The 109,726-nt window shown below is 68.8% G+C and carries 108 protein-coding genes and 2 tRNA genes (1 of these 110 cut by a window edge); 57 read left to right on the top strand and 53 right to left on the bottom strand.

Annotated features, from left to right (window positions below; all coding sequences use genetic code 11):
* A protein-coding gene (locus AC1DYP_RS01305) for a hybrid sensor histidine kinase/response regulator (RefSeq protein WP_477044793.1) crosses the window boundary here: on the bottom strand, positions 1–1,875 show its 5' portion. It extends 57 nt beyond the left edge of the window; only the first 1,875 of its 1,932 coding nucleotides appear in the window; the start codon lies at positions 1,873–1,875; its stop codon lies beyond the left edge, outside the window.
* A gap of 352 nt (positions 1,876–2,227) precedes the next feature.
* Here AC1DYP_RS01305 and AC1DYP_RS01300 point away from each other — a divergent pair, with 352 nt between their 5' ends.
* Complete coding sequence (locus tag AC1DYP_RS01300) at positions 2,228–2,992, top strand: OmpA family protein (protein WP_477044792.1); 765 nt, start codon at positions 2,228–2,230, stop codon at positions 2,990–2,992.
* Positions 2,993–3,064: 72 nt separating this feature from the next.
* Here the strand turns inward: AC1DYP_RS01300 and AC1DYP_RS01295 are convergent, their stop codons facing one another.
* Positions 3,065–3,679, bottom strand: a complete 615-nt coding sequence (locus AC1DYP_RS01295; RefSeq protein ID WP_477044791.1) for a TetR/AcrR family transcriptional regulator — start codon at positions 3,677–3,679, stop codon at positions 3,065–3,067.
* A gap of 98 nt (positions 3,680–3,777) precedes the next feature.
* Between AC1DYP_RS01295 and AC1DYP_RS01290 the strand changes: the two genes are divergently transcribed.
* A complete protein-coding gene (locus AC1DYP_RS01290; protein WP_477044790.1) occupies positions 3,778–4,794 on the top strand; it encodes a saccharopine dehydrogenase family protein in 1,017 nt (338 codons plus the stop codon).
* Here AC1DYP_RS01290 and AC1DYP_RS01285 read toward each other — a convergent pair.
* From AC1DYP_RS01285 to gph, 3 genes are all read right to left on the bottom strand, one after another.
* The gene (locus tag AC1DYP_RS01285; protein WP_477044789.1) at positions 4,781–5,431 is read right to left on the bottom strand and encodes a hypothetical protein; all 651 of its coding nucleotides are present in this window, start codon (positions 5,429–5,431) and stop codon (positions 4,781–4,783) included. The two genes, AC1DYP_RS01290 and AC1DYP_RS01285, sit on opposite strands and share 14 nt — an antisense overlap.
* 288 nt (positions 5,432–5,719) lie before the next feature.
* Positions 5,720–5,794: transfer RNA gene (locus AC1DYP_RS01280), tRNA-Val, on the bottom strand.
* Positions 5,795–5,839: 45 nt separating this feature from the next.
* The gene (gph, locus tag AC1DYP_RS01275; RefSeq protein WP_477044788.1) at positions 5,840–6,571 is read right to left on the bottom strand and encodes a phosphoglycolate phosphatase; all 732 of its coding nucleotides are present in this window, start codon (positions 6,569–6,571) and stop codon (positions 5,840–5,842) included.
* 69 nt (positions 6,572–6,640) lie between these two features.
* Between gph and glmU the strand changes: the two genes are divergently transcribed.
* The 7 genes from glmU to AC1DYP_RS01240 all read left to right on the top strand — a co-directional run bounded on the left by glmU (position 6,641) and on the right by AC1DYP_RS01240 (position 15,777).
* Entirely contained in the window at positions 6,641–8,029 is a 1,389-nt protein-coding gene (gene glmU / locus AC1DYP_RS01270) for a bifunctional UDP-N-acetylglucosamine diphosphorylase/glucosamine-1-phosphate N-acetyltransferase GlmU (protein WP_477044787.1), read from the top strand.
* The gene (gene rpiA, locus AC1DYP_RS01265) at positions 8,026–8,706 is read left to right on the top strand and encodes a ribose-5-phosphate isomerase RpiA (protein WP_477034745.1); all 681 of its coding nucleotides are present in this window, start codon (positions 8,026–8,028) and stop codon (positions 8,704–8,706) included. Before glmU ends, rpiA begins: the two co-directional genes overlap by 4 nt.
* A 68-nt stretch (positions 8,707–8,774) precedes the next feature.
* Positions 8,775–10,184, top strand: coding sequence for a glutathione-disulfide reductase (gor, locus tag AC1DYP_RS01260; RefSeq protein ID WP_477044786.1), 1,410 nt, complete (start codon positions 8,775–8,777; stop codon positions 10,182–10,184).
* Positions 10,181–11,461: an O-antigen ligase family protein gene (locus AC1DYP_RS01255; RefSeq protein WP_477044785.1), complete on the top strand. Its 1,281-nt coding sequence runs from the start codon at positions 10,181–10,183 to the stop codon at positions 11,459–11,461. Before gor ends, AC1DYP_RS01255 begins: the two co-directional genes overlap by 4 nt.
* A gap of 84 nt (positions 11,462–11,545) precedes the next feature.
* A complete protein-coding gene (locus tag AC1DYP_RS01250; protein ID WP_477044784.1) occupies positions 11,546–12,925 on the top strand; it encodes a class II 3-deoxy-7-phosphoheptulonate synthase in 1,380 nt (459 codons plus the stop codon).
* Between the two features lie 73 nt (positions 12,926–12,998).
* Positions 12,999–13,940: a retroviral-like aspartic protease family protein gene (locus tag AC1DYP_RS01245; RefSeq protein ID WP_477044783.1), complete on the top strand. Its 942-nt coding sequence runs from the start codon at positions 12,999–13,001 to the stop codon at positions 13,938–13,940.
* A gap of 46 nt (positions 13,941–13,986) precedes the next feature.
* Complete coding sequence (locus tag AC1DYP_RS01240; RefSeq protein ID WP_477044782.1) at positions 13,987–15,777, top strand: long-chain-acyl-CoA synthetase; 1,791 nt, start codon at positions 13,987–13,989, stop codon at positions 15,775–15,777.
* Positions 15,778–15,908: 131 nt separating this feature from the next.
* Here the strand turns inward: AC1DYP_RS01240 and AC1DYP_RS01235 are convergent, their stop codons facing one another.
* A complete protein-coding gene (locus AC1DYP_RS01235) occupies positions 15,909–16,811 on the bottom strand; it encodes a M23 family metallopeptidase (protein ID WP_477044781.1) in 903 nt (300 codons plus the stop codon).
* Positions 16,812–16,815: 4 nt separating this feature from the next.
* Positions 16,816–17,493: a hypothetical protein gene (locus AC1DYP_RS01230; protein ID WP_477044780.1), complete on the bottom strand. Its 678-nt coding sequence runs from the start codon at positions 17,491–17,493 to the stop codon at positions 16,816–16,818.
* A 212-nt stretch (positions 17,494–17,705) separates the two neighbouring features.
* Between AC1DYP_RS01230 and panD the strand changes: the two genes are divergently transcribed.
* A complete protein-coding gene (gene panD, locus AC1DYP_RS01225) occupies positions 17,706–18,062 on the top strand; it encodes an aspartate 1-decarboxylase (protein WP_056756452.1) in 357 nt (118 codons plus the stop codon).
* 53 nt (positions 18,063–18,115) lie between these two features.
* Positions 18,116–18,538 carry a hypothetical protein gene (locus AC1DYP_RS01220; protein ID WP_477044779.1) on the top strand — a complete coding sequence of 141 codons (423 nt, stop codon included), beginning with the start codon at positions 18,116–18,118 and terminating at the stop codon, positions 18,536–18,538.
* Positions 18,539–18,690: 152 nt separating this feature from the next.
* Here AC1DYP_RS01220 and AC1DYP_RS01215 read toward each other — a convergent pair whose 3' ends face one another.
* Positions 18,691–19,428 (bottom strand): SIMPL domain-containing protein, encoded by a 738-nt coding sequence (locus AC1DYP_RS01215; RefSeq protein WP_477044778.1) that lies wholly within the window; start codon positions 19,426–19,428, stop codon positions 18,691–18,693.
* Between the two features lie 200 nt (positions 19,429–19,628).
* Here AC1DYP_RS01215 and AC1DYP_RS01210 point away from each other — a divergent pair.
* Together AC1DYP_RS01210 and AC1DYP_RS01205 are read left to right on the top strand one after the other, a co-directional pair.
* A tRNA-Ile gene (locus tag AC1DYP_RS01210) sits at positions 19,629–19,704 on the top strand.
* Positions 19,705–19,815: 111 nt separating this feature from the next.
* Positions 19,816–20,466 carry a YidH family protein gene (locus tag AC1DYP_RS01205; protein ID WP_477044777.1) on the top strand — a complete coding sequence of 217 codons (651 nt, stop codon included), beginning with the start codon at positions 19,816–19,818 and terminating at the stop codon, positions 20,464–20,466.
* A gap of 22 nt (positions 20,467–20,488) precedes the next feature.
* Here the strand turns inward: AC1DYP_RS01205 and AC1DYP_RS01200 are convergent, their stop codons facing one another.
* Complete coding sequence (locus AC1DYP_RS01200; RefSeq protein ID WP_477044776.1) at positions 20,489–20,989, bottom strand: hypothetical protein; 501 nt, start codon at positions 20,987–20,989, stop codon at positions 20,489–20,491.
* A gap of 42 nt (positions 20,990–21,031) precedes the next feature.
* On the bottom strand, positions 21,032–21,904 hold the full coding sequence (locus AC1DYP_RS01195; RefSeq protein WP_477044775.1) for a 3-keto-disaccharide hydrolase: 873 nt from the start codon (positions 21,902–21,904) through the stop codon (positions 21,032–21,034).
* Between the two features lie 130 nt (positions 21,905–22,034).
* Here AC1DYP_RS01195 and AC1DYP_RS01190 point away from each other — a divergent pair, with 130 nt between their 5' ends.
* The 3 genes from AC1DYP_RS01190 (at position 22,035) to eutC (ending at position 25,248) form a co-directional block, all read left to right on the top strand.
* The gene (locus AC1DYP_RS01190) at positions 22,035–22,931 is read left to right on the top strand and encodes an alpha/beta fold hydrolase (protein ID WP_477044774.1); all 897 of its coding nucleotides are present in this window, start codon (positions 22,035–22,037) and stop codon (positions 22,929–22,931) included.
* Between the two features lie 131 nt (positions 22,932–23,062).
* On the top strand, positions 23,063–24,445 hold the full coding sequence (locus AC1DYP_RS01185; protein WP_477044773.1) for an ethanolamine ammonia-lyase subunit EutB: 1,383 nt from the start codon (positions 23,063–23,065) through the stop codon (positions 24,443–24,445).
* Complete coding sequence (eutC, locus tag AC1DYP_RS01180; protein ID WP_477044772.1) at positions 24,442–25,248, top strand: ethanolamine ammonia-lyase subunit EutC; 807 nt, start codon at positions 24,442–24,444, stop codon at positions 25,246–25,248. Before AC1DYP_RS01185 ends, eutC begins: the two co-directional genes overlap by 4 nt.
* On the opposite strand, the gene AC1DYP_RS01175 is transcribed toward eutC, so the two are convergent.
* Together AC1DYP_RS01175 and AC1DYP_RS01170 are read right to left on the bottom strand one after the other, a co-directional pair.
* On the bottom strand, positions 25,199–26,182 hold the full coding sequence (locus AC1DYP_RS01175; RefSeq protein WP_477044771.1) for an AEC family transporter: 984 nt from the start codon (positions 26,180–26,182) through the stop codon (positions 25,199–25,201). The genes eutC and AC1DYP_RS01175 overlap by 50 nt on opposite strands.
* Positions 26,183–26,301: 119 nt before the next feature.
* A complete protein-coding gene (locus AC1DYP_RS01170) occupies positions 26,302–26,880 on the bottom strand; it encodes a DUF2939 domain-containing protein (protein WP_477044770.1) in 579 nt (192 codons plus the stop codon).
* Positions 26,881–27,097: 217 nt separating this feature from the next.
* Here AC1DYP_RS01170 and AC1DYP_RS01165 point away from each other — a divergent pair, with 217 nt between their 5' ends.
* A complete protein-coding gene (locus AC1DYP_RS01165) occupies positions 27,098–28,057 on the top strand; it encodes a glucokinase (protein WP_477044769.1) in 960 nt (319 codons plus the stop codon).
* On the opposite strand, the gene AC1DYP_RS01160 is transcribed toward AC1DYP_RS01165, so the two are convergent.
* Together AC1DYP_RS01160 and AC1DYP_RS01155 are read right to left on the bottom strand one after the other, a co-directional pair.
* Positions 28,054–29,235: a hypothetical protein gene (locus tag AC1DYP_RS01160; RefSeq protein WP_477044768.1), complete on the bottom strand. Its 1,182-nt coding sequence runs from the start codon at positions 29,233–29,235 to the stop codon at positions 28,054–28,056. The genes AC1DYP_RS01165 and AC1DYP_RS01160 overlap by 4 nt on opposite strands.
* Before the next feature lie 189 nt (positions 29,236–29,424).
* A complete protein-coding gene (locus tag AC1DYP_RS01155) occupies positions 29,425–30,639 on the bottom strand; it encodes an NADP-dependent isocitrate dehydrogenase (RefSeq protein ID WP_477044767.1) in 1,215 nt (404 codons plus the stop codon).
* Positions 30,640–30,845: 206 nt separating this feature from the next.
* Between AC1DYP_RS01155 and AC1DYP_RS01150 the strand changes: the two genes are divergently transcribed.
* Positions 30,846–33,353 carry an ATP-binding protein gene (locus tag AC1DYP_RS01150; RefSeq protein ID WP_477044766.1) on the top strand — a complete coding sequence of 836 codons (2,508 nt, stop codon included), beginning with the start codon at positions 30,846–30,848 and terminating at the stop codon, positions 33,351–33,353.
* On the opposite strand, the gene pdxR is transcribed toward AC1DYP_RS01150, so the two are convergent.
* Positions 33,350–34,741 carry a MocR-like pyridoxine biosynthesis transcription factor PdxR gene (gene pdxR / locus AC1DYP_RS01145; RefSeq protein WP_477044765.1) on the bottom strand — a complete coding sequence of 464 codons (1,392 nt, stop codon included), beginning with the start codon at positions 34,739–34,741 and terminating at the stop codon, positions 33,350–33,352. The genes AC1DYP_RS01150 and pdxR overlap by 4 nt on opposite strands.
* A gap of 129 nt (positions 34,742–34,870) precedes the next feature.
* On the opposite strand from pdxR, the gene AC1DYP_RS01140 reads away from it, so the two are divergent.
* The 3 genes from AC1DYP_RS01140 to AC1DYP_RS01130 are packed head-to-tail and all read left to right on the top strand — an operon-like array spanning position 34,871 to position 37,001.
* Entirely contained in the window at positions 34,871–35,962 is a 1,092-nt protein-coding gene (locus tag AC1DYP_RS01140; protein WP_477044764.1) for a hypothetical protein, read from the top strand.
* A gap of 2 nt (positions 35,963–35,964) precedes the next feature.
* Positions 35,965–36,543, top strand: coding sequence for a DUF1579 domain-containing protein (locus AC1DYP_RS01135; RefSeq protein WP_477044763.1), 579 nt, complete (start codon positions 35,965–35,967; stop codon positions 36,541–36,543).
* Between the two features lie 2 nt (positions 36,544–36,545).
* A complete protein-coding gene (locus AC1DYP_RS01130) occupies positions 36,546–37,001 on the top strand; it encodes an N-acetyltransferase family protein (protein WP_477044762.1) in 456 nt (151 codons plus the stop codon).
* Here the strand turns inward: AC1DYP_RS01130 and AC1DYP_RS01125 are convergent.
* Positions 36,985–37,998, bottom strand: a complete 1,014-nt coding sequence (locus AC1DYP_RS01125) for a serine hydrolase (protein WP_477044761.1) — start codon at positions 37,996–37,998, stop codon at positions 36,985–36,987. The genes AC1DYP_RS01130 and AC1DYP_RS01125 overlap by 17 nt on opposite strands.
* Positions 37,999–38,099: 101 nt before the next feature.
* Here AC1DYP_RS01125 and AC1DYP_RS01120 point away from each other — a divergent pair, with 101 nt between their 5' ends.
* Both AC1DYP_RS01120 and AC1DYP_RS01115 read left to right on the top strand, forming a co-directional pair.
* Entirely contained in the window at positions 38,100–38,900 is an 801-nt protein-coding gene (locus tag AC1DYP_RS01120; protein ID WP_477044760.1) for an RNA methyltransferase, read from the top strand.
* 179 nt (positions 38,901–39,079) lie between these two features.
* Positions 39,080–40,393, top strand: a complete 1,314-nt coding sequence (locus AC1DYP_RS01115) for a DUF1254 domain-containing protein (RefSeq protein ID WP_477044759.1) — start codon at positions 39,080–39,082, stop codon at positions 40,391–40,393.
* Between the two features lies 1 nt (position 40,394).
* Here AC1DYP_RS01115 and AC1DYP_RS01110 read toward each other — a convergent pair whose 3' ends face one another.
* Positions 40,395–40,610, bottom strand: a complete 216-nt coding sequence (locus AC1DYP_RS01110) for a helix-turn-helix transcriptional regulator (protein WP_477034716.1) — start codon at positions 40,608–40,610, stop codon at positions 40,395–40,397.
* Positions 40,610–41,020, bottom strand: coding sequence for a hypothetical protein (locus tag AC1DYP_RS01105; RefSeq protein ID WP_477044758.1), 411 nt, complete (start codon positions 41,018–41,020; stop codon positions 40,610–40,612). The genes AC1DYP_RS01110 and AC1DYP_RS01105 overlap by 1 nt, the downstream gene beginning before the upstream one ends.
* A gap of 174 nt (positions 41,021–41,194) precedes the next feature.
* On the opposite strand from AC1DYP_RS01105, the gene AC1DYP_RS01100 reads away from it, so the two are divergent.
* The 7 genes from AC1DYP_RS01100 (at position 41,195) to AC1DYP_RS01070 (ending at position 46,742) form a co-directional block, all read left to right on the top strand.
* Positions 41,195–42,304: an S-(hydroxymethyl)glutathione dehydrogenase/class III alcohol dehydrogenase gene (locus AC1DYP_RS01100; protein ID WP_477044757.1), complete on the top strand. Its 1,110-nt coding sequence runs from the start codon at positions 41,195–41,197 to the stop codon at positions 42,302–42,304.
* Position 42,305: 1 nt separating this feature from the next.
* Positions 42,306–43,154 (top strand): S-formylglutathione hydrolase, encoded by an 849-nt coding sequence (gene fghA / locus AC1DYP_RS01095; protein WP_477044756.1) that lies wholly within the window; start codon positions 42,306–42,308, stop codon positions 43,152–43,154.
* A 360-nt stretch (positions 43,155–43,514) separates the two neighbouring features.
* On the top strand, positions 43,515–44,033 hold the full coding sequence (locus tag AC1DYP_RS01090; RefSeq protein ID WP_477044755.1) for a transglutaminase-like cysteine peptidase: 519 nt from the start codon (positions 43,515–43,517) through the stop codon (positions 44,031–44,033).
* 149 nt (positions 44,034–44,182) lie between these two features.
* Positions 44,183–44,800, top strand: coding sequence for a 30S ribosomal protein S4 (gene rpsD, locus AC1DYP_RS01085; protein ID WP_477034712.1), 618 nt, complete (start codon positions 44,183–44,185; stop codon positions 44,798–44,800).
* A 251-nt stretch (positions 44,801–45,051) separates the two neighbouring features.
* Positions 45,052–45,354 carry a TFIIB-type zinc ribbon-containing protein gene (locus tag AC1DYP_RS01080; RefSeq protein WP_477034711.1) on the top strand — a complete coding sequence of 101 codons (303 nt, stop codon included), beginning with the start codon at positions 45,052–45,054 and terminating at the stop codon, positions 45,352–45,354.
* Positions 45,355–45,377: 23 nt separating this feature from the next.
* Positions 45,378–46,310, top strand: a complete 933-nt coding sequence (gene htpX / locus AC1DYP_RS01075; RefSeq protein WP_477044754.1) for a zinc metalloprotease HtpX — start codon at positions 45,378–45,380, stop codon at positions 46,308–46,310.
* 99 nt (positions 46,311–46,409) lie between these two features.
* Positions 46,410–46,742, top strand: a complete 333-nt coding sequence (locus tag AC1DYP_RS01070) for a hypothetical protein (RefSeq protein WP_477044753.1) — start codon at positions 46,410–46,412, stop codon at positions 46,740–46,742.
* On the opposite strand, the gene AC1DYP_RS01065 is transcribed toward AC1DYP_RS01070, so the two are convergent.
* Positions 46,739–47,884, bottom strand: a complete 1,146-nt coding sequence (locus AC1DYP_RS01065; RefSeq protein ID WP_477044752.1) for a serine hydrolase domain-containing protein — start codon at positions 47,882–47,884, stop codon at positions 46,739–46,741. The two genes, AC1DYP_RS01070 and AC1DYP_RS01065, sit on opposite strands and share 4 nt — an antisense overlap.
* 88 nt (positions 47,885–47,972) lie before the next feature.
* Between AC1DYP_RS01065 and AC1DYP_RS01060 the strand changes: the two genes are divergently transcribed.
* Positions 47,973–48,347, top strand: a complete 375-nt coding sequence (locus tag AC1DYP_RS01060) for a hypothetical protein (protein ID WP_477044751.1) — start codon at positions 47,973–47,975, stop codon at positions 48,345–48,347.
* A gap of 4 nt (positions 48,348–48,351) precedes the next feature.
* On the opposite strand, the gene AC1DYP_RS01055 is transcribed toward AC1DYP_RS01060, so the two are convergent.
* The 4 genes from AC1DYP_RS01055 to AC1DYP_RS01040 form a co-directional block, all read right to left on the bottom strand.
* Positions 48,352–48,771 carry an acyl-CoA thioesterase gene (locus tag AC1DYP_RS01055; protein ID WP_477044750.1) on the bottom strand — a complete coding sequence of 140 codons (420 nt, stop codon included), beginning with the start codon at positions 48,769–48,771 and terminating at the stop codon, positions 48,352–48,354.
* Positions 48,768–49,109: a Grx4 family monothiol glutaredoxin gene (gene grxD / locus AC1DYP_RS01050; protein ID WP_477034705.1), complete on the bottom strand. Its 342-nt coding sequence runs from the start codon at positions 49,107–49,109 to the stop codon at positions 48,768–48,770. The genes AC1DYP_RS01055 and grxD overlap by 4 nt, the downstream gene beginning before the upstream one ends.
* Positions 49,110–49,177: 68 nt before the next feature.
* The gene (locus AC1DYP_RS01045) at positions 49,178–50,074 is read right to left on the bottom strand and encodes an aldo-keto reductase family protein (RefSeq protein ID WP_477044749.1); all 897 of its coding nucleotides are present in this window, start codon (positions 50,072–50,074) and stop codon (positions 49,178–49,180) included.
* Positions 50,075–50,079: 5 nt separating this feature from the next.
* Positions 50,080–50,316: a BolA/IbaG family iron-sulfur metabolism protein gene (locus AC1DYP_RS01040; RefSeq protein WP_477034703.1), complete on the bottom strand. Its 237-nt coding sequence runs from the start codon at positions 50,314–50,316 to the stop codon at positions 50,080–50,082.
* A gap of 186 nt (positions 50,317–50,502) precedes the next feature.
* Between AC1DYP_RS01040 and AC1DYP_RS01035 the strand changes: the two genes are divergently transcribed.
* Positions 50,503–51,114 carry a hypothetical protein gene (locus AC1DYP_RS01035; RefSeq protein ID WP_477044748.1) on the top strand — a complete coding sequence of 204 codons (612 nt, stop codon included), beginning with the start codon at positions 50,503–50,505 and terminating at the stop codon, positions 51,112–51,114.
* 79 nt (positions 51,115–51,193) lie between these two features.
* Positions 51,194–52,123 carry a M20/M25/M40 family metallo-hydrolase gene (locus AC1DYP_RS01030; protein ID WP_477044747.1) on the top strand — a complete coding sequence of 310 codons (930 nt, stop codon included), beginning with the start codon at positions 51,194–51,196 and terminating at the stop codon, positions 52,121–52,123.
* On the opposite strand, the gene AC1DYP_RS01025 is transcribed toward AC1DYP_RS01030, so the two are convergent.
* On the bottom strand, positions 52,120–52,317 hold the full coding sequence (locus AC1DYP_RS01025) for a hypothetical protein (protein ID WP_165188850.1): 198 nt from the start codon (positions 52,315–52,317) through the stop codon (positions 52,120–52,122). The genes AC1DYP_RS01030 and AC1DYP_RS01025 overlap by 4 nt on opposite strands.
* A 113-nt stretch (positions 52,318–52,430) precedes the next feature.
* A complete protein-coding gene (locus AC1DYP_RS01020; RefSeq protein ID WP_477044746.1) occupies positions 52,431–53,240 on the bottom strand; it encodes an SDR family NAD(P)-dependent oxidoreductase in 810 nt (269 codons plus the stop codon).
* Between the two features lie 159 nt (positions 53,241–53,399).
* Between AC1DYP_RS01020 and AC1DYP_RS01015 the strand changes: the two genes are divergently transcribed.
* Positions 53,400–53,861, top strand: a complete 462-nt coding sequence (locus tag AC1DYP_RS01015) for a winged helix-turn-helix transcriptional regulator (RefSeq protein ID WP_477044745.1) — start codon at positions 53,400–53,402, stop codon at positions 53,859–53,861.
* Positions 53,862–54,198: 337 nt separating this feature from the next.
* On the opposite strand, the gene AC1DYP_RS01010 is transcribed toward AC1DYP_RS01015, so the two are convergent.
* Positions 54,199–55,074 (bottom strand): oxidoreductase, encoded by an 876-nt coding sequence (locus tag AC1DYP_RS01010; RefSeq protein WP_477044744.1) that lies wholly within the window; start codon positions 55,072–55,074, stop codon positions 54,199–54,201.
* A 143-nt stretch (positions 55,075–55,217) separates the two neighbouring features.
* On the opposite strand from AC1DYP_RS01010, the gene AC1DYP_RS01005 reads away from it, so the two are divergent.
* On the top strand, positions 55,218–56,102 hold the full coding sequence (locus tag AC1DYP_RS01005) for an AraC family transcriptional regulator (protein ID WP_477044743.1): 885 nt from the start codon (positions 55,218–55,220) through the stop codon (positions 56,100–56,102).
* A gap of 9 nt (positions 56,103–56,111) precedes the next feature.
* Here AC1DYP_RS01005 and AC1DYP_RS01000 read toward each other — a convergent pair whose 3' ends face one another.
* The 3 genes from AC1DYP_RS01000 to purL form a co-directional block, all read right to left on the bottom strand.
* Complete coding sequence (locus AC1DYP_RS01000; RefSeq protein WP_477044742.1) at positions 56,112–56,822, bottom strand: DUF6624 domain-containing protein; 711 nt, start codon at positions 56,820–56,822, stop codon at positions 56,112–56,114.
* A 50-nt stretch (positions 56,823–56,872) separates the two neighbouring features.
* Complete coding sequence (locus tag AC1DYP_RS00995; protein ID WP_477044741.1) at positions 56,873–57,229, bottom strand: hypothetical protein; 357 nt, start codon at positions 57,227–57,229, stop codon at positions 56,873–56,875.
* 103 nt (positions 57,230–57,332) lie between these two features.
* Positions 57,333–59,543 (bottom strand): phosphoribosylformylglycinamidine synthase subunit PurL, encoded by a 2,211-nt coding sequence (purL, locus tag AC1DYP_RS00990; protein ID WP_477044740.1) that lies wholly within the window; start codon positions 59,541–59,543, stop codon positions 57,333–57,335.
* Between the two features lie 67 nt (positions 59,544–59,610).
* Between purL and AC1DYP_RS00985 the strand changes: the two genes are divergently transcribed.
* The 4 genes from AC1DYP_RS00985 to AC1DYP_RS00970 all read left to right on the top strand — a co-directional run bounded on the left by AC1DYP_RS00985 (position 59,611) and on the right by AC1DYP_RS00970 (position 61,111).
* Positions 59,611–59,877 carry a type II toxin-antitoxin system VapB family antitoxin gene (locus AC1DYP_RS00985; RefSeq protein ID WP_477044739.1) on the top strand — a complete coding sequence of 89 codons (267 nt, stop codon included), beginning with the start codon at positions 59,611–59,613 and terminating at the stop codon, positions 59,875–59,877.
* Positions 59,874–60,269, top strand: a complete 396-nt coding sequence (locus AC1DYP_RS00980) for a type II toxin-antitoxin system VapC family toxin (RefSeq protein WP_477044738.1) — start codon at positions 59,874–59,876, stop codon at positions 60,267–60,269. Before AC1DYP_RS00985 ends, AC1DYP_RS00980 begins: the two co-directional genes overlap by 4 nt.
* Positions 60,266–60,862, top strand: a complete 597-nt coding sequence (locus tag AC1DYP_RS00975) for a peptidylprolyl isomerase (RefSeq protein ID WP_477044737.1) — start codon at positions 60,266–60,268, stop codon at positions 60,860–60,862. Before AC1DYP_RS00980 ends, AC1DYP_RS00975 begins: the two co-directional genes overlap by 4 nt.
* An 84-nt stretch (positions 60,863–60,946) precedes the next feature.
* Positions 60,947–61,111, top strand: coding sequence for a hypothetical protein (locus tag AC1DYP_RS00970; RefSeq protein WP_477044736.1), 165 nt, complete (start codon positions 60,947–60,949; stop codon positions 61,109–61,111).
* A gap of 83 nt (positions 61,112–61,194) precedes the next feature.
* Here the strand turns inward: AC1DYP_RS00970 and AC1DYP_RS00965 are convergent, their stop codons facing one another.
* Positions 61,195–63,108 carry a CocE/NonD family hydrolase gene (locus AC1DYP_RS00965; RefSeq protein ID WP_477044735.1) on the bottom strand — a complete coding sequence of 638 codons (1,914 nt, stop codon included), beginning with the start codon at positions 63,106–63,108 and terminating at the stop codon, positions 61,195–61,197.
* Between the two features lie 137 nt (positions 63,109–63,245).
* On the opposite strand from AC1DYP_RS00965, the gene AC1DYP_RS00960 reads away from it, so the two are divergent.
* On the top strand, positions 63,246–63,965 hold the full coding sequence (locus tag AC1DYP_RS00960) for a hypothetical protein (protein ID WP_477044734.1): 720 nt from the start codon (positions 63,246–63,248) through the stop codon (positions 63,963–63,965).
* A gap of 143 nt (positions 63,966–64,108) precedes the next feature.
* Here the strand turns inward: AC1DYP_RS00960 and purQ are convergent, their stop codons facing one another.
* The 5 genes from purQ to purC all read right to left on the bottom strand — a co-directional run bounded on the left by purQ (position 64,109) and on the right by purC (position 68,073).
* On the bottom strand, positions 64,109–64,771 hold the full coding sequence (gene purQ / locus AC1DYP_RS00955; RefSeq protein ID WP_477044733.1) for a phosphoribosylformylglycinamidine synthase subunit PurQ: 663 nt from the start codon (positions 64,769–64,771) through the stop codon (positions 64,109–64,111).
* Between the two features lie 50 nt (positions 64,772–64,821).
* Positions 64,822–66,264, bottom strand: coding sequence for an aminotransferase class V-fold PLP-dependent enzyme (locus AC1DYP_RS00950; RefSeq protein ID WP_477044732.1), 1,443 nt, complete (start codon positions 66,262–66,264; stop codon positions 64,822–64,824).
* A gap of 98 nt (positions 66,265–66,362) precedes the next feature.
* Positions 66,363–66,848: a DUF3291 domain-containing protein gene (locus AC1DYP_RS00945; protein WP_477044731.1), complete on the bottom strand. Its 486-nt coding sequence runs from the start codon at positions 66,846–66,848 to the stop codon at positions 66,363–66,365.
* A gap of 121 nt (positions 66,849–66,969) precedes the next feature.
* On the bottom strand, positions 66,970–67,209 hold the full coding sequence (purS, locus tag AC1DYP_RS00940) for a phosphoribosylformylglycinamidine synthase subunit PurS (protein ID WP_056756332.1): 240 nt from the start codon (positions 67,207–67,209) through the stop codon (positions 66,970–66,972).
* Positions 67,210–67,314: 105 nt separating this feature from the next.
* Positions 67,315–68,073: a phosphoribosylaminoimidazolesuccinocarboxamide synthase gene (gene purC / locus AC1DYP_RS00935; protein WP_477044730.1), complete on the bottom strand. Its 759-nt coding sequence runs from the start codon at positions 68,071–68,073 to the stop codon at positions 67,315–67,317.
* A 279-nt stretch (positions 68,074–68,352) separates the two neighbouring features.
* On the opposite strand from purC, the gene AC1DYP_RS00930 reads away from it, so the two are divergent.
* On the top strand, positions 68,353–68,670 hold the full coding sequence (locus AC1DYP_RS00930; RefSeq protein ID WP_477034681.1) for a DUF1476 domain-containing protein: 318 nt from the start codon (positions 68,353–68,355) through the stop codon (positions 68,668–68,670).
* Positions 68,671–68,726: 56 nt separating this feature from the next.
* On the opposite strand, the gene AC1DYP_RS00925 is transcribed toward AC1DYP_RS00930, so the two are convergent.
* Positions 68,727–70,730: a M13 family metallopeptidase gene (locus AC1DYP_RS00925; protein ID WP_477044729.1), complete on the bottom strand. Its 2,004-nt coding sequence runs from the start codon at positions 70,728–70,730 to the stop codon at positions 68,727–68,729.
* Positions 70,731–70,954: 224 nt separating this feature from the next.
* Between AC1DYP_RS00925 and AC1DYP_RS00920 the strand changes: the two genes are divergently transcribed.
* The 3 genes from AC1DYP_RS00920 to AC1DYP_RS00910 are packed head-to-tail and all read left to right on the top strand — an operon-like array spanning position 70,955 to position 73,939.
* Positions 70,955–72,103, top strand: coding sequence for a Gfo/Idh/MocA family protein (locus AC1DYP_RS00920; protein WP_477044728.1), 1,149 nt, complete (start codon positions 70,955–70,957; stop codon positions 72,101–72,103).
* A 14-nt stretch (positions 72,104–72,117) separates the two neighbouring features.
* Complete coding sequence (locus AC1DYP_RS00915) at positions 72,118–73,482, top strand: Gfo/Idh/MocA family protein (protein ID WP_477044727.1); 1,365 nt, start codon at positions 72,118–72,120, stop codon at positions 73,480–73,482.
* Positions 73,483–73,492: 10 nt separating this feature from the next.
* Positions 73,493–73,939: a cupin domain-containing protein gene (locus AC1DYP_RS00910; RefSeq protein ID WP_477044726.1), complete on the top strand. Its 447-nt coding sequence runs from the start codon at positions 73,493–73,495 to the stop codon at positions 73,937–73,939.
* Here the strand turns inward: AC1DYP_RS00910 and AC1DYP_RS00905 are convergent.
* The 4 genes from AC1DYP_RS00905 to AC1DYP_RS00890 form a co-directional block, all read right to left on the bottom strand.
* Entirely contained in the window at positions 73,908–74,420 is a 513-nt protein-coding gene (locus tag AC1DYP_RS00905) for a DNA-deoxyinosine glycosylase (RefSeq protein ID WP_477044725.1), read from the bottom strand. The two genes, AC1DYP_RS00910 and AC1DYP_RS00905, sit on opposite strands and share 32 nt — an antisense overlap.
* Positions 74,421–74,432: 12 nt before the next feature.
* Positions 74,433–75,743, bottom strand: a complete 1,311-nt coding sequence (gene purB / locus AC1DYP_RS00900; RefSeq protein ID WP_477044724.1) for an adenylosuccinate lyase — start codon at positions 75,741–75,743, stop codon at positions 74,433–74,435.
* Positions 75,740–76,108: a hypothetical protein gene (locus AC1DYP_RS00895; protein WP_477044723.1), complete on the bottom strand. Its 369-nt coding sequence runs from the start codon at positions 76,106–76,108 to the stop codon at positions 75,740–75,742. Before AC1DYP_RS00895 ends, purB begins: the two co-directional genes overlap by 4 nt.
* A gap of 668 nt (positions 76,109–76,776) precedes the next feature.
* On the bottom strand, positions 76,777–78,282 hold the full coding sequence (locus AC1DYP_RS00890) for a spinster family MFS transporter (protein ID WP_477044722.1): 1,506 nt from the start codon (positions 78,280–78,282) through the stop codon (positions 76,777–76,779).
* 223 nt (positions 78,283–78,505) lie between these two features.
* Here AC1DYP_RS00890 and AC1DYP_RS00885 point away from each other — a divergent pair, with 223 nt between their 5' ends.
* Positions 78,506–78,691 (top strand): hypothetical protein, encoded by a 186-nt coding sequence (locus AC1DYP_RS00885; RefSeq protein ID WP_477044721.1) that lies wholly within the window; start codon positions 78,506–78,508, stop codon positions 78,689–78,691.
* On the opposite strand, the gene AC1DYP_RS00880 is transcribed toward AC1DYP_RS00885, so the two are convergent.
* Positions 78,688–80,022 (bottom strand): spinster family MFS transporter, encoded by a 1,335-nt coding sequence (locus tag AC1DYP_RS00880; RefSeq protein ID WP_477034672.1) that lies wholly within the window; start codon positions 80,020–80,022, stop codon positions 78,688–78,690. The two genes, AC1DYP_RS00885 and AC1DYP_RS00880, sit on opposite strands and share 4 nt — an antisense overlap.
* A gap of 96 nt (positions 80,023–80,118) precedes the next feature.
* Here AC1DYP_RS00880 and AC1DYP_RS00875 point away from each other — a divergent pair, with 96 nt between their 5' ends.
* Positions 80,119–80,745, top strand: coding sequence for a glutathione S-transferase family protein (locus AC1DYP_RS00875; RefSeq protein ID WP_477034671.1), 627 nt, complete (start codon positions 80,119–80,121; stop codon positions 80,743–80,745).
* Here the strand turns inward: AC1DYP_RS00875 and AC1DYP_RS00870 are convergent.
* Positions 80,742–81,146, bottom strand: a complete 405-nt coding sequence (locus AC1DYP_RS00870) for a PAS domain-containing protein (RefSeq protein ID WP_477044720.1) — start codon at positions 81,144–81,146, stop codon at positions 80,742–80,744. The genes AC1DYP_RS00875 and AC1DYP_RS00870 overlap by 4 nt on opposite strands.
* 235 nt (positions 81,147–81,381) lie before the next feature.
* Here AC1DYP_RS00870 and AC1DYP_RS00865 point away from each other — a divergent pair, with 235 nt between their 5' ends.
* Entirely contained in the window at positions 81,382–82,782 is a 1,401-nt protein-coding gene (locus tag AC1DYP_RS00865; RefSeq protein WP_477044719.1) for a methyl-accepting chemotaxis protein, read from the top strand.
* 3 nt (positions 82,783–82,785) lie between these two features.
* On the opposite strand, the gene AC1DYP_RS00860 is transcribed toward AC1DYP_RS00865, so the two are convergent.
* The 5 genes from AC1DYP_RS00860 to pelA all read right to left on the bottom strand — a co-directional run bounded on the left by AC1DYP_RS00860 (position 82,786) and on the right by pelA (position 88,396).
* Positions 82,786–83,442 (bottom strand): glutathione S-transferase family protein, encoded by a 657-nt coding sequence (locus tag AC1DYP_RS00860; RefSeq protein WP_477044718.1) that lies wholly within the window; start codon positions 83,440–83,442, stop codon positions 82,786–82,788.
* A 109-nt stretch (positions 83,443–83,551) separates the two neighbouring features.
* On the bottom strand, positions 83,552–84,025 hold the full coding sequence (locus tag AC1DYP_RS00855) for an SRPBCC family protein (RefSeq protein WP_477044717.1): 474 nt from the start codon (positions 84,023–84,025) through the stop codon (positions 83,552–83,554).
* A 25-nt stretch (positions 84,026–84,050) separates the two neighbouring features.
* A complete protein-coding gene (locus AC1DYP_RS00850; protein WP_477034666.1) occupies positions 84,051–84,392 on the bottom strand; it encodes an ArsR/SmtB family transcription factor in 342 nt (113 codons plus the stop codon).
* 167 nt (positions 84,393–84,559) lie between these two features.
* The gene (locus AC1DYP_RS00845) at positions 84,560–86,977 is read right to left on the bottom strand and encodes a TonB-dependent receptor (protein WP_477044716.1); all 2,418 of its coding nucleotides are present in this window, start codon (positions 86,975–86,977) and stop codon (positions 84,560–84,562) included.
* A 105-nt stretch (positions 86,978–87,082) separates the two neighbouring features.
* Positions 87,083–88,396, bottom strand: coding sequence for a pectate lyase (gene pelA / locus AC1DYP_RS00840; protein ID WP_477044715.1), 1,314 nt, complete (start codon positions 88,394–88,396; stop codon positions 87,083–87,085).
* 149 nt (positions 88,397–88,545) lie between these two features.
* On the opposite strand from pelA, the gene AC1DYP_RS00835 reads away from it, so the two are divergent.
* Positions 88,546–89,061: a hypothetical protein gene (locus AC1DYP_RS00835; RefSeq protein ID WP_477034663.1), complete on the top strand. Its 516-nt coding sequence runs from the start codon at positions 88,546–88,548 to the stop codon at positions 89,059–89,061.
* A gap of 341 nt (positions 89,062–89,402) precedes the next feature.
* Here the strand turns inward: AC1DYP_RS00835 and pleC are convergent, their stop codons facing one another.
* Both pleC and pepN read right to left on the bottom strand, forming a co-directional pair.
* The gene (pleC, locus tag AC1DYP_RS00830) at positions 89,403–91,937 is read right to left on the bottom strand and encodes a cell cycle histidine kinase PleC (RefSeq protein WP_477044714.1); all 2,535 of its coding nucleotides are present in this window, start codon (positions 91,935–91,937) and stop codon (positions 89,403–89,405) included.
* Between the two features lie 174 nt (positions 91,938–92,111).
* A complete protein-coding gene (gene pepN, locus AC1DYP_RS00825; protein ID WP_477044713.1) occupies positions 92,112–94,703 on the bottom strand; it encodes an aminopeptidase N in 2,592 nt (863 codons plus the stop codon).
* A 112-nt stretch (positions 94,704–94,815) separates the two neighbouring features.
* Between pepN and AC1DYP_RS00820 the strand changes: the two genes are divergently transcribed.
* Positions 94,816–95,313 (top strand): YkgJ family cysteine cluster protein, encoded by a 498-nt coding sequence (locus tag AC1DYP_RS00820; protein ID WP_477044712.1) that lies wholly within the window; start codon positions 94,816–94,818, stop codon positions 95,311–95,313.
* 68 nt (positions 95,314–95,381) lie between these two features.
* Positions 95,382–96,284: a lysostaphin resistance A-like protein gene (locus AC1DYP_RS00815; RefSeq protein ID WP_477034658.1), complete on the top strand. Its 903-nt coding sequence runs from the start codon at positions 95,382–95,384 to the stop codon at positions 96,282–96,284.
* Here AC1DYP_RS00815 and AC1DYP_RS00810 read toward each other — a convergent pair.
* Positions 96,281–96,850 carry a hypothetical protein gene (locus AC1DYP_RS00810; RefSeq protein WP_477034657.1) on the bottom strand — a complete coding sequence of 190 codons (570 nt, stop codon included), beginning with the start codon at positions 96,848–96,850 and terminating at the stop codon, positions 96,281–96,283. The genes AC1DYP_RS00815 and AC1DYP_RS00810 overlap by 4 nt on opposite strands.
* Before the next feature lie 147 nt (positions 96,851–96,997).
* Between AC1DYP_RS00810 and AC1DYP_RS00805 the strand changes: the two genes are divergently transcribed.
* The 3 genes from AC1DYP_RS00805 to AC1DYP_RS00795 all read left to right on the top strand — a co-directional run bounded on the left by AC1DYP_RS00805 (position 96,998) and on the right by AC1DYP_RS00795 (position 101,137).
* Entirely contained in the window at positions 96,998–98,113 is a 1,116-nt protein-coding gene (locus AC1DYP_RS00805) for an acyl-CoA dehydrogenase family protein (protein ID WP_477044711.1), read from the top strand.
* Positions 98,114–98,124: 11 nt separating this feature from the next.
* Complete coding sequence (locus AC1DYP_RS00800; protein ID WP_477044710.1) at positions 98,125–99,348, top strand: acyl-CoA dehydrogenase family protein; 1,224 nt, start codon at positions 98,125–98,127, stop codon at positions 99,346–99,348.
* A gap of 79 nt (positions 99,349–99,427) precedes the next feature.
* The gene (locus tag AC1DYP_RS00795) at positions 99,428–101,137 is read left to right on the top strand and encodes a phospholipase D-like domain-containing protein (protein ID WP_477044709.1); all 1,710 of its coding nucleotides are present in this window, start codon (positions 99,428–99,430) and stop codon (positions 101,135–101,137) included.
* Here AC1DYP_RS00795 and AC1DYP_RS00790 read toward each other — a convergent pair.
* Positions 101,134–102,936: a vWA domain-containing protein gene (locus AC1DYP_RS00790; RefSeq protein ID WP_477044708.1), complete on the bottom strand. Its 1,803-nt coding sequence runs from the start codon at positions 102,934–102,936 to the stop codon at positions 101,134–101,136. The two genes, AC1DYP_RS00795 and AC1DYP_RS00790, sit on opposite strands and share 4 nt — an antisense overlap.
* Positions 102,937–103,155: 219 nt before the next feature.
* Between AC1DYP_RS00790 and AC1DYP_RS00785 the strand changes: the two genes are divergently transcribed.
* Genes AC1DYP_RS00785 through AC1DYP_RS00770 form a run of 4 tightly spaced genes read left to right on the top strand, consistent with a single transcriptional unit; the run spans position 103,156 to position 106,797 of the window.
* Positions 103,156–104,667, top strand: a complete 1,512-nt coding sequence (locus AC1DYP_RS00785; RefSeq protein WP_477044707.1) for a tetratricopeptide repeat protein — start codon at positions 103,156–103,158, stop codon at positions 104,665–104,667.
* Entirely contained in the window at positions 104,664–106,106 is a 1,443-nt protein-coding gene (locus AC1DYP_RS00780) for a right-handed parallel beta-helix repeat-containing protein (RefSeq protein WP_477044706.1), read from the top strand. The genes AC1DYP_RS00785 and AC1DYP_RS00780 overlap by 4 nt, the downstream gene beginning before the upstream one ends.
* Complete coding sequence (locus AC1DYP_RS00775; protein WP_477034650.1) at positions 106,103–106,636, top strand: hypothetical protein; 534 nt, start codon at positions 106,103–106,105, stop codon at positions 106,634–106,636. The genes AC1DYP_RS00780 and AC1DYP_RS00775 overlap by 4 nt, the downstream gene beginning before the upstream one ends.
* A complete protein-coding gene (locus AC1DYP_RS00770) occupies positions 106,630–106,797 on the top strand; it encodes a hypothetical protein (RefSeq protein WP_477044705.1) in 168 nt (55 codons plus the stop codon). Before AC1DYP_RS00775 ends, AC1DYP_RS00770 begins: the two co-directional genes overlap by 7 nt.
* Before the next feature lie 23 nt (positions 106,798–106,820).
* Here AC1DYP_RS00770 and AC1DYP_RS00765 read toward each other — a convergent pair whose 3' ends face one another.
* Positions 106,821–108,314, bottom strand: coding sequence for an amidase (locus tag AC1DYP_RS00765; protein WP_477044809.1), 1,494 nt, complete (start codon positions 108,312–108,314; stop codon positions 106,821–106,823).
* A gap of 185 nt (positions 108,315–108,499) precedes the next feature.
* Positions 108,500–109,285, bottom strand: coding sequence for a thioesterase family protein (locus tag AC1DYP_RS00760; protein WP_477044704.1), 786 nt, complete (start codon positions 109,283–109,285; stop codon positions 108,500–108,502).
* Between the last annotated feature and the right edge of the window lie 441 nt (positions 109,286–109,726).

The raw sequence follows: 109,726 nt of genomic DNA, 5'->3' as shown, positions 1-109,726 counted from the left end.
CACGAGTGGGAAACCCCCGGCGCCTTGCTCGACGATGACGTGGCTATAGCCGCTGGTCAGCACGATCTGCAGCTGCGGCCACCGATGCCGGATCAGCTGGGCCAGCTCCAGCCCGCTGATGCCGGGCATGACCACGTCGGAGAACACCAGGTCGAACGCGTCCGGATTCTCGCCCAGTTGCTTGAGCGCGGCCTGTCCGTCGCCGACCCAGGTGACGGTCTGGCCCAGTTCCTTGAGCAGGCCGGCGGCGAACTTGCCGACGCCCTCGTTGTCCTCCACCAGCAGGACGCGACGCCGGGGCACCGTCGACAGGTCGATCAGCGCGGCGGCGGGGACGGAGGTGGTCAGGGCCTGGCCGTTGGCGCTGGGCAGATAGAGCGTGAAGGTCGTACCGACGTCCTCCTGGCTCGCGACGTCGATCTCGCCCCGCGACTGTTTGGCGAAGCCGTAGACCTGACTCAGTCCCAGCCCCGTGCCCTTGTCGACGGGCTTGGTGGTGAAGAACGGCTCGAAGATCTTCTTCAGCGTATCCGGCGTCATTCCCGTGCCGTTGTCGGCGATGTCGACGGCGATGAACGCCCCGCTCGCGGCGGCGTGGCCGCGAACCGCTGGAACGCGGTCGACATTCCGGGCGCGGATCTTGATCGTCCCGCCGCGGGGCATGGCGTCTCGGGCGTTGATGACCATGTTGAGGACCGCGGTGTCGAACTGGCTGGGATCGGCCTCGACGACGTGTTCGGCTTCGGGCAGGTCGGTCTCGATGGTCACCGACGAGCCGATCGTGCTGCCGATGATCCGATGCAGGCCCCGCAGGCGCGCGCAGACGTCGAAGATCTCGGGCTGCAGGGGCTGGCGTCGGGCGAAGGCCAGAAGCTGACCGGTCAGGGTGGCGGCGCGCTCGGCGGTCTCGGCGATCGCCTCGATGTAGCGGGTGCGCTTTTCCTCGGGCAGGCCGGGCCGGCGCAGGAAGTCGGCCGAGGCGCGGATGACGGTCAGCAGGTTGTTGAAGTCGTGGGCGACGCCGCCGGTCAGACGGCCGATCGCCTCCATCTTCTGGGCCTGGACCAGGGCTTCGCGCGAGCGCTCGAGCTCCTCCTCGGCCTGGCGTCTCTCGGTGATGTCGCGGGTCACCTTGGCGAAGCCCAGCAACCGGCCGGTGTCGTCGTGGATCGGATCGATCAGGACGTTGGCCCAGAACCGCTCGCCGTTCTTGCGTACGCGCTGGGCCTCGCCGGAGAACTTGCCCTCGCGCAGCGCCGTGGCCAGGGCCCTGGCCGGAGCGCCGGCTTCGCGGTCCTCGGGCGTGTAGAACAGCGAGAAATGCCGGCCGACGATCTCGCCGGCGGTGTAGCCCTTGATCGCCTCCGCGCCGGCGTTCCAGTTGGTGACCTTGCCGTCCGGGTCGAGCATGTAGATGGCGTAGTCCTTGACGCCCTCGACCAGGAGCCGGAAGCGCTGCTCGCTCTCGTACAGCGCCTGGTCGGTCGCGCGCCGTTCCGAGACGTCGCGGGTGATCTTGGCGTAGCCGACCACCTCGCCGCCATCGATCACGGGATCGATCACCACGTGGGTCCAGAAGCGCGTGCCGTCCTTGCGCACCCGCCAGCCCTCGGCCTCGAATCGGCCGGTTTCGGCGGCGGTGCGCAAGGCGCGCTCGGGCATGCCGATCTTGCGGTCTTCCTCGGTGTAGAAGGTCGAGAAATGCCGGCCGATGATCTCGTCGGCCGTGTAGCCCTTGAACAGCTGGGCGCCGGTGTTCCAGGTCGCGACGCGCCCCTCGGCGTCGAGCAGGTAGATGGCGTAGTCCTTGACCGCGTCGATCAGCAGCTGGAAGCGCGTGGCCTGGTCGAGGTCGATCAAGCGACGAGATGGCATTAAGTCCGACATGTCCTGGAAGTGCTGCGCTGAAGGTGGAACCCCGAGTTCTCCGGTGAGGTTCCGCGAGGCGACGGTGTCGCCGAAGGCGCAACATCGCGCGCCTGTGGAGCTGGCGCAACAAGAGCTGGCGATACGTCAAAATCGACCGGCAGGTCTGCTCCGCCTCGGGGGATGGCCTGCCCCGGGCTCAGGTGTCTAACGGATGTCGCGCGAGCTGTGCCGGGCGTACCACCACGGCGACCCTGCGTTGCGAGGGCGCCGCCGCATCGCGGGCCGGGCGCGCGGGCGATGGAGAACGCGCGACATGGATATCCGCAAAGCGATGGCAGCTATGCTCGGAGCGGTCCTGATGGCCGTCCCTGGACTCGGATTTGCCCAGGAGGCCCAAGTCTACAAGGGCATGATCGTTTCGCATGCCGACAACAGTCTCGTCGTCAGGATGGGCGCGGAAGAGCAGACCCTCGCCCTGACGCCGGACACCAAGATCACGGTCACCGCCGGCGCGGGGGTCCTGCAGCGCGAAAGCGGTTCGACCGAGGACCTGATCCGCGGCCTGGCCATCGAGTTCAGGGGGCTGCCGTCCGCCGATGGCCTGGTCGCCCAATCCATCACCTTCAAGAAGTCCGACCTGAAGACCGCCAGGCAGATCTCGGCCGGCCTGTCCCAGACCGAAGCCGGCGTCGCCTCAAACAAGCAGGCGATCGCCGAGCAGGAAGAGCGGCTGAACAATGTCGGCAACTTGGTGGCGGCCGGCCGGGCCAAGGTGTTCTTCGAGGTGGGCAGCGCCACGATCTCGGCCCAAGGCAAGCAGGACCTGCAGGACATCGCCGCCAAGGCCAAGGGCATCAAGAGCGGCTTCCGGCTGGCGGTGGTCGGTCGCGCCGACCCGACCGGCGACGCGGCCGCCAACAAGCGCCTGAGCGCCCGCCGCGCGGCGGCCGTGAAGTCCTACCTGATCGAGAGCTGCGCCATCGTGCCGCCCTACATCGTCCCGGCGACCGCCCTGGGTGAAGACTCCGTCGCCCAGGATCCCGATCCGCCCAAGACCGCGGCCGAAGCCCGTCGCGTCACCGTGACGATCCTGATCAGCAAGGCCAACGCGCCGGCGAACTGAGCCGACGATCGCGATCCCCGAGCCGTCACCGTTTCCAAGCCCACGGGTCTGGACGGTGGCGGCGAAGGCGTGTCAGCGCGCGGCCTCGACCAGGGCCTGGGCCGCGCGTTGCAGCAGCCCCTTCGCCTCGGCCGTCGACAGGATCGGCGTGCTGACGAAGGCCCCGTTGATCAGAACCGCCAGCTGTCCGGCCAGCTCTTCCGAGCGGGCGACGCCCATCCGCTGGGCGATGTCGAGCAGCCGACGCCTCAGCTCAAGCTTGTGCGCGGTGGCGACCAGCCTGGCCGGATGCTCGGCCTGGGGAAATTCCGCGGCGACGTTCAATTGCGGACAGCCGCGATATTTGGGCCGCCCGACCCGCTCGCCGATCCAGTCCATATGGGTCTGCAGCTCGCCCGCCGGGTCGTCGGGGTGTCGCCGCGTGACCTCGTCCCAGGTGCGCCAGAAGTCCTTGTCCTCGCGTTCGAGAAAGGCGGCGATCAGGTCGTCCTTGGTGCGGAAGTGACGATAGAGGCTGGTCTTGGCGACGCCGGCCTCCGCGACCACCAGATCGACCCCGACCGCGCGCACGCCCTCCCGATAGAACAGGCCCGAGGCCGTCTCGAGAATGCGCTCGCGGACCGCGTCGCCGGTCTTGGCGGCGGCCGGATTGTTGGTGGACGTCGAGCGTCCGGAATCTTGCTGCATCACGACACCTCCAGCCCCTCGTAGCACGGCGCCGGTTGACACGCTACAGACCTGTTTGTAGCTATGCGGAACAGACAGGTCTGTAGCGAGGTTGCGCCATGACGAATTTCGAGACTTCCAAGCATCGGGTGGCCGTGTTCGGGGCCTCGGGCCACACCGGGCGGTTCGTGGTCGACGAGCTTCTGCGGCGGGGCTTGGCGCCCGTGGCGGTCGGACGGCGGGCCGAGGCGCTCCAGGCCGCCTTCCCGGGAAGCGACGTCGCGATCCGGACGGCCAGCGTCGAAGACGCCGCCGCGCTCGACCAGGCGTTCGAGGGCGTGGCCGCGGTGATCAACTGCGCGGGGCCGTTCCTGGACACCGCCGAGGCGGTGGCGTCGGCGGCGCTGCGGGCGGGCGCCCACTACATCGACGTCTCGGCCGAGCAGCCCAGCGCCCAGGCGGTGTTCGACCGGTTCGACGGACCGGCCCGCGCGGCCGGTGTGGTCGCCCTGCCGGCCATGGGCTTCTACGGCGGGTTGGTCGACCTGCTGGTCACGGCGGCCATGGGCGATTGGGCCGAGGCTGACGACATCCAGATCGGCATCGGGCTCGACCACTGGTGGCCGACCGAGGGCACGCGGATCACCGGGGCCCGCAACACCGCGCCGCGCCAGGTGATCGTCGAGGGGCGGCTGGCGCCGCTGGCCAATCCGCCGCCGCGCACGACCTGGACCTTCCCGGAACCGGTCGGATCCCAGGCCATGATCGCGGTGCCGTTCTCCGAGGTGGTCGTCATCGCCCGGCACCTGAAGACCGCGCGACTGGACACCTATCTCAGCGAGACGGCGCTGAAGGACATCCGGGACACTGCGACCCCGCCGCCGACCGCCGTCGACGAGCGCGGGCTGTCGGCCCAGAAGTTCGTCGTCGAGGCGATCGTGACGCGCGGCGGCCAGACGCGGCGCGCGACGGCCGCCGGCCGCGACATCTACGGGTTCACCGCGCCGCTGGTCTGCGAAGCCGTCGAGCGCCTGCTCGCCGGCGATGTGGCGAGCGGCGCCCTGGCGCCGGGCGAGGCCTTCGACGCCGCCGACTTCCTGGCGGCGCTGCCCTTCGACGCCTTTACGGTTGCTTGACGGTCACAGGGCGCTTGAGGACCAGGGGCGCACGGAGGACGGGCTTCTCCGGGCCGGTGTAGGGCAGGGAGGAGTGGTGCAGGATGATGCGCACCACGCCCTTGTCGTCCTTCTTGAAGGTCCAGGTCTTGTCGACCGTGGTGACCTTGCCGTCCTTGTCGGTCATCGAGACGTTGCCCATCGTGTTGGCGACGGCGCCGTTGATCTGGATTCCGACGTTGCGGACCGCCACCGAGCGCCAGCCCTTGAGCGCGAAGCCGTCATCGTGAGGATACGCGGGGTCGTGGCCGACGAAATAGGACAGGGCCCCTTCCTTGGTCAGGCGGAAGGTCTGGGGTTCCTGGGTCAGGGTCGGTTTGAACAGCACCGGTCCCATGTTGTAGCCGTAGGCCTTGTCGATTACCTCGCTGGCCAGCGGCTTGGCCTTTTCGATGCCGCCGGTCTCATAGGCCTGCGAGATGGCCACCAGCGCGTCGCCCCAGGCCTTCTGCGCGGCGAGGACCTCCGGTTCGGTGATCTGGACGGCGGCGGGAGGCGCGGGCGCGGGCGCGGGCTTGGGCTTGCAGCCCGCCACGGCCGTGACGGCGGTCAGGGCGAAGAGCGAGGCGGTCAGGGACCGGCGGCTGGGAGGGATCATCTTGTCCTACCTCTGTTGCGGATCGACGGGCGAGCGCGAGGAGGGGATCGGGCGGAGATCGTCGCGATGAGGTTTGACAGTTCTGGCGTCATGCTCGGCCCCCCAAGCGTGGCCTAGAGAACGACGGAAATCGACGCTTAACAAGACTAAAAGATGAGTGGAGCTATTGCGCTACTCTTGAGTGCATTCGCCTCGTGGCTGGGCGCATCAGCGTCGAACGGCGACGAACGACGCCGACGGCGCGTGCGGTCCGCGGCTCGAAACAAGTTTCAGGATCATCGGGGAAAATGGTGGATGCTGCAGGGATTGAACCTGCGACCCCCTCGGTGTGAACGAGGTGCTCTCCCGCTGAGCTAAGCATCCGCCGTGTCGGTGAGGTTCAAGGACCTCGCCGCGAGAGGGACGGGCCTATAGCCCGGCGTTTCCGGGACCGCAAGAGGTCAAAAGCGTGATGCAGGCCGACGGGACGTCGGAGAAGGCATCTATCAACAGATCTCCGCCCAGGGTCTCCACCGGAGCCTCGGTGTAGCCGAACGTGACCAGCAGGGTCGGGACGCCGGCGGCCTTGGCGGCCAGGGCGTCGTTGATGCTGTCGCCGACCATCACGGCGCGGGCCGGATCGCCGCCGACCGCAGCGATCGCCGCCAGCACGTGACGCGGGTCGGGCTTGGCGGCGGGCGCGCTGTCGGCGCCGACCACGGCGTCGAAATACTGGGTCAGGTCCAGGGCGTCGAGCAAGGCGACCGACAGGTGAGTCAGCTTGTTGGTGCAGACCGCCAGTTTCGCGCCCGCCGCCCGGAGCGCGACCAGGGTCTCGACCACGCCGGGAAAGGGCGCGCTCTCGTGGGCGATGCGGCCGAGGTAGAGGGCGATGAAGCGTTCGACCAGGGCCGGGGCCTGGTCCGCGTCGAGCGGCGCCCCGGCGGCGGCGAAGCCGCGCTCCAGCAGGGCCTTGGCCCCGCGCCCGACCATCTTGCGCACGTCGTCGAACGGCAGGGGCGGCAGGCCTTCCTCGGCGAGGATGATGTTCAGCGAGGCCACCAGGTCCGGGGCGGTGTCGACCAGGGTGCCGTCGAGGTCGAAGGCGATCGTCGCGCCCTTCAGAAAGTCGGGGGACAAGATGTCGTTCTGGGCATGCATGGCTCTGGCCTTTCGGCTAAACGCGCGGCTAATGCAACTTTGGTCCGTGCTTCGGGAGTCGCTTCGCCCATGACCAACGCCGTTTCGTCGCCGGCTCGCCCGAGGGCGGCCGTCATCCTGGCCGCCGGCCAGGGCACGCGGATGAAGTCGCCAACGCCCAAGGTGCTGCACAGGATCGGCGGGCGGACCCTGCTGGACCACGCGATCGACACCGCCGAGGCCCTGAACTGCGAGCGCATCGTCGTGGTGGTCGGCGCCCACAGCCCGCAGGTCGGCGAGCATGCCCGCAAGCGCCTGGGCGAGGGCGCGACCGTGCTGCAGGATCCGCCGCAAGGCACCGGCCACGCCGTGCTGGCCGCCCGCGACGCCCTGGCCGACTTCGACGGCGACGTGGTGGTGACCTTCGCCGACTGCCCGCTGTTGAGCGCCCCGACGATCGAGCCGCTGTTCGACCTGCGGACCGGTTCTTCGCGCGGGGGGGGCGCTGACGTGGCGGTGCTGGGCTTCGAGGCTGCCAATCCCGGCGCCTATGGCCGACTGATCCTGGCCCCCGGCCACGTGCTGCTGCGGATCGTCGAGGCCAAGGACGCCGACGCCGCCGTCAAGCAGGTCAAGCACTGCAATTCCGGCGTCCTGGCCGCCGACCGCGCCCTGCTGTTCGACCTGCTGGCCAATGTCGGCAACGACAACGCCAACCAGGAATACTACCTGACCGACGTGGTCGGCCTGGCGCATGACCGCGAACTGTCGACCCGCGCCGCCTTCGCGCCGGAAGCCTCGGTGCAGGGCGTCAATTCCCAGGCCGAGCTGGCCGCGGCCGAGGCGGTCTGGCAGGCCGCCCGTCGGTCGGCCTTCCTGGTCGAGGGCGTCACCATGCCGGCCCCGGACACCGTGCACCTCAGCTGGGACACCAAACTGGCCGCCGGCGTCACGGTCGAGCAGTTCGTGGTCTTCGGGACCGGCGTCAGCGTCGCCACGGGCGCGGTGATCAAGGCGTTCAGCCACCTGGAAGGCGCGGCCGTCGGCGAGGGGGCCCTGATCGGTCCCTATGCCCGTCTCCGGCCGGGCGCGGACATCGGTCCGGACGCCCACATCGGCAACTTCGTCGAGGTCAAGAAGGTCAAGGTCGGGGCGGGGGCAAAGGCCAACCACCTGTCGTACCTGGGCGACGGCTCGATTGGCCCAAAAGCCAATATCGGGGCCGGCACGATCTTCTGTAACTACGACGGCTTCGACAAGTTCGAGACCCACGTCGGCGCGAACGCCTTCATCGGCTCCAACACCGCCCTGGTGGCGCCGGTGCGGGTCGGGGAAGGGGCGATGACCGGCTCGGGCTCGGTGATCACCAAGGACGTCGAGGACGGGGCCCTGGCCCTGAGCCGCGCGCCGCAGAGCGACAAGCCGGGCTGGGCGGCCAAGTTCCGCGCCCTCAAGCTGGCCAAGAAGGGGAAGAAATGAGCGCCGACGATCAGAAGCGAATTTCGGGCGAGGCCGCGGCCGAACTCGTCGAGGCCGGCATGGTCGTGGGCCTGGGCACGGGCTCGACGGCGGCCTGGTTCGTGAAAGCCCTGGCCGCGCGCAAGCTGGACATCCGCGGCGTGCCGACCTCGGAAGCCACCGCCAACCTGGCCCGCGAGCTGGGCATCCCGCTGGCGGCGCTGGACGACGTCAAGTCGATCGACCTGACCGTGGACGGCGCCGACGAGGTCGGTCCGGGCTTGTCGCTGATCAAGGGCGGCGGCGCGGCCCTGCTGCGCGAGAAGCTGGTCTGGGAGGCCTCCAAGCGCTGCGTGGTCATCGCCGACGCCGCCAAGAAGGTCGATCACCTGGGCAAGTTCCCGCTGCCGATCGAGGTCGTGCGCTTCGGCCATGTCCATACCGGCCATCGGCTGGCCGACATCGCCGCCGAGTTCGAGCTGTTGCCGCCGCGCCTGCGCATGGCCGACCGAGGCATCGTGGTCACCGACGGCGGCAACGTGATCTACGACCTGCCGTCCGGCGTGATCGCCGAACCGGCCGCCCTGGCGGCGGCCTTGAAGACCGTGACCGGCGTCGTCGACCACGGCCTGTTCCTCGACCTGGCGGACGAAGCCCTGATCGGAACCGACCAAGGGGTGGTCAAGCTGGTCCCCTAGACCCATATCCGCCCTCTCCCGGGCTCACGGCTGAGCCCGACCCGACTATGTGATCCCGGAGCGCCGCGATGGCTGAGTACGACTTCGACCTCTTCGTCATCGGCGCCGGCTCGGGCGGCGTGCGCGCCGCGCGCCTGGCGGCCATGAGCGGCGCCAAGGTGGCCGTGGCCGAGGAATACCGGGTGGGCGGCACCTGCGTGATCCGCGGCTGCGTGCCCAAGAAGTTCATGGTCTACGCCAGCGAGGTCACCAGCCAGCTGAAGACGGCCAAGGGCTACGGCTGGACGATCGGCGAGGCCAGCTTCGACTGGAAGGGCTTCCTGCACGACAAGGACGTCGAGATCGCCCGCCTGTCGGGGATCTACGTCACCAACCTGCAGAAGGCGGGCGCGCACCTGCTGCACGGCCGGGCCGAGATTGTCGACAAGCACACCGTCGAGGTGCTGCCCAAGGAAGGGTCGCCAAATAGCGCTTCGGGGGACGCGGGCCGCTACACCGCCCGCAAGATCCTGATCGCCACCGGCGGCCGGCCCTGGAAGCCCGACTTCCCGGGCGCGGAACTGGGCATCACCTCTGATCAGGCCTTCCACCTGCCGACCCTGCCCAAGCGGGTGATGGTGGTCGGCGGCGGCTATATCGCCGTCGAGTTCGCCAGCATCTTCAACGGCCTGGGCGTGCAGACCACGCTGCTCTATCGCGGCGCCAACATCCTGCGCGGCTTCGACGACGACGTGCGCATGCACCTGGCCGAGGAACTGGAGAAGCGCGGGATCAAGGTGGTGCTGGGCTGCTCGCACGAGAGCCTGGAGAAGACCGAGACCGGCCTGCTCAGCAAGCTCAACAACGAGCTGACCTTCGAGACCGACGCGGTGATGTTCGCCACCGGGCGGGACCCCTATGTCGAGGGGCTGGGCCTGGACAAGGTGGGCGTGAAGCTCAACGACCGCGGCGCGATCGTGGTCGACGAGCAGTCCAGGACGACCGCCGAGAACATCTGGGCGGTGGGCGACGTCACCGACCGCATCAACCTGACGCCGGTGGCGATCCGCGAGGGCGCGGCCTTCGCCCAGACCGAGTTCTACGACAATCCGACCAGCTTCGATCACGACATGGTCGCCTCGGCGGTGTTCTCCCAGCCGCCGATCGGCGCGGTCGGCATGACCGAGGCCGAGGCGCGTCACAAATTCGGCAAGGTCGACATCTATCGCGCCGTGTTCCGGCCGATGAAGAGCGTCTTCTACGGCGGCCAGGACCGCTGCCTGATGAAGCTGGTGGTCAAGCAGGACGACGAGAAGGTGGTCGGGGTGCACGTCGTCGGGCCGGATTCGCCGGAGATCATCCAGATGGCCGCGATCGCCGTGAAGATGGGCGTGACCAAATCCCAGTGGGACTCCACCTGCGCGGTCCACCCGACCCTGGCCGAGGAGCTGGTCACCATGCGCGAGAAGTACAAGCCCTCGGAAATGGGGACCGTATGACCGCGACATCGCCGATCGAGTCGACCGTTCGAGGGGACGCGTCCGCCGATGCTCCGGCGCGCCGCGCGCCCTGGCTCACCGGGGTCGCGATCTTCGTCACGGTGATGACGCCGTTGCTGGCCTATCTGGCGCCACTGGGCTTCGCGCCGCTGCTGGCCCTGACCGGCCTGCTGGCCTTGCCGGGCCTGAAGCTGACCCGCGCCGCCGCGCCGCCGCTTCTGATCCTGGTGGCCCTGGCCCTGTGGGCGGCGGTCAGCATGACCTGGAGCCCGGTGGCGATCGACGCGTCGAAGCTCAAGGACTACGGCGACATCGAGACCCTGACCGCCCTGAAGCTGTTCCTGCAGCTGGCCACCTACGGCGCGGCCGTCGTGGCCCTGCGCGGACTGGCCGAAACCGGCGCGCGGCGCGGGGCGGTGGTGCTGGCGTACGGCATGGTGGCCCTGGCCGTGATCGCCGCGCTGGACTCGTTGAGCGGCGCCGCGATCTACCAGAGACTTCACGCGCTGACCGGCGAGGCGATCCGCCCGGACCTGGCGATGGTCAAGGTTTCGCTGTCGACCTATGTCATGGCGCTGCTGTTCTGGCCCGCGGCGCTGATCCTGTCGCGACTTGGGCGCTTCAGGCTGATCTGGCTGCTGGCGGCGGGAATGATCGTGACCTCCGTGGTCTGCAGCTCGGACGCCTGTCTCGTCGCCCTGGCGGCGGGCGGGGTGATCTGGCTGCTGGTCCATAATTTCGGACGGACAGCGGCCAAGGTGCTGGTCGGCTTGGTCGCCACGCCGTTCGTGGTGGCGCCCCTGGCCATTCTGGTCGGGGTCCAGACCGGTGTGATCGCGTGGTTGCACAAGCTGGTGCCCGCCTCTTGGGACTCGCGGCTGAACATCTGGACCTTCGCCGCCGACCATGTTCAGAGCCATCCCTTCCGGGGTTGGGGTCTGGACGCCAGCCGCACGTTCGGCCCGGCCATCCCGCTGCACACCCACAACGCGCAACTTCAGCTGTGGCTGGAGCTCGGCGCGATCGGCGCGGCCCTGGCGGGGGTGTTCTTCTGCTGGCTGGCCTATGGGGTCGTGCGGCTCAACGAGCGGTCGCGAGCCGAGGCCGCCATGGCCGCCGCCGCCCTCGTCAGCTATCTGGTGATCGGCGGCCTGAGCTTCGGGGTCTGGCAGGAATGGTGGCTGGCCCTGGGCGCTGTGACCCTGATCGCCTGCGGCCTGGCCCGTTCGCTGGAGTCGCAATGGACCAGCTTGGACGAACTTACCCCGCTGGGCTGATTTTCCCCCTTTCGTCGCAATGATTTTGCCTTTCCATAGCGGTTAGGATAAAAGCCGCTCCCTTTTGAGAAGTTCGAGACCGTCATGACCAGCCGTTGGACCCCGTCGTCGTGGAGAGCCATGCCTGCGAAACACGTCCCGACCGACTACCCGGATGCGGGTGCGGTCGACCGTGTGGAGCAGACTCTTCGTCAGATGCCGCCGCTGGTTTTTGCGGGCGAGGCGCGCCGGCTGAAGTCGGCCCTGGGCGAAGTGGCCGAGGGCCGCGCCTTCCTGTTGCAGGGCGGCGACTGCGCCGAAAGCTTCAAGGAATTCCACGCGGACAACATCCGCGACACCTTCCGCCTGATCCTGCAGATGGCGGTGGTGCTGACCTTCGCCGGCGGCAAGCCGGTGGTGAAGGTGGGCCGCATCGCCGGCCAGTTCGCCAAGCCGCGCTCGGAACCGATCGAGACGATCGGCGACGTGACCCTGCCGTCCTATCGGGGCGACAACATCAACGGCATGGAGTTCACGCCCGAGGATCGCATCCCCGATCCCGATCGCCTGCTGCGCGCCTACGGCCAGTCGGCCGCGACGCTGAACCTGCTGCGCGCCTTCGCCAGCGGCGGTTACGCCGACCTCTACAACATCCACCGCTGGACGCTGGGCTTCGTGGGCGACAGCCCGCAGGGCGCGCGATACCGCGAGCTGTCGGAAAAGATCAGCGAAGCCCTGACCTTCATGTCGGCGGTCGGCGTCACGCCGGAAACCCAGCCCGACCTGCGCCGGGTCGAGTTCTTCACCAGCCACGAGGCCCTGCTGCTGGGCTTCGAGGAAGCCATGACCCGCGTCGATAGCACCTCGGGCGACTGGTACGACACCAGCGCCCACCTGCTGTGGATCGGCGAGCGCACCCGCCAGCTGGACGGCGCCCACATCGAATTCATGCGCGGCGTGAAGAACCCGATCGGCCTGAAGTGCGGTCCGACCATGGAAGGCGACGACCTGCTGCGGCTGATCGACGTGCTGAACCCGCAGAACGAACCGGGCCGCCTGACCCTGTACGGCCGCTTCGGCTCGGACAAGATCGCCGACCGCCTGCCGCGCCTGATGAAGGCGACCAAGGCCGCCGGCCGTTCGGTGGTCTGGGCCACCGACCCGATGCACGGCAATACGCTGAAGGCCTCGACCGGCTACAAGACCCGGCCGTTCGACCGCATCCTCTCGGAGGTGAAGTCGTTCGTCGAGATCGCCAACGCCGAGGGCGTCCACCCCGGCGGCGTGCACCTGGAGATGACCGGTCAGAACGTCACCGAGTGCCTGGGCGGCGCGCGGGCGGTGTCGGAAGGCGATCTCGCCGACCGCTACCACACCCACTGCGATCCGCGCCTGAACGGCGAACAGGCCCTGGAACTGGCGTTCCTGGTGGCCGAGAAGCTGAAGTCGGCGCGCGACGACCAGCGTCGCCTCGCGACGGGATAACGTCGGTCTTCGAAGTTCTGGCTAAGGTGTCGAGCAGGGTATAGCCTCCTTCCTCTGGAAGGAGGCTGTTTCCGTGGACAGTCCCGAGTTCTCGCGACGACGGCTGGCGGCGATGCTCGCCATGGCCGGACTTGCGCCCGCCCTTCCGGCCGCCGCGCTCGACCTGCCGGATCCGCCCGTCGATCCCACCAAGATCCAGGGCTTCACCCGACGCCTGACCGTCCAGGCCAAGATCAATGGCCAAGGGCCATATCCTTTCCTGGTCGACACCGGCGCCAACGCCTCGGTGATCTCCAGCGAGCTGGCCGCCGTGCTGGACCTGCCGACCAGCGGCTCGGTGAGCCTGCACGGGATCGCCGGCGTCGAGACGGTGGGAACGGTCAAGGTCCAGACGATCGCCGTCGGCCGCCGGGTGCGGCGCGGCCTCACCCTGTCGGTCCTGCCCGGGCGATTCGTTCAGGCGCCGGGTGTCCTGGGCCTGGATTGGCTGGGCGGGCAGGGGCTGATCCTCGATTTCGCCCGCGACCAGATGCGGGTGGGTTCGGTCCCGCCCACCACCGACGAATACACCGTGAGCGTGCCCGTGAAGGCGCGGCGCAGCGGCCTGCACCTGATCGAGGCCACGGCGGCGGGCGCGCCGGTGCTGGCCTTCATCGACACGGGCTCCACCACGACCGTGGGCAACATGGCCCTGATGCGCCTGGCCATGCGCGGTCGGAACGTGACCAGCGACTGGGCGGACATCCAGCTGGTCAGCCTGACCGGCCAGACCCTGGAAGGCCGGTTGGCCGCGCTCAAGAACCTCAGCCTGGGCAGGATCACCATCCGCGACGTGCCGGTGGTGTTCGGCCCGGTCCATACCTTCGAGTATTGGGACTTGGTTCATCGGCCGGCGATCCTGATCGGGATCGACATCCTCAACGCCTTTGAATCGGTGGCGCTGGATTTCACCCGCGGCCAAGTGCATTTCCGATTGTCGTCCACTTCGGCAAATCGAGCCGCCGGCACGTCTTGACCGGCCGCTCGTCGCTCTCCAATGGTTGTTTGAACGGAGTGCGTCGATGAGTTTGCCGGCCAGGTTGAAGCGCGAGTTGAAGTTCCTGAAGGGACTCTCGCGAACCCTTAAGCGCGTGAAATCCATCGCGCCGGACAGCACCAACCTGATCTGCGACGATCTGGAGGCGGCGGTCGACAAGTGGCGCGACAGCCAGGCCATCGTCTTCGAAGGCCGGTCGGTGACCTATGCCGAGCTGGACGGCATCGCCAACCGCTACGCCCATTGGGCCAAGGGGCAGGGCATCACCCGCGGCCAGACCGTGGCGCTGTTCATGCCCAACCGCCTGGAATACCTGGCGATCTGGTACGGTCTGTCGAAGGTCGGCGTGGCCACCGCCCTGATCAACAACCAGCTGACCGGCCCGGCCCTGGCCCACTGCCTGAACATCTCCCAGGCCCTGCACTGCATCGTCGATCCCGAGACCTCGCCCTGTTTCGAGCAGGTGAAGAGCACGCTGGGCCGCCACGTCCAGCAGTGGGTGCTGGGCCCGGCCCAGGGCGACCAGCGCGACCTGGCCAACGCGCTGAAGAGCTGCAGCCAGTTGCGTCCCGACCGCCTGACGGCCCGCAACGGCCTGACCGCCAAGGACACCGCGCTCTACATCTTCACCAGCGGCACGACGGGCATGCCCAAGGCCGCCCGCATCACCCACATGCGCGCCCAGCTCTACATGCGCGGCTTCGCCGGCTCGACCGACGCGCGGGCCACCGACCGCATCTACGTGACCCTGCCGCTCTACCACGCCACCGGCGGCCTCTGCGCCATGGGCGCGGCCCTGCTGAACGGCGGGGCGGTGGTGCTGCGCAAGAAGTTCTCGGTCACCGCCTTCTGGGACGACGTGGTCGCCGAGAACTGCACGATGTTCGTCTATATCGGCGAGCTGTGCCGCTACCTGGCCAACCATCCCGAAACGCCCAGCGAGCACGCCCACAAGATCCGGCTGATCTTCGGCAACGGCCTGCGTCCCGACGTCTGGGACCAGATGCTGGACCGCTTCAAGGTCGGCGGCGTGCTGGAGTTCTACGGCGCGACCGAGGGCAACGTCTCGCTGTTCAACTTCGACGGCCGACGCGGGGCCATCGGCCGCGTCCCGGGCTATCTGAAGAAGAAGTTCAACATCCGCATCGTCAAGTTCGACGTCGAGACCGAGACCCCCGTGCGCGGCGCCAACGGCTGCTGCATCGAGGCCGCCCCCGGCGAAATCGGCGAATGCATCGGCCACATCGCCGGCGACGCCCGCTCCAACTTCACCGGCTACGCCGACAAGGCCGCCACCGAGAAGAAGATCCTGCACGACGTCTTCGAGAAGGGCGACGCCTGGTTCCGCACCGGCGACTTGATGCGGTCCGACGGCGACGGCTACCTCTACTTCGTCGACCGGATCGGCGACACCTTCCGCTGGAAGGGCGAGAACGTCGCCACCAGCGAGGTGTCCGAGCGCCTGTCGGCGGTGCCCGGCGTCAAGGAAGTCAACGTCTACGGCGTGACCATCGGCGACCTGGACGGCAAGGCGGGCATGGCCTCGCTGGTCGTCGGACCCGAGTTCGAGATCGGCGGCCTGGCCGAATATGTCGACCGCGAGTTGCCGGCCTACGCCCGCCCGATCTTCGTGCGCCTGCAGCCCGAGATCGAGACCACCGGCACCTTCAAGTACCGCAAGATCGACCTGGTCCAGGAAGGCTTCGACCCGGCCAAGATCAAGGACCCGCTGTATTTCCGCGATCCGAGCAAGGGCTACATCAAGCTGACCAAGGCGGTCCACGCCAAGATCCTGGCGAGCGGCTACAAGCTGTAGGGCGTCGGCGGCTCACGCACTTCCCCCCAACCTGACGGCTTCGCCGTCTGTCCGCCCACGGCCTCTTCCCCCTATGGGGGAAGACGGTCGCGAAGCGACCCGTAGGGGGCAAGTGATCACCCAAGATCGCCCTAGCCGCAGGTCCCCCCGTTCAGCTTGCGCTGATAGGCCTCGGCCAGGCTCATATAGGGCGGCAGGAAGGTGTGCAGCACCACCGGCTTGCCGTCGGTCGTCGTGCCCGCCACGCCGGCCCGCAGCTCGAAGTGCAGGTGGATAGTGGTGGGCGTGCCGCCGAAATCGTTGGCCACCTTGCCCACCTTCTGGCCGGCGATGACCGTGTCGCCTTCCTTCACCGCCAAGGCGGCCATCTGCATGTGCAGGTAGCGATAGGTGCGGTGCGGCGCGGCCGAGCCCACCAGGGTGACGGTGTAGCTGCCGATGTCGGTGATCACGCCCTTCTCGGCCGCCACCGCCCAGTACTGGTTCTTCTTGCAGGTGGCCGGGCGGATGTCCTGGCCCTGGTGGCCCGTGCCGCCGCCGGCGCACAGCGGATTGTCGCGCGAGCGCGCCTCGCAGAAGTTGTCGCGCCAGGGGAGGGCGTAGTTGGCGCTGTCGCATTGGCTGGTTCCGGCCGGACCCATGCCGCCGCCGTGGCCATAGACCTGGGAATTGGCGAAGGCGTCGTCCTGCAGCGGCCAGCACATGGCCGGCGACCACACCGTGCGGTCCAGATAGCCGTGGCCCTGGCCGTTCGGCATCACGCCGGGCGGGTTGTGGTTGAAGCTGGCCGGCGAGGGGGCTGGCGGGGTCGCGGGCTCGACCGGCGGACCGGGCGCGGGCGGGACCGGCTCGCTGGACGGCTGCTCGGCCCCGCCGTCGGACGGCTGGTCGTCGGGCGTCGGCGGACCGGGCTCGGGCGAAGCCGGCGTCTTGACCTCGCCGCCCGGCGCGGGGGCGGCGGGCTTGGTGGTGTCGTCGCAGCTTCCCAGGGCCAGGGCCAGGACTAGCGGCGAGAGGATCAGCAGCTTGCGCATCGGCTCAGCCCCCCAGGCCGGCGGCGGCGCGGGCGGCGGCGCCCATCACCACGGTGGTGGTCTTGGCGGCCAGGCCGCGGGCGTAGTTGTCGTCGGCGCAGCGCGGGTCGGTCGGCGCGTCGCAGCGCACCTCGACCGTGTAGAGCACGCCGTAGCGCACGAAGCTGATCAGCTGGCCGTCCACCGTACGCTGCGAGGTCGCGCCTTCCGGTCCCATCGGGGTGATCTTCAGCGGCGAACCGGCGGGCAGGGGGACCACGGCGGTCGTGCCGCTGAGCGAAATCCCCGCGCCCGGCGCATCGGCGGTGATCGTATAGTAGTCGCCGAACGAATAGATCCGCGCTCCGGCCGTCAGGTCGCCGTCGGCGGGCAGCAGGATCGGAACCCGGGTCATGTCGACGGCGGCCTGGTTGAGGTTGGGCGCGGGATTGCCGCCGCCGCTCTGGCGCAGCCCGCCGACCGCCGCCTTCCAGTCGACCTGGCCGCCGCCACGGGGCGGCACGCGGTTCAGCACCGCGACGCCGGGTCGGCGGGTCGGTGTCGTGGCCGGAGCCGCCGTCGGGGCCGCCGCGTCGGGGACCTGGGCCCCCGTCGCCGGGTCGATCCGGGTCTGCGACACCGCCGCCCCCAAGGCGCCCGTGGCCAGGATCCCGCCCAGCACAAAGCCTGTCAGAAGTCGCATGAGAGCCCCCTCGCATCACGCTGTTATCCAGACCATAGGGCGCCCAAGCGTCGCTGTTAACCATTGTTCGGCGCAGGCGGTTTGCCGCCCAAGGTCGCGGGGCGATTGAATGGAAGGCGCTTCCTGTCTATATGGCCGTGACTGATCACGGGTCATGTGTGTGGCGGCCCGGTAAATCCCAATGTGTTTCAAGCGGATAGGGTGATATCGCCATGCTGTTGACGATGATGAAGGCCAAGCTTCACCGGGCCACCGTCACCCAGGCCGACCTCGACTATGAAGGTTCGATCGCGATCGACACCGACCTGCTCGAAGCCGCGAACATCCTGCCCAACGAGCAGGTCGACGTGCTGAACATCACCACCGGCGCCCGTTTCACCACCTACGCCATCGCCGCGCCGCGCGGCTCCAAGGTGATCGGCGTCAACGGCGCGGCCGCCCGCCTGGTGCAGAAGAACGACACGGTGATCGTCGTCACCTACTGCCAGATGCCGGCGGAAGAGGCGCGAAATTACGCCCCGACCGTGGTGCTGCTGGAAGACGGCAACCGCATCAAGAAGGCCGCCTGAGCGTGCGCGTCCCCGCCCCTAGGGTCTTTGGGGTCCTGATCGCGGCGGGCCTGATGCTCGCAGCCTGCTCGCCCAAGCTGCCCAAGGGCGTCGACGAGCAGCAGCTGTCGAACGCCGTCGGCCGCGCCATCGGCGGGCCCAACACCTGCGTTCTGCTGGCCGACAAGGCCGGCAAGGTGGTCTGGACCGGCGGCGGCTACATCACCTGCTCGCGGAACCTTCCCACCTGCGATGGGGCCACGACCACGGCCCAGACCGTGCTCGAGGGCGCGGTCGGCAAGCCGTCCCGCTTCGTCAGCTGTCCGTCGGGCCCTGGCGTCAACACCGTCGGCTGGGCCATGGGCCCCGTGCCGGTCGGCGCGGGCAAGCCGGACCTGGGCCTGTCCTACGTCGCGGTGATGGAGGGCGAACGCGCCCTGCCGGGCCGCGAGGTGCAGGAGCGGGTTGAAGAGGCGTTCGCCAAGGCGGGGCTGTAGCTCACTCAATTGCCCCCACCTGACCGCTTCGCGGTCTGTCCGCCCCCATAGGGGGGCGGAGGACGCGCGCGGCAGGCCTCTTCCCCCTCTGGGGGAAGACGACCGCGAAGCGGTCCGTAGGGGGCAAGTGATCGCCCCCTAGGTCCTAGGGCCTACTTCGCCAGTTCGTAGGTCGCCGAGACGTCGATCCGCACCTTCAGCTCGCCGGCCGAGACCGGGCTGCTGTCGGCCATTTCGCGCTTGGCCATGGCGTACATCGGCATCGGGGGCGGCGAGGGGGTGTAGCCGCCGCCTTCGCCCAGGCTGACCAGGCGGACGATCTTGTAGCCGGTGGCCCGGGCGTAGAGGTCGGCCTTGGCCTGCAGGGCCTTGACCGCGTCCAGCCGCGCCGCGTCCTCGGCCGCCTGCGGGTTCTGCAGGCCGAAGCTGATGCCGCCCACATTGGTGGCCCCGGCGCCGACCGTGGCGTCCACCGTCTGGCCCAGCTTGGTCAGGTCGCGCACCTGGATCGTCACCTGGTTGCTGGCCTGGTAGCCGTTCAGCTTGGGCGGCTCGTTCTGCACATAAACGTACTGCGGATTGACGTTGAGGCTCGAGGTCTGGATGTCGCGGTCGGCGATCCCGGCCTTCTTCAGCGCCGCGACGACCTTGTTCATCTGGGCGGCGTTGGCGCTCAGGGCCTGGGCGGCGGTCGCGCCGTCGGTCTGGACGCCCAGGGTGATGGTCGCCAGGTCGGGGGTGACCTTGCTCTCGCCGGAGGCCGACAGGTTCAGCGTCGTGGCGCGGAAGGCCGCGTCGGCGGTGTCGGCGAAGGCCGGCGCGGCGGCCGCGCCGGTCAGCAGGGCGGCGACCAGGGCGATGGAAGCCGTGCGGGTCATCAGGGCGGTCATAGTCGTCGTTCTCCATGCGGCTGGGGGACAGGCGCCGCGACCTTCATCGTCCCGTCCGCCGGCCCCGACAAGCGTTACCGGCGGCGGACCGTTCCTGTCTGACAGGCCCAACCTGAACCGGACCTTTAAGCCGCGTGCAGCCCATGCTAATCGACCCGTCCTCCGAAAGGAGCGCGCCGCGCGCCCGCTCCCTCGTCTGGGGGCCTGTAGCTCAATGGTTAGAGCCGACCGCTCATAACGGTCTGGTTGCAGGTTCGAGTCCTGCCGGGCCTACCAATCTTCTTCTGCGGATATCCCGGGGCTTCGACTGGGGGATACCCCGATGGACCCGGGCGGGCGGGACCGCACATTCTCGCCGGTGATCGCCAATCCGCCGGGAAGCCGCCGATGTCCAGCCAGCCGCAGCCGAAGGCCGCCCCCAAACGCCCCGCGCGGATCGAGCTGCCGCCCGTGCCGCCGTTGCCGCAGGTGGATTCCCAACCCGACATCGCCTCCGTGCAGTACTCCACCCACCGCACCAAGCTCTCGACGTTCCGCACCTCGCTGTCAGAGCACCGGACCGACCTTTCGGAATACCGCACCGACCTGTCGACCTATCGGACCGACCTCTCCACCCACCGCACCGAGATGTCGATGCGGCGCACGGGCATGTCGTTCCAGCGTACGCGGATGAGCGACGACCGCACGTTGATGTCGGTGATCCGCACCTCGCTGTCGCTGATCGGCTTCGGCTTCACGATCTACCAGACATTCCAGAAGCTCCACGACGCCGGCACGATCGCCAACCCGAACGCGCCTCGCAATTTCGGCATCATCCTGGTGCTGCTGGGGATCGTCATGCTGATCGTCGGCATGGTGCACCACGTGCAGTTCATGATGGAGCTGAAGCGCACCCGGCAGGACATGAAGCGCCAGGGGCTGGTGCACGGCGACAGCCGGTTCCCGGTCTCGATCACCTTCATGGTTTCGCTGGGTCTGCTGCTGCTGGGCTTCGCGGCGATCGCCAACATGGTCTTCAAAATGGCGGTGTTCGGGTGATCGCGTCGGGACGATCCGCAGGCTAGGACGAGCCGCCCGGCTCGGCCCCGAAATCTTCGTTCGTCAGGCCCGAGGTAAAGCGCAGCAAGGCGCGAAGGTCGGCCTGGCGGAAGGTGCGTCGCGGTGCGCCGCACGCGTCGGCCGCCGCGTCGAAGGCGCGCTGCAGCCGTGTCGCGGCGGTCTTGGCGTTGGCTAGGTCGCGGCGCGCCAGGAACATGGCGGGCGAGGGCGTTGGGGGAGGGGTCTTCCGGCACCAGGCGCCGTGGACGTAGACATGCATATGGTCATAGGTGCGCCAGGCGTTGATCCCGTTGGCGCCCCGCTCGATCCAGATCCGGCATTCTTCGTGGTCCAGCCCCGACAGCGTGCCGTCCCGCGCGCACCACACCGAAAACGGACCGACCTGGCGGGTGTTTTCCGCCCGGGCGCCTCGGTACTCCGTCTCCCCCGCCCGGACCGCGGAGGTGGCGAGCAGGCCTGTCAGCAGGACGGCGGCGGCGAGGCGGTGAGACGGGCGGGACATGGCGCGAGCTTGCCACGGTCGGGCTCGCGGTCAAGTTGAGGTTTACGGGGCGACGATCCTGGGCAAGGCCGTGATCGGCTCCAGCACGATGTCGCGGAAGAAGGTCTCGGCGCCTTCCGACTGCAGCTGGATCGCGCCGTGGGTCAGCGCGGCGCCGTCGGCCTTGAGGTCGCGGACCTCCATCACCGGCACGCCATTGACCACGTGGATCGCCCGGTCGCCCAGCACGTAGAGGTCCAGGATGTTCCATTCGCCGGCCGGCTTCTCGGCGTCGCTGTAGGCCTCGACGTTCCAGTTGGCCGTGCCGCCCTTGACGGTCTGGACGCGGCCGCCGGGCGCGAACCGCAGCTTGGGGGCGATCAGGGCGGGATCGTCGACGGCCGTGGTCGTGGCGCTGATCGCCTCGCCGACCGGCACGACCATGCCCATCGAGCCGGTCATGATCTCGAACTCCACCGCCTGGCTCCAGGTGCCCCAGACGACGCCCGGCGCGCCATGGGAGTGGTAGAGCAGGCCGTTGTTGGGCGCCTGTGTCTCGCGCGGGGCCCAGCGGCCCTTGCCCCATTTGTACTGGAGCCGCAGGTGGTAGTCGCGGAAGTCGCCCTTGTGAACCAGGCTGCCCCAGGTCTTGCCGTTGACATAGATCGCCGGGCGGCCGTCCTCGATCACGGCCTTGAAGATTCCGGCGGCCAGGGGCGTGGCGCCCAGTGGCGCGACGGTCGGGCGCTTGTAGGTCAGGGCCGGGTCGGCATAGCCCAGCCAGGGAGCCCAACCCTGGAGGTCCTTGCCGTTGAACAGCGAGATGGCGGGCCCAGCGGCCTTCGGAACCTCGGTCAGGGCCAGGGGCGCGGCCGGAGCGGCGAGGGCGGGCGCGGCGACGGCGAGCGCCAGGGTGAAAGCCAGGGTCTTGAGCATGCGTCCTCCCGCGCCCGTTCCGGGCCGCAAGGCAGGGTAGCTGACAGCGTTGTCTGCGCAAGTCTCGCGCCGAGGGCTTGGCGCGGATCAAACAACCGTTAGACTTCACCGCTCAGCGAGAGGAAGCGCCATGCCCAAGGTCGCCGCGAACGGCATCGAGATCGAGTACGAGGTCCATGGACCGGACAGCGGCGAGCCGCTGCTGCTGATCATGGGCCTGGGCCAGCAACTGACCCGCTGGCCGGCCTCGCTGATCGAGCGTCTTGTCGGCGAGGGCTTCCGGGTCGTGCGGTTCGACAATCGCGACATCGGCCTGTCGACCGGGTTCGACGCCGCCCCGACCCCCGACCTGCCGACGGTGTTCGGCGCCCTGGTCGAGGGCCGCGACCCCGGCGCGCCCTACCTGCTGGCCGACATGGCCGACGACGCGGCCGGGCTGCTGGACGCTCTGGGGATCGCCCGCGCCCACGTGGCCGGGGTGTCGATGGGCGGGATGATCGGCCAGATGCTGGCCGCCCGGCATCCGGACAGGGTGCTGTCCCTGACCTCGGTGATGTCGACCACTGGTAATCCGGCCCTGCCGCCGGCCACGCCGGAGGCCCAGGCGGTGCTGTTCGCCCGTCCGGCGGCCACCGATCTGGAAAGCCTGATCGAGCACGCCCTGAAGGCCCAGATCGTCATCCAGAGCCCGGCATGGCCCGTCAATCCGGAGACAGAACGGCCGCTGCTGCGGGCCGGCATCCAGCGCGCCTACCGCCCGATGGGCGTGCTGCGCCAGATGATCGCCGTGATCGCCTCGGGCGACCGCCGCGCGGCCCTGAAGACCATCACCGCCCCGACCGTGGTCCTGCACGGCGCCGCCGACCCGCTGGTGCCGGTCGAGGGCGGCAAGGACACCGCCGCGACCATCCCCGGCGCCGAGCTGCGGATCGTCGAGGGCATGGGCCACGACCTGCCCGAGGGCGTGCGCGGGGCGTTCGTCGACGCCGTGAAGGCCGCGGCGGCGCGGGCGCGGCAGCTGGCCTAGGTGACGCGGTTGGGGACWGGCCCATGGGCCTGTCCCCGTCAGTGCACGCGGTAGCGGCAGGGTCGCCCTGAAAGCCCGCCCACGGCGCCGCCCGCTTCCCAGCCGCGCTCATCGGCGCCACCTTGGCCGTCATGGCCTATCGCGCGACCCTGGGCGGAACCACCTGGAGCTTCGAGAGCCTGGCCGACCTGATGGCCAAGGCCTCGCCGCCGCGTTCGGGCGACGCCCTGGCCGGGATCGCCGCGTCCAGCGCCCAGCACAACGTCGCCGCCAAGACCGCCCTGGCCGACGTGCCGTTGAAGACCTTCCTGACGCAGGCCTTGGTCCCCTACGAGGCCGACGAGGTCACCCGCCTGATCCTCGACGGCCATGACGCGGCGGCCTTCGCGCCGGTGGCGTCGCTGACGGTCGGCGAGTTCCGCGACTGGCTGCTGTCGGAACTGGCCACGCCCGCCGCCCTGGCGCGCCTGGCGCCCGGCCTGACGCCGGAGATGGCCGCGGCGGTCAGCAAGCTGATGCGCAACCAGGACCTGATCCTGGCGGCCTCCAAGTGCAAGGTCACGACCCGCTTCCGCAACACCATCGGCCTGCCCGGGACCATGGCCGTGCGGCTGCAGCCCAACCATCCGACCGACGACCCGGCCGGGATCACCGCCTCGATCCTGGACGGCCTGCTCTACGGCTGCGGCGACGCGGTGATTGGGATCAATCCGGCCAGCGACAGCCTGAACGTCCTGGGCGACCTGACCCGGCTGATGGACGACCTGATCCGGCGGTTCGAGATCCCGACCCAATCCTGCGTGCTCACCCACGTGACCACGGCGATCCAACTGATCGAGCGCGGCGCGCCGGTCGACCTGGTGTTCCAGTCGATCGCGGGCACGGAGGCCGCCAACGCCAGCTTCGGCGTGACCCTGGACCTGCTGCGCGAAGGCCTGGACGCCGGTCGCTCCCTGAACCGGGGCACGGTCGGCGACAACGTCATGTATTTCGAGACCGGCCAGGGCTCGGCCCTGTCGGCCGGGGCGCACCATGGCGTGGATCAGCAGACGCTCGAGGCAAGAGCGTATGGCGTCGCCCGGGCGTTCGAGCCGCTGCTGGTCAATAGCGTGGTCGGCTTCATCGGTCCGGAATACCTCTACGACGGCAAGCAGATCATCCGGGCGGGGCTGGAGGACCACTTCTGCGGCAAGCTGCTGGGCGCGCCGCTGGGGGTGGACGTCTGCTACACCAACCACGCCGAGGCCGACCAGGACGACATGGACAGCCTGCTGACCCTGCTGGCCACAGCGGGGGTGACGTTTGTCATGGGCGTGCCGGGCGCCGACGACGTGATGCTGAACTACCAGTCGACCTCGTTCCACGACGCCCTCTATGTGCGCGAACTGCTGGGCCTGAAACGGGCGCCGGAGTTCGAGGCCTGGCTGGAGCGGTCGCGGATCGTCGGGGCCGACGGCCGCCTGGCCCCGCGCGCCGCCGGCCATCCGCTGCTGACCGCCGGCGCCGCAGGATGAGCACGCCCGTCACCCCCGATCCCTGGACCGCCCTCCGCCGCCACACCCCGGCCCGCATCGCCCTGGGACGGACGGGAGCCAGCCTGCCGACTTCCGAGGTGCTGGGCTTCGCCCTGGCCCACGCCCAGGCCCGCGACGCCGTCCATGCGCCGTTCGAGGCCGAGGCGACTGCGGCGGCGATCGAGGCCCTGGGCCTGGAGACGGTGATCGTCGACAGCGCCGCCCCGGACCGGGCGTCCTACCTGCGCCGGCCGGACCTGGGCCGGACCCTGTCGGAGACCGGTCGCGCCGTCCTGGTGGCCCGCACGCGCGGCGCCTGCGATCTGGCGATCGTGGTCGCCGACGGTCTGTCGAGCACCGCCGTCCACGCCCACGCCGCGCTCCTGGTCGAGGCCCTGCTGCCGGCGGTGGAGGAGGCCGGCTGGCGGCTGGCGCCGGTGGTCGTCGCTCGCCAGGCCCGCGTGGCGCTGGGCGACATGGTGGGCGAGCTGCTGGGCGCGCGGCTGGTCATCCTGCTGGTCGGCGAGCGGCCGGGCCTGTCGTCGCCCGACAGCCTGGGGGCCTACATCACCTTCGCTCCCAAGGTCGGGCGCAGCGACGCCGAGCGCAACTGCGTGTCGAACATCCGAGGCGAAGGGCTGAGCTACGAAGCAGCGGCGTTCAAGCTGGCCTGGCACGCCCGCGAAGCCCTGCGTCTGGGCCTGACCGGGGTGGGATTGAAGGACGAGAGCGACACTGCCGCCCTCCAGGCGGTCACGCCCCCGCGTAGCGTTCCAGCAGGATCGCGATCGCCGACAGGCTGACGCAGGAAATGGCGGTGGTCAGGGCCACGATCCGCGCCCCGCCGCGCTCGAACACGCTGTAGGCCTTGGTCTGGATGAAGACGTTGACGGCGGTCGGGGTGGCGGCCAGCAGGGTCGCGCCCAGGCGGAAGGCCAGGGGCGCGTCGACGATCCCGGTGGCGAACCAGGCCAGGGTCGGCATCAGCAGCAGCTTGCCGACGGCGGCGATGATGATCGGGCCCCAGCGCGGGATGGGCGAGGGCTCTTCGTCGGTCGGCTCGCACGGAACGCCGGCGGCCGGCAGTCCGGTCAGGCCCAGCGCTATGCCCAGGGCGACCAGGGCCACGGGGCTGCCCGAGGCGGCCGCCGCGCCCACCGCGCGATCCAGCACGCCGGGCAGGGCGAGGCCGGCCAGGGCCATGGCCGAGCCGGTGATGGCCGCCAGCACGATCGGATTGCGCAGGGCCTGCATCAGCGAGCGCCAAGTCGAGCGCCCGCCGGCCCAGCCCAGCAGGCCGACGCCGATGGCGGCGACGACCACGAAGTCGACGGCCACGACTCCGGCCGAAACCCGCGCGGCCTCGGGACCCAGCACGGCGATGGCGATGGGAAGACCCAGGAAGGCGCTGTTGCCCAGGCTGGCCGACAGGGCGCCGCCGGCCCGCTCTTCGCGCGTCCACCGCAGGACGATGCCGATCGCCACCATCAGCGCCACCACCGCCAGGGCGCAGGCGCCGTAGGCCAGAAGGCCCAGGGTCAGGGCCCGGTCAGGGACGCCGACCCGTGACAGCGAGTGCACCAGCAGGGCCGGAAAGCCGATCCAGTAGACATAGGTCGACAGGCCCGCCGACATCCGGGCGTCGAACAACCGCAACCGGGCCAGGGTCACGCCCGCCGCGACCAGCAAGAAGAAAGGCAGGACCCGCTGCGGCACGTCGAGCAGCAGGTCGATCACGGGATCACCGAGGTAGGGCGCAAGCGTTGCGGTCTCCGCCCGAAGGGGCCGGCCGTCGATAGCACCGGTCGCGGTCGGCGGTCAAAGTTCGGCCGTTTTTCGGACAGGGCGGACGGAGCCTATCGTTCGTCCACGGGCAGGCGGATATGCACCAGCCGCCAGGTGAACAGCTTGTCGCGGCGGAAGGTGAAGATCGTCGCCTTGGATGGCTGGCCCGGCCGTTTGACCGAGATGCGGACCCGGTTGGGGTCCCAGTAGGCGATCATGGCGTGCGGACCGGCCACGGCGGCCTTGGCCTTGTCCATGGCGGTGGCGGGCTTGGGCGGGACGGCGGGGGCCGTGCCCGGCTTGTAGCCTCGGGTCAGGGCCGACAGGCCCTGGATGGTGAGATAGCGGTCGACCTTGGGCTCGGGCGGGGCGATCGGGGCGATGGCGCGCTTGAAGACGCCGAGCGGGTCGCGCCAGATCGAGGGCGGCTCGGCCGGGGCGGCGGCGGCCGGCGTCTTGTCGTTCAGTTCGGCGGTCAGGCTGCCGCGCACCGCCGGGAAATCGACCAGCTCGCTGATCGCCTGCACGTCCTCGTACTGGGCGGCGGCCTTCAGGGCGCGGAAAGCGAACCAGGGCGCGGTGGCGAAGGCGGCGGCGAAGATCACGATCGCCAGGACCACCAGGTCCCAAAGCCGTTTCTGAAAAGTCATCGCCGCCCCCGCGCGAATAAGGTTAAGGCGGCAAGACACCCTATTCCCCCGCCACGAGCAAGGCTTCTCGCGTGAAAGGGGACGCCCGCGGCCCGAAGCAGGCGGTGCGACGTTACGCACCTTGCCGGGGGGCGGTTCGGGAGCGAACGTCCTTGCTCGAGTAGGGAAAACACGCGTCTCCTAAGGGCGTGAGCCCTCGACAGCCAGTGAGGTGTCCGTGTCCGATAAGTTCCTGTTGGTAGACGCAGACGGAACGCAGGCGCGCTTCGCCGTCGTCGAGGCCGGCGAGCCGCCCTCGACGATCGCGTTGACGCCGGCGAGGTCGCTGGACGAGCTGATCGAGAATCTGGTCGCGGAATTGTCGAAGCTTGGGACGCCGCCCCTGCGGGGCGCGGCCTTTTCGGCGCCTGGCCCGATCTTTGGCAAGACGCTGCAAGTGACCCACGCCAGCCTGAGACTGGACGAGGAGGTGCTTTCCGAGAAGCTGGGCATCGTCGAGGTCCGTCTGGTCAACGACTTCACCGCCCGCGCCATGGCCATGCCATTGCTGGGGCCCGAAGCCCTGGAGCAGGTCGGCGGCGCTCCGCCGAAGGGCCAGGCGCCGGCGGCCGCCTTGGGGCCGAGCACGGGCCTGGGCGTATCGATCCTGAACCCGGACGGTTTCGTGGGTTGGGTGGCGACGGCCAGCGAGGGCGGTCATGCGGCCCTGGCGACGGCCAACGCCCGCGAGGATGCGGTCGTCCAGCGCCTGCGGTCGACCAACGCCTACGTCTCGGCTGATCGGGTGCTCTCGGACGACGGCCTCCTGGAGGTGGCGACCGCCATCGCCGACCTGGACGGGCGCGAGCCGCCGGCCGGGGACTTCGCGCGGCTCGTCGAGGCGGCGCGCGCCCAGGATCCGGTCGCGCGGGAAGCCTTCGCGCTGTTTTCGGGCTGGCTGGGGGCCGTGTCGGGCGATCTGGCGCTGGTGGCGGGGGCTCGCAGCGGGGTCTACATCTTCAGCCCGATGATGCTGGGCTGGAAGGACCTGTTTGATCGGGCGCTGTGCCGAAGCCGGTTCGAGGCCAAGGGTCGGATGGACGCCTACATGAAGGACATCCCGCTTTATCTGGTTCTCGAGGCCGATTGCGGCCTTCTTGGCCTGTCCGCCCTCTACAGCGGGCGCGGCCCCTTCTAGGCGAGATGGCGGTAGGGCAGGTTCAGGGAAGGGCAGGCCGCCTCGCCCGTGAACGTCGCGGAAACCGGAGCGACGATGGGACCGCTGAGGAAGGGCGCCTTCAGGCGTCGGCAGAGGTCCAGCTCCCGGAGGTCCCTGACCCCGGCTATGCCTTGCCAGACCCGCTTGGCGCGATAGGCGGCTGGGTCGCGCAGGAAGCGGGTGATCGCCGCGGCGCGCTGTCGATCGTCCTCGCCGCTCAACACCAGGGTCACGCTGTTCACCGCGCCGGCCGGAAGGCTCTCGATCCGGAAACCGGGGTCGGCGACATGCAGGTCGAGCAGCGAGAAGCGGTCCAGCAGCAGCGAGCGGATCTTGCTGATCGCGCCATAGCTTGGCTCGCGGGGCACGTCGTAGATGTTGGCCGCCAGCCTGGGCCGCAGCGCGCGCGGCAGCTTCTGGAAGCCGGCCTCATAGGCGCGCTGCAGGCTGGGCTTGATCAGGGCGGAAAAGCTGAACGGCACGAACAGATAGCCGGAGGACGCGGAGTCCGCCGCGACAAGCGCGGCTTCAAGGCAGGCCTGATCGCGCTCGACGGCCTTGACCGGATCGATCGCCGCGGCGCCGTCGATCTCGGCGCCCCAGCCCACGCCGCCGCCGACGAACCGCTCCTTCGGGAGGTAGTAGACGCCCCACCAGCCGGTCCGCGGCGTCTCGAGCCGCAGAAAATCGTCGATGTCGCCGCCTGGAGCCGGCGAGAGCGCCGCGAGTTCCTCCGCCGGCGGAGCGCCGGCCGTCGGCCCGTCCGGCGGTGCGAGACTGACAGCGCCCTCCGGCGTGATCTTGCAGACCCGGCCCGCGAAGGCGCCGTCGCCAAGGCCGGCCAGCAACGTCTTCAACGCCATGGCGGGCGTTCCCGCGAACCGCATGACCTCGGCCTGATCGCCCTCGAGCATCAGAAGCGTGACCTCGCCCGAACCGTTCTCGCCGAAGAGCTTGTACTGCAGGTCCCGAGACATCTGGCACAGCTCCTCGGCGTCCAGGCTGGTCGCCCGGGGATCGGCGAGGACGAAGGAGAACGGGGCCACCAGGCCGTAGCGGCGCGGCCAGGTCCAATGGGTTTCCAGGTAGGCGGAAGCGACCTTCGCGACCACGCCGGCCATGGTTTCGGTGTCGGCGAAGATCAATTCTTCGCCCACGAAGATCTTCAGGCAAGCGATCGCGGTCATACGGGAAACATAGGGCAAACGCGTCGCCGGGCAGATCGCCTTGGGGTCGCAAGGCGCGCGGCATGAGGTCGCGGCGATTGCTCCAGACGTGGGCCCCGGAACGCAAAACGCCTCCCCCTTGCGGGGGAGGCGTCGCGCTGTGCCGAGGCGTTGCGGGGCTTAGGCCGCCATCGCCTTCTTCAGGTTCTCGTCGATCTTGTCGAGGAAGCCTTCGGTGGTCAGCCACGACTGCTTGTCGCCGACCAGCAGGGCCAGGTCCTTGGTCATGAAGCCGCTTTCGACGGTGTCGACGCAGACCTTTTCCAGGGTGTGGGCGAAGTCGGCCAGGTCCTGGTTGCCGTCCAGCTTGGCGCGATGCGCCAGGCCCCGGGTCCAGGCGAAGATCGAGGCGATCGAGTTGGTCGAGGTGCTCTCGCCCTTCTGGTGCTGGCGATAGTGGCGGGTGACGGTGCCGTGGGCGGCCTCGGCTTCCACCGTCTTGCCGTCCGGGGTCATCAGCACCGAGGTCATCAGGCCCAGCGAGCCGAAGCCCTGGGCGACGATGTCCGACTGCACGTCGCCGTCGTAGTTCTTGCAGGCCCAGACGTAGCCGCCCGACCACTTCAGCGCCGAGGCCACCATGTCGTCGATCAGGCGGTGCTCGTAGTGGATGCCGGCGGCCTTGAACTTGTCGGCGTATTCGGCGTCGTAGATCTCCTGGAAGATGTCCTTGAAGCGGCCGTCGTAGGCCTTGAGGATCGTGTTCTTCGTGGAGAGGTAGACCGGATAGCCGCGGCCCAGGCCGTAGGCGAACGAGGCGTGGGCGAAGTCACGGATCGACTCGTCGAGGTTGTACATGCCCATGGCCACGCCGGCCGACGGGCTCTTGAACACTTCGTGCTCGATGGTCTGGCCGTCTTCGCCGACGAACTTGATCGACAGCGTGCCCTTGCCCGGGAACAGGAAGTCGGTGGCCTTGTACTGGTCGCCGAACGCATGGCGGCCGACGATGATCGGCTGGGTCCAGCCCGGCACCAGGCGCGGCACGTTCTGGCAGATGATCGGCTCGCGGAAGATCACGCCGCCCAGGATGTTGCGGATCGTGCCGTTCGGCGACTTCCACATCTTCTTCAGATTGAACTCGGTGACGCGTTGCTCGTCCGGCGTGATGGTCGCGCATTTCACGGCCACGCCGTGCTTCTTGGTCGCCTCGGCCGCGTCGATCGTGACCTGGTCGTTGGTGGCGTCGCGGTTTTCGACGCTGAGGTCGAAGTAGTCGAGCTCCAGGTCCAGGTACGGGAAGATCAGCTTATCCTTGATGAGCTTCCAGATGATCCGGGTCATTTCATCGCCGTCCATGTCGACGACGGGGTTGGCGACTTTAATCTTGGCCATTGCGGGGTCTTTCCTCTCGCGGTGGCGCGCCTGTGACTCTTTGGCGCACAGGGCCTGGGAGCGGCGCGGACGGCGTGCCTATAGACTGTTGCGGGCCGGGGGGAAAGCAGGGGGCGCCCAGATCCTGCGACGAAGCCGCAACCGCGGTGTAAGTCTTTGATCCGCGTGTAAATCTCTGTTGAGGCTTGTTGGGGTACGAACAAGGCGTGAAGAAGCGGGGAGCCATAGCCGACGTCACTTCGCCGCTCGCGCGGCGGCTGCTGGCGATCGTCGCGATCCTGTCCATCGCGGTGACAGGCATGGCCACGGCCGTGACCTTCGTCTTCGTGCAGCGCGCCGCCGCCGACGCCCAGATCCGCCACCTGGCCGAATACGCCGCCGAGCGGGTCAAGACCGAGGACCGGTTGTTCTCCGACCTGGTGAAGGTGCACGAGGCCGCCTCCGACTCCCTGGCGCGGCGGCTGGCGGCGATCGACCCAGCCACGGTCGACCGCGAGTTCGACGCCCAGTTTCCGAAGTTCGGGGACGGCACGCGGCGCACCTCCGACACGCTCTACGAAGGCGGAATGGTCGCCGGCGACTACACCTACGGGGTCGGCGGCTACCTGCGCGACGCCGACAAGCTGACCCCGCAGCAGAAGGCCCTGTTCCTGGCCGCCACCCAGGTGGTCTCGCATACCGGCGAGGCCGAGCTGAACCGCTACGACAACTTCTACTTCTTCACGCCCGACACCCGGCTGGTGATGTTCGCGCCGCGACGTCCCGATCACCTGAGCTACTACCGCCAGAAGGCTCCGCCGACCTTCGACGTCAGCGGCGAGGAGATGACCCTCCTGACGCTGCCGCAGCAGAACCCGCAGCGGGTGATGAAGTGCACCAAGCTGCGCAAGCTGCTGTCGGACCCCAGCGGCCGAGGCCTGAACTCGGCCTGCATGACGCCCTTCGACTATCGCGGCAAGCAGATGGGCGCCTGGGGCTCCAGCCTGTCGCTGGACTCCTATCTGCTCCGGGCCGTCGAGGACGCCCTGCCGGGCGGGCGCAACATGATCGTCTCGTCGGACGGCGAGCTGATCGCCGCCCCCGGCCTGGCCAAGAACGGCGTCGTCGACGCCCAGACCCTGGTGCGGGCCCAGGCCGAGGAAGGCGTCGCCGACGTCGTCCGGCAGATCCGGACGATCGGCGCCGACGTCGGGGCCATCCGCCACGGCGACCGGGTCATCGCCTACGGCCGGCTCAAGGAGCCCGACTGGTACTTCCTGATGAGCTTCCCGTCCGACGGTCTGGTGTGGTCGGCGGTCAAGACGGCCTCGTGGGTGCTGCTGTTCGGCGTGCTGGGGGTGATCGTCCAGGTGGCGCTGCTCTACCGGGTGATGCGCATCACGGTCGAGCGGCCGCTGCGTGTGCTGGCCGACGCCCATGGGGCGGGCGACGTCAGCAAGGCCGAGCCGATCGAGGGCCGCACCGACGAGATCGGCGCCCTGGCCCGCACCCTGCGCAGCCAGCGCGACGGCAATATCGAGCTGCTGCGCTCGCTGGAGGAGCGGGTCGCCGAGCGCACCGCCGAACTGGAGCGCGCCAACCAGGCCAAGTCGCTGTTCCTGGCCAACATGTCCCACGAGCTGCGCACGCCGCTGAACGGCGTCATCGCCATCGGCGACCGCCTGGCCGGAGAGGTCGATCCGGAGCGCCGCCGCGAGCTGGCCGCCCTTGTCACTTCGTCGGGCCGGCTGCTGGAGCAGGTGCTCAGCGACATCCTCGACGTCTCCAAGATCGAGGCCGGCCAGTTCCAGCTGACCCCCGCGCCGTTCGACCTGTGCACCCTGGTCGGCGGCGTCGCCGAGCTGCATCGCGCCTCGGCCGAGGCCAAGTCGCTGCATTTCCAATGGACGATCGAGCCGGGCGTCGCGGGCAGCTATCTGGGCGACGGCGGGCGGATCAGCCAGATCCTCAACAACCTGCTGGCCAACGCCGTCAAGTTCACCGCCCTGGGCGAGGTGACGCTGAGCGTCGAGCGCACGGCCGACGGCCTGAGCTTCGTGGTCAGCGACACCGGCGTCGGCTTCGACGACACCGTGCGCCAGCGGCTGTTCAAGCGCTTTGTCCAGGCCGACCAGTCGATCACCCGTCAGTTCGGCGGCACGGGCCTGGGCCTGTCGATCTGCGCGGCCCTGACCGACATGATGGCCGGCCGCATCGACGCCCGCGCCGTGCTGGGGCGCGGGGCGATCTTCCAGGTCGACCTGCCGCTGGAGCGGGTCCGCGACGTCGAGGACGTGGCGCCGGACGACGAGGAAGAGGTGTCGCTGGAGGGCATGCGGGTGCTGGTCGCCGAGGACCATCCGACCAACCAGAAGGTGGTCGAGATCATCCTCCAGCCGTTCGACGTGGTCCTGACCATGGTCGAGGACGGCCAGGCGGCCTTGGACGCCTTCACGCCCGGCGCGTTCGACGCGATCCTGATGGACATGCAGATGCCGGTGATGGACGGCCTGACCGCCACGCGCCTGATCCGCGAGCGCGAGGCCGCGGCCGGGGTCCCGCCGGTCTTGCTGATCATGCTGACCGCCAACGCCATGGCCGAGCACATCTCGGCCGCCAAGGCGGCCGGCGCCGACCAGCACCTGGCCAAGCCGGTGCGTCCGGCCCAGCTGCTGGAGGCCCTGGCGCGGGCCCGGATGACGCGTGGGCCGACCGAGTTCAGCGCCGCGGGCTAGCCGATCGCCTCGGCCAGCAGGGCGATCGCCCGGTCGATCCGGGCGACGTCGATCTGACCGAAACCCAGCACCAGGCCGGACGGCGCGGGTCGCCTCAGCGCGAAGCCGGACAAGGTCTCGACCGCCACGCCCAGCCGCGCGGCGCGGGCGGCCGCGGCCTCGACGTCCAGCGGCGCGCGGGGCAGGGCGGCGATATGCAGGCCGGCGGCGGCCGGCAGCGGCGCCAACCGGTCGCCGCAATGGACCTCCAGCGCCTTCAGCAGGGTCGCGCGCCGTTCGGCGTAGACCTTGCGCATCCGCCGCACGTGGCGGGTCAGGTGGCCCTCGGCGATGAAGGCGGCCAGGGTGGCGTGCTCGATGGCGGGGCCGTGCCAGTCGCTGCGTTCGCGCGCCGCCGTCAGGGCGTCGCGGTCCTGCCCGGGGGCCACGATGAAGCCGATGCGCAGGGCCGGCAGCAGGCTCTGGGAGAAGGTGCCCACATAGAAGACCCGGCCATTACGGTCGAGTGTGCGCAGGGCGTCCAGCGGCGGGTCGTCGAAGCGGAACTCGCCGCCGTAGTCGTCCTCGACGACGATCGTCCCACGCTCGGCGGCGAAGGCCAGCAGGGCCGCGCGCCGCCGGGGCGACATCGGCACGCCGGTCGGGAACTGCTGCGAGGGCGTGACGCAGATCACCGCCGCGTCGTCGGGCAGCTCGTCGACCACCAGGCCCTCGGCGTCGACCCGCACGGGATGGATCCGCGCCCCGGCGGCGGCGAAGGCCTCGCGAGCGGCCGGATAGCCGGGATCCTCGACCGCCACCACCGGGCGCTCCGGGGTCAGCAGGGTGCGGGCCAGCAGGTCGAAGGCCTGTTGGGCGCCGACCGTGACGATCACGTCGCGCGGCGAGCAGGCGATGGCGCGGGTGAACGACAGGTGGCCGGCGATCGCCTCGCGCAACGCCGGATGACCGGCCGGCTCGCGATAGGGCGCCGCGGCCCGCGAGAACTGGCGCAGGGCCCGCCCGGTCAGCCTGCCCCAGATGTCGTAAGGAAAGCTGGCTGTGTCGGGCCGTCCGGGGCGCAGGTTGTAGAGGACCGGGACGTCAGGCGCCGTCGCCCGTCGGGAGGACGTCTCGCCGGCGGCTGGCGGCGCCTGGGCGGCGACGAAGACGCCCGCGCCAGGCCGCGAGACGATCAGGCCTTCGCTGAACAACAGGTCGTAGACCGCCATCACCGTGTTGCGCGACAGGCCCAGGCGTTCGGCCAGGGCCCGGCTGGCGGGGAGCTGGACGCCGGGCGCCAGGCGGCCCGAGGCGACGGCCTCGCGAAGCTGCTCGTGCAGCCGACGCCGGACGTCGCGCGAGCCGGCGGCCGGCAGCTGGATCTCGAGTTCGAGCACGGCGTTCATCGCGACGTTTGTGCGCGTGTCCCCGCTTGAGCTCAACCCGTCGATTGGCGCCCCGAAGATCGCCGCCACTGGCTCTCGTCTCGGTTCGAGCCGTGACGATGATCACCGTCGAGATCAAGGGAGGTTCCGATGGCTCTTAGGCATGGCGCGGTGGCGGCGGCGATCCTGGCGGCGACGATGGCGCTCTGCGGCCCGGCGGCCGCGTCGCAGGACAACGTCAAGCCGCCGGTCGCGGCCAATCTGGCGGGACTGCACGACTTCGACTTCCTGCGCGGCGACTGGAAGGCCCATCATCGCAAACTGGACAAGGCGGGGCGTTGGGTCGAGTTCGACGGCGTCGCCACCCAGCGGGCGCTGGCGGGCGGCTGGGCCAATTCCGGGGACAACCTGTTCCGGACGCCGGACGGCCCGTATCGCGGCGTCAGCCTGCGGGCCTACGATCCGAAGACGGCGCTCTGGGCGATCTGGTGGCTGGACGGCCGCGATCCGGGCGCGAACCTCGGAAAGCCGATCAAGGGTCGGTTCGAGAAGGGGACCGGCCGCTTCGAGGCCGACGAGACGCGGGACGGAAAGCCGGTCCGCGTGCGCGTGACCTGGACCCATACGACCTCGGCCACGCCCCGCTGGGAGCAAGCCGTCTCGGCTGACGGCGGCAAGACCTGGAAGGTCGAGTGGACCACCGACTTCGCCCGGCCCAAGGCGGGAGAAGCCCTCGTCGAGGCCGCCTGGACCCCCGTCGCCGACAAGCACGACGGGCCCAACGCCTTCGACGCCCGGGTGGGCGAGTGGAAGGTGCGCCACCGCCGCCTGAAGGAGCGCCTGGCCGGCAGCACCGAATGGGTCGATTTCGACGCCGACCAGACCTGGTGGCCCACCATGGCGGGGCTGGGCAATCTCGACGACAACGCCCTGGCCATCCCGACCGGCCCCTATAACGGGATCACCCTGCGGTCCTACGATCCCAAGACCGACCAGTGGCTGATCTGGTGGCTGGACGGCCGCAACCCGCACGGCGACCTGGATCCGCCGATGAGGGGCCGGTTCGTGAACGGGGTCGGGACCTTCTACGCCGATGACACCCTGCGCGGGAAACCGATCAAGGTGCGGTTCATCTGGTCGAACATCACCGCCACCGGCGCCCACTGGGAGCAGGCCTTCTCGCCCGACGGCGGCCAGACCTGGGAGACCAACTGGTTCTCCGACTTCTCCAAGGCGCCGTGAGCATGGCCGATCATCCCGACCGCCGCGCCCTGATGCTGGCGCTGGCCGCGTTGCCGAGCCTGACGGCCCCCTTGGTCGCTACGTCGAGCTTCGCCCAACCCGCCGGTGGCGGCGGATCGATCCACGACTTCGACTTCTTCGTCGGGTCCTGGACCGTGCATCACCGTCGGCTGAAGAAGCGGCTGGCGGGGAACGACGACTGGGAGGAATTCGAGGGGACGACCACCTGCCAGTCCGTGCTGGGCGGCGTCGTGAACCTGAACGAGAGCGTCGCCCGGCGGGCCAGCGGACCGTCCAGCGGCCTGGGCTTGCGGGCCTTCGACGCCAAGACCGGCGTCTGGGCCGACTGGTACCTGAGCGCGGCCGATCCGCTGAACCTGGGCGAGCCCGGCCTGGGCCGGTTCGAGAACGGCGTCGGGACCTTCCTGTCCGACGAGACCTTCGAAGGACGGCCGATCAAGGTGCGCGGGCGGTTCACGTCGCTGTCGCCCGACCTGGCCCAGTGGGAGCAGGCCTTCTCGCCCGACGGCGGCGCGACCTGGGAGACCAACTGGGTCATGCGCTACAGCCGGACCGCCTGACCATGGAGATCCGCCTTGCCGCCCAGGACGACCTGCCAAGGCTGGTCCCATTGTTCGATCGCTATCGCCAGTTCTACGGCCGGCCCTCCGACGAAGCCGGCGCCCGCCGGTTCCTGGGCGAGCGGCTGGCGCGGGGGCAGTCGGTGGTACTGCTGGCCGTGGAGGACGGCGAGGCCGTCGGCTTCGTGCAGCTGTATCCCAGCTTCTCGTCGATCCGGACGGCGGCGACCTTCATCCTCAACGACCTCTATGTCGAGCCGGGCCGGCGACGTGGCGGAGCGGGCGAGCGGCTGGTGGAGGCCGCCGCCGCCATGGCCCGCGAGGCCGGGGCGGCCGGCCTGTCCCTGGTCACCGGCGTCGACAACCTGCCGGCCCGCGCCCTGTACGAACGCCTGGGCTGGACGCGCGAGACCCGGTTTCTGGAATACGGCCTGGACCTGGCTATTTCGCCGCCTTGATCACCACCCGCCCGACGTCGGCGATGGCCTTTTCCTGCTCGGCGATCGGCAGGGGCGAGCCGGAGACGAAGGCCACGACGGCGAACTTGCGGCCGTCCTTCAGGGTGTAGACGCCGATGTCGTTGACCACGGGCGTGAAGCCCTGGTCGGTGCGGGCCGTGGCGGGCAGGTGGGTCAGGCGGGCGCCGTCGGGCAGGGCGGCGCGCAGGCGGTTGGCGCCGCCCTTGGTCTGGCTGATCGTCCGGCCCAGCAGGCGGCGCGAGTCCGGTCCAAGCAACTCGGCCTGGTTCATGGCCTCCAGGAACCGCAGGAGGCCCAGGGGCGTGGCGGTGTCGCGCGGGTCGTTCAGATAGGCCCGGATCGCGCGGCTGCGTTCGGCGGGCGGCACCTTGTCGAGGGCGGCGCGGTAGGCGGCCTCGCCCTTCCAGCCGGCGCGGAACGAAGCCAGGCCCAGGCTGTCGGGCTGCAGCTGGCGCTGGTAGCGGTCGATGTCCAGCCCGTTGACCTTGCGGCCCTGCAGCCAGGCGGTGACCGCGCCGGGGCCGCCCGCCCGCTTCATCAGGATGTCGGCGGCGGTGTTGTCGCCGTCGGCGATCGCGCGCCGCAGCAGGTCCTGGACGGTGTAGCTCGTGGGGCCCGACCAGGCGTCGGCGATGGCGCTGGGGGGCGGGGACAGATCGACGTCCTCGATCAGCAGCACGTCGTCCAGCCGCATCCGCTTGGCCTCGACCTCGGCCATCACCGCCGCGCCCAGTGGGGCCGTGAAAATGGCCTGCAGGGGGAAGCGCTGTTCGCCGTTGAACGAGATGATCTGACCGGTGCCCAGGTCCTCGACCGCCACGCCCAATCGGCCCGGCGCGACGCGGTCGGCGATGGGCTGGAAGTCGGCCGTCATCTTCTGGCGGTCGAACAACGGGTCCGTCTGGCCCAGCATTGGGGGTTCGCCGCAGCCGGCCAGCACAAGGGTCAGGAGAAGGGCGGCGGCGCGTCGGAACATGAGAGTCTCGGCTAGCTTCAGCGGAACTGGACCGTCGCTAAACGCATGAACCGCCATTGTGGGGCTTGCACCGCGCGGCGGTCCGGCGGCAAAGGGTGGCGATGAGCTCTGAATTTCCCCCGCCCTGCGTGATCCTGAACCATCCGCAGATGGCCGAGAACATCGGCGCGGTCGCCCGCGTGATGGCCAATTTCGGCCTCGCCGACCTGCGCCTGGTCAAGCCGCGCGACGGCTGGCCCCAGGAACGCGCCTGGCCCAGCGCCTCGGGCGCCACCTGGCCGCTCGACAACGCCAAGGTGTTCGACACCCTGGAAGAGGCGATCGCCGACCTGAAGCTGGTGTTCGCGACCACGGCCCGCCCGCGCGAGACCCGCCTGCCGGTCTACACGCCGCGCGAGGCCGCCGGCCACCTGGCGGCCGACGTCGCCCAGGGCTACGCCGTGGGCCTGCTGTTCGGCGGCGAGCGGGCGGGGCTGGAGACCGACGACATCGCCCTGTGCCAGGCCATCGTCTCGATCCCGATCGACGAGCGCTTCCGGTCGCTGAACCTGGCCCAGGCGGTGTCGATCAACGCCTACGAATGGAAGATGACGGTCGACGACCGGCCGTGGTCGCGGTTCGAGTACAACGTCGCCGAGCCGGCCGACCAGTCCAGCCTGCTGGGCCTGTACGGCCAGTTGGAGGACGAGCTGGAGAAGGCGGGCTTCTATCATCCGCCCGAGAAGAAGCCGTCGATGGTCCGCAACCTGCGCGCCCCGCTGGCCCGGGCCCGGCTGACCGAGCAGGAGGTCCGCACCTTCCGCGGCGTGGTCACCGCCCTGTCGCGCGGCCGAGGCCGGGTGCTGGCCAAGCTGGCGGCGCAGAAGGCGGCGAACGCCGAGAAGCCGGACGTCGAAGAGTAGCTTTTCCAGTCCGTTTTCCCGGCGAAGGCCGGGATCCAGATTCACCCTGAGCCTCTCATGGGTTTCACCTGGGCCCCGGCCTTCGCCGGGGAGACGGATGTTTTTGGTCCCCGCAAGCCTATTGCCGGCCGGCCCCTTCCGTCGTCTTCTCCAATCAAACAAACGTTGGGGAGGGCGGCATGAACCGTCGGAAGTTGCTGCTGAGCGCGGGCGCCGTGGGTCTGGCTGGGATAGGCGGACTGGCCGTGGCCCAGGGCCGGCAGATCTCGACCGCCGCCGAGGCCTGGCTCTACGCCCTGCCGCTGATCGAGATGGCCACCACCCGGGCGCGCCTGCTTAAGACGCCGGGCGCGGCGATCAACAGGCTGACCCACACCCGCGACCTCAGCACACACGCCTCGCGCTGGGTGACCACGCCCAACAACGACACGCTCTATTCGAGCGCTTTCCTGGATCTGACCCAGGGACCGGTGACCCTGACGGTCCCCGCCACCGGGGCGCGCTACTGGTCGGCGGCGATCATGGACATGTTCACCAACAACAACGCCGTGCTGGGCCTGCGGACTGTAGGCGGGGAGGGCGGGACCTTCACGCTGGTCGGGCCGGGGCAGGCGGCCAAGGGACCCAATCCTGTGCGGGTGGCCACGCCGCACGCCTGGCTGCTGATCCGCACGCTGGTCAATGACGCGGCCGATGCGGCGGCCGTGCACAGGATCCAGGACGGCTTCGTCCTGACCGGTCCGAAGCCGCCGCCGACGCCGGCCTATGCTGGGCGCGACGCCGACGCCGGCGACTATTTCGACAGCGCCCGGGCGCTGCTGGCCGCCGACCCGCCTCCGGCGACGGACCAGGCCTTGCTCCGCCGAGCGCGCGGGCTGCTGACCCCGCCGTTCAGGGCCAAGGACATGCTCGGCCGACCAACCGACGAAACGAAGGCCATGGCGGCGGGCGCCGACCAGGCCCGGACGATCACCCGCTTCGCCAAGGGCCGGCAGACCTTCACCGACGGCTGGGCCTATCCGCGCGCCAATCTCGGCGACTACGGCCAGGACTACATCTACCGCGCGGTGGTCGCCCTGGCGGGGCTGGGCGCGTTGCCCGTGGCCGAGGCCATGTACATGAAGGCGGCCGGCGACGACGGGGCGGGGCTGTTCACCGGCGACGGCCTCTACCGCCTGAGCCTGCCCGCCCGGATGCCGCTGGACGGCTTCTGGTCGCTGTCGATGTACGAGGCCACCGACGACGGGCAGTTCTTCTTCACCGACAACAAACCGAACCGCTACGCGATCGGCGACCGCACGCCGGGCCTGAAGCGCGACGCCGACGGCTCGCTGGACCTGTGGATCGGCCGCACCGACCCCGGCGGCGACCGCACCGCCAACTGGCTGCCCGCGCCGAAGTCGGGGCCGTTCGCGATGTACCTGCGGACCTACCTGCCGAAGCCTGAACTGCTGAATGGGCAGTTCCGGTTCAAACCGGTGGAGAAGGTCTGAGCTAACCCTCCCACTGGAACACCCGCTCGATCCCCACGCCGAACACCTGGGCGATCCTGAACGCGGCTTCCAGCGACGGCGAGTACTTGCCCTGTTCGATGGCGGCGATGGTCTGGCGGGTCATGCCGATGCGCAGCGCCAGGTCGGCCTGGGTCATCTCGCCGTGCTCGAAGCGCAGGCGGCGGATGTCGTTGCGGATCGGGGGCGGGGCGGGCATCAGCAGGCCCGCCGGTAGCCGAGGATGATCCCGCCGTGCCGGGCCAGCTCCGACACCGCCAGGGCCAGGATCACCGCGTTGGCCATCAGGGCCTTGTCGAAGAAATAGACCGTCACCGCCGCGCCCATGGCCGCCACCTGCAGCACATAGAAGGCGCGGGTCGAGGCGGTCAGGTCGATCAGCCGTTCGCGCTCGTCCTGCGGACCGCGCGGCTCGCGAGTCAGGGCGGCCATGACGATTTGCAGCCCCACCTGCAGCACCACCAGCACGAAGATGCAGGTGGTCAGCGGCCCGGCGAACCCCACCGGCCGACCGACGGCCGCAGCCTGGCCCACATAGGCGAAATAGGCTCCGTAGACGACCAGGGTCGTCCAGAACGAAATCCACGCACTCTTTTCGCGCAACGCCATTATCGGCTCCTGTTATGTAAAATATTTCTAACATTGAGTGCGCCGTGCGCGTCATGATGTCAATTATTTTTTACATGATATGGAACGGTAGCTGGCGATCGTCGCCCGACGGGACTGGTTCGCGCCGCCAAGCCTTGGCAAGGTGCCGCCGACTCGAAATCCGGAGACCTCGCCATGAAAACCCGCGCCGCCGTCGCCTTCGCCGCCAAGCAGCCGCTGGAGATCGTCGAGGTCGACCTGGAAGGCCCCAAGGCCGGCGAGGTGCTGATCGAGATCAAGGCCACGGGCGTCTGCCACACCGACGCCTACACGCTGGACGGCCTGGACAGCGAGGGCCTGTTCCCCTCGATCCTGGGCCACGAGGGCGCGGGCGTGGTGGTCGAGGTCGGCCCCGGCGTCACCAGCCTGGCGGTCGGCGACCACGTGATCCCGCTCTACACGCCCGAATGCCGCCAGTGCAAAAGCTGCCTCAGCGGCAAGACCAACCTCTGCACGGCCATCCGCGCCACCCAGGGCAAGGGGCTGATGCCGGACGGCACCAGCCGCTTCTCCTACAAGGGCCAGACCATTCACCACTACATGGGCTGCTCGACCTTCTCGAACTTCACGGTCCTGCCCGAGATCGCCGTGGCGCGTATCCGCAAGGACGCGCCGTTCAAGTCGGCCTGCTACTGTGGCTGCGGCGTGACCACGGGCGTGGGCGCGGTGGTCAACACCGCCAAGGTCGAGCCGGGCGCCAACGCCATCGTCTTCGGCCTGGGCGGCATCGGCCTCAACGTCATCCAGGGCCTGAAGCTGATCGGCGCCAACATGATCGTCGGCGTGGACCTGAACCCGGACCGCGAGGCGTGGGGCCGCCAGTTCGGCATGACCCACTTCGTCAACCCGAAGACCATCGACGGCGATCTGGTCGCCCACCTGGTCGCCCTGACCGACGGCGGGGCGGACTACACCTTCGACGCCACGGGCAACACCACGGTCATGCGCCAGGCGCTGGAGGCCTGCCATCGCGGCTGGGGCGAGAGCATCATCATCGGCGTGGCCGAGGCCGGCAAGGAGATCGCCACGCGGCCGTTCCAGCTGGTCACCGGCCGGGTCTGGAAGGGCACGGCCTTCGGCGGGGCGCGCGGCCGCACCGACACCCCGAAGATCGTCGACTGGTACATGGACGGCAAGATCCAGATCGACCCGATGATCACCCACGTCCTGCCGCTGGAGCGCATCAACGAGGCGTTCGACCTGATGCACGCCGGCGAGAGCATCCGGACGGTGGTGACGTTCTAGGATGACCGTCGAAATCCTCGCCACCCACCGCACCCAGGGCGGTACGCTGCGCTACTGCCGGCACGATAGCGCCAGCACCGGCACGGCGATGAAGTTCACGGTGTGGACGCCCGATACAGACACGAATGGCGGGGAGGGGCCGTTCCCCTACCTTGTCTGGCTGTCGGGCCTGACCTGCACCGAGGACAACTTCACCACCAAGTCGGGGGTCTACGAGCACGCGGCCAGGCACGGCGTGGCCATCGTCGCGCCGGACACCAGCCCGCGCGGCGAAGGCGTGGCCGACGATCCGGCCTACGACCTGGGGCAGGGGGCGGGGTTCTATGTCGACGCCACCCAGGCGCCGTGGGCCCCGCACTTCCGCATGTATTCCTACGTCACCAAGGACCTGCTGGAGGCCGTCGACGGCGCCTTCCCGCTGGACCCGGCCCGGCGCGGGATCTTCGGCCACTCGATGGGCGGTCACGGGGCCCTGACGATCGCCCTGCGCAATCCGGAGCTATTCAAGTCGGTCAGCGCGTTCTCGCCGATCGTCTCGCCGCTGAACTGCCCGTGGGGCGACAAGGCGATGACCGCCTATCTGGGCCCCGACCGCGCCGCCTGGCGAGCCCATGACGCCACCGCCCTGATCGAGGACGGGGCGGGGGCGAGCTTCGACGAGATCCTAATCGACCAGGGTCTGGCCGACAGCTTCCTGGCAAGCCAGCTGAAGCCCGAGTTGATCGAAGCCGCCGCCGCCAAGGCCGGCCGCAAGGTCACCGTCCGTCGCCAGGAAGGCTACGACCACAGCTATTTCTTCATCGCCACCTTCATCGGCGACCACGTGGCGTGGCACGCGGTCAAGCTCTAGAAGCCGCGTCGGGCCTCGCATTTCCGCATTCCGCGGGGGCGGCTTCAAATGGGTCGCTTGCTTAGCAAGATTATCTGATCATTTTGATCAGTTTATGCGCGATCTGGCGCCAATTAGTTAGTCAACAGTTTGTGTATATCGCCGAATTACTTGGACAATTACGGTCAAGATTGCCTGAAAGTTGCCAAGTCGATCTTTCTGAGTCAACATATCGTTGTGCAAGGGCGTTATTGCACCAGTGCGGTTGCGTACGATGTTGGCTTACCCGATCAGCTTATTTGATCCTTGCCAAGATGTTCCATGGGGCAATCCGGCCCTGACTGGAGAAATCGACCGCAATTGCTTCGAGGGCGTCGCGCCGTGACGCTGCGCCATGCGTTCCTGGTGGGCGCGGGCTTCGGCGCGCTGTGCGGCTTCCTCGTGGCGGCCTACATCGTGGGTTCCAGCGCCAGGGCGCGGGCGGCCCATTGCGCGGCCCTGACCGGCGAGGCGCAACTGCAATGCGTCACCCGCGAAACCAACAAGGCCATCGCGATCACCAACGACCTGGACCACTACGGGGTCGACGACGTCTGGGTCGAGAATCCGCCGGACGGCAAGGGCGACTGCGAGGACTACGCCCTGACCAAGGCCCGCATCCTCCAGCGGCTGGGCTGGAGCAGCTCGCGCATGCAATTGGCGGTGTTCGGCTACGGCAAGCAGGCCCACGCCGTGCTGGTGATCGACGACAGGTACGTGCTCGACAATCTGACGCCCTGGGTCGGGCGCTGGAAGGGCTACAGCCCCCGGGCCATGGGCGTCTATCCGATCGAGGTGGCCCGATCGCTGACGCGGTTCACGCCGGGCCTGATGAACACCGCCGTCGCGACCGGCCGTTGACTCCCCGCCGCCCCTCCGTCATAAACCGCCCCTTCTCGCCGCCGGCTTGCCGGACGGCGCGAAAAACGCATGACGGAATGACCCGAAGCCGCCGTTGAGATCGCACCCTCTCGAGGGCGCCGGCCCGGATCGAACTAAAAGAGTGACTTATGTCCAAGCGCCATAGCGCCAAGTACAAGATCGACCGCCGTATGGGCGAAAACCTCTGGGGCCGGCCGAAGTCGCCGGTGAACCAGCGGTCCTACGGCCCCGGCCAGCACGGCCAGCGCCGCAAGCAAAAGGTTTCGGACTTCGGTCTGCAGCTGCGCGCCAAGCAAAAGCTGAAGGGCTACTACGGCAACCTGACCGAGAAGCAATTCTCGCGCACCTACGAAGAAGCCGCGCGCCGCAAGGGCAACACGGCTGAAAACCTGGTGGGCCTGCTTGAGTCGCGCCTGGACGCCATCGTCTACCGCGCCAAGTTCGTCCCGACCGTGTTCGCCGCCCGCCAGTTCGTGAACCACGGCCACGTGACCGTGAACGGCAAGCGCGTGAACATCGCCAGCTACCGCGTCAAGATCGGCGACGTGATCGCCGTTCGCGAAAAGTCGCGCAACATGGCGCTGGTGCTGGAAGCCGTGGCTTCGGCCGAACGTGACTTCTGCGAATACATCACCGTCGACGCCAAGGGCCTGTCGGCCACCTACGTGCGCGTTCCGGAACTGTCGGAAGTGCCGTATCCGGTGAAGATGGAACCGAACCTCGTCGTCGAATTCTACGCTTCGTAAGCGTCGACCTCGAAGACGATCGGAAAGGCCCCGGAGAAATCCGGGGCCTTTTTCGTTTTTGGCCCTTGAACCGCCACAACGGGCTCCTAACTTTCAAGAGCGGGCCGGGCCCCTCTGGCGAGTGATGCAAGCACTCGTGATGTCGGACCGCATCGGGTGTTCTCGATGTCTGGGTCCGGTTGTCCCCCTCCCTCCACCGCCGGCTCAGCTTCGAGGACACCCGTCCATCAACAGGACAGGGACCCTCCCGTATGCCGCTTCTGATGTGCCCCAATTGCGACGCCTCCATGCAGGCCGTGCAGCGCGCCAGCGTCGAGTTCGACATGTGCCCCCAATGCCGGGGCGTGTGGCTGGACCGCGGCGAGCTGGAGAAGCTGATGGCCATGGAACGGGGCGAGCCCCAGGCCGCGACGCCGCGCCTTCCCGACTACGAGCGGCCCCGCGAGCGTTCCGACCATCGCCCCGACTACCGTCACGACGACGAGCGCCGCCATCAAGGCCAGGGCCACTACGGCAAGAAGAAGCGCTTCGACCTGTTCGACATCTTCGACTGATCCCCGGATCTCAAGCTAGAGCCATGAACCACCTCAAGACCTTCGTCCTGCTGGCCGGCCTGACGGCGTTGTTCGTCGGGGCCGGCTACATGATCGGCGGCCCGACCGGCATGCTGATCGCCCTGGTGTTCGCCGTGGGCATGAACCTGTTTTCGTACTGGAACGCCGACAAGATCGTGCTGCGGATGTATGGCGCGGTCGAAGTCGACGCCGGTCACCCCGTGCCGATGGTCCGCCAGTACGTCGCCGACGTCGAGGACCTGGCCCGCCGGGCCGGCCTGCCGCGTCCGCGCATCACGGTGATCGACAGCGAGCAGCCCAACGCCTTCGCCACTGGCCGCGATCCGGCCCACGCGGCCGTCGCCGCCAGCACCGGCCTGCTGGGCCTGCTGGACCGCGACGAGATCCGCGGCGTCATGGCCCACGAACTGGCCCACGTGAAGAACCGCGACACCCTGACCATGACCGTGACGGCCACCATCGCCGGCGCGATCTCGGCCCTGGCCAATTTCGGCCTGTTCTTCGGCGGTTCGCGCGACGACGAGGATCGTCCGGGCGGCCTGATCGGGACGATCGCCCTGGCCATACTGGCGCCGATCGCCGCCATGCTGGTGCAGATGGCCATCAGTCGCTCGCGCGAATACGAGGCCGACAGGATCGGCGCCGAGATCGCCGGCGACGGCCAAGCCCTGGCCCGGGCGCTGGAGAAGATCGAGGGCTATGCCCGCGGCGGCGCGGTCAACCACGAGGCCGAGCGCAACCCGGCCACCGCGCACCTGTTCATCATCAATCCGCTGTCTGGCAGGGGCGCCGACAACCTGTTCTCGACCCACCCGGCCACCCACAACCGGGTCGAGGCTCTGCTGCGGCTGGGCATCGGCCAGGCCACGCGGGGGCGGGTGGGCACGGCCGTGCCGACGGCGGCCCCGAGCCGCACGCCCGGTCCCTGGAGCTGAGTTTCGCGACAATCCGTCGCCCCGGCCCAGGTTTCCCCCGGCCTTAACCATGCGACAAGGCCCCACGCGCTATCAGGTTGAAACGCTTGGGGGAAAGCCATGACCATGACGCTCGAGAAGACCACCGGCATCGTCGGCCTGCTGGAGGCCCTGTCGGCCGAGATGTCGATCGCCGCGGTGTCATGCGGGCACCTGGACAGCGCCCTGGGCCAGCTGCTCGAGGCCGTGCCGCTGGAGAGCCGCCTGAAGGTCATGCAGGAGCTGCACATGGTCGACATGCTGGCCCAGCACATCACCGCCATCACCGATTTCACCGCCGGCCTCGCCACCTCGATGGCCGCCGAGGGCGCGCCCGACGTCGACGCGGCCCTGTCGCGCATCACCCTGGGCGACGTCGCCGCCCGCCTGCGCGAGACCCTGAAGGCCGCCTAGGGCGCTTCGGGCAGCAGCGGCGAGCTGTACTCCCACGTCCACGGCATGCCCGTGTCGCCCAGCGCCGCCTTGACCAGCGGCGGGAAGATCCGCGCCCCGACGCCGCTGTTGGTCAGCAGCACGATGCAACGCTCGCCGCGCTCCACGCAGATCAGCTGATTGTCGGTGATGTCGTTGTGCCCGCCCTTGTTGAAGCCGTGGCCCTGAGGGCCGTCGAACACCACCACGCCGATGCCGGCCGCCAGGCCGATCCTGGCGTTGTCGGGATTGTCGACGATCAGGAACGGCGGGAACTGGTTCTTGCTGACGATCGGGAAGCTGGGCTTGGTCCGCTCGGCCCGCGCCTTGGCTGACAGCCCCCGGCCCGAGACCATGGCGGCCGCCAGTTGCGCCAGGTCGTGGATCGAGGTGTCCAGCGAGCCGGCCGCCTTGACGCTGCCGCGCGCGTCATGCTCCTCGAACGAGCCGTCGGCCTTGTAGCCGTCCGCCAGGTTGCCGGCGAAGTCGTCGCGCCAGATCATGCTGCTGCGGGTCATGCCCAGCGGGGCGAAGATCCGCTTCCGCATCTCGTCGCCGACGTTCAGGCCCAAGCCTTGCTCGATCACGAACTGCATCAGGTTGATCGCCTCGCCGGAATAGGCGTAGCGGGTCCCGGGCTCGAGGTTGAAGCGCAGCTTGTTGTCCGGGTCGTAGAACCGCTGGTCCGCCAGGCCCGAGGTGTGGGTCATCAGCATGCGCGGGGTCAGCGTCTCCCAACGCGGATCGCCGGCCAGGTCGGCGTAGCGCGGATACTCCGGCAGGGGCTTGGGCAGGTAGGCCTTGATCGGCGTGTCCAGGTCCAGCTTGCCGTCGTCGACCAGCATCAGCACGTACTGGCCGAAGGCGGCCTTGCTGATCGAGGCGGCGTACAGGATCGTGTCGGTCGTCAGGGGCAGCTTCTTGTCGACGTTGCGCCAACCCTGGGCGCTGACATGGACGACCTTGCCGTGCTCGATCACCGCATAGGCCAGGCCCGGGACCTTGCCGGCCGCCATCAACCGGGCGGCTTCGGCGTCGAGGGCCCTATAGTCGGCGGAGAAGGCGGGGGAGGCGGCGGCCAGGCACATGGCCATCGAAGCGATCGAAGCGAATTTACGGAACACTGGGGTCTCGTCGGTTGCGCGCGGCTGAGCCGTGGGCAAACTAGGGCGCAGTTTCCCTTGCTTGCCAAGGCGCCCCAGAAGGCTTTGCATGATCCTCCACCGACGCCGACTGCTGGCCGCGGGGCTGTTTCTGGCCTTGGGCGGCTGCGCGGGGCGCGGGGGCGTGACGCTGGTGGCCGGCGGACGGAACGCTCCAGCCGAACTGGAGGCCCTGAGCGCCCTGGAGGCCGACGCGACGGGGCTGACCCTGAAGGTGGCCTCCACCGGCTGCACGACCCGGGACGATTTCACCTTCTATGTCGATCGGTCCGGTCCCCAGCCGACGGTGGCCTTCGCGCGCAAGCGGCTGGACCTGTGCAGGCGGGCGCGAACGACGGCGGACGTGCGCTTCAGCTATCAGGAACTGGGCGTGCCGGGGCATGGGCGTTTGGCGGTTCTCAATCCGGTGAGCGCGCCGCGCTAGCCCGTCACCCCTTGGGCGTGAACCGCTCGACCATCCAGGGCAGCACCCGCGCCGGGCGCTTGGCGGCGATGTCGATCAGCACCCAGTCGGTGCGGCTCTGGGCGCACATCTCGCCGTCGGGGCCGTCGATGCGGAAGAAGCGCTCGAAGCGCGGGCCCTTCAGCTCGCCCACCCAGGTGTAGCCGGTGGCGATCTCGTTCGGCAGCAGTTCGCGGCGGTAGTCGATCTCGTGACGGCGGGCGACCCAGCTCCACGGAGCCCGCTCCTCGGGCGTGGCCCAGGCGTCCCAATGGGCGATCGCCAGATCCTGGCCCCAGGCCAGGTAGACCACGTTGTTGACGTGGCCGTTGGCGTCGATCTCCGACGCCTTAGGTTCGAAGGTCAGCTTGAACGCGTCGCCGGGCGGGACGAAGACCCGGCTCAAGCTTCGATGAGGCCTTGCTCGGCCAGCAGGGTCTTCAGCTCGCCCGACTGGAACATCTCGCGGACGATGTCGCTGCCGCCGATGAACTCGCCCTTGACGTAGAGCTGGGGAATGGTCGGCCAGTCGGTGAAGGTCTTGATGCCCTGGCGCAGCTCGTCATCCTGCAGCACGTCGACGCCGATGAAGCTGACGCCGAGATGGTCGAGGATCTGGACGCTGATCGACGAGAAGCCGCAGCGCGGCTGGTCCGGCACGCCCTTCATGAACAGGACCACGGGGTTTTCGGCCACGGTCTTGGCGATGAAGTCGATGGCGGGGGAGGAGGCGACGTCGGTCATGGAAGGAAATCCTTGGGCGTAGGCTCTCAGCTAGGCGCCGCGACCCTCCGGGTCAAGCCTTGCGGGCCTCAGGCGCGACGCTTTGCCTTCGCCGCTTCCTGGGCCGAGAAGCGGGCCATCTCGATCTGGGCGGCGCAGCCGGTGGGCAGGTCGCGCTCGGCCATGGCGGCCAGGGCCTCGATCTCGGCCGGCGTGCTGGCCGTGACCTGGACGGTGGCCAGGGACGGCTCGGTCAGGGTGTAGGCCAGGCAGATCTGCTGGGCGTTCCAGCCCGGCGTGTTGCGCAGGAAGTCATAGCCGCCGACGTCGGCCAGCGGGTCGGTGCGGCGTCGCCACAGCGACGGCTTGGGCAGGAAGCTGGCCTTGTGCTCCTCGCGCAGCACGTCGGGCCAGTAGTCCTGGCCGATCACGGCCATCTCGCGGGTCATGGCGGCGCGCACGCGATTGCGCTCCACCCAGCCCGAAGCCAGGTTGAACGGCGTGGCCATGGCCTCGAACTGGCCCGAGGCGACATAGGCGTCGAAGTTTTCGCCGGCCCCCGCCACGCCCAGCAGGCGGATCAGCCGCGAGCCGCGCAAGGCCTTCAGCTGCTCCAGGGTCTCGGCGGGAAAGGCGTTCTTGTCCGGGTCGTCCAAGGTGGCCAGGTCCAGGTGGCCCAGGCCGGTGCGATCCAGGGCCTGGTCGATCATGTCGTGGACGGCCTGGGCCCGCAGGGCGCGGTCGCTGGAGCCGCGCAGCCGCCAGCCGATGAACAGCAGCCGCCGCTCGACCGTCGAGAAGGCCTCGGTCGCGCCCTCGATCAGGGCCGGCGAGACGCCGTCGATCTCGAAGCTGTTGATGCCGCTTTCCAGCGCCGCGAAGATCAGCTTGCGCCAGTCCGCGCCCCGCAGGCGAGGCTGGTCCTCGAGCCTCAGCGAGATCGCCGAGACCGCCACGCCCGCGCTTCCGAAGGGGCGATAGCGCATGGCGTCTACTCCGTGGGAGCGGCGGTTTCGAGGGCCAGGGCGTGCAGCGTCCCGCCCAGCACGTCGGCCAGGGCGCGATTGACCATCTGATGCTGCTTGACCCGGTTCAGGCCGCGGAAGGCGGGCGAGACGATCCGCGCCTTGTAGTGGTCGCCGTCGCCGGCCAGGTCGGTCAGCACGATCTCGGCGTCCGGAAAGGCGTCGTGCAGGCGGGCTTCGAGGTCGGGGAAGGACATGGGCACGGCGGAAGACTCCGAATCTCTCGACCTGGGTATGCCGTGTAAACCTTAAGAACGGACATACGGAAAAATGCGCGCTCCGGCCGAAACGTTGCTTTCTCGACTTGCGCGATAACGGAATCTCACGGAATGATCACGGTGACGTGATCATTCCGTGAGGTGGCCGTGAGCTTGTTTCGCATACTGCTGATGACCTTGGCCGCCGCCGCCCTGTCCGGCTGCGATCTGGCGGTTTCCAAGACGCCGCTGATCTCGCCGGCGGACACGCGGGGCGCGGTCATGCCCCGGGAGGGTTGGTGGGTTCGAGTCGACGACACTTGTCGGTTCGACGCCCGCAAGCCGGTTCGAAAATGGCCGCGCTGCGTGGACAGCGCGCTCGTCCGTCCGGCCGTGACCGCCGGCTTCAACGCCGTTCAGGGCTTCAACACCGAGCTTGGCGCCTGGGAGTCGTACCCCTTCCTGATGACGCCGGGGGATCCGCAGTTGGTCCAGTACGAGGACCGGCGGGACGGATGGTCGGTCTATTACTATTACGGCCTCAAACCGGTGACGCGGGACAAGGAGGGCCGCATGACCGAAGCGCTGATCTGGTTCGCTCAGTGCAACCGGTCCGATGACGCCATCGGTGGCGAAGTCGCGGAACCGCGATTGCCTCCCGGGCTTGGCCCCGACGGCGAGACGAACGACTGCATCGCGGCCGACGTCGCGACGGTTCGGGCGGCGGTCGTCGCCAGCCACGCGCCGGACGATATGCGCCTGCGCTGGGCCCGCGACGCGCGCCCGGACGATTTCGCCAAATGAGCTCGGCGAAAAATGACGATGATTTCATTGCGGAATTCAGGCGACGCGCGGCATGAAGGCCGGATCAACGAGGTCCCGCATGCGTCTTCTTCTGGCTTCCGCCGCTCTCGCGCTCGTCTTCACGGCCCCTGCCCACGCCGCGCCCAAACCCGGCGCCCACGCGCTGGACGACGTCCGCATCCTGTCCGCCGACAACATGGAGGGCCGGGGCGTCGGCACGCCGGGCGGGGCCAAGGCGCGGGCCTATATCGTCAAGCGCTTCGAGCAGATCGGGCTGAGGCCGCAAGGCGCGACCTTCGAGCGGCCGTTCACCTTCAAGCCTAGGACCTTCGGCAAGGACGTCACCGGCGTGAACCTGGTGGCGCGGATCGAGGGCACGTCCAGCTCGGACAAGGTGCTGGTGGTCTCGGCCCACTACGACCACCTGGGGGTCCGCAAGGGGCAGGTCTATAACGGGGCCGACGACAACGCCTCGGGGATCGCCGGCCTGCTGGCCGTGGCCGAGGCGTTCAAGGCCAGGCCGCCGCGCCACGACGTGCTGATCGTCGCCTTCGACGCCGAGGAGAGCGGGCTGAAGGGCGCCAAGGCGTTCGTCGCCGATCCGCCCGTGCCGCTGGCCAAGATCGGACTGGCCGTCAATTTCGACATGATCAGCAAGAACGCCCGCAACCAGCTCTATGTCAGCGGAGCCGGCCCGCAACCCTGGCTGAAGCCGGTGCTGGACGGCGTGGCCAAGACCGCGCCGGTCAAGCTGCTGCTGGGCCACGACACCGACGCCCACGGCAAGGAAAACAACTGGACCCAGCAGTCCGACCAAGGACCGTTCGCCGAAGCCGGAGTGCCCTGGGTCTATTTCGGCGTCGAGGACCACCCCGAATACCACCAGCCCACCGACGACTTCGCCACCGTGCCGCAGGACTTCTTCAAGCACGCGGTGGCCGCCGTGGTCGCCGCGACCCGGGCGCTGGACGACGACCTGGACGGGATCGACAAGGCCGCGGGGCGTTAGCCCGCGCTCTCTTCTTCCGCCTCGTCGTCGGCCTCCAGGCCGAACACCTCGTCGATGACCTCCACGATCTCCTCCAGGTCGTCCAGCGTGACCCGCAGCTTCAGGGTCTGCTCGTCATCGCCGGTGACGGTCAGGAAGATCCCTTCGGCGGTTTCCTCGAGAATGAACTCGTCCAGGTTCGGAATGGCGGCCATGTCGGTTTCCTCGGTTGGCGGACAAGCGACCGGGAGCGGCGTTCGCTCCCGGTCATCTCTCGTCGTCACGCGATAGATAGTGTCGCGATGCGCCAATGTCGTGACGGCTTTAGTTAGGCGGGAACGGCCGTCCGGTAGCGCTCGGCCGAGCGGTTGCGCGACAGGTTCGGCAGCAGCTTGGCCCGGGCCGCGTCATAGGCGGCGAAGTCGGCCGGGTCGGGCAGGGACGGGATGGTGATCAGCTCGCCCTGGAAGAAGCCGGCCAGGGCCGAGTCGACCAGGTCGTCCAGCTCCATCAGCATGTTCGGGTCCAGCACCTCGGCGCCGCCGTGGCCCGAACGGTCCCAGATCTCGGTGCGGGTCGCGCCCGGCAGCACGGCCTGGAGGTGGATGTTAGGGTTCAGTTGCAGGCGCAGGGTCTGGGTGAAGTAGGTCACATAGGCCTTGGTCGCGCCGTAGACGGCCATCTGCAGTTCTGGGGCCAGGCCGACCACGGACGAGATGTTGACGATCGCGCCGCGGTCGCGCGCCGCGAAGGCCTTGCCGGCGGCGTGGGCCAGGCGGGTCACCGAGACGATGTTCAGCTGGATCATGCTGTCGATCCGCTCCAGGTCCTGTTCCACGAACGGTCCGGAGAGGGCGACGCCGGCGTTGTTGATCAGGATGTCGATCGCGGCGTCGTCGGCCAGGCGGGCCTCGACCTTGGCCAGGTCGGCCTTGTCGGTCAGGTCGGCGGTGATGATGTCGACCTTCACGCCGGTCGCGGCCTTCAGCTTGGCGGCCAGGGCTTCCAGCCGCACGGTGTCGCGGGCCACCAGCACCAGGTCGTGGCCGGCGCGGGCCAGGCGGTCGGCATAGGTGGCGCCGATGCCGGTGGAGGCGCCGGTGATCAGGGCCGCGCCGCGAATGTCTTGCTTGCTCATCGTCTTCGTCCCGAAGGGGTTGGGCGAGGCCCCATGGCCCTGCCGTGACGCTGAAATGGTATGTCACTTTCAAAACGCAAGTGACTAACTTTCGATTTGCTAGCGATCACCTATATTAAGGCCATGACCCGACGCGCCTTCGATCCTGGACAATGCCCCGTGGGCCGTACGCTGGAGCGCGTCGGCGACACCTGGAGTCTGATGATCCTGCGCGACGCCCTGCAAGGCGTGTCGAAGTTCGACCAGTTCCAGAAGAGCCTGGGCGTGGCGCCCAACATCCTGACCCAGCGGCTGGCGGCCCTGGTCGAGACGGGTTTCCTGGAGCGTCGGCCCTATCAGGAACGGCCGGTGCGCCACGAATACGTGCCGACCGACTTGGCGCGGGATTTCGCGCCGGTGCTGACGGCGCTGATGGCGTTCGGCAACCGCCACTTCGCGGCCGAGGGCATAGCCAGTCATATGGTCGACGCCGTCACGGGCTTTGCCGCCGAGCCGGTGCTGGTGGATCGCCGCTCGGGCAAGCCGATGGATGATCCCGACTTCGTCTACGCCGCCGGTCCGGCGGCCGGTCCCGTGGTGCTGGAGCGCGTGGCCCAGGTGGCGCGAGGGCGCGGCGCATAGGTCCAAGCGGCGCCATTCTCGATTGCGATGGCGAAGTTTCAGCCTTCGGGTGCAGGCTTCTGCTGGTCGCGCTTCGACCCGGGAAGGTCGGGCGCGCCCAAAGAGGCAAGGACCGTCCTGAGAGGGCGCGATGATCCTGACCCTGATCTGGAAGTGGCTGCGCGGCCTGTGGCGGGACGCCCATGCGGCGCCTGCCCTGAAGGCCCCAATCCGGCCCTGGAAGGCGAGGCGGCGCTCGAGTTCCGCAATCAGTCGAACGACACGAACAATTCCGGCGTCGTCATTTTCGAAGGCGACGGGCCCCGGCCCACGAAGTGAGCGGGACCCGTCCCTTGGATCAGCCCCAGGTTCCGGCCGCGGCCTGCGCTTGAGCCGGGACGTCGTCGCCGTCGGTGGTGACCGACAGGTCCTTCCAGGCGTCCAGTTCGGCCTGCAGGCTGGCGATCTTGCCGCCGATCATCGCCACGGCGTCCGAGCCGGCGGCGAAGCGCAGCGGCGGGGCGGCGCGCTCGGCCAGGTCGACCAGCACGCGGCCCAGCTTGGCCGGGTCGCCCGCCTGGGCGTGGTTACGGGCGTCCCAGAAGGCCTTCATCTGGGCCGACAGCTCGGCATAGTCCTCGATCTGGCGCGAGCCGTACTGGACCGAGGTCTGGTCGAGGAAGTCGGTGCGGAAGAAGCCGGGCTCGACGATCGTCACGTGGATGCCGAACGACGCGACCTCCCGGGCGATCGATTCCGAGAAGCCCTCGACCGCGAACTTGGCGGCGCAGTAGAGCGAACCGCCTTCGCCGCCCAGCAGGCCGCCGACCGACGAGATGTTGAAGATCCGACCCGAGCGCTGGCGGCGCATGGCGGGCAGGACGGCGCGGGTCACGTTGTAGAGGCCGAAGACGTTGGTGTCGTACTGAGCCCGAGCCTCGGCGTCGGTGGTCTCCTCGAACAGGCCCAGATTGCCGTAGCCGGCGTTGTTGACCAGCACGTCGATGCGGCCGAAGCGGGCCAGGGTCGCCTCGACCGCCGCCAGGGCGTCGGCCTCGCGGGTGACGTCGAGGGTCAGCGAGAGCAGCGTTTCGCTGTCGGGCCCGAACGCGGCTTCCAGCGCCTCGCGGCGGCGTCCGGTGACCACGACGCGGTCGCCGGCGGCCAGGGCCGCCTTGGCAATTTCGGCGCCGAGGCCGCGGGCCGCGCCGGTGACGAACCAGATCTTGCTCATGGGATATCTCCTTGTCTGTGGCGCTATTGAAGGCCCTGCTAGCTCACCAGCGTTAGGGCGTTGCTCGCAAGCTCTTGCACGATCCGATCAGCCGTGTGGGTTCGCGCTTGATGCCAGCCCTGGGGTGGGCGCATGTGCGGACCATGGATCCGCTGATCGAAATCCGGGCTCTGCTCGACCGACATGCCCGCGAGGGGACCTGGGAGACGCCCGTCCCGGGCCTGACGCTATTCCTGGCCAGCGCGCCGACCGAACCGATGCCGATCGTCTATCAACCGCTGCTGTGCCTGATCGTCACCGGGGCGAAGAACACGGCGCTGGGCGACCGCCTGTTCCGCTACGACGCGGGCAAGTTCCTGACCGTGTCGGTCGACCTGCCGGTCACCGGCCAGGTGGTCGAGGCGCCCTATGCGGCGCTCGCCGTCGTCCTGGACCCGGCCAAGATCGCCCGCCTGATCCTGGAGGCGCCCGCGCCGGCGACTCCGGTCGCGTGGGGCGGCCTGCAGGTGAACGAGGCGGGCCCTGACCTGCTGGACGCCATCCTGCGGCTGCTGCGCCTGCTGGACCGGCCGGCCGACATTCCGGTGCTGGCGCCGATGCTCGAGCGGGAAGTGCTGTGGCGGCTGCTGCAGGGGCCCACCGGCGGGATGGTCCGGCAGATCGGCCTGGCCGAAAGTCGCCTGTCGCAGGTGAACCGCGCGATCCAGTGGCTGCAGGCCAATCTGGCCGCGCCCATGCAGGTGGAGGCCCTGGCGCGCCTGGCGGGGATGAGCCCGGCCTCGTTCCACCGCCACTTCAAGGCAGTCACCGCCATGAGCCCATTGCAGTACCAGAAGCAACTGCGCCTGCAGGCCGCCCGGACCCTGCTGCTGACCCAGCCGGGCGACGTGGCGGGGGCGGGCTTCAGCGTCGGCTACGACAGCGCCAGCCAGTTCAGCCGCGAATATGCCCGCCTGTTCGGCGCGCCGCCGGGCCGCGACGCCGCCCGGTTGCGGGCGTCTCCCCAGGCCGCGTTCGCCGTGGCCTGAGGCGAGCGTCTAGCCGCCGGCGTTGGGCGGGACGAACCGTCTGGAGCAGGCCTTGCCGATCGGTAGGCGTTCGATGGTTTCGGCCTGGGTCTCGCCGAAGCGGATCGCGGCCCGGCGAGCGTCGACCGTGGCGGGGTCCTTGGTCGTCCAGATCGCCCAGCGGGTCCCGTCGCACACCGCCTGGCTGCCGTAGACCTGCGGCTTGCCCTTGTACATCTCCACCCGGTCCAGCAGCAGGGCGTAGTCGTGGCCGTTCACCTCGCCGCGCCGGGCCAGCGGGGCCATGGCGGCCAGGCTGCGGGCCATGAAGGCGTTGTCGGGCGAGTGCTGGACGATCAGCCAGGCGTTGGTGGCGGTCTGCACGCCGTCGCGACTGTTGCGGAACCAGCCGTCCTTGGGCACCAGCGCCTTCAGGCGTTCGGTATTGGCGGCGTCGAGAGCGGTGATGTCGCGCCACATGGCCGCCTGGGCGGCCTCGGCCTCGGCGTCGCTCAGGCTGTCGGGGACGTCCTTGCTCTTGCGGGCGGTCTGGTCGAGTTCGACCATGCGGGCGATCTCGCCGGCGGTGCTTTCCGGCGGGCCTGCTTGGCGATGCCGGGCGCGCACGGTGTCCATCTTGGCGCGGAAGGCCTCCAGCGCCGCCTGGGCGGGCGGGGAAAGGGGCGTCGGCGCCGCATTCGGCGAGGCCAGCACGGCGAAGGCGAGCAGGATCGAGATCATGCCCGCAGCTTCACCGTTCCAGCCTAGGGTTGCAACGCCCTAGACGGCGCCTAGTCGACGCAGATCGCGCCGGTCGCCTTGCCGCCGACGATCTTGGCGTAGCAGCCGAACTGGACGTTGGTCTTCTGGCACTGGCCGGTGGTGGCGCCCTGGGCTTCCAGATTGCCCTCGGCGATGCAGGCCCCCTGGCAGTCGGCCTTGTCCGAGCAGGTCTTGCCGGCGTCGGCATAGGGCACGACGCAGGTGGGGCGCTGCATTCGGCCGACGGGCTGCATCGAGCCGCCGCGCTGGGCGCACGAGGCGTCAGCGCTTTGGGCGGCGGGGGCAGGCGCCTGGGCCGAGGGGGCGCAGGCCGCCATCAGACTGACGGCCAAGCTCGCCGCGGCGAGGATCGAGAACTTACGCATGCCAAACTCCGAGAAGGCGGGATGGGAGCCGCATCGCGCGATGCGGCTCCTTGGTTCCGGTGTGTGCGGTGCGTCTATGTCCGCCTGATGACGCCCGTCTAGGTCAGGCGGCGCCCATGAAGCCCGGCAGCCAGGCCTCGTGGGCCGTGCGCAGGGTTTCCAGCGGGATGCTGAACAGGTCGGTCGAGGCGAAGGCCTCGCCGCCCGCCACGCCGGCCACGATGGCGTGGACGCCGGCCTCCTTGGCCGCCGCCAGCACCGCGTCCGGGTCGGGCGTGGCGACCAGGTAGCGGGCCTGGTCCTCGCCGAACAGATAGGGGTGGGCGTGGGCCTGGCTGGTGGCGTTCAGGGTGACGCCGACCTTGCTGGCCAGGGCGATGTCGGCCGCGGCGATCAGCAGGCCGCCGTCCGACAGGTCGTGCAGGCCCGCGACCAGGCCGGTCGGGATCAGCCCGCGCACGAAGTCGCCGTTCTTGCGCTCGACGGCCAGGTCGACCGGCGGCGGGGCGCCGTCCTCGCGGCCCAGGATCTCGCGCAGATAGATCGAGGCGCCCAGCTCGCCGTGGGTCTCGCCGATCAGCACCAGGGTGTCGCCCTCGGCCACGTTGCCGAAGCCCATGCGCAGGTCGTAGTCGTCGATCAGGCCCACCGCGCCGACCGTCGGGGTCGGCGGAATGGCGACGCCGTTGGTCTCGTTGTAGAGGCTGACATTGCCGCTCACGACCGGGAAGTCCAGCGCCCGGCAGGCCTCGGCCATGCCGTCGGTGGCGCGGACGATCTGGCCCATGGTCTCGGGCTTTTCGGGGCTGCCGAAGTTGAGGTTGTCGGTGATGGCGATCGGCAGCGAGCCGGCGGCCGTCAGGTTGCGCCAAGCTTCGGCGACGGCCTGCTTGCCGCCCTCGTAGGGGTCGTTCTGGACGTAGCGCGGGGTGACGTCGCTGGTCACGGCGATGGCCTTGCCCTTGCCGTGGATGCGCACGATGCCGGCGTCGCAGCCGGTGGCGCTGTCTTCCAGGGTGTCGGCCATCACGTGGCGGTCGTACTGCTCCCACAGCCAGCGCTTGGAGGCCATGTCGGGGCTGCCGACCACCTTCAGCACGGCGGCGTTCCAGTCGGCCGGGGCGGCGATCTTGCCCGGGTCGAGATGGGGATGCAGCGTCGGCTGGACCCAGGGACGGTCATACAGCGGCGCGTCGTCGAACAGCGGGGCCAGCGGCACGTCGCAGACGGTCTCGCCGTGATGCTTGAGCACCAGGCGCCCGGTGTCGGTGGTGTAGCCGATGACGGCGGCGTCCAGGCCCCACTTCTCGAAGATGGCGTGGCCTTCCTGCTCGCGGCCGGGCTTCAGCACCGCCAGCATGCGCTCCTGGCTTTCCGAGAGCATCATCTCGTAGGCGCTCATGCCGGTTTCGCGCTGGGGCACCATGTCCATGTTCAGCTCGATGCCGACCCCGCCCTTGCCGGCCATCTCGACCGACGAGGAGGTCAGGCCGGCCGCGCCCATGTCCTGGATGGCGGCGACGGCGCCGGTGGCCATCAGCTCCAGCGTGGCCTCGATCAGCAGCTTCTCGGCGAAGGGGTCGCCGACCTGGACGGTGGGGCGCTTCTCCTCGGAATCCTCCGAGAACTCGGCCGACGACATGGTCGCGCCGTGGATGCCGTCGCGGCCGGTCTTGGAGCCGAAATAGACCACGGCCAGGCCCGAGCCGGGGGCGGCCGAGTAGAAGATCTTGTCGGCGTCGGCCAGGCCCACGCACATGGCGTTGACCAGGATGTTGCCGTTGTAGCCCTTGTGGAAGTTCGTCTCGCCCGCGACCGTGGGCACGCCCACGCAGTTGCCGTAGCCGGCGATGCCCGAGACGACGCCGTCGACCAGGCGCTTGGTCTTGGGGTGGTCGGGTTCGCCGAAGCGCAGGGCGTTCAGCAGGGCGATCGGCCGCGCGCCCATGGTGAAGACGTCGCGCATGATGCCGCCCACGCCCGTCGCCGCGCCTTGGTAGGGCTCGATGTAGGAGGGGTGATTGTGGCTCTCCATCTTGAAGATGATGGCGTCGCCGTCGCCGATGTCGATCACGCCGGCGTTCTCGCCGGGGCCGCAGATCACCCGCGGACCGGTGATCGGAAACTTCTTCAGCTGGTTCTTCGACGACTTGTACGAGCAGTGCTCGGACCACATCACCGAGAACACCCCCAGCTCGACCAGGTTGGGTTCTCGGCCCAGGCGGTCGAGGACGACGCCGTACTCCTCCGCGTTGAGGCCAAATTCACGGGCCGTGTCGGCCATGGACTTCGTGGGGGAGGGCGAGGTGCTCATGGGCGGGCCTTCTAGCGCGGCCGGGGGGATTCCGCTATATTCTAGAAACGTCAAAGGTGGTTCTAGAATGGGCATAAGCATCAAGCGCGCGGAGACCGAGGCGCTGGCTCGCCAGGTCGCGGACGCCACGGGGGAAAGTTTGACCGAAGCGATTCATCAGGCCCTGGTCGAGAAGGTCGCCAGGCTTTCGGAGCCCTACGCCTTGTCGGATGCAGAAGAGGCCGCCAAGCAGGCGTTCTTCGCCGAACTTAAGGCTCGCCCGGTATTGGATCCGCGCGACTGGCGGGAGATCGAGGCCGAACTCTATGACGAGCACGGTCAACCCATCGGATGATTGTCGATACCTCGGCCTTGCTGGCGATCGCGCTGAGAGAATCGGAATTCGACCTGTTCTATGTGATGCTGCTGCGCGCCAAGCGTCGCCGGATGTCGGCCGCTTCGTATGTCGAGGCGGCCGAGGTCTATCTCCGCCGGGTGAGTGCGATCGATGGTGTTGGCCTGCTCAATCGAGACTTGGCGCGTCTGAGGATCGAGATCATCCCGGTCACGGCGGAGCAGGCCTATGCGGCAGTCGAGGCGCGGCGCATCTACGGCAAGGGGCGACATCGCGCCGATCTGAACTATGGCGACAGTTTCGCCTACGCCCTCGCCAAGTCCCTGGACGAACCGCTGCTCTTCAAGGGAAATGACTTCATCCACACCGACGTGAAGCGAGCCGCCCCATGATCTCCCGCCGCCATCTGCTGGCGCTCGCCGCCGCCCTGCCGCTGACCGCCGCGGGGGCCGCGCCTGTCCGGGTGCGGATGGTCACGGACCTGGGGCCGATCGTCATCGAGCTCTATCCGGACAAGGCGCCGATCACGGTGGCCAATTTTCTGGCCTATGCGGACCAGCATCTGTTGGACGGCGGCGCCTTCTACCGGACGGTCTCGCCGAAGAACGACAACAACCCCGCCACAATCAGCGTCATCCAGGGCGGGCTGAACCGCGACGACAGCCCGCTGCCGGCCATCGCCCACGAGACGACCAAGGTCACGGGCGTGCTGCACACCGACGGGGTGATCTCGATGGCGCGTGACCAGCCGGGCTCGGCGGGCTCGGAGTTCTTCATCTGCATCGGCGACAATCCGGCCCTGGATTTCGGCGGCGCCCGCAACAAGGACGGCCAGGGCTTCGCCGCGTTCGGCAAGGTGGTCGAGGGCATGGACGTGGTCCGCAAGATCCACAACGCCCCCACCGTCACCAAGGCCGACGACCCCTACATGAAGGGGCAGATCATCGAAAATCCGGTGAAGATTCAAAAGCTAAGCCGGAACTAAGGCAGCTTCGCCGGAGGAACACGGTGAATCCCGAGCCGTTCTTTCACCGTGCGCAACGTGGCGCGCTGTAAAAGGAGAACGCTCATGGGCGACCAAACCCGTAATCCCCAACAGCAACAGAACGACCCGCAGCGGCAGTCGCCCGGACAGCAGCAACAGCAGGGCGACAAGAGCCGCCAGCCGCAGAACGAACAGGGCCGCAACCCCGGCGGCCAGGCCGATCAGGGAGAGCAGCGGAAGGACCGCTGACGACCACCCCGCTCCGTGAATGAAGGAAGGGCCGGAGGCGAAAGCCKCCGGCCCTTTTCGTTGGTTCCTCCACGCGGGAAGGACTAGTTCCCCACCACCGGCAGCTCGATGAAGCTGGCCGTATCTCCCGCGTGATAGACCCGCTGCGTCGCCTTCACATAGTCCGCCGGCTTGGCGAAGAAGATGTTGGGCACGAAGGTCTGCGGGTTGCGGTCGTAGAGCGGGAACCAGCTGGACTGCACCTGCACCATGATCCGGTGGCCCGGCTGGAAGGTGTAGTTCGCGGTCGGCAGGATGAACTGGTACTTCAGCGGCGCATTGGGCTTCAGCGCCTTGGGATCGCTGAAGCTCTCACGATAGCGGCCGCGGAAGATGTCCATGCCCACGGCCAGCTGGTAGCCGCCCAGTTCGGGCTGGCTGGGGACCTCGTCGGGGAAGACGTCGATCAGCTTGACCACCCAGTCGCTGTCCGTCCCGCTGGTCGAGGCGGTCAGGTTGACCTTCGGCACGCCGGCGATCTTCAGCGGCGCGGTCAGGGGCTCGGACACGTAGCTGAGCACGTCGGTGCGGTCGGCGACGCTGCGCTGGTCGGTGACCAGCCACGGCGTCCAGCGGCTGCGGTCGCCGAACTGCATCGGGCGCGGGATGTAGGGCACGGGCTTGGCCGGATCGGAGACATATTCGTCATAGGCCGCCGAACCCTTGGCGGCCGCCGGGGCGCTGAAGCCCAGGCCGCCGTTGGGCTCGAGGTACAGCGCCTTGGTCCCGCCTTGAGGCCACGACTTGTAGCGATCCCAGTGGTTCTGGCCCGGATCGTAGATCAGCACCGGCGGGGTGTCGGCCTTGGGCGCGCCGTCCTTCAGATACTGGTTGAAGAACGGCAGCAGCACGTCGCGGCGGAACTGCAGGGCCGTGTCGCCGTCCCACTTGAAGACGCCCAGGTTGAAGGCGTCGTAATTGACCTGGCTGTGCCGCCAGGGGCCCAGCACCAGGTAGTTCTTGTCGTTGGCCCCGTCCTTGGGCTCGACGGCGGCGTAGCTGTGCACCGCGCCCCACATGTCCTCCTGGTCCCACAGGCCCTGGATCCACATGGTCGGGACGGTCAGAGGCTGCTTGGCCATGGTCTTGTCGAGGGCCTGCTCCTGCCAGAAGGCGTCGTAGGCCGGGTGCTCGCTGACCTTCTTCCACCAGGGCAGGGCGTCCAGGCCGTGGGCCTTGGCGAAGTCGCCGGCCGAACCGGCCTTCAGGAAGGTCTGGTAATCGTCATAGGCGCCGCGCTGGACGCTCTCGCCGGCGCCGCGCTTGGTGGTCTGGCCGGTGAAGTAGTCGAAGTTCGGCTGGCGGAAGGCGCCGTGGTGGAACCAGTCGTCGCCCATCCAGCCGTCGACCATCGGGCTCATCGGCGCGGCCACCTTCAGGGCCGGGTGCGGGTTCACCAGCGCCATCACCACGGTGAAGCCCTCGTACGAGCTGCCCAGCATGCCGACCTTGCCGTTGGTCTCGGGCACGTTCTTGGTCAGCCATTCGATGGTGTCGTAGGCGTCGGTCGAGTGGTCGACCTCGCTGTTGTTCAGCGGCCCCTTCAACGGCCGGGTCATCACGTAGTCGCCTTCCGAGCCGTACTTGCCGCGGATGTCCTGGATGACGCGGATGTAGCCGGCCTGGACGAACACGCCGTCGCCCTCGGCCAGGGTGGCCAGCATGGACGGGCTGTCGTTGCGCGCGGTGCGCTTGGCGGCGTTGTAGGGCGTGCGGGTCAGCAGGATCGGGGCGTTCTTGGCGCCCTTGGGCACCACGATCACGGTGTAGAGCTTGGTCCCGTCGCGCATCGGCACCATGACCACGCGCTTGTCGTAGTCGTAGCCGGCCGTGGGCGCGACGTATTTGCCGTCGATGTCGGGCGTCAGAGCCGGGGTCTGGGCGTGGGTGACGGTGGCGAAGGCGGTAAGGGCGGCGGCGGCCAGCAGGCCGGCGCGGAGCGTGGATGCAAGACTCATGGAAAGCTCCCCAATGATGGCGGAAGCTTAGGAGCGGTTTTCTTCGGGCGCTATAATATAACACTGATCGGCGTCGCGACTTGAGCCGGCGATGGCCGCATGCTCCTTAGGGCGCGTTGACGAGTGGGTGGTGGTGCATGCGTAGAGCTTTCCCGGCGGGCGTCGCCCTGATGGCCGTCCTGGTTGCGGCTTCCTCCGCGGGGCACGTGGCGGCGGCGGACCTGGATCTGAGTGACAACTACGCCAACCGACGGTGTCACGGCCGCGGGAACGCCGGCGAAAGCCTCAGCGTCGGCGTGCCGGGCCACGAAGCCAAGGCCATCGCCGCCTCCCAGGGGCGGGTCAAGCGCAACGGCAAGGTTCTGACCCTGGGCAAGGTCCGGCTGAAGACCAAGATGGTCGACGGCGACAGCGACGACGGCGCCGAGTACGAATATCTGGGCGGCTGGGCGCGGTCGGGCGTCGAGGTGGTGTTCGTGATGCGCTACGAGGACCTGGCCTGGAGCCTGATCGATCCGCGCAGCGGCCAATCGGTCGACATGGGCGGCCCGCCGATCGCCTCGCCCAACGGCAGGTCCATCGCCGCCGTCGGCGACGACAGCCTGATCAACGAGTTCAACGGCGTCGATATCGTCGACTACCGGGACGGCAAGTTCGAGAGCCAGGCGATCGACGCCGACTACGCCTGCGATCCGGTCTGGCTCAGTGACGACGTGCTGCAGCTGAAGGTGCTGTCGCCGAAGTATCGCGACAGGAATGGCGAACTGCTGGCCGGCGAGCTGCCGCCGTCCGCCTGGCGCACGACTCGGGTGATCCGCAAGGACGGCGTGTGGGCGCTGGTGCCACCCAAGCCTTAGCGTCAGGCTCTCTATCGGTTGTCATCACGGACAAGGCCCGAAGGGCCGCCGATCCGGGACCGCCGGAAGCGCTGAGTTCACGCGTCGGTCCCGGATCTTCGCGCTTCGCGCTCGTCCGGGATGACAACGGCTTGTTGGCGAGATCAGGCCGAAGCGAAGATGCTGCGGAATAGGATCGCGCCGTCTTCCGAGCCCAGGTCCGGGTCGAACGAGCGGTCGGGGTGGGGCATCAGGCCCAGCACGTTGCCGCCGGCGTTCATGATGCCGGCGATGTCGCGGGCCGAGCCGTTGGGATTGTCCTGGTAGCGGAACACCACCTGGCCTTCGCCCTCGATGCGGTTCAGCGTCTCTTCGTCTGCGAAGAAGTTGCCCTCGCCATTGCCGACAGTCATCACCGCCTGGCGCTGTTCGCCGAAGCTGGCGGTGAAGCGGGTCTGGCTGTTGACCACGTCCAGGGCCACCGGCTTGCAGATGTACTTCAGCTTCTCGTTGCGCAGCAGGGCGCCGGGCAGCAGGCCCGCCTCGCACAGCACCTGGAAGCCGTTGCAGATCCCGACGACCGCGACGCCCTTGTCGGCGGCGGCGATCACTTCGCGCATCACCGGGCTCTGGGCCGCCATGGCCCCGCAGCGCAGGTAGTCGCCGTAGGAGAAGCCGCCGGGCAGGACGATCAGGTCCAGGTCGTCCGGCAGGACCGTCTCCTGGTGCCAGACCATTTCAACGCGGGCTCCGGCGGAGCGCTCGATGGCGACCTTGCAGTCGCGATCGCAATTGGAACCGGGGAAGACGACGACGGCGGCTTTCATGGCGCGGGCCTGTAGCACCGTTCGCGGAGGATGTCAGCGGCGCTTCGCCCTTAAACGCTCGCCAAGCCGCGAACTTCCGCCAGGGCCAGGTCCACCTCGGCCGGGCTGTTCATCAAGCTGGGCGTCAGGCGCACGTGAGGGATCGCGTAGGGGGCGGCCGAGGCGATGATCCGGCGGCGGCGCAGGGTGGCGACCGCGGCGTCGGTCGACAGGCCCTGGACGTCGAACGAGACGATGCCGGCCGACAGCCTGGGATCGCGGGGCGTGACCAGCCGCACATGGGGCATCAGCGACAGCCCGGCCTTCAACTGCTCGGCCAGTTCGGCCGTGCGGGCGGCCACCTGGGCCTTGCCGATCTTCTCGTGGAATTCGATCGCCACGGGGATCGACCACAGGTGCTCGAAGGCCTTGAAGCCGCCGGGCGACATCAGCGGGCCGTCGTTGTTCTCCAGCAAGGGCGCGTTGTTGATCCAGGCGGTCCAGGCGGCGCTGTCGACATAGCTGGGCACCGAAGGGCGCATCCGCTGCCAGCCCAGGGTGTTGGCGGCGATGACGCCGGTGCCGCGCGGACCGAACAGCCACTTGTGGCAGCCGGCCATGAAGATGTCGCAGCCCAGGCTGGCCAGGGTGGCGTCCTGGTTGCCGAAGCCGTGCACGCCGTCGACCGCCAGGATGATCCGCTCGGGCTCTTGGCGCGTGGCGTTCACCTGGGCCAGGGCGGCGGAGATGGCGGCCAGGGGCAGTTTCAGGCCGGTGCTGGAATGCACCCAGGTCAGGGCGAAGGCCCGTGTGCGCGGGGTGACCGCCGCCATCAGCCGGGCGACCATCTGGGCTTCGGACACCGTCTCGATGCTGTCGAACAGGTCGATGCGGCGCACCACCGAGCCGTTGCGCAGGGCGGCCCGCCGCAGGCTTTCGTGGGTGATGTAATAGTCCTGGTTGGTGGTGACGATCTCGTCGCCATAGGCCAGCTTCAGTCCGCCATAGACCAGGGCCGCGCCCAGGGTGGTGCTGTCGGTCAGGGCCACCTGGTCGCCGGCGACGCCCAGATAGCGGCCGGCGGCGGCGCGGCTGTAGCTTTGGAGGCGGCGGTTGTTGTCCTCCAGATAGGTCACCGGCCGCCAGTCCAGCTCGCGGCGGAACTGGTCGATAGCCCGGCGCACAGGCAGCGGGTGGGTGGCGATCAGCATGGCGCTCATGTTGATCTCGTCCGGCGCGGTCTGGAACTGGGCCTTCACGACGGCCCAGTCGACCGGCGGCAGCGGCGCGCCGGACGGCGCGGTCGCGGGGGTCGGCGTCGCGGGCGCGGCGCCGGGCTTGGCGTACGAGGTCGGTGGCGCTGGTTTGGGGTACGAGGTCGGCGGTGTCGGCTTTGCAGAGCCGACGGGCGAAGCCGGGCCGGGGTAAGAGCCCGGCGGTATCTTGGGCGGCGCGGGAACGGCGGCCTGTCGCGCCAGGGCCGACCCGGCGGCCATCGCCAAGCCGGATCCCAAGAGGAACTCCCTGCGGCCTACGCCCATCACACTGTCCCAGCCAGGGCGCGAGGCCCTGTTGAAACAACTCACGGACGGGCGAAGCGTTCAGATGGCCGCTAGGCGCACTCGTCCAGCACCGGCTCCACGCTCGCCTCGTCCGGGGCCGGGAAGGGGATCTTGAAGGTGAAGGCGTCGGGCGTTGGACCGTTGGCCTCGAGCAGCGCCAGTTTCTCCTTGGCCTCGTCGATCGTCGGCCGATGGCCGGCCGGTACCCACCACAGCACCATGTAGAGGTCCATGTGCTCGAACCACTCGCGGCGGCGGCGCATGAACTGGATGTGGCCGCTACGATAGACGAAGGCGCCCAGCGACGGAATGTCGGTCCAGACCGACATGTTGATCGCCATCAACGGATCTTCGAACGGCTGTAGATCGGAGGCGTTGTTGCCCTCGCCCTTCAGCCGCCAGACGAAGCCGGGCGAGGCCTCGGCCAGGGCGTTGATCGGGTCGAGATTGTCGAAGAAGTCCTTGATCATCGGGTGATCGACCGGCGCGTGCAGGCGACCGATATTGACCTGGGCCAGTTCGAACTTCGCGCTCATGGGATCCCTCCGCCGGTTTGATCGAACATGGTGCGGCGAAGTTTGGAGGGAAGGTCCAGACAAAGAAAAAGCGCCGCTCCGGAGGAGGGCGCTCGTTCCTTGGGCGAACCGGCCAGGACCGTCAGGCGATCTCGACGCGGTAGCTTTCGATGACCGTGTTGGCCAGCAGCTTGTCGCACATGGCCTTGACTTCGGCCTCGGCCTTGGCGGCGTCGGTCTGGGTCAGGTCGAACTCGATGGTGCGGCCCACCCGCACGCCCGACACGTCGGCCCAGCCCAGGCCGTGCAGGGCGGCTTCGACGGCCTTGCCCTGGACGTCGAGGACGCCGGGCTTGAGGAACACTTGAACCTTGGCTTTCAACTTCTTCTCCTCACCCGTGGATCGGGGAAGGGGGAACCGACGTGCGGCCGCGCCCCTCCGTCGCCTTTGGCGACACCTCCCCCAGAGGGGGAGGAGCTTGATCTGCTAGTGCACGCCGCCTTGGATGACGGTGGGCATTTCCTTCATGATGCCGAGGCGGCGGGCCACTTCGGTGTAGCTTTCGATGACATTGCCCAGGTCGCGGCGGAACCGGTCCTTGTCCATCTTCTCGTTGGTGGCGGTGTCCCACAGCCGGCAGCTGTCGGGGCTGATCTCGTCGGCCAGGATCACGCGGCTGAAGTCGCCTTCATAGACGCGGCCGAACTCGATCTTGAAGTCCACCAAGGTGATGCCGACGCCGCTGAACAGGCCCGACAGATAGTCGTTCACGCGCAGGGCCATGGCCATCATGTCGTCGATCTCCTGGGTGGCGGCCCAGTTGAACGCGGTGATGTGCTCTTCGGAGACCATCGGGTCGCCCAGCTTGTCGTCCTTGTAGTAGAACTCGATGATCGAGCGCGGCAGCGGGGTGCCTTCCGCCAGGCCCAGGCGCGTGGCGATCGAGCCGGCGGCGATGTTGCGCACCACGACCTCGAGCGGGATGATCTCGACTTCCTTGATCAGCTGCTCGCGCAGGCTCAGGCGGCGGATGAAGTGGTTCTGCACGCCGATGCCGTTCAGGCGAGTCATGATGTACTCGCTGATGCGGTTGTTGATCACGCCCTTGCCCTCGAGGACCGCCTTCTTCTGGGCGTTGAAGGCGGTGGCGTCGTCCTTGAAGTACTGGATGAGGGTGCCCGGCTCGGGGCCCTCGTACAGGATCTTGGCCTTGCCTTCGTAGATCTTCTTGCGGCGGGTGGTCATGGCTCTCGTCGAGGCCCTTCTGGTTGCGGCGCGCCCCTTGTCCCGGAAAGATCCGGAGAAACGAAAAGCGCGCGCGGCGGATAGCTGCGCGCGGCGTTCGACTCAAGGCCGCTCACGAAAAATGTCGTCTCGAAACTAGCTGAACGCGGCCCTTGGCGCAAACAGCCCTAGTCGGATCGGCGGGATTGTGAGCGGATCGGCGAGGATGCGGCGTTGCTTACGATTGCCGGGCGGCTCGCCACGGGATATGCAGCCGGCTCAGAGACTATTGGGGCTTTCATGACCACCTTCGACGAACGCGAACAGGGTTTCGAACGCAAGTTCGCGCTGGAGCAGGAACAGGAATTCAAGGCGACCGCCCGTCGCAACCGTCTGCTGGGCGAATGGGCGGCCGGTCTGATGGGCCTGGCCACCATCGAGGAGTACGCCCGCGCCGTGGTGAAGTCCGACTTCGAACAGCCCGGCGACGAAGACGTGCTGCGCAAGGTCGCCGGCGACCTGAAGGGCTCGGGCGTCAATGTCGGCGAGGGCGAGGTCCGTCGGAAGATGGACGAGCTGCTGGCCCTGGCCCGCGGCCAAATCGCCGCTGGCGAATAAGGCTTTCGAGCTTTCGATGCTGAAAGGGCCGCCCCTCGGGGCGGCCCTTTTGCTTTTTACCAGACCCGCGACCGGGCTTCCGGCGCCAGGTAGTAGGTGTCGCCGGGCTTGACCCCGAACGCGGCGTACCAGGCGTCGACGTTGCGGGTGGGGCCCACCACGCGGAACGACGATGGCGAGTGTGGGTCCGACGCCATCTGCTGCTTGAGCGAGTCGGGGCGCGACTTGTCCTGCCAGGACTGGGCGAACGCCAGGAACAGGCGCTGGTCGCCGGTCAGCCCGCCGATCACCGGGGCCGGCTTGCCGCCCAGCGAGGCGTGGTAGGCGTCCAGGGCCACCTGCAGCCCGGCCAGGTCGGCGATGTTCTCGCCCATGGTCAGCTTGCCGTTGATCTTGCTGCCCGGCACCGGCTCATAGGTGTCGTACTGCTTGCCCAGCACGTCGGCCTGGGCGTCGAAGCGCTTGGCGTCCTCGGCGGTCCACCAGTCGCGCAGCTTGCCCGTGGCGTCGATCTTGCGGCCCTGGTCGTCGAAGCCGTGGCTGATCTCGTGGCCGATCACCGCGCCGATCGCGCCGTAGTTCACCGCCGGGTCGGCGGCCGGGTCGAAATAGGGCGCCTGCAGGATGCCGGCCGGGAACACGATTTTGTTCTCCAGCCCGCCGTTGTAGGCGTTCACGGTCTGCGGGGTCATGCCCCACTTGCCGTGGTCGACCGGCTTGCCCAGGTCGCTCAGCGTGTAGGCCCACTCGAAGCGCCGGCTGGCCGTGACGTTGCCGTACAGGTCGTTGACGTCCAGCTTCAGGCCCGAATAGTCGCGCCACTTGTCCGGATAGCCGACCATCACCTGCATCTTGCTGAGCTTGGTCAGGGCCTCGGTCTTGGTGGCCGGGCTCATCCACGGGGCCTTCTGGATCCGCGCCGCCATGGCCGTCTTCAGGTTGGCGATCAGCTCGACCATCTGGGCCTTGGAGCTGGGCGGGAAGTACTTGGCGACGTAGGTCTGGCCGACCACCTCGCCCAGGCTGCCGTCGACCAGCTGCACGCCGCGCTTCCAGCGGGGCCGCAGGGCCGATTGGCCGGTCAGGGCCTTGATGTACTCGAAGCGGCTGTCGACGAAGCGTTTGGACAGGTAGGGCGAGGTCTCGGCGATCACGTTGAAGGTCTGCCAGGCCTTCAGGGTCTCCAGCGGCGTTTCGTCATAGACCTTGGCGATGTCGCGCACGGCGGTCTTCTCGCCCAGCACCACATTGGTCAGGCCCGGCATGCCGGCCGCGGCCAGATAGGGCGACCAGGGGAAGGGCGCGTAGCCGTTCAGCTCAGTCACGGTGGTCGGGTTGTAGGTCTTGTCGATGTCGCGGCGCTCGGCGACCTCCCAGCTGACCTTGGCGATCTTGGTCTCGAAGGCCAACACGTCGGCGGCCGACTTGGCCGGATCCGGATAGCCGGCCATCTTCAGGGCGCGCTCGACGAAGGCGGTGTAGGCCTCGCGCTGCGGCTTGAAGCCGTCGGTCAGGTAGTAGTCGCGGTCGGGCAGGCCCAGGCCGGCCTGGCCGATATACAGTGTGTTGATCTCGGGGTTCTTGGCGTCTGGATAGATGTCCAGCGAGAACACCCCGCTGCCGAACCCGCCCTGGGTGTGGCCCATGGCGACGGCGAAGTCGGCCTTGGTCTTGATCGCGGCGATCTTGGCCAGGTCCGCCTTCAGCGGCTTGTCGTCGACCGCCTCGACCTTGGCCTCGTCGACGAAGCTCTTGTAGAGGGCGCCGATCTGGGTCGAGGGCTCGGCCGTCTCGATCAGGGTGCGCAGCTGGTCCTGCGAGCGGTTGTAGACGTCGTAGCCGACCCCGGCCGAGCCCTGGTCGGCGGGGATCTCGGTGCGCGCGGCCCAGGCGCCGTTGGCGTACTTGTCGAAGTCGGCGCCGGGCGAGACCGACTTGTCGCCGGCCGTCAGGTCGACGCCCCAGTCGCCGTACATCGGCTTCATGGGCGGATCGGCCGCGAAGGCGGCGGTGGATGAAATCGCGAGCGCCGAAACGGCGGCCAGCAGGATGTTGCGCATGACGTGGTCCTGAAACAGCCCCAAACCTCGATGCTGCCCTAGATGCCGGACGGGCGCAGATGAAAACATTGTAATGTGGAGGCTGGCCCTAAGAGACTGATGCGGCGCCCGCCGTGAAAGCGTTTTCCTTCCGGCGAATTCAATGGTCTGATGACTCGCTGCTCATGGTCAGACCATGGGTGGACGCATAAGGCGGCCAAAGCCGCCACATCCGGGAGGACGACATGAAGGATCTGGCCAACAGGCGCGGCTTTCTGCTGGCGGCGGGACTCGCCGGCGCGGCGTCGGCCTTCCCGGCCCAAGGCGCGTCCTATGAGGGCGCGACTCAGGAGGTCGCCGCGCCGGGCATGGACCCCACGCCCAAGCACCGCATCCGCTTCTCGGTGATCGGCCTGGACCACTACCACATCATGAGCATGACGGCGGCGGTGAAGCGGGGCGGCGGCGAGCTGGTCTCGTTCCTGGCGACCGACCCCAAGCAGATCGCCGACTTCCGCAAGCAGTTCGGCGACGTGCCCCTGGCGCGCAGCGAGGACGAGATCCTGCAGGACAAGTCCATCCAGCTGGTCGCCGCCGCCCCGATCCCCGACCAGCGCACGCCCCTGGGTCTGCGGGTCATGGCCTCGGGCAAGGACTATCTGGCCGACAAGCCCGGCATCATCACCCTGGAACAGCTGGCCCAGGTGCGCGCGGCGGTGAAGAAGACCGGCCGCAAGTACGCGATCATGTATTCCGAGCGGCTGGAAGTGCCGGCGGCGGTCAAGGCCGGCGAACTGGTCCAGGCCGGGGCGATCGGCAAGGTGGTCCAGACCGTCAACCTGGCCCCGCACCGGATCGGGACCGGGCGCCCCGACTGGTTCTGGGACAAGGCCCGCTACGGCGGCATCCTGACCGACATCGGTTCGCACCAGGCCGACCAGTTCCTGTTCTACACCGGCAGCAAGACGGCCAAGGTGGTCGCGTCGCAGACCGGCAACCTGGCCAACAAGGACCATCCGAAGTTCGAGGACTTCGGCGACATGACCGCCGTCGGCGACGGCGGCACGGGCTATGTCCGCGTCGACTGGTTCACCCCCGACGGCCTGGGCGTCTGGGGCGACGGCCGGCTGTTCCTGCTGGGGACCGAGGGCTACATCGAGCTGCGCAAGTACGTCGACCCCACCGGCCGGCCCGGCGGCAACCACCTGCTGATCGTCGACAAGAAGCAGGCCCGCTACATCGACTGCTCGCAGGTCGTCCTGCCGTTCGGCCCGCAGTTCGTCACCGACATCGTCGAGCGCACCTCGGTCGCCCAGGACCAGGACCAGGCCCTGCTGGCCGCCGAACTGGTGCTGACCGCCCAGAAGACCGCCACCCGGCCGGTCACGGCCTGAGCGGGGAGGGGATCATGAGCAAGCTTTCCCGTCGTCACGTCCTGCAGGCCGGGGCGGCCGCCGCGGTGGCCTTCCCGACGATCGTGCCCTCCACGGTGTTCGGCCAGAACGCCCCCAGCAACCGGATCAATGTCGGGGTGATCGGCGTGGGCCGCATCGCCCGCGGCCACGACATGGCCGAGACCTTCAAGTACGACCACGCCCAGATCCTGGCGGTCTGCGACCTGGACTCCAAAAGGCTCGAGGCCGGCAAGGTCCTGGTCAACGAGACCTATTCCAAGAAGTTCGGCCGCACCTGGGCCGGGGCGCTCGCCTACGACGACCATCACGCCCTGCTGGCCAACAAGGACCTGGACGCGGTGATCATCGCCACGCCGGACCACCAGCACGCCATCCTGGGCGTCCACGCCGTGCGGGCGGGCAAGGACGTCTACCTGCAGAAGCCGGCGTCGCTGACCATCGCCGAGGGCCGCTATCTCAGCGACGCGGTGGCCGCCACCGACCGCATCCTGCAGATCGGCTCGCAACAGCGCTCGCAAAAGCCCTGGCCGCAGTTCCTGCGGGCCTGCGAGCTGGTCCGCAACGGCCGGATCGGGGCGCTGAAGCACGTCGAGGTCGGCCTGCCAGGCGATCCGTCGGGTCCCGAGGCGCCGCAGATGCCCGTGCCGCCGAACCTGAACTACGACGCCTGGCTCGGCTCGACGCCGGAGGCCTACTACACCGAGCTGCGGGTCCACCCGCAGGCCTCGTTCGATCGGCCCGGCTGGCTGCGCTGCGAGCAGTTCGGGGCCGGCATGATCACCGGCTGGGGCGCGCACCACGTCGACACCGCCCACTGGGGCATGGACATGGAGCACTCGGGTCCGGTCGAGATCTGGGGCTCGGCCGAGTTCCCCAAGAGCGGCCTGTGGAACGTGCACGGCAAGTTCCTGACCCACGCCCGCTACGCCAACGGCGTGACCATGGACATCTCGGGCGACTTCCCCAACGGCGTGAAGTTCATCGGGACCGAGGGCTGGATCTTCGTCGCCCGCGACGCCCCCGTCACCTCCAGCGACCCCAGCTTCGGCGCCAAGCCGACCCCGGCGTTGGCGGCCAGCGATCCGAAGATCCTGGACAGCGTGATCGGTCCGAACGAGATCCACCTGCGCCGCAGCACCGAGCAGCACGGCGACTGGCTGGACTCGATCCGCAGCCGCGAGCCGCCGTCGGCTCCCATCGAGATCGGCCACCGCGCCTGCTCGACCTGCCTGCTGCACCACGCGGCCATGAAGACGGGCCGACGGCTGCACTGGGACCCCAAGGCCGAGCGCTTCATCGGCGACGACGCCGCCAACGCCCTGCTGAGCCGTCCGCAGCGCAAGCCCTACACCTTCTAGGAACAGCCACATGAAGATCACCAAGCGCGACCTCGCGATCGCCGCCGGCGCGGCTGTCCTGACCCTGGCGGGCGTCGCCGTCGCCCAGGCCCCGAAGCCGGCCCTGATCGGCCCCTCGGTCTGGCCCTGGGAGGAGATGAAGCCGCACGACACCGACGTGGGAACCTACGCCCAGGTCGCCAAGGGCCCGACCGCGACGCTGGAGGAGCTGGAGCTGCACGTCACCACGCTGAAGCCCGGAACCAGCTCGCACCCGCCGCACACCCACCCGAACGAGGAGCTGGTGATCATCCGCGAGGGCCAGGTCGAGACCCTGTCGGGCGGCGTGTGGAAGAAGGTCGGCCCCGGCGGGGTGATCTTCAACGCGTCGAACAGCCCGCATGCGCTGCGCAATATCGGGACGACGAACGCGGTCTATCACGTGATCAACTGGAAGGGCGCGAGGGCTCCGGGTTGAGCCATTCCTGAACCTGCCCCCACGCCTCCGCCTTCTCCGCGAAGCTCCGGGCCGCGTGGGCGGGGCTGGAGGAGGGCAGGGCCAGGGTGGTGACGCGGTCGCCGATCAGGCGCGATCCCAGCTTGGCCGCCGTGCCGCCATTGAAGGCCACCAGCCGCAGGGCAGGCAGGCTGTCGATCAGGGCGACCAGGTCGTTGGCCGCCGGATCGCGGATGGCGGCGTCCAGGCTGCCGGGGCGTTCGGCCTCGGCGATCACGTCCCACAGGCCCACGCCGCGCGAGAGCAGGGCGGCGAGCCGCTCCTCGTAGGTCAGAGGGACGAGCGATGCGCCGAGCACGCCCTCAATCAGCCGCCAGAAGGCGTTCCTCGGATTGCCGTAGTACTGGGCGACGGCTAGCGAGGCCTCGCCCGGCAGGCTGCCCAGGATCAGGACGCGGGTGCTTGCGTCGACGACCGCCGGAAAGCCTGCCTTGCGGGCCACTGGGCGCAACCTCTAGGCCTGCTCGCCGAAGACCCGCTTGAAGATCACGTCGACGTTCTTGGTGTGGTAGCCGTAGTCGAACAGCTCCTCGAGCTCGGTGTCCGACAGGGCCTTGGACACGACCGGGTCGGCCTTCAGGAAGTCGATGAACCGGCCTTCGCCGCGCCAGACCTTCATCGAGTTGCCCTGCACGGCGGCATAGGCGTCCTCGCGCGACACGCCCTTCTGGGTCAGGGCCAGCATCACCCGCTGCGAGAACACCAGGCCTCCCAGCTTGTCCAGGTTCTTGGCCATGTTGTCGGGATAGATGTTGAAGCGCTCGATCACCCCGGCCAGGCGGCGCAGGGCGAAGTCGAGGTGGATCGTGGCGTCCGGCCCGATGCCGCGCTCGACCGACGAGTGGCTGATGTCGCGCTCGTGCCAGAGGGCGACGTTCTCCATGGCCGGGGTCACGGCCGAACGGACCAGACGGGCCAGGCCGGTCAGGTTCTCGGTCAGGATCGGGTTGCGCTTGTGCGGCATGGCCGACGAGCCCTTCTGGCCGACCTCGAACGGCTCTTCGGCTTCCAGCACCTCGGTGCGCTGCAGATGGCGGATCTCGGTGGCCAGGCGCTCGACCGACGAGGCGACCACGCCCAGGGCGCAGAAATAGGCGGCGTGGCGGTCGCGCGGGATCACCTGGGTCGAGACCGGCTCGACCACCAGGCCCATCTTGTCGGCCACGTGTTGTTCGACGCGCGGATCGATATTGGCGAAGGTGCCGACGGCGCCCGAGATCGCACAGGTGGCGATCTCGAACTTGGCCATGGCCAGGCGCTCCTTGGCGCGCTGGAACTCGGCATAGTAGCCGGCCAGCTTCAGGCCGAAGGTGATCGGCTCGGCGTGGATGCCGTGGCTGCGGCCGACGCAGACCGTCATCTTGTGTTCCAGGGCCCGGCGCTTCAGGGCGGCCAGGATCAGGTCGACGTCCTCGATCAGCAGGTCGGTGGCCTTGCTGAGCTGCACGGCGAAGCAGGTGTCCAGCACGTCGCTGCTGGTCATGCCCTGGTGCAGGAAGCGGGCCTCGGGGCCGACGATTTCCGACACGTGGGTCAGGAAGGCGATGACGTCGTGCTTGGTGACGCGCTCGATCTCGTCGATGCGGTCGCTGTCCCAGACCGCGTCGCGGCCCTTTTCCCAGATCGTCTCGGCGGCGAGCTTGGGGATGACCCCCAGCTCGGCCATGGCGTCGGCGGCGTGGGCCTCGATCTCGAACCAGATCTTGTACTTGGTCTGGCTGGACCAGATGGCGGCGGCTTCGGGGCGGGAATAGCGGGTGATCATGGACGCGGGGTTTCCTCGGGTCCGGCGGGGGAGTCAAGGCTGAGCGGCCTTATGGTCCTCTCGGCGCGCGATTTTGGCTCCTCGTAGGTCCATATGGCGGCGAGGAACGTGACGACGAGCGTTAGGCCGATAATGAGATGCGCGGCTTGCACCACCAGCAGAAGCAGGTTTTGCGCCTGGGTCAGATGCACGATGATCCGGCGGTGGCGGCCGACCCACACTTCGCGGTCGATCAAATCCCATGCGCCGACGGGCGGCGAGATTTCGCGCAAGACCGCGTATGTCAGCCCCTGAGCGATCCAGCTGACCAGAAGCGCCACGGCGAGGATCGCCACCAGCCGGAAGTTTATGTAGCGCTGGAGCATGATCGAGCGTTTCCGCCCACACTCCCGTCAAGTCAAGAGCGGTGGGTCTTCGCTGGGACGACGGGGCGGAATGACGCCGGTCAAGGGGACCGACATGCCTATATCCCCGCGAAGTCTGGGTAAAAGTCTAACAGTTTCAATGCTCTGAAAAATAATGAGCGTCACGACCGCCGCCGCGTTCAAACCCGCCCCATACTTGATCCCACCTGAAGGCACGGGGAGGGCGCACGTACGGCGACCGATGCGGCTTTTGGGGGTGGTCGAGCGGGAAGCGTTCGTCGGTGGTCTTTGGTGACAGCCTTCGCGACGGTCCTGGGCAGGTGCCTTGCAACACAGGACGAAACCCAGGCGGTGAAGGATCGGCGGACGCGGCAGGCATGGGCTGAAATCGCTCATGCGGTCCGGAAGGTTCGCTAAGCCTTCCGCCCGTCGGGGGCCGAAGTCGGGAGCGGGTTAAAACCCCGCGTCCCGAAGGCTCATCGGATAACGGCCGCGCGGAGCGCCTGAACTTCGTCGAAACGGTATTCAAAATCAAAGCTACTCCGGGCGAGGCCCGGGCGCTTCGCACCCTTCCCATCACACCCAGCGGTCGGACCGTGTGAGGCGACTAGGCCGTGCCCACGCTCGGGGACCGACCCATGGGCCTGTCCCCGAGCATGCGACGGACCTTAGGCCTGCGCCTCGGCCCGGTCCTTCATGTGCTTGACCATGCCGATCGCGGCCAGGGCGTAGTGCAGGGCGGCCCAGGCGTAGAAGCAGAGCGAGACGATGATGCCCTGCTGTGTCGCTCTGGCCATGGCGCCGTGGCAGGCCTTGGCCAGGTCGGCGGGCGAGCCCTTGGGGGCCAGGCCGCCGGGGCACTGGGCGTTGAAGCTGGCCGCGCCGGGGTCGGTGAACGAACCGCCCAGGGCGTGGAAGATCGTGGAGGCTTCGGGATGATTGAAGTGGAACCGCGCCAGATGGTCGATCAGCCAGCCGGTGAACACCGGCCCGCCGCCCAGGGCGATCAGGTTCAGGAAGAAGAACAGCAGGGCCGTGGCCGTGGCCCGGCGACGCGGCTCGACCGAGTTCTGGACCACGCCGAAGGTCGGGGCCAGGTAGGTGTAGTGGAAGATCCCCGGGACCAGCAGGATCAGGGCGGTGGTCTGCCAGTTGGTCTGCAGGTAGGCGGCGATGTAGATCGGGGTGCAGATCAGCAGGCCGATGGCCGGCACCAGGGCGTACCACTTGGCGCTGCGCTTGCCCGACCAGTCGGTCAGGAAGCCGCCGACCAGCGTGCCGACCCCGGCCGAGAAACCACCGATCAGGCCGACGATCAGGCCCACCTGGGCCAGGCCAAGCCCATAGGTCCGCACGAAATAGGGCGGCACGAACGCGCCCGAGCCGTACGAGCCGAACGAGGCGATGGTCACGCCCAGCATCATGTGCAGCACCGGCCACTTGCCGAACAGCACGGCCATGACCGCGCCCAGCTCCTTGAACTCGTTGGCCAGCGAGAAGGGCGGCTTGGGCGGTTCGACCACCACGTCCTCGGCCTCGAGCGGGCGTTCCTTGATCTCCGAATGGCCGCGGGGCGGTTCCTTGACGATCAGCTTGACCAGTACGGCCAGCAGGATGCCCGGCAGGCCGACGATCACGAAGGCCACGCGCCAGCTGAATTCCTGGGCCAGCCAGCCGCCGGCCACCGCCCCGAACATCGTGCCCAACGGGATGCCGAACGAATAGATCGACAGAGCCGAGGCGCGCTTCTTGGGCCCGTAATAGTCGCTGATCAGCGAGTGGCTCGGCGGCGAGCAGCCGGCTTCGCCGACCCCCACGCCGAAGCGGTACAGGGCCAGCTGCGCGAAGCTGGAGGCGCTGCCGCACAAGGCGGTGAAGCCCGACCAGATCACCAGCGACACCGAGATGATCGTCACCCGGTTCCAGCGCTCGGCCATCCGGGCGATCGGAATGCCCAGCAGGGTGTAGAGCAGGGCGAAGTACAGCCCGCCCAGCAGGCCCAACTGGGTGTCGGTCAGCTTGAGGTCGACCTTGATGGCCTGACCGATGGTGGCGATGATCGTGCGGTCGATGAAATTGAAGGTGTAGGTGGCGAGCAACAGCGCCAGCACTGTCGCCTTGTAACCATTGGAATACAGCGGCTTCGCGCCGCCAGGCGTGTTCGCCTGCGCCATCCTGGGCCTCTCCCTTCAAACATTTGTTCTAATCGTTGGGCCGACCATAGACGTAACGGAAGCCGCAAGGCCAGAGGGGAAACGCCACAGGGCGATCGGCGCCGATTTTGCGGCCTGAAGATGAATGGCGGACAACGACGGCGCCCATGTCCGTTCAGGCCGACGGGTCTCTACTGGCGGCTTCAAGCGGCCGCGTCAGACGGTCGTCACCCGGAGGTCCGCCATGCACGCCCTGTCCCGCCCGCAACCGAACGCGCCGCCCCGCACCGCGGAGATCGTCTCGTTCGCCGAGCTGAACCGCGCCCGATCGCACCGCGCCCTGGATCTGGCGTCGGACCACGGTCCGGTCGAGGCCCATCCCTGGGCCTACTGTTTTCCGAGGGCCGCGACCCTGTCGCCCCGACGCTAGGCGACCATCTCCTCGCGGATGGTCTTGCGCGCGGTCCAGAACAGGCCGAACGCCACCAGGCCCAGCAGGGTGGACAGGATCAGGGCCCAGCGCACGCCCTGCGCCTCGCCCAGTCCGCCCGGTCCGGCCAGCAGGTCGCTCAGCGCCCCGACCGCCACCGGCCCCAGGCCGAGGCCGATCAAGTTGATGATCAGCAGCAGCACCGCCGAGGCCGTGGCCCGCATGTGCGGATCGACGATGCTCTGGGCCGTGGCGTAGACCGGCCCGTACCACAGCGTGCCCAGCAGGACCGGGATGGTCAGGATGCCGATCGCCGCCATCGGCGATCCGACGCTGACGGCCAGGATGTAGAACGGGATGGTCACCAGCGAGGCGATGGCCGGCACGATCACATAGGCCCGCAGGTCCTTGGCTCCCAGGCGGTCGGCCAGGATGCCGCCGAACCAGGCTCCGATCACGCCGGCCGTGCCGCCGATCAGGCCCAGGGCCAGGCCCAGGAAGCCGGCCGACTTCAGCCCGAAACGGGCGGCCAGCTCGGCCACCTCCGGTCCGTGGACGCGGAAGAAGAACGAGGCGGTGAACGGCGCGTGGCCATAGCCGACGAAGGCCTTGATCGAGGCCGCCAGGGCCACCAGCCAGAAGGTCTTCTTGGTGGCCAGCACCGCCAGGGCCGCGCCGAAGCTGATCTTCGAGGCGGCGCGGGCGGCGATGTCGGCGGCCAGTTGCCGGCGGGGCTCGACCAGGGTGAAGGCGGCGATCAGGGCGAACAGCACGCCAGGCGCGCCCGCCACCATGAAGGCCACGCGCCAGCCGTAGGCGTCGGCCACCAGTCCGCCCATCGCCATCCCCGCCAGCGTGCCCAGCGGCGTGCCGATCGAATAGAAGGCGATGGCGCCGGCCCGCTTCTCGCGCGGCACGTAGTCGGTGATCAGCGAGTGGGCGGGCGGGGTGCAGCCCGCCTCGCCGACGCCCACCCCGATCCGCGCCAGGATCAACTGCCAGAAGTTCTGGGTGAAGCCGCACAGCACGGTGAAGGCGCTCCAGGCCGCCACGGAGGCGCCGATGATGAACGGCCTGTTCTTCGTCTCGGCCATCCGGGCGATCGGGATGCCCAGCACCGTGTAGAAGATCGCGAAGGCCAGGCCCGTCATCATGCCCAGCTGCCAGTCGGCCAGGCCCAGGTCGCGCTTGATCGGCTCGGCCAGGATGTTGACCACCTGCCGGTCGAGGAAGTTCAGCGTGTAGATGATCAACAGCACCCAGAGGGCGTAGCGGCGATAGCCGGACGAAACAGGATTGATCACCGGCGACGGCATCGCGGCTTCCGCCATGCGGACCTCCCTCGAACAGTTGTTCTAATCGTTGAGGCGACTGTATGCGCGAGGTAAGGCCAATGGCCACCCCCGTTCTCGGATCAGGAGTCCGCCATGGAAATCGTCGTCGGCACCAAGAAATGGTCCAGCTGGTCGCTGCGGCCCTGGCTGGCGCTGAAGCATACGGGCGAGGCGTTCAAGGAGACCCTGGTCGAGCTGCGCCACGTCGGGACCTCGGAGGCCGAGATCGCCAAGCACTCGCCCAGCGCCCTGGTGCCGGTGCTCAAGGACGGCGACCTGGTGGTCTGGGACTCGCTGGCCATCTGCGAATATCTGGCCGAGAAGTTCCCCGCCGCCAAGCTGTGGCCGGCGGATCCCGCCCTGCGGGCCCTGGGCCGATCGGCCGCCGCCGAGATGCATTCGGGCTTCTCGTCGCTGCGCGGCGAATGCCCGATGGCGCTGGAAGAGGCGCCGCGCGTCGTGGCGATCTCCGAGGCCACCCAGAAGGACGTGCGCAAGATCGTCGAGCGCTGGAACCAGCTGCTCAAGCGCTCGGGCGGACCGTTCCTGGTGGGCGAGTGGTCGATCGCCGACGCGTTCTACACGCCGGTCGCCAGCCGCTTCCGCACCTACGGGATCCATCTGTCGGACTATGGCGACGCCGGTCCGGCCGGCGCCTATTGCGAGCGCCTGCTGGAGACGCCGGAGTTCCTGGCCTGGGAGGCCGACTCCCTGGCCTAGGCGGTCTTGGGCGTGGGGCGGCGTCCGGGCCGGCGCTCGACCTCGCGCTCCAGGGCGACGGCGCTGATCAGGGCGCCGTCGGCGGCGACGATCGGGAAGACGTCGATGGCGCAGAGATAGGCTTCGCCCGACTTGCGGTAGTTCACCAGGGTGGTGCTGTGCCGCTCGCCATTGCGCAGGGCGCGGGCCAGGCGCTTGCGCGCCGCCAGACTTGTGGCTGGCCCTTGAAAAATCCGAGGATTTTTCCCCAGGATTTCGTCCTGGTTGAAGCCCGTCATGCGCTCAAACGTTGCATTCACATACAGGATGTGAGGCCCCGGCGGAGACAGTTGGCCGTCGGTCAGGACAACGCCGACATCCAGGTCGTCGGCCAGGGCCGAGATGAGATCACGCAAAGGCATACTGTATTCCGGGGCTTAGCCGCTCGTGCCTATACACCCGCAGAGCTTTTTCGCCCGAAAAATCGGAATTAACGCCTCATTAATTGCCCGAAAAGAGTAATACCCTTGTCGTATAAGGGATTTCTGGTTCCATTTTGAGTTGTGGTCGGGCGCCGTTTTCCAATTAGCATGCCATTAAGCATCATTGTGCCTAAAGCTCGTCTTCAGCTGCATTTAGTCGGCAACGAGGGCGACAATGTTTTCAGGTCAGAAGCCGGCCCGCCAGGCCGAGGCGCGGCGGATCCAGGATCTGGAAGCTCAGGTCGCGGCCATGGACCGCTCGCAGGCGGTGATCGAGTTCCAGCTGGACGGCACGATCATCCGCGCCAATCCGAACTTCCTGGGCGCCTTGGGCTATACGGCGACCGAGATCGAAGGTCGTCACCACAGCCTGTTCGTGCCGCCCGCCGAGGCGCAAGGCGCCGACTACCGGGCGTTCTGGGCGCGGCTCAACAGCGGCGAGTTCGTCGCCGCCAAGTTCCTGCGGATCGGCAAGGGCGGCAAGGAGGTCTGGATCCAGGCCTCCTACAATCCCGTGCTCGACGCGACCGGCAAGCCCTACAAGGTCATCAAGTTCGCCACCGACGTCACCGACATCGAGCTGGAACGGGCGCGCGGCGAGGCCGAGCGTCGCCTGGCCGACGAGGAGCAGGGCGCGGTGGTCTCGGCCCTGGCCGACAGCCTGCGTCGCCTGGCCAAGGGCGACCTGACCGCGGATATCCAAGCCCGGTTCGAAGGTCGCTATCAGCAGATCAAGGACGACTTCAACACCGCCATCGACAGCCTGCGCGACGCCATGGGCGCCATCGTCACCGCCACCGGCGGCCTGCAGGCGGGCTCCGACGAGATCGCCGCCGCGTCCGACGACCTGTCGCGCCGCACCGAGCAGCAGGCCGCCTCGCTGGAGGAAACCGCCGCGGCCCTCGACGAGTTGACCGCCACGGTCCGTCGCAGCGCCGTCGGCGCCAAGGAAGCCTCGTCCGCCGCGTCCGGCGCCCGGGAAGACGCCGCCCGCTCCGGCGAGGTGATGCGCGAGGCGGTCGCCGCCATGGGCGAGATCGAGCAGAGCTCGGGCCAGATCACCCAGATCATCGGCGTCATCGACGAGATCGCCTTCCAGACCAACCTTCTGGCCCTGAATGCCGGGGTCGAGGCGGCCCGTGCCGGCGACGCCGGCCGAGGCTTCGCGGTCGTGGCCCAGGAAGTCCGGGCCCTGGCCCAGCGCTCGGCCGAGGCGGCCAAGGAGATCAAGACCCTGATCGCCAGCAGCACCGCCCAGGTGTCGCGCGGCGTCCAGCTGGTCGGCGACACCGGCCAGGCCCTGAACGGCATCGTCGGCAAGGTCTCGCAGATCGACGTCCTGATCTCGGAGATCGCCCAGTCCTCGCAGGAGCAGGCCACCGGGCTCAATCAGGTCAACGCGGCCGTCAATCAGATGGACCAGGTGACCCAACAGAACGCGGCCATGGTCGAGCAGGCCACCGCCGCCGCCACGAACCTGCGCACCGAGGCCGGAGAGCTGGCCCGGCTGGTGGCGCGGTTCGAGACGGGGCAGGGCGCCTCGAGCCGCCCGGCGAGCCGGGCGCGGGCCGCCTAAGGGTCAGTCCCCGGAGGGGAACATCGCGAAATAGGGCTCGGCCTCCTGCAGCACCCGCACGAACGACGGGCGGGCCAGCAGGCGGTCGAGATAGGCCGAGACGTTGGGGTGATCCTCGCCCAGCGGCGCCAGCTTGTTGGCGTAGAACAGGGCCGGGGCGGCCGCGCAGTCGGCCAGGCCGAAATCCTCGCCCGCCGCCCAGGTCCGGCCCGCCAGTTCCGCGTCGAGCAGGTCGTAGGCCATGGCCAGCTGCCTGCGGGCCTGGGCGACGCCGTACGGATCCTTGGCGACATCGGCTGGCCGGATCCGGTCGCCGACGATCGCCTGCATCGGCGTCATGACATAGAGGTCGAACAATCGATCCATCAGGCGGGTGCGCAAGGCGGCGTCAGGATCGTCGGGAATGAACCGGACAGGGCCGGGATAGGCCGTCTGCAGGTACTCGATGATGATCGAGGTCTCCGGCACTGTCCGGTCCCGCGCCGTGTCGCACAGCAGGGGCATCTTGGTCGTCGGCCAGAGCGCCTTGAACCCGGCGACCACCGCCGGATCGCTCAGGTCCAGCACGCGGGCCTCGAACGGCGTGTCGTTCTCGTAAAGGGCGATCAGCGCCTTCCAGCAGTACGAGGACAGCGGGTGCATGTGCAGCGTCAGGGACATCTTCTACTCCGTGGATCGGTCGGGGACGCACTCACGCTCGGCGCTCATGACGCTCGGCGAAGCCTCGAGGGTGAGTGCGCGTCCCCCACTTCGTGGCGGGGGGGGGGCGCTAGGCCTCCGCGCCTTCGCGTTCGACTTCTTCCGCCAGCCGGTCGTACAGCTCGCGGCAGCCTTGCTCGCGCTGGGCCGGGAAGTCGAAGCCGTCGAGGAACGCGCCCTGTTCGGTGTAGGTCAGGCGCGTCTTCTTGCCTTCGGGCTTGATCTCGATCGTGGCGACCGACACCGAGATGCGGTTGCCGTCGATGTCCATGGCGTAGGCCATGATCAGTCGCTGGTCGGGGACGATGTCCCAGTAGGTCGTCTCGTTGATGATCTCCATCTTGCCGTCGGGGCTGAAGCGGCCTCGCTCCTGGCCGCCGACCCGGAAATCGTAGCTGTACTCGGCCACGGGCCAGGCCTCGGACTTCACGAACCAGCGGTCGCGGGCTTCGGAGTTGGAGAACGCCTTGAACACCCGGGGGGGCGAGGCGTCGTAGACCTTGTTGATGACGAAGGTGGCGTGGACGACGGAACGTTCGGTCATGATCCTATCCTCTTGAATTTGAAGGTCAGTCTTCTTCGTCGCCAGCCGTGGCGCGCAGATACTCCCCCAAGCGGTCGAGTTTGCGTTCCATCAGCACGCGGCGTTCGTTGATCCAGGTCTCGGCGGCGCTGAGCGCCTCCGGCTCCAGACGGCAGGTCCGCACCCGTCCGACCTTCTCCGAGCGGATCAGGCCGCTGCCTTCCAGCAGCTGCAGATGCTGCATCACCGAGGGCAGGGACATGGCCAGGGGCTGGGCCAGTTCGCTGACCGAGGCCGGGCCGGCGCAGAGCCGCTCGACGATGATCCGCCGGCTGGGATCGGCCAGCGCCTGGAACATCAGGTCGAGCGAGGGTTGTTGGTTAGGCATGTGCCTAAGTATCTACAGGCCGTGGGAGTCGTCAAGAAATACTTTGTCGATCGCCTAAGTATGCCGCCGCACCCAACGAAAAACGCCCCGGACACGAGGTCCGAGGCGTTCGACGCGAGCGTGGCTCGCCGACCAAAAGGGGAGGATCGGCGGCGAGCCGCTCAGCCCTAGAACCGCGTCGACAAGGTCACGAACCCTTGGCGAGGCGGAATGGGGAAGGTCGAGTAGCTGCCGGCCGGCTGCGAGACGGTGACGTTCAGGTCGCCCTTCTCCTGGCCCAGGTTGGTGATGTTGGCGCTCAGCTTCAGGTCCTTGATCGGCCAGCTGGCCGGGGTCTGGAAGGCGTAGCTGACCTGCAGGCTCAGCAGCATGTAGCTGTCGACCTTCAGGTCGTTGGTGTAGGTCGCGAACCGCTCGCCGACGAAGTCGCCGATCAGTTGGGCCTCGAAGGCGCCGAAGTTGGCGCTGGCCACGAACTTGTTCATCCATTCGGGGCTGCCGGGCACCTTCTTGCCGGCGATGCGCACGATCGTCGGGGTGACCACGCCGCCGACCGTGGTCGAGCCGCTGGTGTAGTCGTCCTGATAGACCGAGCGGTTGTAGGAGACCGCGTCGTAGAACGAGAAGTGGTCGCCCAGCTCCAGGGTCAGGGCGAGGTCGACGCCGTCGGTCTTCACCGCGCCGACGTTCTGGACGATCGCCGCGCCGCCAACGATCGAAATCGCCGCCGCCGATGGGGCGACGCCCAGCAGGCGGTTGCTGAAGTCGGTGTGGTAGACGCTCAACTGGCCGTCGACGCTGGTGATCGGACCCAGGGCGACGTCGCGCTTGCCGCGCACCCCGGCCTCGTAGGTCCAGGCCGTCTCCGGCTCGGCGCTCTTCTTGAACTGGTCAAACGCCGCCTGGCTGCCCAGGCTGAACGGCGACAGGCCGCCGCCGCCATAGGTCTGGAAGTGGCGCAGGTTCTTCTGGACGTTGACGAAGGCCTCCAGGCCGGCGTCGAAGGTCCATACCGCGCCAAGTTGGGGCAGGAACCACTCCTTGGTCTCGATATTGCCCACCGGCAGGCCGGTCGAGTTGACCAGCGAGCCGACGATCGGCTGGACCGGCACCGCGCCCGTGGCGTCCTGCACGCTGCTCTTGAAGCCGCCCTGCAGCACCAGGTCCTCGCGGATCCGCCACTGATCCTGGATGTAGAACTGGTAGACCTTGTTGTCGATTTCGCTGCCGTACTGGGTGATCAGCCAGCCGGTCGGCACGTCGTAGGGCGTGGTCGGGTGGTTGACGTCGAACGGGTACCAGCGGCGATAGGCCGACGACTTGTTGTGCTCGTACCAGAAGCCGGCCTCGATCTGGTGGTCGCCGACCGTGGCCTTCAGGGTCGAGATGCCGCCCAGGCGGTCGATCTGGTACTCGGTCGTGCGGGTCGCGTAGCCCGAATTGCCGAACACCTGCTTCAGGTTCTGGTTCGGGAAATAGAAGTTGAACAGGGCCGGCAGGCCCGCCACCCGGATCGGGCCGGCCACGATGCCGCGGCCGTGGTCGTCATGATAGTAGACCTGGTTCGACCAGGTGACGTTCTCCGACAGCTTGGCGTCGTACTGCAGGTAGCTCAGATAGTCGGTGCGCTGGGCGGCGCTGAAGTAGTTGCGATAGTTCTCGCCTTCCGAGGCGGGGTAGTTGCCGGCGGCGTCCAGATAGTCCAGCGCGGCGTGGAAGTCCGGATAGAAGAACGGACGCGTATAGGGCTGGTAGGCGTCGGTCGGTTTGCCCGCGCGGCTGGGGAAGTAGCGGGTGGTGCCGTCTTCGTTGGGCTCGATCTTGTCGGAATACGACAGGTAGAAGGTCAGCTTGCCGGCGTCGCCGTCGCGCACGTACTTCAGGTTGGCCTGGTCGCCGCCCTGGTGGCCGCGGAAGTCCCAGGCCCGGGCGTCCTGGTGGGCGTAGGCCAGGTAGAGCGCGTTGTTCCCGGCGAAGGTGCCGGTGTCCAGGCGGACGAAGGTGCGGGTGGTGTCGTAGTCGCCCAGGGTCTCGTTGAACTGGCCGCCGAACTCCCCGCGCGGGTCGTTGGTGAAGGTCTCGACGGCGCCGCCGAGGTTGCTGGTCGAGGCGGTGCCCAGCGAGCCCGCGCCCGACGACAGGATGACCTTGCCGACGACTTCGCTGATCACCGCGCGCTGCGGCGACAGGCCGTTGTAGTTGCCGTAGCTCTGGTCGCCCAGCGGCACGCCGTCCAGGGTGTAGCCCAGTTGCTGGCCGTTGAAGCCGTGGATGAACAGCGAGGTGTTCTGCTCGTTGTTGCCCCACGGGTCGGCGGTCACATAGAGCACGCCCGGCAGGGTCTGGATGGCCTTCAGCGGCGACAGGCCCGGCAGAATCTTCTGCATTTCCGAGCCGCTGAGCTGTACGGCCGAGCGGGTGGTCGACAGGCTGGTGACGAGCAGCTGCTCGACGGCGTCGGCGGGTTCGGCGGCGGGCGGGGCGACCGGCGCGGAGGCGTCCGCGGCCTGGGCGATCGATGCAAACGCGAGCACGCCGAGCGCGCTGGCCGCCAGCAAGGCATGGCGAGCAGATTGGATGTACATGGAACCCCTCCGACCTCGGCCCTTTGCGGGCGTTGAAGGTCAGGGGTGTTAGGGCAAGCCTGCGACGCTTCCGCGAGCGTTGAGCGAAGGCTTTGTGACGCGCCCTCAATCGGCCGCTGGATGGGCCTTTTTCCAGGCGGCGTAACGGTCCAGCGCCTTTTTTGGGCTGGTGTTGAACCAGGCGTAGCCATTGCGCCGCTCGAGGGTCAGCTCGTTGACGTCGTCATGGATGGTCTTGTCGCGATCGCCGAACACCGGGGTGTTGCTGGCCGCGGCGTAGTAGCGGGCCCACAGAGGACCGGCGCCGGGCTTGGGCGTCAGGCGGCGGCCGCCTTCGGTGTCCTTCCCGCCGGTCCAGGCCTGGTCGTGGAGGGCGTTGGCGGCCAGGTAGCCGGCGCCGGCGTGCACCGCCGCCACCAGGGTCGGCGACGGGTTGGGCAGGCTCATCAGATAGACCAGCAGGTCGGCGCTTTCCTCGGTCGACAGCTCGGCCGGCTCGAAGTTGCGGCCGGCGACCGGCTTCAGGGTCAGGGCGTCGTGCTGCTGGGCCCAGATGGTGCGCTTGCCGTTGACGACCACCTGGGTGGCCAGGACGCAGGCCAGCGCGCGATCGGCGGCCGCGCCGGCCTGCTTGCGCAGATTGGCGGGAGCGAAGGCGTAGTCGCCCTGGCCGTTGGCGACGTCGGTCAGCAGGGAGGCGGCTTCGGTGACGGCGTTGTCGTTGTAGGTGATGGCGTCGTGGTAGCCGCCCTCCAGCGGCCAGACCTGCGGCCAGCCGCCGTTCGGGAACTGGGCGGCCAGCAGATAGCGCACGCCGCGCAGGAAGCTGTCCCGCCAGGCCTGGCCCTCCGCGCCCGGCGCCTGGCCGGCGACCCGGGCCAGGAACCGCAGCTCGGTGATGGTCGCGTCGTTGTCCAACGTGCCGACATAGTTCCAGCTCGGGTCGTGCGGCGTGTCGAAGTCGTCGGCGGCCAGGTACTTGGAGACGTTGTTGGACGCGTAGGGCTGGCCGGGCTGGCGTACGGCGTTGCGCGGCTGGTTCTTGCTCCAGCCGCCGGCCGGGGTCTGGAAGCTGACGATCACGTCGGCCATGTGGCGGGCTTCGGGCGTCGCGTACCAGGCCGCGTCGCGGTCCAGCGGCATGGCTCTAGGGCCGCCGGCGCCTTCCGCGGGCGGCGGCGGGGCCGGCTGGCCGGGCTTCAGCTCGGCGGCCAGGGCGGCCCGGTCGGCGAGATTCTGCTTCTCGGAGCGCGCCAGATAGGCCTTCCAGGCCTCGCGATCCTTGGCCGGCAGGGCGTCGATGCGCGTCGCGCTGATCGCCTGGGCCGGGGTGTTGGTTCCGACCACGGCCGCTTGAGCGACGCCGCACAGCAGGACGGCGCTCAGGGCCAGGACGGCGGAGAAGGGGCGGAAGATCATGCGCGGCATCCGACATTCGGCCGAGCTCGACCGTCCGCGAAACGTCCGCCCAAAGCCTTCGGAACGCACCCCATTTTTCGGCCCGGCGACGGGCCGGGTTTACGCGCGGCCAAGGAGCGGCTTTCCTCTCGCTGTACGGGAGGGACGCAATGGCGACGCCAGGCGCGGCGGAGGTCTTGGCCGACGATTTCGCCGATCCGCTGGTCGGTCGGATCGTCGCGTTCCTGCGCCGGATCGGGATCCCGGTCGAGGCCGCGACGCTGGAGGACGGGACCTTCCTGCCCGGCGTGGTGGTGGTCGACGGCGGCTTGCGGGTGGATCCGTCACGTCTGGCCTGGCCCGGCGACCTGCTGCACGAGGCCGGCCACGTCGCCGTCGGCGATCCCGCGCGGCGGGACGACGGCGTCTCCGACGACCCCGGCGAGGAGATGGCGGCCCTGGCCTGGTCGTTCGCGGCCGCCATCCATCTGGGTCTGGATCCGTCGGTGCCGTTCCATGAAGGCGGCTATCGCGGCGATGGCGCGTCGCTGGCCGAGACCTTCAGCGGAGGCGGCTATGTCGGCGTGCCCATGCTGGCCATGTGGGGCCTGACCCGCGAACCTCACCGCGCCAAGGCGGCCGGCGTCCCGGGGTATCCGCACATGCTGGCCTGGCGGCGGACCTAGGCAGGTGCGGCCCGACCCTGGCCTTGAGCAGGGTGATCAGGGCCGGATCCATGAAGGCGTAGTCGTCGGGGATGTTCAGACAGATCACGCGGCCCTTGATGTGCCGCTTGAAGCGCTTGGACAGCTTGTTCCGGTGGGCCCGCTCCATCACGAAGATGATGTCGGCCCACTCGACGAGCTCGCCGGTCAGGGGCTCTTCGGCGTCATGATTGGTTCCGGCCGAGCTGGCTTCGACGCCAGGCCAGGTCGAGAACACCTGCTCGGCGGTCGGGCTGCGCAGCTTGTTCTGGCTGCAGACGAACAGAACTTTCTTCAGGCGAGGATCTGGCTTCACGCGAAGATCAGGCCGCGGCGAAGTCGCGGTGGAGCAGCAGGCCGCCCTGGTTGATCGGCAGGATGAAGCTGACCGTGGTGCCTTCGCCGGGGGTGGAGGTCATCTCCAGCGCGCCGTCGTGCATCTCGACCAGCGACTTAGTCAGGGCCAGGCCCAGGCCGGTGCCCTGGGTGGTCTTGGCGTGCTGGCTTTCGACCTGCTCGAAGGGCTTGGCCAGGCGGGCCAGGTCTTCCGGGGCGATGCCGATGCCGGTGTCGGTGACCGAGACCCGGACGCGCTCGCCCAGCGGATCGCGGCGCACCTCGGCCCGCACCGTGACGCGACCAGCGCGCGGGGTGAACTTGATGGCGTTGGACAGCAGGTTCAGCAACACCTGCTTGACCGCGCGGTAGTCGGCCTCGACCTCGGGCAGGGCGGGGAAGTCGACTTCCAGCTTCAGCCCGGCGGCCTCGGCGCGGTTGCGCACCAGGCGCACGGCGTCCTCGGTGACGTCTTCCAGGTTCAGCGGCTCGAACTTCAGGTTCATCTTGCCGGCCTCGATCTTCGACATGTCGAGGATGTCGTTGATCAGGGCCAGGAGGTGCTGGCCGGAATTGTGGATGTCGAGGCTGTAGCCCTTGTAGCGCTGGTCGCCGAGCGGGCCGAACATCTCGTTCATCATGATCTCGGAGAAGCCGTTGATGGCGTTCAGCGGCGTGCGCAGCTCGTGGGACATGTTGGCCAGGAATTCGCTCTTGGCCTTGTTGGCGCCCTCGGCCTTGACCTTCTCCATCTCGTACTTGCGCGCCAACTCGGCCAGTTGCTCTTGCGACCGCTCCAGGCCGGTGACGGCGTACTGCAGCTGCTCCTCGTTGAGGCGGCGGGCTTCTTCCTGGTTCTTGATGGCGGTGATGTCGGCGGCGGTCATCACCAGGCCGCCTTCGGCCGTGCGGCGCTCGCTGATCTGGATCCAGCGGCCGTCGTTCAGCTCGGCCTCGCGCACGCCCTTGGCGCCGTCGGGGGCGGGCTGGTCGTGCTTGATGGCCAGGGCGGCGAAGCGGTTGACCTCGTTGCGCGGCGCGCCGGGCTTGAGCAGCTTGGGCTCAAGATTGAAGACGTTGCGGTAGTTGCGGTTGCACATCAGCAACCGGCCTTGGCGGTCCCACAGCACGAAGGCCTCGGACACGCTTTCGATGGCGTCGCGCAGGCGGTTCTCGGCGGCCTGGGCGCGGGCCTGGGCCAGGCGCTCCTCGGTGACGTCCAGCGCCACGCCGATGATCCGCGAATAGCCGTCCTCGCCGGGCTTGCCGAAGCCCTGGCCGCGGGCGTCGATCCAGATGGCCCGGCCGCCGTCGCGCGACGGCACGCGGAACGACACGTCGAAGGCCCCGTAGGTCGCGGCGTTGGCAAGGGCCTGGCGGACCTTGTCGCGATGGTCGACCGAGACGCGGTCCAGCAGTTCCTGCCCCGGCACCACGCCGCCGCCGCCCCAGCCGAACATCGCGCCGGTGACGTCGGACATGAACACCTGGTCGGCGCTCAGCTCCCATTCCCAGATGCCGCAGCGGGCGGCTTCGACGGCGAGGCGGAAGCGCTGCTCGCTGTCGACGAATTCCTTCTGGGCGGTCTCGACCCGGCGGCTCTGCAGCATCAGCATCAGGGCCAGGGCGATGCCGACGGCCAGCGGAGCCAGCAGCGAGAAGGCGCCTTCCATGACCTGGCGATCGATGTTGGCGACCGTCCTTGGCTTGGCCGCGGCGGCGGCCAGCAGGTCGCCCTGGGCCAGGGGCTGGATCGCGACGTCGAGGGCCTGGCCGTCGACCGACTGGCCGCGCAGGGCCGCCGCGCCGTCGCCGATATCGTCCAGCGCCAGCGAGAAGGCTTCGCGCAGGTTGGTCGCGCCCTGGATCGGGCGGCCGCCGGCGGCCAGGATCCTGCCGTCGGACAGCATCAGGGCGCTGGCCGCGCCCTTGACGGGTTCGGAGATCAGCCGAGCCGGATCGCTGGAGGCGATGACGAAGCCGCGGCCGCCGCCGACCGGAGCGGCCATGGCGACATAGAGACGGCCGGTCGTCCCACTGCCGATCCAAAGGCTGCGGCCCGAGGCGGCGGCGGTGCGGGCAGTGGCCTTCCAGTCGGCCGAGGCGTCGCGGCCGGCGACGGCCAGCACGTCGGACGGACCGACCACGGCCACGGCCATGGCTTCGCCGCCGGCGGCGCGCAGGGCGGTCTCGGCCGCGTCGATCGGGGTGTTCGGATCACGTTGCAGCAGGTCGGCGGCGGCCGAGAGGCCGGCGCGCTGGGCGGCCAGATTGGTTTCGGCGGCGGCGGCGACCAGCTTGGCCTGGGCGGCCAGGTTCGCGCCGCCGGGCGGGGCGTTGGCCTCGTCCTTCAGGCGGTTGACGCCGAAGGCCGTGTAGATCGACAGCAGCAGCAGGGCGGCCAGAATCGCCAGGCGCACATAGGCCTGGGACGGCGACCGCGCGGCGCGCGAGCGGGCCGCGCCCGCCGCCGAAAGACCGGCCCCCGCCAGCCTCCCGGTTCTCGCCCCGCCACGCTCCAACGCCCAATGCTCCTGAAAGCCCTCGGCGAGTCACTTCGCCGACATGGTGAATCTACCGCAGGCGTAAGGGGTGCGTCACCGACGAACCGTGGTTTTGACCGGGCATGAGCCCTTTAGTCGCAACTGGCGCGCCGAAGAATCGTCTCAAACTCGGCGCCAGCGGGAGCCGGAGCGTCAGTCCAGGGCCCGCGAGACCAGCTCCAGCACGTTTTTCGACAGGCCGACATGGCCTCGAATGCGTTCCAGTTGCTCGCGCATCAGGGCGCCGAGCTCGGGGATATAGCGCCGCCAGGCCCCCAAGGGCTCGACCAGCCGGGCCGCCGTCATCGGGTTGAAGCCGTCCACGGCCAGGATCTGGTCGGCCAGGAAGCGATAGCCGTCGCCGCTCTCGTCGTGGAAACGGGCCGGATTGCCGCTGGAGAAGCCCTGGACCAGGGCCCGAAGGCGGTTGGGATTGCCGGCGTCGAAGTCGGGATGGGCGGTCAGGGCCAGGATCCGGCCGATCGCGCCTTCGCCCGGGTCGCGGGCCTGGGCGGCGAACCACTTGTCCAGCACCAGCGGTTCCTCGCGCCACTTGGCGTGGAAGGCCGCCAGGGCCTTCTCGGCCGGCTCGCCGCCGATCGTCACCAGGGCCGACAGGCCGCCCATGGCGTCGGTCATGTTGGCGGCGCTTTCGAAGTGGCCGACGACGCGCTCGACATTGACCGCGTGCGGATCGGCCGCCAGCAGGTCGCAGCAGGCGTTGCGCAGGGCGCGCTTGCCGGCCGCCCGGGCGTCGGCCGAGAACTCGCCGCCGCTCTGCAGGTCGCCGTGCAGCCGCCGCAGCAGGTCGCCCAGGTGGACGGCGATGACGGTCTTCAGATGGCCGCGCGCCGTGTGGATGGCGGCCGGATCGGCCGGATCGACGGCCAGGCTGAGGTCGCCCTCCGTGGGCAGGGCCAGCAGCAGCGCCTTGAAGGCCGGGTCCGAGGCCTCGTCGACCAGGGCCTTGCCCAGGGCGTCGGCGTAGCGTTCTTCGCCCACCTCGTCGGGGGCGCCGGCGGCTCGGCCCAGGATCAGCTCGCGAGCCAGGGTCTGGCCGGCTTCCCAGCGATTGAACAGGTCCGGATCCGCTGCGAACTGCACGTAGCGGTCGACGGCGCGGGTGTCGGTGGTCAGGTTCACCGGGGCCGAGAAGCCGCGCAGGGCCGAGATCACCGGGATGCTCTCCACGCCTTCCCAGCGCACGGTCGTGGCGGCCGAGTCGAGCATCACGACCTCACTGTCGCGCAGCACCTCGCCGTCGCCGTCCAGCAGGCCGATGGTCACCGGCACGGGCAGGGGGCGCTTGGTCGGCTGGCCGTTGGTCGGCGCCGTGGACTGGGTCAGCGTGATCTCCAGCGCCTTGGCCGCCTCGTCATAGGCGTGGGTCAGCGACACCGCCGGGGTTCCGGCCTGTTCGTACCAGGCGAAGAAGTCGCCCATGTCGCGGCCAGAGGCGTCGGCGAAACAGGCGATGAAGGCCTCGACCGTGGTCGCCTCGCCGTCGTGGCGCTCGAAGTAGAGGTCCAGGCTCTTGCGGAAGGTCTCGGCGCCCAGGATCGTCTTGAGCATCCGGATCAGTTCGGAGCCCTTCTCGTAGATCGTGGCGGTGTAGAAGTTGTCGATCTTCATGTAGCTCGACGGTCGCACCGGGTGGGCCAGGGGACCGGCGTCCTCGGCGAACTGGCGGGCGCGCAAGGCTTTCACGTCCTTGATCCGCTGCACGGCCTCGCCGCGCATGTCGGCGCTGAAGCTCTGGTCGCGGAAGACGGTCAGGCCTTCCTTCAGGCACAGCTGGAACCAGTCGCGGCAGGTGATGCGGTTGCCGGTCCAGTTGTGGAAGTACTCATGGGCCACGACGCTTTCGATGCGCTCGTAGTCCATGTCGGTGGCTGTCTCGGGCGCCGCCAGCAGCAGGGAGCTGTTGAAGATGTTCAGCCCCTTGTTCTCCATGGCCCCGAAGTTGAAGTCGCGCACGGCGACGATCATGAACAGGTCCAAGTCGTACTCGCGGCCGAACGCCTCCTCGTCCCACTTCATCGAGCGCTTGAGGGCGTCCAGGGCGTAAGCGGCGCGCGGGGCCTGGCCGGGGTCGACGAACACCTTCAGGGCCACGGTGCGGCCGCTCATGGTGACGAAGCTGTCCTCCAGCACGTCCAGCTCGCCGGCCACCAGGGCGAACAGGTAGGCGGGCTTGGGGAAGGGGTCGTTCCAGACGGCGAAGTGACGACCGCCCTCCAGTTCGCCGGACTGCAGCAGGTTGCCGTTGCTCAGCAGGTGGGCGAAGGCCTTGTCGGCCTCGATCCGCGCCGTGAAACGGCTCAGAACGTCGGGACGGTCGGGGAAGAAGGTGATGGTCCGGAAGCCCTCGGCCTCGCACTGGGTGCAGAAGCGGCCGCCGGACATGTAGAGGCCCATCAGCGCCTTGTTGGCCGACGGATCGATCTCGACCTCGGTGGTCAGCACGAAGCTGTCCGGAACCGTGTGGATCGTCAGGCCTTCGCCGTCGAGGCTGTACTCGTTGGCGCTGAGCGCCTGGCCGTCGATGGCCGCCGAGATCAGCTTCAGCCGCTCGCCGTTCAGGAACAGCGCCTCGCCGGGCGCGCCGGTTCGTTTGATCGCCAGCGTCGCCCTGACCCGCGTGGCGGCGGGTTCCAGCCGGAACTCCAGGGCGGTGGTCTCGATCAGGAACGGGAACGGGCGATAGTCCGAGAGCCGGACGGGCTGGGGCGTGTCTGTGCGCATGACGGCAATGTAGGCAAGGACGTGTGGCGGGGCGAGGGCGCACTTGACCCGATCGTCGATTTGTCCGCGAGTGCGCGCCGTCGATCTGGGATGGTCGATCCGGGGATGGTTCATGAGCGTGCGGGAATGCGGCGCGTGCGGTCAGTGCTGCAAGCTGATCGGCGTGCGCGAGCTGGAAAAGGCGCCGCACGTCTGGTGCCGCTACTACAAGCGCGACAAGGGCTGCGGTATCTACGAGGTCCGGCCCCAGGGCTGCGCCGACTTCGCCTGCGACTGGCTGCTGGACGAACGGCTGAACGACGACTGGCGGCCTGACCGCAGCGGCTTCGTGCTGCATGCGGGGCAGGGCGGACGGGTCATCAATGTCGAGCTCGATCCGACCCAGCCGACCGCGTGGCGGCGCGCGCCGTTCGAGGCGACCCTGCGCGGCTGGGCCAGCGCCGGCGCGGCCGATGGGCTGGAGGTGCTGATCTGGGTGGGGCGGCGCTGCTGGCGGCTGACGCCGACCGGCGGCGAGATCGACCTGGGCGTCGTGCGGCCGGCGGTGGCGTTCGCCGCGCACAGCCGCCTGCGCAGGCCGGGCTCCGGGCGCGACTGGCCGCCAACCTGAACTGTTCTTCACTTGAACCCGACCGCCATCCCGCCAAAGCTGGGCTCAGTTTTCAGGGATTGTGCTTCATGTCGCTTACGGACGTTTCACCACCCGCTGGTCTCGATATTGGGGCGGAGCGCTTCCTGCATCCCGGACCCCTGCGCTGGCTGAGGTCGCTGGGCTGGGGGGCGCTGCTGTTCGTGGCCTTCATCTTCGCCTACGCGCTGGCCAGCAAGGTGGGCGAGCCCGCCGAGGGCGCCAGCGGCACGCCGCTCAGCGTCGTCCTGGTCGCCGCGCTCAGCGCCTTGGGGCTGGCGCTCTATGCCGGCTTCGTGCGCCTGGCCGAAGGCCGCTGGCCAAGCGAACTGGGCCTCGAGCAGGCCGCGCCGGAACTGTTGACCGGACTGGTGGTGGGAGCCGCGATGCTCAGCGCCGTGGTCGCGGCCCTGCTGATGTTCGGCCTCTACGACATTTCGGGACCGCGGGCGTCTTCGCCGTGGGCCATGGTCAATGTCGGTATCGCCTCGGGATTCTTCGAGGAGCTGATCTTCCGGGCGATCGTGCTGCGACTGCTGATGCGGGCCTTCGGGATCTGGCCGGCGTTGGGCCTGTCGGCGGCGTTGTTCGGTGCGTTGCACCTGGCCAATCCCAACGCCACGCCTGTGGCCGCGATCGCCATCGCGGTGGAAGCCGGCCTGATGCTGGCCTCGTTCTACCTGCTGACCGGCCGCCTGTGGGTGTCGATCGGCGTGCACGCGGCCTGGAACTTCTCCCAGGGCTGGATCTGGGGCGCGCGGGTCTCGGGCATCGAGGTCAAGGAGAGCCTCTACCTGAGCGCGCCCAAGGCCGGCGCGCCCGACTGGCTGAGCGGCGGCGCCTTCGGTCCGGAGGCCTCGGTCCCGGCCATGGTGATCGGCACCGGCGTAGCGATGGTGGTGCTGTACTGGGCCTGGAAGCGCGGGAATTTCAAGCCGCGCTCGGAAGCTTAGCCCGCCTCGACGACGCCCGGCGCGGCCTCGGCGGCGGCCGGCACCTCGTAGAGGCCGCGTTCGATGGCCGAGGCGCGCTGGGCCAGGGCCACCAGGGCCGGCGGCGCGTCCTCGGGATTGTCGGCGGCCAGCTCGATCAGTTGGCGGGTCAGGGCGTGAAGCTGCGGCGCGGCGGCGATCAGCCGGGCCTGGAACTCGATCTTGCGCGGATCGCGATCGTATTCCGCGCCGGGCGTGCGCCAGCCGCCCCAGTCGTTGGGATCGGTGACCACCACCGGATAGGTGCCGGGATAGGGGTGGTGCAGGCAGTCGCTTTCCTGCTGCCACTTGTTGCGGGCCCGCAGGATGCGCCAGTTGGCCACCGCGGCGCCGCCGGATTCGTCGATGCGGTCTTCCGCCTTCAGCTCGCCGGCCTGGAACTCGCGACCCAGGCCCACGTCGTAGGTGACGCGCACGGGTTCGTCGAAGCCCTTGGCCCAGACCGGCACGATCTTCTCGATCGTGGCCCAGGCGCCGACGCTCTCGACCCACACCTTCTGGTTCCGCTGAAAGACGGTCTTTGCCACGCACGCGTTCTCGCTGAGTTCGGGACCGCCATAAGAACCTGAAATCCTTGACGCGAGGTCAATCTTTCCCTCGGGCGAACGATCGTTCATCGTGCCCTCAAGACGCGTCGCCACCCACAAGAGCGGGCGCCAAGGGAGGGAATCCAGGTGGATTTCGACTATTCCGACGATCAGAAGTTTCTGAAGGACGAGGCGCGCAAGTTCCTTGCCGCCCGTTGTCCCTCCTCGGTGGTGCGCGGCGTCCTCGACGATCCGGCCAAGAGCTACGACGCCGGACTGTGGAGCGCGGTGGCTGAACAGGGCTGGCTGGGGGCGGCCATTCCCGAGGAATACAACGGCCTGGGCCTGGGGCGTGTGGAGCTGTGCGCCATCGCCGAGGAGCTGGGCCGGGCCGTGGCGCCGATCCCCTTCGCCTCGACGGTCTACGTTCTGGCCGAGGCCGTGATGGCCCATGGCAGCGACCCCCAGAAGGCGGCCATCCTGCCGCGCATCGCCGCCGGCGAACTGATCGGCTGCCTGGCGACCTCGGAAGGTCCCGGCGTGATCACCCCCTCGGCTCTGCAGGCGAAGGTCGAGGGCGGCAAGCTCAGCGGCGTCAAGATCCCGGTCACCGATGGCGACGCGGCCGGCATGGCCCTGGTGCTGGCCAACGAGGGCGGGCGTCCCGGCCTGTTCCTGGTCGACCTGAAGGCCAGCGGTGTGAAGGTCGAGACCCTGGACAGCCTGGACCCGACGCGCGGCGTGGCCCGCCTGACCTTCGACGGCGCGGTCGCCGACCGGCTGGGCGAGGCGGGGCAGGGGTTTGAGCTGGTGCAGGCGATCCTCGACCGCGCCGCCGTCCTGCTGGCCTTCGAACAGCTTGGCGGGGCCGATCGCTGCCTGGAGATGGCCCGCGAATACGCCCTGGGCCGCTACGCCTTCGGCCGCGTGATCGCCGGCTACCAGGCGATGAAGCACAAGATGGCCGACATGTACGTCAAGAACGAGGTGGCCCGCTCCAACGCCTATTACGGCGCCTGGGCCTTGAACGTCGATGCGCCGGAACTGCCGACCGCCGCCGCCGCCGCCCGCATCGCCGCCTCGGACGCCTTCTGGTTCGCCAGCAAGGAAAGCGTCCAGGTGCATGGCGGCATGGGTTTCACCTGGGACGTCGACTGCCACCTCTACTACCGCCGCTCGCGACAGCTGAGCCTGGTGGCCGGTTCGCCCAAGCTCTGGAAAGAGCGGCTGGTGAGCGAGCTCGAGAAAAAGAACGCGGCTTAGGGACAAAGATCATGGATTTCAACGACTCCCCCGAGGAAGCCGCCTATCGCGAGAAGGCCCGCGCCTGGCTGGTCGAGGCCGCCGCCGCGCACCGCGCCGAGCATGGCGAGCCCAAGCCGACCACACCCGAGCACATGGCGGCGGGCAAGGCCTGGCAGGCCCGCAAGGCCGCCGCCGGCTACGCCTGCATCACCTGGCCCGCTGGCGTGGGCGGGGGCGGGGGCACGCCGATCCAGTCGGTGATCTTCGGCCAGGAAGAGGCCAAGGCCGGTGTCGGCTACGGCTATTTCACCATCGGCCTGGGCATGTGCGTGCCCACGGTCATGGCCTTCGCCAACGACGAGACCAAGCAGCGCTTCGTCTCGCCCGCCGTGAAGGGCGAGGAGATCTGGTGCCAGCTGTTCTCCGAACCGGCCGGCGGATCGGACGTGGCGGCCCTGCGCACCCGAGCGGTCAAGGACGGCGATGACTGGGTGATCAACGGCCAGAAGGTCTGGACCACCGGCGCCCACTACTGCGACTACGGCATCCTGCTGGTCCGCACCGATCCCGACGTGCCCAAGCACAAGGGCCTGACGATGTTCTGGATCGACATGCGCGATCCGGCGGTCGAGTGCCGGCCGATCCACCAGATGTCGGGCGGGCGCGAGTTCAACGAGGTCTATTTCACCGACCTGCGGGTCAAGGACAGCCAGCGGCTGGGCGCGGTCGGCGACGGCTGGAAGGTCGCCTTGGTCACCCTGATGAACGAGCGGCTGGCGGTCGGCGGTTCGGCCGGACCGGACTATCGCCAGGTGATGGAGCTGGCGCGCGGTCTGTCGGGCGCCAACGGTCCGGCCCTGAAGGACACGGCCTTCCGCGAGAAGCTGGCCGACTGGTACGTCAATTCCCAGGGCCTGAAATATACCCGCTTCCGGACCATGACCGCCCTGTCGCGCGGCCAGACGCCGGGACCTGAAAGCTCGATCGGCAAGATCATCTCGGCCAACCAGCTGCAGGACCTGGCCAACACCGCCGTCGAGGCCCAGGGCGAATACGGCATCCTGACCGATCCGGCCTTGGCGCCCATGGAGGCGGCGTTCCAGCAGAGCCTGATGTGGGCCCCGGGCCTGCGGATCGCCGGCGGCACCGACGAGATTCTCAAGAACATCATCGCCGAACGGGTCCTGGGCCTGCCCGGCGACGTGCGGGTCGACAAGGACGTGGCGTTCAAGGACATGCCCACCGGACGCTAGTCGCGGCCCGCTCAACGAGACTCGCCTTTAAGGTGCGTCTCGTCCATGCTCCCGTCCAAATGGGCGTGGAGGCGGGCGGATGCGCGCTAGAGCTTCGAAGGACGGCCTGACGGTCAGGGTCATCGCGGGGACGCACGCGGCCTTGCTGGCGTTCGACGTGGCCGACGAGCGCCGCGCCGGATGCCTGGGCTTTTCGATCGAGCGCACCGACGTCGGCACCGGCGACCGCCGCTGGCTGCCCAACTCGCTGCGCTTCATGAGCGATCCGAACCCGGAATGGGTGACGACCGCCCGGGCGCCGCTGCAGAAGTTCCGCTGGGGCGACTACACCACCGAGCCCGGTAGGCTCTATCGCTACCGGGTGGTCGCCCGTTACGGAACGCCGGCGGAGATCCTGGCCCAGGGCATTGACGCCGAGCGCCCCGGCGGCTTCGACGCCATCCCGGGCGGCGTCGCTCTGGAACTTCGCACCGAGGACTGCCGCAACGAGGCCACCTCGATCTTTTTCAACCGCGGGGCCGCGGCCAGCCAGGCCTACGTCAACAAGTTCGGCGACAACGACCCCGACGATATCCCCGAGGCCCTGACCTGGCTGTCGCGCGGCCTGGAAGAGGGGCTGGTGGCGTTCATCGCCAAGGCCGACGGGCCGGACTTCGCCCTGCACGGCTGCGTCTACGAGTTCGAGAAGCCGACGCCGATCCGGGCGCTGATCCAGGCCCAGAAACGCGGCGCCGACGTGCACATCGTCTATCACGCCCGAAAAGGGGGCAACACGGCCGACGAGAACAGGCACGCGATCGAGAGCCTGAATGTCACCTTCCCGACGACGCCCCGCACCCAGGGCTCGGCGATCATGCACAACAAGTACCTGGTGCTGCTGCGCAAGGACGCGGCCGGGTCGCTGAAGCCGATCGCGGTGTGGACCGGGGGCACCAACTGGACCGAGGGCGGCATCTACGGCCAGTTGAACGTCGGCCACGCGGTCTACGACGCCGGTGTCGCGGCGACCTACGAGGCCGGCTTCCAGGTGTTGGCCCAGGACCTGAGCATCAACGACACCCAGGCCAGGAACGACGTGATCACGCCCACGCCGCTGAGCCGGGCGGCGCTGCAGCACGGCGCGACGCCGCTGTTCTCGCCGCAGAACGGGCTAGCGATGCTGGATCTCTACGCCGACGTCTGCAAGACGGCCAAGGTGCTGATGGTCAGCGCGCCCTTCGCCCTGCACGAGAAGATCCGCAACGTGCTGGGATCTCCGAGCGACGGGGCGATGCGGTTCATGCTGGCCGACAAGGAAGGGTCATACGGCGCGAAGGGCAATATCGACGCGCTCAACACCGACCCGGGCAACATGGCCGCCGTGGCCAAGCCGTTCGAGGGCATCAAGCTGGCCGACTTCCAGAAGCGAAAGCTGGATCGCGACCGGCTGATGATGGACGAGGGCTTCCACCACGCCGGCATCCACATCCACTCCAAGATCATCCTGGCCGACCCGTTCGGGCCCGACCCCATCCTGATCACCGGCTCGGCCAACTTCTCGACCAACTCGACCGTGAACAACGACTCCAATGTGCTGGTCTTCCGGGGCGACACGGCGGTGGCCGACGTCTACGTCGCCGACTTCATGCGGATGTTCGAGCACTACTGGTTCCGGTCGCGCAAGGACCAGAAGCTGGAGGCCAATCAGGTCTTCGCCCTCAAGGACACCGACGCCTGGTCCGAAAAGTACTTCACCCCAGGAACGCGCGAGCAGCGTGACCGCCTGGCGTTCCTGGGGCTGATCACCTAGCTCCCTTTCACGTCCTTGGCCGCCCGGGCCAACTGCACGAACTCGGCGCGCAAGCCGTAGGGGTCCTCGCCCCGTGCTCCCTGGGCCAGGCCGGTGACGGCGTCCCAATCGAAACCGGTGTCGACCCACGGATCGCCGCGCAGCTTCTGGCCGTAGGCGGCCACGGCCACGGCGAAGCGGGTCGACTCCGGGGCGGCGGCCAGGCTCGAACGCACGTCGGCGCCGCCGATCGGTCGCTCGATCAGCCTGGACGTCGAGCCGCCCGGCGGCTTGTAGCGGATCTTCAGGAAGGCCAGCTCGCTCCCGCCCGTCGCCGCCGCCGGCTTGCCGCCGTAGCGCAACGGATCGGACGAGGGCTTGGCCCCCACGGGGGTGATCTCGTAGATCGCCGTCACCGACGCGCCCGAACCCACCTCGCCGGCGTCGACCTGGTCGTTGTTGAAGTCCTCGCGATTGAGCAGCCGGGTCTCGTAGCCGATCAGCCGGTATTCGCTGACCTTGGCCGGATTGAACTCGACCTGGATCTTCACGTCGTCGGCTATAGGAAAGAGGGCGCTGTCGAAGTCGTCGCGCAGCAGCTTGCGGGCCTCCTGCAGGCTGTCGACATAGGCCGCCGCCCCGTTGCCGTTCTGGGCCAGGGCCTGCATCATCGTGTCGTTGTAGTTGCCGCGACCGAAACCGTAGACCGACAGGTAGACGCCGCTCTTGCGCTGGTCGGCCACGAAGTCCTTCAGGCGCGCCGGTTCGGCGATCCCGACATTGAAGTCGCCGTCGGTCACCAGGATCACCCGGTTGACGGCCTTGGGGTCGAAGTTCTGCTTGGCCAGGGCGTAGGCCAGCTCCAGGCCTCGGCCGCCGGCGGTCGAGCCGCCCGAGTGCAACGCGGTCAGGGCGCAGCGCATCTTCAGCTTCGAACGTCCGTCGGTAGGCGACAGCACCGCTCCGGCCGAGCCGGCATAGGCCACCATCGCCACGCGATCCTGCGGTCGCAGCTGATCGATCAGCACGTTCAGCGCCTTCTGGGCCAGCGGCAGGCGGTCGGGTCCGGACATCGAGCCCGAGGTGTCGATCAGGAACACCAGGTTCAGCGGCGGCTGGCCGGCCTTGGGCGTGGCGTAGCCTTGCACGCCGATGTGCAGCAGCTGCCGGTCCTTGGACCAGGGGGAGGGCACGACGGCCACGGTCGGCTTGAACGGCGGCTCCTTGGCGGTAGGGCGGGCGTAGCCGTAGTCGAAATAGTTGACCAGCTCCTCGACCCGGACCGCGTCGCGCGGCGGGGCGGCGCCCTCGTTCAGGAACCGGCGGACATTGGCATAGGCGGCGGTGTCGACGTCGATCGAGAAGGTCGACACCGGCTCCTCGGCCACGCGCTTGACCGGGTTGGCGGCCGCGCCGGGGTACTTCTCGGTGTCGCGGACGGGCGGTTGGAATCCGGGGCGACCAGGCGGGAAGGCGCCGATATCCGCCGCCAAGCCGCTGTAGGACATCGGAGCCGGCGGCGGGGGAGGCGGCGGGGGCGGAGGAGGCGGCGGACCCGCGAATCGTTCCTGGACCGGCGGGATCGGCAGAGGAGGCGGCGCGACGCCGGTCGGGGCGGTCTGCGTCAGGGTCGCTCGCTTTCGAGCCTGCGCCATATAGCCACCGTCATCGCGCGACGCATAGCCGAGCGCCGCGCAGGCCTCCGGCGTCACGGCCCCATCGCCGGGCGACGGTGAGGCAAGGCTCGGGGCGCTCGTGGAACTGGCGATCAAGAACGAAAGAGCGGTGGAGCCGAGGACGCGAACGAGACCTGACGCCATGATCTGAAATCCTCTCAAGGTTGCGCATCATGCTGGCGCGCGCCGTGTGGCGAAAGCTGGGCCATGACTGAAAACCTAGGGATTCTCCTGAGACGAGAATCCTTCTGTGGGCATCTTCATGACCGTCTTGCGAACAGCGTTCCCTGAGCTTGACAGTCACTACGGCCAAGCACATGAGTGATTTGGAAATCATGGTTAACGGCGTGCTGAGGGGGAGCGATGCACGAGACCAGCAATGCTGTTTCTCATCTCGCCGCCCTCAAGCGTGGGCTGGCCTATCTGGTTGAACATCGTGCGACGCTGATCCGCCGCGTGCCGGTCGGCGCCGTCGTCGCGGCGGTGGTGATTCCGCTGGTCGGCTGCGACACCGGACCCAACTTCCTGTTCCACAAGCGCGCCAGCGCCTGCCCCCGGCCGCAGGCCGCGCAGGGCGTTTCGGGCCAGTTCAATCAGCAGCAGCAGGAAATCCGCGCCCTTCGCCAGGGCGGCTTCCGAGGCGACTTCTTCGCCCAGCTGGAGCTGGCCCGTCGCTACGAGGGGCAGCGCGGGGTCGACAAGAATCTCGAGGACCCGGTCGAGGCGGCGGTCTGGTACGCCATGGCCCTGGCCAATTCCGGCGGCTATTCGCCGATCGCCGCCTACGAGCGCCGCAACGGCAAGGACAAGGGTCCGCTGTCGCGATTCGACGACTGCCGCGCCTTCGAACGGCATGCCGCCTATGGGGCGCTGGACCGCCTGCTGTCGCGGATGTCGACCGAGGAACGCGAGAAGGTCCGCAACCGCGTGATCTACGTGCTTTCCACCCAGGGGGCCGACGGCTACCGGGTGCTGGCGCGGATGCACGACGGCTTCTTCGGCCCCTTCGGCGAGCCGTCCGACAACCTGCAGGCCATCGAGGCCTACGGGTCGGCCAAGCGCACCGGCGCCCCGGCCGCGCTGGACCTGTTCCGCCGCAACGACGTCGACGCCTATCTCTACAATTACCTGGCGGTGCAGACCGGCGACGTGTCGGCCTATGTGATGCTCAAGGACTTCGAGCGATCGTCGCCGCAGCGGGCCTCCTACGGCGGCTTCGTCGAGACCAAGGCCAAGCGCTGGATCCCGCCGTACGAGTTCTACCCGCCGGAATCGCCCGACAGCGGCGTGCCGCATTCCGACGAGAGCGATCCGTCGGGCGACGCCAAGGAGGCGGCCCTGGCGCGGCTGAACGAACTGCCGTTCGTGCACATCGGCGAGGCCCTGGCCTATCTGCGAGTGATCCCGTCGCCTGTGCTCGACGAGCGCATGCTGAGCACCAACGACGCCCAGACCTTCCAGGCCATGATCGGCCGACCGATCACGGGCCGCCTGACGAACATCGAGAAGGTGCGCGCCGTCCAGTACGCGGCGGTCAACGGCTCGTCCAAGGCCCAGCTGGTGCTGGCGGTGATGTACTCCGAGGGCGTGGGCGTGCCGCGCGACTACGCCCGGGCCTATCACTGGTACGAGGAGGCCGAGCGCCAGGGGTCGGCCGAGGCCAAGTACGCCATGTCGACCTTCTTCTCGCTGGGCCTGCAGGGCGTGGCCGACCAGGACCGGGCCAAGGCCGTGGTCTACCAGCTGGACGGGGCCCTGGCCGGTTTCAAGCCGTCGGTCTGGCGGCTGCAGCAGCTGCTGTCGCAGGTCTCGCGGCCGCCGCGCGCCGCCGGCGAGCCTCGGCCCCAGCCCTATGCCGAAAGGGACTATCGATGATCCGCCTCCGCACGCTCGTCGCGGCCTTGGCGGCCGGGACCATGGTGGTTGGCGGCCTGGCGCTCGGCGTCGCGCCGCAGGTCGCCGTCGCGGGATCGCCCGACGCCAAGATCGACCAGCAGATCCGCCCGTGCTTCGGCCTGCTGCTGGATCCGAACCTGTCGTCCGGCTGCCGGACCAAGCACTATCGCAAGCACAAGCCGCGCTACGGCACGGGCTACGGCTACGGCCGGGCCGGGCGCTATCGCACCTGGGTGGACTGCGACCGGGCCTATCCGGGCGAGGTCAGCGAGGTGCTGGAGCGGCTCTATGACGGCGACACCCTGACCCTGCGTTCGCGCGGCGGCGGGGCCTGCGTCGACTCGCTGAACATCACCCGCTCGGTCAACATCGTGGTGGAGGGCTATGTCCCGTCGCGCGGCCGGCCGATCCTGGTCGCGCCGATCGATCAGCCCTGCATCCGCATCGCCCCGGGGGTGGCCTACGTGGTGATCGAGGGCGTGGGCATCGACGCGATGCGGGCGGGGTCCGCCTCGTGCATCACCGGCCGCGCCACCGAGCTGGCGCTGAAGGACGTGGTCATCCGCTACGACGGCGAAGGGTCGGCGCTGGACCTCAGCGACGGCCGCCTCGAAGTCGCCAACACCACCTTCATCGGCCGCACGCGCCAGGCGGTGGTCAAGGCGACCGGCACGGTCATGGTCGACAATGTCGAGGTCGCCGCCACCGCCATCGGCGCGGCGTTCGAGGCCGGCGACGACAGCCGCATCCGCGACATGCGGGTCATCCGCCTGGGCGACTGGACCGGCTCCAGCCGCAGCCGCAACTCGGCCGGCTTCGTGCTGGCGGGCATGAACCGCTCGCAGCTGGTGCAGATCGAGGGCCTCTATGTCGACGGCTTCTCGCGCGGCATCTATGTGGGCGGCGGCGACGAGACCACGCTGCTGCGTCCCGTGGTCCGCGACAGCGACTGGGCCGTGGTGCTGGAAAACGCCGACCTGCGGGTGCTGGAAGGCAAGCTGGAAGCCACCGACGTCGGCATCTATGCGGGCTCGGGCACGGTCTACGCCTCGGACAACGCCATCGCCGGGGTGATGCGCGCCGGCCTGTTCGCCGACAACGGCGCCCAGGTGCGGGCCCGCGACAACCGCGTCTACGCCAAGCCCGGCGGCTGCGAGGCGCTGATCACCGGCTATTTCGACGGCAAGCTGACCTGCCAGCCGTGGTTCGAGGGACCGGAGCTGTTCCGCACGCCCCGCGACCGGGCGCGGCAGGACTTCGACGGCTATTGGCCCGCGCCGATCGTCACCGCCGGCGTCGCGGTGCCCGCCCTGGCCGGCGGCCCCGTCGATTCCCTGGACGCCTCGGCCGCCGCCGGCGGGCCGGTCGGCCCCGGTTCGCCGCAACCCTATGTTCCTCAAGGGGGAACTTCGCGATGAGCAAGCTCGCCGTCGGCCTGATGGCCGCCTTGATCGCCTCGACCAGCCTGGTCGGCTTCGCCTCGGCCCAGGATCGCGGCCCCGGCGGACCCGGTCCCTCCAGGCGCCCCATGCCCTGCGGCGCGCCCCTGACCGGCGAGGCGCCCGACGTCATGACCTACGACCGCGCCACCGGCACCCAGGTGTTCGTGGGCGGAAAAGGCCAGACCGAGGTCAGCGCCTTCAACCGCGAGACCGGTTCGTCGGCCGCCCTGCGCGGCGATCTCAGCCGGCCCGGCGTCACCGAGTCCTGCGCCGTCGACAAGCTGTCGGGAGACGCCTACCGCGTCAATTCCGACGGTCCTGGCGACATGGCGGTCAGCGGCCGCACGGGCCAGACCGGCGAGCGCTGGGCCTTCCGCGCGCCGGACGGCTCGACCCAGTACTGGGACCCGCGCGCCGACAACCGCTGCTTCCGCGACGGCCTCGGCCTGGGACCGAACGGCAGCCTGCCGCCGGGCCCGCGCCCCGATGGACGCTCGGGATGCTGAGGACGGCCCTGCTGCTGGGCGGACTGCTGCTGGCGCTGAGCGCCTGCGGGCCGCGCTATCCCTACTATCCGCCGAACGGCGGCCCCCCGCCGGTTCCGGTGGACCCCTCGCGGGTGACCCCGCCGCCGCCTCCGGTCGATGTGATCCGGCCGAAGGTCTGAAGTCCTCCCCCTGAGGGGAGGACCTACTTCTCCGGCGCGATCGTCTTCAGGAACTTCGGATCCTTGCGCTTCATCGTCGCCTGTTCATAGGCGTAGCCCAGGTTCAGCAGCCGCGCCTCGCTCCAGGCCGGGCCGATGAAGCTGAGGCCCACCGGCAGGCCGCCGACGTCGCCCATCGGCACGGTCAGATGCGGATAGCCGGCCACGGCGGGCAGGGTCGTGGACGAGCCGCCGTAGTGGTCGCCGTTCAGCGGGTCGATGGTCCAGGCCGGACCGGTGGTCGGGGCGACGATGGCGACCGCGCCGGCAGCCTTCAGGATCTTGTCGATGCCCTCGGGCCCGGCCAGGCGCTTTCCGTCGGCGACGGCCTTGATGTACTCCGGATCGTCATAGCCCTTGGTGGCCTGGGCCTTCTGGAAGCTCTCCTGGCCGAACCATTCCAGCTCCTTCGGGGTCGCCTCGTTGAAGGCGATCAGGCCTTCCAGCGTGCGGGTCTTGACCTTGGCCGGGTCGGTCGAGGCCAGGTAGGCGTTCAGGTCGACCTTCAGCTCGGTGTAGAGCACCACGCCCTCGGCCTTGCCGATCGGGCCTTCGTCGAAGGTCTTCACGTCCACCAGGGTCGCGCCCTGGGCCTTCAGGTCCTTCAGCGCCTGTTCGAACACCGCGTCCGTGCCCGGGGAATAGCCGGTGTAGAAGCGGGCGACGGCCAGGGTCACGCCCTTCAGCGCGTCCTTCGACAGGCCCTTGGCGTAGTCGGTCTTGCGGGCGTCGGCCTTCTTGGTCGCCGGGTCGGCGGGATCGGAGCCGGCGATGGCGGTCAGGACCAGGGCCGCGTCGGTGACCGTGCGGGTCATCGGGCCGGCGGTGTCCTGGCTGTGGCTGATCGGCACGATGTGGGTGCGCGACACCAGGCCGACGGTGGGCTTGAGGCCGACCAGGCCGTTGATCGCGGCGGGGCAGGTGATCGAGCCGTCGGTCTCGGTGCCGATCGCGGCCGGGGCCAGGTACGCCGCCACCGCCGCCCCCGAGCCGCTGGACGAACCGCAGGCGCTGCGGTCCAGCACATAGGGGTTGCGCACCGTGCCGCCCACGGCGCTCCAGCCGCTGATCGAGTGGTTGGAGCGGATGTTGGCCCATTCCGACAGGTTGGTCTTGCCCAGGATCACCATGCCGGCGTCGGTCAGCCGCTTGACCAGCGGGGCGTCGCGACCCGTGACGTTGTCCTTCAGCGCCAGGGAGCCGGCGGTGGTGGCCGTGTCGTCGGCGCTTTCGATATTGTCCTTCAGCAGGATCGAGACGCCGTGCAGCGGCCCCCGGACCTTGCCCGCCTCGCGCTCGGCGTCCAGCGCCCGGGCGTCGGCCAAGGCGTGCGGGTTCAGGGCGATGACGGCGTGGAGCTTGGGGTTGTGGATGTGATAGGCCCAGAGCAGGAACAGGGCCTGGTCCTTCGCGGTGGACTTGCCGCGGCTCAGCAGGGCCTGCGTCTCGGTGATCGAACCGCCACGCGGCATGATCATGCCGGAGGTGGCGGCCGGCGTCAGCGATTTGAGGAACTCGTCCGGCGTCTTGGCGTCCATGGCGATCGACTTGGCGGGCTCCGGGGCCGCCAGCGAAGGCGGCGCGCAGGCCAAGAGCGCGGCCATCGCGCCGCCGATCAGCAAGGTCTTCCGAGTCACGCGTCTTCCCCCAACTTGGCCAGCCCTCAGATGAACACCGCCACGTTCTGCCGCGCAACGATCAACGGCGTGCCGGCCCCGTCCCAGAGCGTCATGTCCTGGGTCGAATAGCCGTCGCCGATGGTTTCCGCCCGGCTTCGCAGCAGACGCCAGCCGTCGTCGTGTTCGCCGGGCAAGCCCACGATGTCGAGGGCCCAGGTCATGGTCGAGATCGGACCGAAGGTCGGGAACAGGGTCATGGCGGGCGGGGGCGGGGTGTCGGCCAGGGCGACCAGGGCCGACAGCGAGCGGGCGGCCGGATCGCGGTGGCGGATCCACAGCAGATATTCCGGGGCCCCGCCCGACAGCGGCCGCGCGCCGCCGGCCATGCGCACCTCGAACTGGCCCGTGAAGTTGGGGCCGCCGCGCTCGCCCGGGAAGAAGGGCTCGCACGCCTTGGGGCGGGCGACGGCCGGGCAGGGGACCTCGCTGTAAGCCACCACCGACGCCCGCGCCGCGCCGAAGGTCAGCACGCCGTGGGTGGCCACGCCTTGCTCGCCCAGCAGATCGACGGCGACGAACAGGGTCGACTTGCCCTGGCGCAGCGGCGTGACCTGGATCGACAGTTCGCCCGCCGCCGGACCCACGAAGGCGAACTGGGCCGAGCGCAGGGGCGGGGCGTCGGGAAAGGTCCGCTGGGCGGCCTCGACGCACAGCGCCGCGCTGAGCCCGCCATAGGTGGTGCGGCCCTGGCGCCAGTCGTCGGTGACCTGGGCGGTGAAGCCGGTGTCGGTGGCGGTCATGGCGGCGAGCAGGTCGGTGTAGGAGGTCACGCGGCGGCTTTCGGTTGTTTCGTATGCGAAGGTTCGTCTTCTTTCGCTACGGAAGTCAAATGCGGAGGCTTGGCGCGGCGACCACTTGCCCCCTACGGACCGCTTCGCGGTCGTCTTCCCCCACAGGGGGAAGAGGGTGCGTCCTCCGCCCCCTGTGGGGGCGGACAGGCGGCGAAGCCGCCAGGTGGGGGCAAGTCTTAGCGGGCACGGCGCTGCAAGCTCACGCCTTCGGCTGTGAGAGGGAATGGAAAGGGTCGCGGAGCGCCGGACGACGTCCGGAGTTCTTTGAATGAATACCGTTTCGACGAAGCCGACCGCTCCGCGCCATCGTTATCCGCCAGCATCCGGTGGGCAGCCCTGTTGAGGCTTAGCCGGACCCGATCCCTGTCGTTTCCGAGGGGACCAGCCGCCGAGGGCGCGGGCCAATGGGCAATACACGCG

The sequence above is a fragment of the Caulobacter sp. P1_D6 genome (assembly GCF_056406095.1).
Note: the sequence above shows the minus strand (reverse complement) of the source record. Positions and strands in the feature narration are given on the sequence as shown.

Coding starts and splice junctions, on each gene's coding strand:
- AC1DYP_RS01035 (WP_477044748.1), top strand. CDS start 50,503: ATGACCTTGGCCGCCGCCGCCCTGTCCGGCTGCGATCTGGCGGTTTCC.
- AC1DYP_RS00885 (WP_477044721.1), top strand. CDS start 78,506: ATGCACGCCCTGTCCCGCCCGCAACCGAACGCGCCGCCCCGCACCGCG.
- purC (WP_477044730.1), bottom strand. CDS start 68,073: ATGACCACCCGCCGCAAGAAGATCTACGAAGGCAAGGCCAAGATCCTG.
- AC1DYP_RS00785 (WP_477044707.1), top strand. CDS start 103,156: ATGCACGAGACCAGCAATGCTGTTTCTCATCTCGCCGCCCTCAAGCGT.
- AC1DYP_RS00890 (WP_477044722.1), bottom strand. CDS start 78,282: ATGGCGCAGGCGAACACGCCTGGCGGCGCGAAGCCGCTGTATTCCAAT.
- rpsD (WP_477034712.1), top strand. CDS start 44,183: ATGTCCAAGCGCCATAGCGCCAAGTACAAGATCGACCGCCGTATGGGC.
- AC1DYP_RS01215 (WP_477044778.1), bottom strand. CDS start 19,428: ATGACCGCCCTGATGACCCGCACGGCTTCCATCGCCCTGGTCGCCGCC.
- AC1DYP_RS00970 (WP_477044736.1), top strand. CDS start 60,947: ATGGGCGACCAAACCCGTAATCCCCAACAGCAACAGAACGACCCGCAG.
- AC1DYP_RS00910 (WP_477044726.1), top strand. CDS start 73,493: ATGAAGATCACCAAGCGCGACCTCGCGATCGCCGCCGGCGCGGCTGTC.
- AC1DYP_RS01100 (WP_477044757.1), top strand. CDS start 41,195: ATGAAAACCCGCGCCGCCGTCGCCTTCGCCGCCAAGCAGCCGCTGGAG.
- purQ (WP_477044733.1), bottom strand. CDS start 64,771: ATGAAAGCCGCCGTCGTCGTCTTCCCCGGTTCCAATTGCGATCGCGAC.
- fghA (WP_477044756.1), top strand. CDS start 42,306: ATGACCGTCGAAATCCTCGCCACCCACCGCACCCAGGGCGGTACGCTG.
- grxD (WP_477034705.1), bottom strand. CDS start 49,109: ATGACCGACGTCGCCTCCTCCCCCGCCATCGACTTCATCGCCAAGACC.
- AC1DYP_RS00815 (WP_477034658.1), top strand. CDS start 95,382: ATGTCGCTTACGGACGTTTCACCACCCGCTGGTCTCGATATTGGGGCG.
- AC1DYP_RS01060 (WP_477044751.1), top strand. CDS start 47,973: ATGATCCTCCACCGACGCCGACTGCTGGCCGCGGGGCTGTTTCTGGCC.
- AC1DYP_RS00765 (WP_477044809.1), bottom strand. CDS start 108,314: ATGATCATGCCGCGTGGCGGTTCGATCACCGAGACGCAGGCCCTGCTG.
- AC1DYP_RS01240 (WP_477044782.1), top strand. CDS start 13,987: ATGAGTTTGCCGGCCAGGTTGAAGCGCGAGTTGAAGTTCCTGAAGGGA.
- AC1DYP_RS01080 (WP_477034711.1), top strand. CDS start 45,052: ATGCCGCTTCTGATGTGCCCCAATTGCGACGCCTCCATGCAGGCCGTG.
- AC1DYP_RS01285 (WP_477044789.1), bottom strand. CDS start 5,431: ATGATCCCTCCCAGCCGCCGGTCCCTGACCGCCTCGCTCTTCGCCCTG.
- AC1DYP_RS00850 (WP_477034666.1), bottom strand. CDS start 84,392: ATGCCTAACCAACAACCCTCGCTCGACCTGATGTTCCAGGCGCTGGCC.
- AC1DYP_RS01115 (WP_477044759.1), top strand. CDS start 39,080: ATGAACCGTCGGAAGTTGCTGCTGAGCGCGGGCGCCGTGGGTCTGGCT.
- AC1DYP_RS01155 (WP_477044767.1), bottom strand. CDS start 30,639: ATGGCCAAGATTAAAGTCGCCAACCCCGTCGTCGACATGGACGGCGAT.
- AC1DYP_RS00865 (WP_477044719.1), top strand. CDS start 81,382: ATGTTTTCAGGTCAGAAGCCGGCCCGCCAGGCCGAGGCGCGGCGGATC.
- AC1DYP_RS00820 (WP_477044712.1), top strand. CDS start 94,816: ATGAGCGTGCGGGAATGCGGCGCGTGCGGTCAGTGCTGCAAGCTGATC.
- pdxR (WP_477044765.1), bottom strand. CDS start 34,741: ATGAACGCCGTGCTCGAACTCGAGATCCAGCTGCCGGCCGCCGGCTCG.
- AC1DYP_RS00835 (WP_477034663.1), top strand. CDS start 88,546: ATGGCGACGCCAGGCGCGGCGGAGGTCTTGGCCGACGATTTCGCCGAT.
- AC1DYP_RS01045 (WP_477044749.1), bottom strand. CDS start 50,074: ATGCGCTATCGCCCCTTCGGAAGCGCGGGCGTGGCGGTCTCGGCGATC.
- AC1DYP_RS01200 (WP_477044776.1), bottom strand. CDS start 20,989: ATGTCCCGCCCGTCTCACCGCCTCGCCGCCGCCGTCCTGCTGACAGGC.
- AC1DYP_RS01290 (WP_477044790.1), top strand. CDS start 3,778: ATGACGAATTTCGAGACTTCCAAGCATCGGGTGGCCGTGTTCGGGGCC.
- purL (WP_477044740.1), bottom strand. CDS start 59,543: ATGAGCACCTCGCCCTCCCCCACGAAGTCCATGGCCGACACGGCCCGT.
- AC1DYP_RS01140 (WP_477044764.1), top strand. CDS start 34,871: ATGGCTCTTAGGCATGGCGCGGTGGCGGCGGCGATCCTGGCGGCGACG.
- AC1DYP_RS01220 (WP_477044779.1), top strand. CDS start 18,116: ATGCTCGCAGCCTGCTCGCCCAAGCTGCCCAAGGGCGTCGACGAGCAG.
- AC1DYP_RS01070 (WP_477044753.1), top strand. CDS start 46,410: ATGACCATGACGCTCGAGAAGACCACCGGCATCGTCGGCCTGCTGGAG.
- AC1DYP_RS01230 (WP_477044780.1), bottom strand. CDS start 17,493: ATGCGACTTCTGACAGGCTTTGTGCTGGGCGGGATCCTGGCCACGGGC.
- AC1DYP_RS01105 (WP_477044758.1), bottom strand. CDS start 41,020: ATGGCGTTGCGCGAAAAGAGTGCGTGGATTTCGTTCTGGACGACCCTG.
- glmU (WP_477044787.1), top strand. CDS start 6,641: ATGACCAACGCCGTTTCGTCGCCGGCTCGCCCGAGGGCGGCCGTCATC.
- AC1DYP_RS00875 (WP_477034671.1), top strand. CDS start 80,119: ATGGAAATCGTCGTCGGCACCAAGAAATGGTCCAGCTGGTCGCTGCGG.
- pepN (WP_477044713.1), bottom strand. CDS start 94,703: ATGCGCACAGACACGCCCCAGCCCGTCCGGCTCTCGGACTATCGCCCG.
- AC1DYP_RS01000 (WP_477044742.1), bottom strand. CDS start 56,822: ATGATCTCGATCCTGCTCGCCTTCGCCGTGCTGGCCTCGCCGAATGCG.
- AC1DYP_RS00985 (WP_477044739.1), top strand. CDS start 59,611: ATGGGCATAAGCATCAAGCGCGCGGAGACCGAGGCGCTGGCTCGCCAG.
- AC1DYP_RS01185 (WP_477044773.1), top strand. CDS start 23,063: ATGGCCTATCGCGCGACCCTGGGCGGAACCACCTGGAGCTTCGAGAGC.
- AC1DYP_RS00770 (WP_477044705.1), top strand. CDS start 106,630: ATGCTGAGGACGGCCCTGCTGCTGGGCGGACTGCTGCTGGCGCTGAGC.
- AC1DYP_RS01300 (WP_477044792.1), top strand. CDS start 2,228: ATGGCCGTCCCTGGACTCGGATTTGCCCAGGAGGCCCAAGTCTACAAG.
- AC1DYP_RS01235 (WP_477044781.1), bottom strand. CDS start 16,811: ATGCGCAAGCTGCTGATCCTCTCGCCGCTAGTCCTGGCCCTGGCCCTG.
- AC1DYP_RS01255 (WP_477044785.1), top strand. CDS start 10,181: ATGACCGCGACATCGCCGATCGAGTCGACCGTTCGAGGGGACGCGTCC.
- AC1DYP_RS00895 (WP_477044723.1), bottom strand. CDS start 76,108: ATGCTCCAGCGCTACATAAACTTCCGGCTGGTGGCGATCCTCGCCGTG.
- AC1DYP_RS00855 (WP_477044717.1), bottom strand. CDS start 84,025: ATGACCGAACGTTCCGTCGTCCACGCCACCTTCGTCATCAACAAGGTC.
- AC1DYP_RS00930 (WP_477034681.1), top strand. CDS start 68,353: ATGACCACCTTCGACGAACGCGAACAGGGTTTCGAACGCAAGTTCGCG.
- AC1DYP_RS01205 (WP_477044777.1), top strand. CDS start 19,816: ATGTCCAGCCAGCCGCAGCCGAAGGCCGCCCCCAAACGCCCCGCGCGG.
- AC1DYP_RS00995 (WP_477044741.1), bottom strand. CDS start 57,229: ATGCGTAAGTTCTCGATCCTCGCCGCGGCGAGCTTGGCCGTCAGTCTG.
- AC1DYP_RS00960 (WP_477044734.1), top strand. CDS start 63,246: ATGCGTAGAGCTTTCCCGGCGGGCGTCGCCCTGATGGCCGTCCTGGTT.
- gph (WP_477044788.1), bottom strand. CDS start 6,571: ATGCATGCCCAGAACGACATCTTGTCCCCCGACTTTCTGAAGGGCGCG.
- AC1DYP_RS01295 (WP_477044791.1), bottom strand. CDS start 3,679: ATGCAGCAAGATTCCGGACGCTCGACGTCCACCAACAATCCGGCCGCC.
- AC1DYP_RS01110 (WP_477034716.1), bottom strand. CDS start 40,610: ATGCCCGCCCCGCCCCCGATCCGCAACGACATCCGCCGCCTGCGCTTC.
- AC1DYP_RS01025 (WP_165188850.1), bottom strand. CDS start 52,317: ATGGCCGCCATTCCGAACCTGGACGAGTTCATTCTCGAGGAAACCGCC.
- AC1DYP_RS01135 (WP_477044763.1), top strand. CDS start 35,965: ATGGCCGATCATCCCGACCGCCGCGCCCTGATGCTGGCGCTGGCCGCG.
- AC1DYP_RS00860 (WP_477044718.1), bottom strand. CDS start 83,442: ATGTCCCTGACGCTGCACATGCACCCGCTGTCCTCGTACTGCTGGAAG.
- AC1DYP_RS01125 (WP_477044761.1), bottom strand. CDS start 37,998: ATGTTCCGACGCGCCGCCGCCCTTCTCCTGACCCTTGTGCTGGCCGGC.
- AC1DYP_RS01120 (WP_477044760.1), top strand. CDS start 38,100: ATGAGCTCTGAATTTCCCCCGCCCTGCGTGATCCTGAACCATCCGCAG.
- AC1DYP_RS01005 (WP_477044743.1), top strand. CDS start 55,218: ATGGATCCGCTGATCGAAATCCGGGCTCTGCTCGACCGACATGCCCGC.
- htpX (WP_477044754.1), top strand. CDS start 45,378: ATGAACCACCTCAAGACCTTCGTCCTGCTGGCCGGCCTGACGGCGTTG.
- AC1DYP_RS01030 (WP_477044747.1), top strand. CDS start 51,194: ATGCGTCTTCTTCTGGCTTCCGCCGCTCTCGCGCTCGTCTTCACGGCC.
- AC1DYP_RS01020 (WP_477044746.1), bottom strand. CDS start 53,240: ATGAGCAAGCAAGACATTCGCGGCGCGGCCCTGATCACCGGCGCCTCC.
- AC1DYP_RS00790 (WP_477044708.1), bottom strand. CDS start 102,936: ATGGCGTCAGGTCTCGTTCGCGTCCTCGGCTCCACCGCTCTTTCGTTC.
- AC1DYP_RS00965 (WP_477044735.1), bottom strand. CDS start 63,108: ATGAGTCTTGCATCCACGCTCCGCGCCGGCCTGCTGGCCGCCGCCGCC.
- purB (WP_477044724.1), bottom strand. CDS start 75,743: ATGATCACCCGCTATTCCCGCCCCGAAGCCGCCGCCATCTGGTCCAGC.
- pelA (WP_477044715.1), bottom strand. CDS start 88,396: ATGATCTTCCGCCCCTTCTCCGCCGTCCTGGCCCTGAGCGCCGTCCTG.
- AC1DYP_RS00945 (WP_477044731.1), bottom strand. CDS start 66,848: ATGAGCGCGAAGTTCGAACTGGCCCAGGTCAATATCGGTCGCCTGCAC.
- eutC (WP_477044772.1), top strand. CDS start 24,442: ATGAGCACGCCCGTCACCCCCGATCCCTGGACCGCCCTCCGCCGCCAC.
- AC1DYP_RS00980 (WP_477044738.1), top strand. CDS start 59,874: ATGATTGTCGATACCTCGGCCTTGCTGGCGATCGCGCTGAGAGAATCG.
- AC1DYP_RS00775 (WP_477034650.1), top strand. CDS start 106,103: ATGAGCAAGCTCGCCGTCGGCCTGATGGCCGCCTTGATCGCCTCGACC.
- AC1DYP_RS00780 (WP_477044706.1), top strand. CDS start 104,664: ATGATCCGCCTCCGCACGCTCGTCGCGGCCTTGGCGGCCGGGACCATG.
- AC1DYP_RS01130 (WP_477044762.1), top strand. CDS start 36,546: ATGGAGATCCGCCTTGCCGCCCAGGACGACCTGCCAAGGCTGGTCCCA.
- AC1DYP_RS00915 (WP_477044727.1), top strand. CDS start 72,118: ATGAGCAAGCTTTCCCGTCGTCACGTCCTGCAGGCCGGGGCGGCCGCC.
- AC1DYP_RS00870 (WP_477044720.1), bottom strand. CDS start 81,146: ATGCCTTTGCGTGATCTCATCTCGGCCCTGGCCGACGACCTGGATGTC.
- gor (WP_477044786.1), top strand. CDS start 8,775: ATGGCTGAGTACGACTTCGACCTCTTCGTCATCGGCGCCGGCTCGGGC.
- AC1DYP_RS00880 (WP_477034672.1), bottom strand. CDS start 80,022: ATGGCGGAAGCCGCGATGCCGTCGCCGGTGATCAATCCTGTTTCGTCC.
- AC1DYP_RS00795 (WP_477044709.1), top strand. CDS start 99,428: ATGCGCGCTAGAGCTTCGAAGGACGGCCTGACGGTCAGGGTCATCGCG.
- AC1DYP_RS01010 (WP_477044744.1), bottom strand. CDS start 55,074: ATGAGCAAGATCTGGTTCGTCACCGGCGCGGCCCGCGGCCTCGGCGCC.
- AC1DYP_RS00925 (WP_477044729.1), bottom strand. CDS start 70,730: ATGCGCAACATCCTGCTGGCCGCCGTTTCGGCGCTCGCGATTTCATCC.
- rpiA (WP_477034745.1), top strand. CDS start 8,026: ATGAGCGCCGACGATCAGAAGCGAATTTCGGGCGAGGCCGCGGCCGAA.
- AC1DYP_RS00845 (WP_477044716.1), bottom strand. CDS start 86,977: ATGTACATCCAATCTGCTCGCCATGCCTTGCTGGCGGCCAGCGCGCTC.
- AC1DYP_RS00920 (WP_477044728.1), top strand. CDS start 70,955: ATGAAGGATCTGGCCAACAGGCGCGGCTTTCTGCTGGCGGCGGGACTC.
- AC1DYP_RS00975 (WP_477044737.1), top strand. CDS start 60,266: ATGATCTCCCGCCGCCATCTGCTGGCGCTCGCCGCCGCCCTGCCGCTG.
- AC1DYP_RS01250 (WP_477044784.1), top strand. CDS start 11,546: ATGACCAGCCGTTGGACCCCGTCGTCGTGGAGAGCCATGCCTGCGAAA.
- AC1DYP_RS01170 (WP_477044770.1), bottom strand. CDS start 26,880: ATGACTTTTCAGAAACGGCTTTGGGACCTGGTGGTCCTGGCGATCGTG.
- AC1DYP_RS01190 (WP_477044774.1), top strand. CDS start 22,035: ATGCCCAAGGTCGCCGCGAACGGCATCGAGATCGAGTACGAGGTCCAT.
- AC1DYP_RS01195 (WP_477044775.1), bottom strand. CDS start 21,904: ATGCTCAAGACCCTGGCTTTCACCCTGGCGCTCGCCGTCGCCGCGCCC.
- panD (WP_056756452.1), top strand. CDS start 17,706: ATGCTGTTGACGATGATGAAGGCCAAGCTTCACCGGGCCACCGTCACC.
- AC1DYP_RS00800 (WP_477044710.1), top strand. CDS start 98,125: ATGGATTTCAACGACTCCCCCGAGGAAGCCGCCTATCGCGAGAAGGCC.